The organism is Burkholderia sp. SRS-25, from assembly GCF_004343765.1.
GTDB classification, from domain to species: Bacteria; Pseudomonadota; Gammaproteobacteria; order Burkholderiales; family Burkholderiaceae; genus Burkholderia; species Burkholderia contaminans.
The window spans coordinates 277253-392595 of record NZ_PTXM01000003.1 but is presented as its reverse complement, the minus strand read 5'-3'; the positions used below and the strand labels follow the sequence as shown (position 1 = coordinate 392595).

Below are 115343 nucleotides of genomic sequence, written 5' to 3'. Positions count from 1 at the left end.
GCAGCGCGAGGCCGATCAGCGCAGCGACGGCGGCGAACGCCGCGCCGAACGCGAAGGCCGCATGGTAGCCGCCGTTCAGCGCGTCGAGCGGCGCGGCATTCGCTGCCGCGAGCGCGTCGCTGCGGGCGGCCGCGAGGCTCGCGAGCACGGCGAGGCCGAGCGCGCCGCCCATCATGAACGCGGTGTTGACGATTCCCGACGCGAGCCCGGAATCGGACGGATCGACGTCGCTCATCGCGGCGAGCAGCACCGGGTTGAACGCGACGCCCGCGCCGATGCCGAGCAGCGTCATGCCGGGCAGCACATGCCAGACGAAGCCGCCGTCCACCGGCGCACGCGAGAACAGTGCGAGGCCGCACGCCGCGATCAGCAGGCCGGCCGCGATCGGGCCGCGGATGCCGAAGCGCATCACGATCCGCGCGGACAGCCCGAGCGAGAACGCGGCCATGATCAGGTTCGCCGGCAGGAATGCAAGGCCGACCTGCAGCGACCGGTAGCCGAGCACGCGCTGCATGTACAGCGCGGACAGGAAGAACCACGCGAACATCGCGGCCGCCCACAGCACGGCGATCACGTTCGCGAGCGCGACGTTGCGCGACGAGAACAGCGAGAGCGGCATCAGCGGATGCGCGGCGCGCGCCTCGATCGCGATGAACAGCGCGAGCAGCGCGACCGCAGCGCCGATCAGTGCGACGGTCTGCGTCGACAGCCAGCCGGCTTCGTTGCCGCCGACGATCCCGTAGACGGCCAGCATCAGCGACGCAGTCACGGTGATCGCGCCCGCGACGTCGAGTCGTGCGTTGCCGGCCGGCGCGCGCAGGCGCGGCAGCAGCGCGACGCACATCGCATAGACCGCGATGCCGATCGGCAGGTTGACGAGGAAGATCCAGTGCCACGACAGCGAGCTCGTCAGCAGCCCGCCGAGCAGCACGCCGATGCTGCCGCCGCCCGCGCAGACGAAGCCGTACACGCCCATCGCGCGGGCGCGTTCGCCGGGTTCGGTGAAGAGATTCATGATCAGTGACAGCGCGACGGCCGATACGACCGCGCCGCCGATTCCCTGCACCGCGCGCGCGGCGATCAGCATCGCCTGCGATTGCGCGAGCCCGCACGCGAGCGACGCGAGCGTGAAGACGACGAGGCCGGCAAGGAACATGCGCCGCTGGCCGTACAGGTCGCCGAGCCGCCCGCCGAGCAGCAGGCAGCCGCCGAACGTCAGCAGGTACGCGTTGACGACCCACACTAGGGCCGTCTCGGTGAAATGGAGGTCGGTGCTGATCGACGGCAGTGCGACGTTCACGATCGTGCTGTCGAGCACGATCATCAGCACGCCGAGGCAGAGGACGATCAGCGCATACCAGCGCTTCTCGCCGTGAATCCCGTGGGTCATGGGCTTGCCGCCTACTGATAGCTATTTGAAGGCTGCATTGTAGACGCCATCGGCGCGGGCTTCCTGCCGGTTTGTGGCAGCAGCGAAGCGTAGTCGCGCGTCCGGGCGGGGCGCGCGTGATGATGGATGCGACCGGCGTTACGAGCGCGTCGGCAACTCGCAGCCATCGGGGCCGCACGCGGCCGCGTCGCCACCGTCGAGTTCGACGATGCCGTCGCGCCATGCCTGGTCGAGCGCCTGCGCGAACGCGTCGGCCGGTTGCGCGCCCGACACCGCGTAACGGCCGCCGAACACGAACAGCGGCACGCCGCGCCCGCCGATCTGCGCGGCGCGGGCGACGTCGGCTTCGACTTCGGCGCGGTACAGGTCGCTGCGCAGCACGGCTTCGACGGCCGAGCGCTCGAGTCCGGCCTCGACCGCGAATTCGGTCAGCTCGGCGTGATCGAACAGCGACCCGTGCTCGCAGAAATACGCGCGGTACAGCCGCTCGGTCAGCGCGTGTGCGCGGCCCGTCGCTTCCGCGAGCTTCACGAGCCGGTGGCCATCGAGCGTGTCGCCGACGAGCGTGCCGGGCAGGTCGTAGCGCAGCCCGACGCTCGCGGCCGCATCGGTGACCTGGCGCAGCATCTGGTCGACCTGCGCGGGCGACATCCGGTACTTGCCGCCGAGCATTGCCTCGACCGGCTCGACGGGCTGGCCGGGCATCAGCCGGTACGCGCGCAGCGCGACGTCGACGCGGTCGGCGTGCGCGAACGCGGCGAGCGCCTCATCGAAGCGGCGCTTGCCGATCCAGCACCACGGGCAGATCAGGTCGGACCAGATTTCGACGGTGAGGGTCGGGCGGGCAGTCGGGGCGGGAGCGGTCGTCATGGGCGGTTCCGGGCAGCAAAAAAGTGTAACTGGGACTATATCACTTTGTGCTTCGACGCTTCGTCTTGCCCGGCGACCGGGTGAAACGGGCGCCCGGCGTATCACGAAGCATAGACACGGAAGCGGTGCCCCGATAGCGATTGCCGATGGCCGCCGCCGCCGCGCGTTGCGGCGCACCGGCCCGCGACGTATTGCGCTCAAGCATCGCCCTGCGTTTCCTTCAGGTGCTTGAGGTGCTTGTAGACCGTCGCGCGGCCCATCCCGAGCACGTTCGCGACGTAGTTCGCCGCGCTCTTGCCGCGAAACGCGCCCTCCGCGTAAAGGGCTTCGACGAGCTCGCGCCGGTGCTCGCGCGTGAGCCCGTTCAGCCCGACCTGCCGCTCACGCAGCCAGCCGTGCAGGAACGTGTTGATGCGCTCCTGCCAGTCGTCGCGGAACAGCTCGTCCGGCTGCGCGACGACGCCCGCGCCCTTGATGAACAGGTCGAGCGTCGCGCGCACCTCGTCGAACACCGCGATGTTGAAGTTGATGCACATCATTCCGGCCGGGTGGCCTTCGTCGTCGAACAGTACGTTGCTGACGCAGCGCATGCGGCGGCCGTCCCAGTTCAGCTTCTCGTACGGGCCGATCACGCGTTCGCGCGCGGAATGGTCGATTTCCTCGAGCGCGGAATCGTCGCCGACCTCGCGCTTCGACAGGTTGTTCGCGAGATACAGCACGGTCTGGTCGTGCAGGTCGTGGATCACGACTTCCGCGTACGGGAAGAACAGCGCGGCGATACCGTCGGCGATCGGCGCATAGCGGGTGAGCAGCAGGTCTTTGACGGGGGATTTCTTCTTGCGCATCGGGTTCGCCATCTCGGGTGGGCGGGGGCCGGGCAGCGCATCGGGCCGGCGTGCCGGCGCACCGTTGGCCGGCATGCCCGTGCGCCCGCGCGCGGCCGCCGCGGCGGTTGCGCCATTGTATCGGCCCCGCGCGCGCGTGCCGCTCATACGCGTGCCAGGTGCATGTACAGCGCGTGCGCGATCGCGATGTCTTCGAGCCCGAGGCCGATCGAGCGGAAGAATGCGTGACGGGCGTACGACGGTGCCGGGCAGGTGCCGACGACGAGCGCGGGCAGGTCGCCGGCGATCCGCGCGGCGTCCCAGCCGTGCTCGGCTGCCGCGATCTGCATCTCGCCGGCGCTCGCGGGTGTCGTGTGCCGGTAGTCGCAGTACACATCCATGTCGGGCAGCCAGGCGGGCGGGATTTCGTGTGCGCGTGCAACGTTCGTGCTGATCGACGTGACGAGCGCGGGGCGCGTGAGCATCCCGTCGCCGAGCACGGGCGTGCCCGACGACGTGCACAGCATCACGACGTCCGCGTCGCGCACGCAGGCTTCGACGCTCGCCGCGGCGCGTGCACGCGGATCGAGCTGCGCGAGCGTCGCCTGCTGCGCCGCGTCGCCGGCAAGCGCGGGCGAGTACATGCGGATCGTCTCCCAGTCGCGCAAGCCCGCCGTGTGCCGCAAGTGCGCGAGGCCGACCGCGCCCGCGCCGACGATCGCGAGACGGCGCGCGTCGCGCGGCGCGAGGCAGTCGACCGCGAGCGCGGTCGTGCCGGCCGTGCGCTCGACGGTCAGCAGCCCCGCGTCGCACCACATCAGCGGCTGGCCCGTGCGCATCGACATCAGCGCGGTCCAGGCGGTGACGATGGGTTTCCCGTCAGGCTTGCCGCCCGACACGACATACGGCGACAGCTTCGCGCCGAATACCTGCGCGTCGGCGAGCGCGCCGAGATACGTGATGAAGTCGCCGGCCTGGTCGGGAAACAGCGTCAGCGTTTGCGGCGGCTGCACCGCGCGCGCCGCGGCGAGCGACGCGAACATGCTGCGCAGCGTACCGAGCACGTCGAGCGACGGCAGGGCCGCGCGCACTGCGGCTTCGTCGACGGTCAGCGGCGGGGTCGGGACGGTTTGCGTCATGGGGACATCTCCGGTCGGGGCCGGACAGGGCCGTCTCAATTGACGGTGTCCGGCGGTGTTCGTGATGGACGAAAAGTCTAATATAGACAAACAAAATCTGGAGGACTTTTCTTTTCGAGACTTGGCGTCGTCGCGAGAATCGAAAAAAACACCGGTAAATCAAGGTCATTCCGGATACCTAGCGAATTCTGGACGTCGCATATCGGGGCACGATTCTCGTATCCCCTATAGTCTATAGTAGACTTTGAGTCTATATTTCGCGTGCAGGACACGACACGTCGCAGGGCGGTGGTTGCCTGCTTCGAATGCCGATCCGGCGCCCGACCCGGGCCATCGTGTACCGATCTTCATCGCCTCAATCCAGAACGGAAGGACCGTCATGAACTGGAAGCTCTCCCTTTGCGCCGCTGCGGCGCTTGCCTGCGTGGCCGTCACGGCCCATGCGGAACAGACCACGTTGCGCTTCGGGATCGAAGCCGCGTATCCGCCGTTCGAGAGCAAGACGCCGGCCGGCCAGCTGCAGGGTTTCGACGTCGACATCGGCAACGCGGTGTGCGCGAAGCTGAACATGAAATGCGTGTGGGTCGAGAATGCGTTCGACGGCTTGATCCCGGCGTTGCAGGCGCGCAAGTTCGATGCGATCAACTCGGCGATGAACATCACGTCGAAGCGCCGGCAGAGCATCGACTTCACGCCGGCGATCTACGTGGTGCCGATCGTGATGATCGCCAGGCACGGCTCGCCGCTGCGGCCTGACGTCGCGAGCCTGCGCGGCAAGCACGTCGGCGTGCTGCAGGGCTCGTCGCAGGAGGATTTCCTGAAGGCGCACTGGGCCACAGCGGGTGTGGCCGTCGTGTCGTACCAGGATCAGGACCAGATCTATGCGGATCTCGTCGCGGGTCGTCTCGACGCGGCCGTGCAGGAAGCGCAGACCGCGCAGGACGGTTTCCTCGACAAGCCGGCCGGCCGCGACTACCAGATCGTCGGCGAGCCGCTGAAGGATCCGGCGACGCTCGGCGAAGGCACGGGCTTTGGAATGCGCAAGAGCGACAAGGCGCTGCAGGCGAAGATCGTCGGCGCGCTCGACGCGCTGAAGAAGGACGGCACGCTCAGTGCGCTGTCGCAGAAGTACTTCAAGCGCGACATCGTCGCGAAGTAAGCACCGGCGCGCGCCGGCCGCCGCGCCGGCGCGTGCCGCATCGAATCTCGACGCAGTACGGGGAATCATGGACTTCGACGTCATCGTTCTGGGGGCCGGCATCGTCGGCGTGTCGTCGGCGCTGCATCTGCAGGATCGCGGGCTGCGCGTCGCGCTCGTCGACCGGCGCGCGCCCGGCGAGGAAACGAGCCACGGCAATGCGGGGCTGATCGAGCGCTCGTCGGTCGTGCCGTACGCGTTTCCGCGCCGGCTCGGCACGCTGCTGCGCTATGCGCGCAACCGCTCGGTCGATCTCTACTGGGACTACCGCGCGCTGCCCGCGTATGCGGGCTGGCTCGCGCGCTTCTGGCGCGAATCGTCGCCGCAGCGGCTCGCGGCCGCCGCGCGCGACCTGTTGCCGCTCGTCGCGGCGAGCGTCGTCGAGCACGACGCGCTGCTCGCGCGCACCGATGCCCAGCCGCTCGTGCACGACGGCGGGTGGATCGAGGCGTTCCGTTCGCCCGCGCTGTTCGATGCGGAAACGCGCGCGCAGCGGCGCGTGGCCGACGCGCACGGGCTGCGGATGACCGTGCTCGACGCGGGTGCGTTGCTGGCGCGCGAGCCCGGTATCGGCGACGCGTTCTGCGGCGCATTCCATTGGCAGGACCCGAAGACCGTGTCGAGTCCGGGCGGGCTGACCAAGGCCTACGCGCGGCTGTTCGAGCGCGACGGCGGCACGTTCGCGCTCGGCGATGCCAGGACGCTCGTGCAGGTCGATGACGGCTGGCAGGTCGGTACCGAGCACGGGCCGATCTCGGCGCGCTCGGCCGTGGTGGCGCTCGGGCCGTGGTCCGATCACGTCTTCGAGCCGCTTGGTTACCGGATTCCGCTGCGCGCGAAACGCGGCTACCACATGCATTACCGGCCCACGCGCGCGCCGTTGAACGTGCCCGTGTGCGATACCGAGGCAGGCTTCGTCGTCGCGCCGATGGACGGCGGCCGCCTGCGGCTCACGACCGGCGTCGAGATCGCGCTGCGCGGCGCACCGCCGTCCGGTGTGCAGCTCGCGCGCGCCGAGCCGCTGGCGCGCGATGCATTCGGCATCGGCGAGCGGCTCGATCCCGAACCATGGCTCGGGATGCGGCCGTGCACGCCCGACATGCGCCCGGTGATCGGGCCTGCGCCGCGCCATCGGCACCTGTGGTTCGCGTTCGGCCATTGTCACCACGGGCTTACGCTCGGCCCCGCAACCGGACGCCTGCTCGCCGAAATGATGACGGGCGCGCCGACCTATATCGATCCCCATCCGTACCGGCCCGCGCGCTTCGGCTGATCCGGCGGCGCGCACTGCGTCGCGCGCGCCGGCGTTCACAATGTTTCATTTTGCTATCCGAATCATCGGAAATCGCGCAATCGGAAATGATCTGCGTAATCGTCGAGAAAGATAATCGCGAAATAAAGAAAATCAGAAAATCGGCGATTGAGCAATGAATTTTCATATTGCTGAAATGCGTAAAGTGCGGCCGCTCGTGACGGTGTGACGCGCCGTTGCAGCGGATGCTCCGGTGTTACGCGGAATGTACCGGAACACGTTACCGAGGGGCTCGCAAACGTTACGTTACATCCGTGTTCCATCGGCCTTTTTCATCAGATGATTGCGGCGCCAATGCCGTGAATTTCGTCTGAAATCGATTAAAAAAGCGTTATTGAAGGTCAATAGACAGACGAATCAATCCTGTTTTTCGAATTGGCACACTTCGTGCAATCCGTCCCCATGCTTTATCAACGTTGTGCCAACCGAGATGGGGAAAATAAAGATGGGACACAATCTGAAATTGACGGGTGCAGCGCTGTCGGTCGCGACGGTGTTCGGGGTACTGGCTTCGGGTTCCGCGATGGCGGGGGCCCTTGATGCGCTGCCGATTCCGCAAGTGATCGTCAACCCGCCGACGAACAGCGTGTCGGTCGGGTTGGTCGCGACGGGTACGTCGCCGCTGGGCTCGGTCACCGTGGCGGCAGGCGGGGCGGGCGCGATCCAGACGTCGCTGGGCGATCCCGGCCAGGTACTGTCGGGCGCCGTGGGGGCGGTGACCGGCGCACTTGGCGGTGGCGGCGGCACGGTGCAGCCGCTCGCGCCGGTCCAGGGTGTGCTGAATCAGGTGACGGGTGCGTTGGGCGGCGGCAACCCGGCGGGTGCGTTGACCGGTGCGCTGAATACGGCGACGGGGACGCTGAGCAATGCGGTTGGCACGGTAACGGGGGCACTGGGTAATGTCGGCGGCGGCTCGAATCCGCTGGCACCGGTTCAAGGTGTCGTGAGCCAGGTCACGGGCGCTCTCGGTAGCGGCAATCCGGCAGGCGCACTGACCGGCGCCCTCGGCACGGTGACGGGTGCGCTGGGTGGCATCGGCGGTGGTTCGGATCCGCTGGCGCCGGTGCAAGGTGCTGTCAATCAAGTAGCGGGTGCGCTCGGTGGCGGCAACCCCGCTGGTGCATTGACCGGCGCACTCGGCACGGTGACGGGCGCACTGGGCGGTATCGGCGGGGGTTCGAATCCGCTGGCGCCGGTGCAAGGCGTCGTCAATCAAGTGACGGGTGCGCTCGGCAGCGGCAACCCGGCGGGCGCACTGACCGGCGCACTCGGCACGGTGACGGGTGCACTGGGCGGCATCGGCGGCGGCTCGAGCCCGCTGGCGCCGGTACAAGGTGTCGTGAATCAAGTAACGGGTGCGCTCGGTGGCGGCAACCCGGCTGGTGCACTGACCGGCGCACTCGGCACGGTGACGGGCGCACTGGGCGGCATCGGTGGCGGCTCGAACCCGCTGGCGCCGGTACAAGGTGTCGTGAATCAAGTAACGGGGGCGCTCGGTAGCGGCAACCCGGCGGGTGCGTTGACGGGTGCACTCGGCACGGTGACCGGTGCGCTGGGTAATGTCGGCGGCGGGTCGTACCCGCTGGGCGCAGTTCAAGGCGTCGTCAATCAAGTAACGACGGCGCTCAATAACGGTAACCCGGCCAGCGCGTTGACGGGGGCACTCGGTACGGTGGCGAGTGAACTGGGTGCCGGCAATCCGGCAGGCACGGTGACCGGTGCGATTGGCAACGTGACGGGGGCGCTGGGCGCATTGGGCGCTCTCGGCGGCGGCGCGGATCCGCTGGCTCCGGTTCAGGGCGTGGTGAATCAAGTAACGGGCGCACTGGGTGGTATCGGCGGCGGTTCGAACCCGCTGGCACCGGTTCAAGGTGTCGTCAATCAAGTAACGGGCGCGCTCGGTGGCGGAAACCCGGCGGGTGCGTTGACCGGCGCACTCGGCACGGTGACGGGCGCACTAGGCGGTATCGGCGGCGGTTCGAACCCGCTGGCACCGGTCCAAGGCGTGGTGAACCAGGTCACTGGCGCGCTCGGCAGCGGCAACCCGGCTGGCGCACTGACCGGCGCACTCGGCACGGTGACGGGCGCACTGGGCGGCATTGGCGGCGGCTCGAACCCGCTGGCGCCGATCCAGAGCGTCGTCGACCAGGTCACGGGTACGCTCGGCAGCGGTAACCCGGCCGGCGCGCTGAGCAATGCGGTCAACACGATCACGGGCACGCTCGGCAACGTCGGTGGCGCGGGGAGCCCGCTTGCGCCGGTGCAAGGTGTCGTTACGCAACTCGCAGGCACGCTCGGCAACGATCCGGCCGGTGGGCTGACGAACGCGCTGAACTCGGTGACGGGTGCGCTCGGCGGCTCGAACCCGCTGGCGCCGGTGCAAGGCGTCGTGAACCAGGTCGTCGGCACGCTGTCCGGCGCCGGTGGCGGCAGCCCGATCGCGCCGATCACGAACCTCGTCAGCGGCCTGCAGAACGCACTGCCGACCGGTGCACTCGGCTCGGTGACGGGCGCACTCGGCAACCTCGGCGGCTCGAACCCGCTGGCGCCGGTGCAGGGTGTCGTGAACCGGGTCGTCGGCACGCTCAGCAACAACAATGCGGTCGGCACGGCCACGAACGCACTGGGTAACGCGGTCGGCTCCGTCGTGGGCGCACTCGGCAACCTCGGCGGCTCGAACCCGCTGGCGCCGGTGCAAGGCGTCGTGAACCAGGTCGTCGGCACGTTGTCGGGCGCGGCGGGCAACAGCCCGATCGCCCCGATCACGAACCTCGTGAGCGGCCTGACGGGCGGCAGCAACCCGGCGGGCGCACTGACCGGTGCGCTCGGTTCGGTGACGGGCGCGCTCGCGAACGGTCCGGTCGCACTCGGGCAGGCGGCCGGCGCGCTGACGGGCGCGGCCGGTTCGACGGCAGCGGCCGGCGGCAGCCTGCTCGGCTCGGGCGCGAACGCGGCAGGCGGCACGGCGGGCGCAGTCGGCTCGCTGCTGACGACGGGCGCCAACGCGACGGCGACGGTCGTCAACGCGGTCGGCACGACGGTGGGCACGGCGCTCGGCTCCGCGCCGGGCCTGTCGGTCACGCCGCATTCGGGCAACAGCGCGCCGGGCAACCCGCTCGCGCCGGTGTCGTCGCTGCTCCAGTCGCTCGCGGGCGCACTGCCGAAGTAACCGGCCGCGCACGCACGGCGGAGCCGGATCGGCCGCCGTGCGCAACGGGCCGCACGACGCGGCATGACAGCAATGTCATGCCGCGTTGTCTTTTGGTGCCCCATTTTTCTTTCGCCGCACGAATGGCTGCCGCCGCCGAAGACGACGCTTGCCGGCCGGCGTGGAATAACCGGTCGCCTCCATCCGTTTACATACCGAATCCCGGTAGCGCCGGCCGGCGGGATAATGGTCGTGACGAAACCGATCATCCCGGCCGGTGCCGCCGTGTCGCGATGCCGTGTCAAGGAGAAAGGGCATGAAACGGATACTCGTCGCCGCCGCGCTGACGGTGGCAATCGTACGGCCGGCCGCCGCGGAACCACCGCGAGCCGGCGATGGAAAGCTGGTCGACGAAGATCACATGACGCTGTACGTGTTCGATCGCGATGCGCCCGGCAAGAGCGCGTGCGACCGCGCGTGCGCGACGAACTGGCCGCCTGCGCTTGCCGACGCGTACGACAAGGCAACGGGCGCGCTGAGTGTCGTCACGCGTGACGACGGCGGCAAGCAATGGGCGTACCGCGGGCGCCCGCTGTATCGCTGGAAGCTCGATCACAAGCCCGGCGACGCGGGCGGCGACGGGATCGGCGGCATGTGGCACGTCGCGCGACCGTGACGACGGGCGGTGGGGCGGTGGGGCGGTGCGCGAGGCATCCTGATGAGCTACGAATCGGATCTGCTGGTGTGGTTGCCGCATCTCACGCGTTATGCGCGCGCGCTGACGGGTGACCGGGCCTGGGCAGACGATCTCGTGCAGGACACGCTCGAGCGAGCGCTGAACCGCCCGCCGCGCGACGGCGGCAACCTGCGCGCATGGCTGCTGACGCTGCTGCGGCACCGCTTCATCGACCAGTTGCGCGCACGGCACGAGATCGCGGTCGACGATGCGACGGCGCCGTGGCAGACGATGGCTGCACCGGCCGGCGAAATCGGCGGGCTGGTGCTGCGCGACGTGCAGCGTGCGCTGTACCGGCTGCCGGTCGAACAGCGCGAGGTGCTGCTGCTGGTCGCGCTCGAGGAATTGAGCTATCGCGATGCCGCGGAGGTGCTCGGCGTCCCGGTGGGGACGGTGATGTCGCGGCTTGCACGGGCGCGCGGCCATATGCGCGCGCTGTTGTCCGACGAGCCGCCGGCGCACGGTACGGCTGCATTACGGGTGATCGGGAAGACATGATGGACGATCCGCACAAGCCTTCGAACGAGCGGGATGACGATGCGTCGGCGCAACTGCTGTCCGCGTTGCTGGACGGCGAGCTGTCCGGGCACGAGCGTCGCGAGGTGCTCGAGCGCGTGCTGGCCGATCCGGAGGAGGCCGAACGACTCGCGCACTATCGAGCGCAGCGCGATGCGCTGCAGGCGCTGTTCCCACTGCCGGCCGCCGCGCCCGCGCTGTTCGTGCAACGCCGGGCGCCGCGCCGGCGCGGGATCGCCTATGCGTTCGCGGGGCTCGCGGCCGGGCTGCTGATCGGTGTCGCGCTGCATGCGGGCTGGGTGGCGTTCGGCGGTGAACCGGCGTTCGCCGCGCGTGCGGATGTCGCCTATGCGACGTACGTGGCCGACCGCGACCATCCGGTCGAGGTCGGCGCGGGCGACCCCGACCATCTCGTCGCGTGGCTGTCCGCGCGTCTCGGGCGGCCCGTGCGTGCGCCGTCGCTTGACGAATACGGTTACCGGTTGCTCGGCGGCCGGCTGCTCCCCGGCGAAGCGGGGCCGGCCGCGCAACTCATGTATCAGCGCGCGGACGGCGAGCGCGTGACGCTGTACATGACGGCCTACGACACACGGCGTCTCGCGCCGCAGGCGATGTCGGCCGCCGGCCGCTACACCTATTTCTGGTCGGATCGCGGGATGGGCTACGCATTGTCCGGCCAGGGCGACGAACGGCGCCTGCGCGAACTCGCGATCGACGCGTGCGGCGCGCTAGGCGGCCCGACCGATGCGTGGAAGGGGTGACGCGCGCGGCGCCGGCAGGGAGCACGTGATGAAGACGACGATGACGAAGGGGCTCGTGCCGATGCTGGTGCTGGCGGCGCTCGCCGCGGGCACGGCGCTTGCGCAGGCGGACGGTGACGCGCCGCTGCGCGTACCGGTCGACGCCGACGGCGTGCAACGGGTGGCGATCGTCGGCGGCAGCTATTTCTTCCGACCGAACCACGTGATCGTGCGGGCGCACGTGCCGGTCGAGTTGACGGTGTCGGCGGAGCCCGGCCCGGTGCCGCACAGCTTCGAAATCGATGCGCCGCAGGCTGGCATCGCGGTGCGCACCGAGCTCGGCACGACGCCGAAGACGTTTCGCTTCACGCCGTCGCAGCCGGGCCGGTTCGCCTACTATTGCACGCATCGGCTGCTGTTTTTCAGGAGCCATCGCGAGCGCGGGATGGAAGGCGTGCTCGATGTCGAGGCGGCGCCGTGATCGCCGCGTTGCTGGCCGCGAGCCTGATAGGAGCGAGCATGACCGCCGATCCCGTGACCGTCGCGCAGGCGCATTTCGACCACGTCCGCTCGTATCGCGCGACGATCCGCTCGTCCGCGCGCGGCGGCGAGCGCACCGAGATCCGTTACGCGTACCTGAAACCGGGCTTCGTCCGGATGGATTTCGTGTCGCCGCATCACGGCGCGGTGCTCGCGTACGATCCCGGCGACGGCAAGGTGCGGTTGCGTCCGTTCGGCGCGCATGCGCCGCCCGCGCTGACGCTGTCGCCTTCCAATCCGCTCGTGCGCGACCGCAGCGGCCACCGGGTCGACCGGTCGGACGTCGGCGAACTGCTGCGCAACGTCCATGCGCTGCAGGAAGGCGGCGCGACGGTGACCGAAGGCGAGGAGGCCGTCGGCGGCCGCACTGCGCTGCGCGTGTCGGTCACGGGCGCGCCCGCGCATGCCGTCGACGGCGTGCATCGCTACCGGCTGTGGCTCGATACCGAGGACGGCTTTCCGCTGAAGGTCCTCAGCTTCGCGGACGGCGACGACGTGCCGCTCGAAACCGTGACGCTCGACGACGTCGAGATCGACGTCGCGTTTCCCGAACGTTTCTTCGCACCCTGAGCGGTGCGCTGAATCATGTCCGTGACGGGCATGCCGGAGGCTGCATGGCGGAATACCGGTTCTCGACGATCTGGCGCGTGGACGCGCCGCTCGCGGCGGTGTGGGACGCGATCTACCAGGTCGACCGCTGGCCCGACTGGTGGAAGGGCGCCGTGCGCACCGTCGAGATCGAGCCGGGCGATGCGCGCGGCGTCGGCGCACTGCACCGGTACACGTGGAAGGGGGCGCTGCCGTACCGGCTGACCTTCGACATGCGCGTGCGACGCGTCGAGCCGCCGCATGTGCTCGAAGGCCGTGCGAGCGGCGCGATCGAAGGCGACGGATGCTGGTCGTTCATTGCCGACGGCGCCCGTACGATCGTGCGCTATGACTGGCACATCTGCACACGCTTGCGCTGGATGAACCGGCTGGAGTGGCTCGGTCGCCCGTTGTTCCGATGGAATCACGACGTCGTGATGCGTGAAGGCGCGAAGGGGCTCGCGCGGCTGCTGGGCGCGGCGGTCGAGACGGAGGGCCGGACGTTCCGGCCGCTGCCGGATGCGGGCTGCGCCGATGCCTGAACGCGGGTGAACGTGAGGAAAAGCGCGTAGCGGCGTGCCACGCCGCTCAGCACGCGTACGCCATCACCGCGCCATCCACCACCAGTGCGACACGTTCGCCGACGGCCGGACACCGGTGTCCCGGCACGCGTGCGCGCACGCGCACGTCGCCATCGGCATCGAGGCGCAGGAGCACGTCGGCGTCCTGGCCCGCGAACTGCGCGGCTTCGACACGCGCCGTATCGGCGTGCGTGAGCGGCACGATGCCGATCTGCTCGGGACGCAGCATCGCATCGGCCGGCCCGTACGGCAGCGGCGCGACGAGCGGCAGGTCGCCGAGCGCGCAGGCGATGTGCGTGCCGCGCCCGCGGCCGGCGAGCAGCACCGCCTGCCCGACGAACGACGCGACGTCGCGCGTGACGGGCTGACGATACAGCGTCTGCGGCGCGGCCGTCTGCACGAGCCGGCCATGCCACATCACGGCCACTTCATCGCCGAGCGTCATCGCTTCGGGCTGGTCGTGCGTGACGAGCACCGATGTCGCGCCGGCTGCGGCAAGTGCATCGGCGACTGCGCTGCGCGTTTCGTGGCGCAGCGACGTGTCGAGCGCCGAGAACGGTTCGTCGAGGATCACGAGCGACGGTTCGGGCGCGAGCGCGCGTGCGAGCGCGACGCGCTGCTGCTGCCCGCCGGACAGTTGCTGCGGCGCACGGCTCGTATACGACGCGGGCAGCCCGACCATCTCGAGCAATTCGTCGACGCGATGATGGCGGCGCCGCGCCGCACGCGGCAACCCGAACGCGATGTTGTCGGCCACCGACAGATGCGGAAACAGCGCGCCTTCCTGCGGCACGTAGCCGATCCGCCGCTGTTCGGGCGGCAGGTGCACGTCGGGCGCGGCCACGCGGCGCCCGTCGATTTCGACGGTGCCGCGCTCGGCGCGCTCGAAGCCGCACAGCACGCGCAGCAGGGTCGTCTTGCCGCTGCCGGACGGGCCGAGCAGCGCGAGGCGCGAGCCGCGCCGCACCGTGAGGTCGATGTCGTGCAGGACGGTATGCGATCCGAACGATTTGGACAGGCCGTGGATGCGTAGTTCGCTCATGGGCGGTTCCGGGGAAAAAGGGCGGCGCTCAGTCGCGCACTGACGCGCGGCCGAGCAGCAGGAACAGTAGTCCCGATGCGCCGAGCGACAGCGCGACGAGCAACGCCGCGTAGGGCGCCGCGGCGGCGAATGCGAGCGTCGCCGTATCGCTCCACACCTGCGTCGGTCCGGCGCGACTTCGTCGCTGCCCGTCGTGGCGAGCGGTTGCGCGGTATCGCCGCGCGTCATCCGCGCGGCGGCGTCGGTCCAGGTTTTCAGCAGCGCGATGACATCCGCGCGCTGGGCTGTCGTCAGGTCGAGCATCGCGAAATACGCGTGGCGCTGCTGCGGCGTCGCGATGCCGCTCTGGTGCTTGCCGTAGAACGGCTCGACGTCGTCATGCGCGAAAGCGGGCGCGGGCGCGGCGGCGGGTGCATCCGCCGCCTTCGCGGCCGGGATCGACGCCGCCGCGAGGCCGGCGGCCACCGCGGCGCGCAGCGTTGTCGAACGGTAAGCGCCGTCTTCCGTTCGGTCAAACGAAACTTGGCGGTCGATCGTAAAGTGCGCGGTAGCGCTTCTCCTGGTCCCGCCACGCCGGCAGAACGAACCAGTACATCGAAGGTGTTGCCCGGACGGACCGAAAGCGCCGACGCTCTTTGCTTTAGTGCGGCGACGTCAAGATGCGTAGCCGCCGATCGGCGCATGAACTGCGGGCGTTGATTTCCCGCATGTACACAACGATTCACAGGGGCGGCACGGCCAGCCCGCCCCGCGTGCTTAGTGGCGGTTCATCGTGTGGTGGTGATGGCGATGGTGATGATGCACATCTGCCGCGCTCGCTACGCCAGCAAATGCAAAGGCGATAGCGGCAATGACGGTCATTTTCAGCAGCTAAAGGTCTCCGGCAAGTTGATCGATCAGACACGACGCTGTGTCTGATCGATCAACGATCCGCCGTTCGCTCTCGTTGACGCAAAATTCCCGCTTGATATTTGTTGTCAATGTACGCGCCTGCGGCCCGCTCGACGTACGCTCTCGCGGTTGTTCGATCGCACGGTGCCGACGAATGATCGACCCGGAAAATGATCAATATTACTAATTGTGACAATCGTTCAAATCTCGCCGTGTGCGGGCGGGTACCATCGTCACTGCTCTGTTGCTGGGGCACTTCCCCTCGGATTTGACGCCAAGCTCGCGCTTGGCTTTTTTTCGGGACAGTGAGTGATGCCACCGCAGATGCGATTGAGGTTTGTCGAAGGAAGGGGTTTGCCGTCGCGACGCGCGAGCGTTCAATGCGCGCACGTCACGTCTTGCCAACGGTAGTTTCGTCGCAATCGGCGGCACCCGGGTTGATGCACCGGTGACCAACGCGCGAGGTGTCGATGGCAATTGGGTAAACGAATTGCCTCGAGGCTGCCCGGTGCGATTCGAGAGTCCGTGAGCTGATTCGCCAGTGCGAATCGATCGAAACATTTGGTCTGACGATGCAGTGACGACGCAATGAATAAAGCGATGCTCAGCCTGTGCGGTCTGGTGATCGGTGGACTTGTCGTGACACTGGTGATCGTCCTCGAAACGGTACCGACACCGCAGGCAAAAATCATGCAGGCTGCGGCAAAACAGGTGAAGGTGAAGTGACGATGCGTGTTTTGTTGACACTGTGGGGGAGCGCAATCGCACTGGCCGTCTGCGTGGCCTGGCTTGCCGATCGCCCCAGGCACGGTGAGCCCGCGCCGCTTGCATCCCGACTGATTCAGGGCTCGACGAAGGTGATCACCAGGCCGCCGCGCGAGCAGGCCCGGTAACGACTGCCTGTACCGTCTCCCGCGCCGGTCGCGATCGTACCGATGCCGGAAACGCTGCTCTGATGTGAGGTTGAAAAATGCAACATTCCCTGTATCGAATTCTGAGCGTCACGGCGCTCGCCTGGAAATTGGCGGTACCAGCAGAGACGGAAGCCGTGGTCAATGGCGCATCGATCACTGATGTCGGCTGCCGTATCGTGCAAACAGCGCATGGCTTGCGCGGCGGTCAGCGTGACGCCATTGCCTGACCGCAAGCGCCCTTGCTCACCGGGCGGCCGAATTGCCAGTGGCGGCGCCAGGATCACGGAGGGCCGTCGCCGGCCCGGGTTGCCGGCAGCCGCTATTCGACATCGTGCGAGTGGTTGGCGTCGAGCAACTCCAGTCGATAGCCGTGATTGTAGACAGCGCGAAGTCGAACACCATTTTCGGGGCCGAGACGCAGTTTCGACCGCACACGATAAATATGTGTATCGAGCGTCCGGGAAATATGGTCGCTATGGCGCCCCCATATCGACTTGATCATTGCGTCTCTTGGTATGGCGCGGCCGCAGTTCTGGAACAGGGCAACGGCGACGTTGAATTCTCTCGATGTCAGTCTGATCGGCTCATCGCTCAAGAATACGGTTTCGGTCACAAGGTCCAGGCGATAACGACCAATGTTGATCGACGTTGGCGTCGAGTTCACTGGGTAGGCCCGCCGCAGGAGAGCACGTACTCGCGCGATCAACTCATGGCGACGGACCGGTTTGACCATATAGTCGTCAGCCCCTGCATCGAGTGCGACGACAAGCTGCTCCTCACGCACGCGATTCGTCAGGAACAACACCGGGAGATCTCTGCCGACTCGCGCACGAATCCAGGCGAGGACTTCCAGTCCGGAAATATCCGGCAAGTTCCAGTCGAGTACGACCAGATCGACGGTATCGGTTTCGAGGAGGCGTATGGCTTCTACGCCCCGGGTGGCGCTTCGTACATCGAACCTTTCGGCGATCAGGGAGTCGCGGATGAACGCTGCCTGTGCTGGCTCGTCGTCAACGGCAAGAATTTTCATTGGCACCATTTTTATCGTGTCGCTTGTATCCGTACATACCCTCGTGCATGGGTAGGTTGAATTGTCGGACTTAAGCGAAAGTAAATTGAAACCATCCGCCTGGGCGTCGTGTGGCCGAAAGGCAGGATTGATTTTCGAAATAGAGTGGCATTTCCAGACTGTTCTTTTGTCAACTTTTTTGAACGAGCTGGATTTTGGGGTGCAATTGATTCGTGACAAATGTTGTCAATTTTAAATATTCGCCCATATAGCATGCTTCATATGGATTGTCGGGTCTGGCGCGTTCCGGGTGTTTTAGTGATTGGAATTGTTTGCGCGACGGAGCAGGCATGAGTCATTCGCTATCGCTGATATTGAAACTTGCCGCGATAGATGGCGAGGGTCGGAGCGAGGGGCGAGATATTCTCGGGTTGTCGGCTCGATCGGTGCCTCATTTCGTGAATGGTGAGATGTAACTATATAAATGCGTAACCTGGACTCGTATCGGCGGTATTTGGAGAGTAGGGCGAAGCTGGAATCTCGGATTGCCGAAGAGCGGCGAGCCGCTGCCGAGGCGATCTTGCTTGAGATTCGATATTGTGTTCGCGAGTTTGGGTTTTCTCCTGAAGATATTTTTACAGTCGATATCTTGCGTCGAGCGACCAAACGGCGGCCGCGTTATTTCGATCCTGTCAGCGGGGCGACGTGGTCCGGGGTAGGGCGTGCGCCTGATTGGATTCGCGACAAGGATCGCAAGCAGTTTGAGATATCCGGTTTTGATCGCGGAGATTGAGTAATTTGATTTACGCAATGAAATGAAGGTCGAGTGGTTCGTGCCTCGAGACATTTGCGTTATTTGAGAAATCGGACGGCAAACTTTGTAACGCTGTCGATCGCCTGTATCAGGAGATCCGTGCGCGGGTAACGGCTCTGCTGATGCTTACGGACGGCAAGCTGCACCCGATAGCTGTTGTCGCGAAATTCGGCATGAGTGGTCAGGCGGTCTGCTGTTGGGGCCACATGTGGTGCTGACGGCGTGTGATTGGACTGATGGCCACTAGCCGTCGTTTGGTGGAAGGGCCGCAGGCCTTGAGCGACGAGATGATCGCCGTGATCCTGCGTATGGTCTTGGTCGAGACGCCGATGCGTGAGCAAATCGCCCGGTGCCTCGAAGCTGGGTTCGATTCGTTGTGGTTCAGGCATTTCGATACGCCGAGCGTAGCGCTCAACTGGGAGGGCTTTATGGTCAAACACAACAGGCTGTTGCACAAAGAACGCGACCAACAGGTATTTGTCGTGGAGCAGATCGGTCTCGACAAGCTATAGCGGGCCGTGCATGACGCCCCATTCGCCGGCTCTATCTCCAGAGGCCAGCTTTTGCGGATCGTCGTAGGTTCAGCGCAGTTGGTTCTCGGGAGGCTTGCGTCAAGAAATCGAACCACACGAACTACCGACGTATTGTTCCTGGCGCTCCAGACCACGGCGCGAACGCATTGCTCCGTGCCACTCATGTACGCAGCACATCAAATGTCTCAACGTCGTCCGCTTCATTGGCGATCTGCTCGCGGCGGATGATGACTGTCCAACCGTGATCGTGATCGATCACGGCGTTGACGAAACGACCGGAAACCATTTGACGTTAATTAATAAGTTTTCCTGATTTGTAAGTGTGTAAAAACCACCGCGTCATAAAGATTGAGATCGTGTGGCGGAACTCGAAATACAGATAGTGACGCGTTACCCCATGAACCAAGAGAGCCGTTGACGCCGAGCATGCCGATCCGATGATCGGCCAGGACGTCAAATTCTAATAATGTAATATCGGATACCTAACAATATGAACAAGATCTATCGAAGCATCTGGAATGAAGCGCTCGGTGTGTGGGTGGCGACGTCCGAGTTGACGCACGCGCGTGGTAAGGCTTCCAAGAGCGCCTGCTTGCAGGAAGGTGGGCATGCGTCTGGTCAGAGCGAATCTTGCGTGCAGACGATGCGGTTCAGGCAGGGCGTCTTGGGATTCCTGGCGGTGGCGGGAATCTTGACGGCAGTGTTGCCTAATGAGGCATGGGCGGGGGCTATTGGAAATTGTAATGGCACCGCGTCCAGCACAACGTCTCTTCAGGGTACGAACACCACATTGACAACCGGCGCTTGGAGCGGATCTGAGGGGAACTGCGGAACCGGGACTGGGGTAATCATTGCGGAGAGTCCAAGTGCTAGCGGTGGTGTATCGGGAACTAAGGCCTACATGTGGGTTGGGGCGACCGGAAATAATGCCGCGGGCGCGATAACGCTGTACGGCCCAAGCGGGATAATGCTGAATGCCGGTTCGACCGGGACGATTACGCTGAATAACACGACGTCGCTGAACAACAACAAGATCACGAGTTTGGCGGCGGGTACGAATCCGACCGATGCAGTGAACTTTTCTCAATTGACGTCGTTGTCGACGTCGACGTCGACGGGCTTGTCGTCGGCTGTTAGCTCGATCACGTCGTTGTCGACGTCGACCTCGACCGGTCTCTCGTCGGTCAGCAGCTCGATCACGTCGCTGTCCACGTCGACGTCGACGGGCTTGTCGTCCGCCAGCAGCTCGATCACGTCGTTGTCCACCTCGACCTCGACCGGTCTCTCGTCGGCCAACAGCTCCGTCTCCTCGTTGTCGACGGGCCTGTCGTCGGCGAACAGCTCGGTCACCTCACTGTCGACGTCGACCTCGACGGGTTTGTCGTCGGCGAATAGCTCGATCACTTCGCTGTCGACCTCAACGTCGACGGGCCTGTCTTCGGCCAACAGCTCGATTTCCTCGTTGTCGACAGGCTTGTCCTCGGCGAACAGCTCGATTACGTCGCTGTCCACCTCGACCTCGACCGGTATCAGCTCGCTGTCGACCGGCCTGAGCTCGACGGACAGCACGGTGTCGTCGCTGTCGACCTCAACGTCGACGGGCCTGTCGTCGGCGAACAGCTCGATCACCTCGCTGTCGACGTCGACCTCGACGGGCTTGTCCTCGGCGAATAGCTCGATTACGTCGCTGTCCACGTCGACGTCGACGGGCCTCTCGTCGGCGAATAGCTCGATCACGTCGTTGTCCACCTCGACCTCGACGGGCTTGTCGTCGGCGAACAGCTCGATCACTTCGCTGTCCACGTCGACCTCGACGGGCCTCTCGTCGGCGAATAGCTCGATCACCTCGCTGTCCACTTCAACGTCGACGGGCATGAGCTCTCTGTCGACTGGCCTGAGCTCGACGGATAGTACGGTGTCGTCGCTGTCGACCTCGACGTCGACGGGATTGTCGTCGGCGAATAGCTCGATCACTTCGCTGTCTACGTCGACCTCGACGGGCTTGTCTTCGGCCAATAGCTCGATCACGTCGTTGTCCACGTCGACATCGACGGGCCTGTCATCGGCCAACAGCTCGATCACCTCGCTGTCGACGTCGACGTCGACGGGCTTGTCGTCGGCGAATAGCTCGATCACCTCGCTGTCCACCTCGACCTCGACAGGGCTGTCGTCGGCGAACAGTTCAATCTCGTCGCTGTCGACCGGCCTGAGCTCGACGGACAGCACGGTGTTGTCGCTGTCGACGTCAACGTCAACCGGTCTGTCGTCGGCGAACAGCTCGATCACGTCGTTGTCCACGTCGACGTCGACGGGCTTGTCTTCGGCCAACAGCTCGATCAGCTCGCTGTCGACCTCGACGTCGACGGGCCTTTCCGCGGCCACCAGCTCGATCACGTCGCTGTCCACATCGACGTCGACAGGCATCAGCTCGCTGTCGACGGGCTTGAGCTCGACGGACAGCACGGTGTCGTCACTGTCGACGTCGACCTCGACGGGGTTATCGTCGGCCACCAGTTCGATCACTTCGCTGTCCACCTCGACGTCGACGAGCATCACGTCGCTGTCGACCGGCCTGAGCTCGGCCAACAGCTCGATCACGTCGCTGTCCACGTCGACGTCGACCGGCATCGGGTCGCTTTCCACTGGCCTGAGCAGCACGAACAGCACGATCCTGTCGCTGTCCACGTCGACGTCGACCGGCATCGGCTCGCTGTCGACGGGCCTCAGCTCGACCGGCAGTTCGATCACGTCGTTGTCCACATCGACTTCGACCGCAATCGAAGCCGCGAAAACGCACTACTACAGCGTCAACGATGGCGGTGCGCAAGGGGCGAACTACGCGAACAGCGCCGCGACGGGTATCGACTCGCTGGCCGCCGGCGTAGCCGCAACTGCCGCGGGCGCAAGCAGCGTCGCCGTCGGCTACGGTTCGAACGCGCAGTCGGACGGTGCGGTCGCGATCGGCCAGAGCGCATCGGCCACGGGCGGCAAGGCCGTGTCGATCGGCTCCGGCAACACCGCGAGCGGCGACGGCGCGGTCGCGATCGGCGATCCGAGTGTCGCGACGGGTACCGGCGCGGTCGCGATGGGTGCGAACGACACGGCGACCGGCACTGGCGCAGTTGCCGTCGGCAACGCAAGCACGGCAACCGGCAACAGCGCGCTCGCCGTCGGCAATTCGAGCCAGGCCACTGCGGACAACACGATCGCACTGGGCAACCAGGCCACGGCCAGCGCCATAGGCGCACAGGCCTACGGCTCGGGCGCCACTGCCAGCGCGGCCAACGCGCTCGCGCTTGGATCGAACGCCACCGCGAACGTTGCCAACTCGATCGCGCTCGGCGCGAACTCGGTTACGGGTAACGCGGTTGGTGTATCGAGCGTCACGGTCGGCGGCGTCACGTACTCGGTCGCCGGCGCCAATCCGGTGGGTGTACTGAGCGTCGGTTCACCGGGTGCGGAACGCCAGATCGCGAACGTCGCTGCCGGCCGAGTCTCGGCTACCAGCACGGACGCGATCAACGGCAGCCAGCTCAACGCGACAAACAGCGCCGTCAGCACGCTGTCGACTGGCCTGAATGCGACCAACAGCAACGTGACCGCGCTTGCCACATCGACCTCAACCGCGATCAGCTCATTGTCGACGTCGACGGCGGCCAGCATCAGCGCGCTGTCCACCGGCCTGAACTCGACGAACGCGAGCGTGGCATCGTTGTCGACCGGTGTGACGAACATCAACAACCAGCTGAATCAGTTATCCACATTGATGAACAACACACCGCAAACCGGGAACGCCGCCGGCATTGCTGCCGACATGAACGGCAACGGTACCGACAGGCCGACCGTCACTGCCGGTTCCAACTCGGTGGCGATAGGCGCGAATTCGAGTGACGGCGGCCGCCAGAACGTGGTGTCCGTCGGCAGCGATACGCAGCAGCGCCAGGTCATCAACGTGGCGCCGGGTACGCAGGGCACTGATGCGGTCAACGTGAACCAGCTCAACGCGGTGCAATCGACGTTGTCGACGGCACTGTCGGGTCAGCAGGCGCAAATCAACTCGCTGGGTTCGCAACTGCAGCAGACCGACCAGATGGCGAAGCAGGGTATTGCGGCCGTCGGCGCGATGGCATCGATTCCGCAGCTCGACCGCGATGCCAACTTCGGGATGGGCGTGGGTACGTCGACCTTCCTCGGCCAGAAGGCGATGGCGGTCAACATGCAGGCTCGCATCACGGACAACCTGAAGGCGTCGATCAACGGCGGCTTCAGCGGCGGTCAGAAGGTGATCGGTGCCGGCATGCTGTACCAGTGGAAGTAATTGCATGTTCATGCACGGCCGACGGAAAGCCCGGAGCGGGAGCAAGGTCGTATCAGCAGGCAACGAAATCTTGAGTGCGTGCATTGGAGATCGCTGTGGATGGTACGGCCGTGCGTTGCAATACTAATGATCTTGTCGAAGACGCGGAGCGTGGATTGGTTCGGAAGGAGTTCTTCTTTGCCTATCAACCCAAGCTTCGCCTTCAGACCGGATTGCTGTCCGGATTCGAGTCTTTAATACGCTGGCATCATCCGGAGCACGGTGTGTTGATGCCGGCAGCGTTCATCGACCTTGTCGAGAATTCGCATCTGACATGCCGGTTTACCGACTATGTGATCGCGGAGTCCTCACGTGTGCTTGCCAGGTGGGCTGAGTTCGGTTATCGCGATTTATCTCTGTCTGTAAATTTGCCCGCTCATGAAGTTACGCGACCGGAGATGGCAGGAAGACTATCGCGTGTTCTGGATTCCTATGGTGTATGTGCCGGGAATTTTCAAATTGAACTGACGGAGTCCATCGATCCCGGCCCGATCGACGCACTTGCCGCTGCCGTGGCATCGATCCGGGATCTCGGCGTGAGTGTTGCAATCGACGATTTTGGGTCAGGATGCTGGTCGCTGACCAAATTGCATTGTCTGACAGTCGACACGCTCAAGCTGGATCGATCGTTCATGCGTGACGTTCATGAAAATGCTGAATCGAGAGCGATGGTCGAAACGCTCGTCGAGCTCGGGGTCCGCTTGAAGAAGAACGTCGTCGTGGAAGGTGTCGAAACCAGGGCGCAATTCGAGTGGCTGAAAGCATTCGCGCAGATTGATTGCCAGGGATACTACATCTCTGAACCCGTACGAGAGGATCAAATGAATCGACTGATCGAAAGGCGTGGAATTCCGCGGTGAGGGGAGGCGTCGCGGTTCCGGGTGGGTAGGGATGGCGGCAGGAGGAGTAATGGATTTGGCACTCGGCGGGATGGATCGACATGGGCGGGGTGTCCATGCGACCCCGCGGCAATTAGTGATGTTGCGCCGATCCGGGCATGTGCGCGATCGATCTTGCGCGGCATTTGCCTGGCTTAAGTGCTTGCTCAATTCATCGAAGGCGCGCGATCAAATGTGCGATGTGGCGCATCAAAACACGCGGCGCAGCCTTCGGTTGATGTCGCAAATCGAAGCCGAAAAGTACGATCAGGCCGATGCTCGCGAGCGATGCGGCTCAAAGTCACGCGTAAAGCAGTCGCGTGTAAATGCGTCGATATAGTCCATCATCATGTCGGATGCGCGTCCGGCTTCCTGTTCGTCACCGTCAGCGACTGCACGCGCGACTCTCGTGTGCTGTAGGCTTGCTGTCGGCAAATCATTCAGCTGCTTGTGATGCATGAAATAGAAGCGCCGCGACAGCGCATGTAACGGTGCAATAGCCTCGGCGGCGAAGCGGTTCCGAGAAAACTGCGCGATGAGCTGATTGGCGGTATAGACGCATCGCAAATAGGCAACGACGTCTCGGGATTCGCCTGCCGCATCGAGTTTTTCGGCGATTTCGCGGATCTGCTCGCGCTCCTCGGGCAATGCCCGCCGTGCAGCGCGTTGTGCAACGAGACGTTCGAGTTCACGACGTGTTTCGAGCACGAGCAACTGATCGTGAATGTTTGGGACGGTGATCATGATGCCGTGTCGCGGAACGATCTGAAGGAGATGCGAAGCGGCCAATCGTTGTGCGGCCTCGCGAACCGGCGTTCTCCCCATATTCAGCTTTTCTGCGAGCGATGCCTCGGACCAGACGCTGCCGGGCGCAAGCTCGAGCGTGACGATGAGTTCTTCGAGATTCTGGTGAGCCTGTTCGGCAAGGGTGTTACCCGTTAGTCCGTTCATGTGCGTAAGTAATCGCTGCAGGAATATCACTAACATATTAGTCCGGTCATCCCCTGTTTTCAACACGAGGTAAAAGGGGCAAGTTCAAGGAACGGGTTTACCCCTCTTTGATCTTCGGCAGGCGATTCGATATTCTACTGATATGTTAGTAACATCTAAGTGACATGCCTGAGTGGGCCATGTTGCGCCGCGGTGAACCTCCCGGCTCGTCGACAGCTAGTCAGGGTTCGAAGGTTGCGTGGTGATGGGGTTGTGAGGTTGGTGTCGAGGTGAGATTGATTTCAATCGATCGGCAGCGGTTAAAAATAAGACGTCAAGTTTGTACAAGTGTATGCAGGCGATCGATTTGGAGTGCGATGTAAATCATTCGGGTCGACGAAGGCTGGGGGTGTTATGAGTATCTTGTTGGTGGAAGGGGATCCGGGTCAGGCGTCAGCGTTTGAAATGGCGCTGCGAGGGGCGAATCGGGAAATTTCCCGGGTGTGCGATAGCGCGCGAGCCGTCCAGTTTCTTAAAAGGGAGATGGTTGAACTCATCGTGCTCGATTGGCGGATTCCGGACGCCAACGGCCTGAATTTATTGCACTGGATTCGGGCTAACGTCGGAGATGAGCCGGCCGTCTTGTTCCTGGCTGCGAGAACGCTTGAAGCAGATGTCGCGGCCGCGCTGGATGCAGGCGCCGACGAGTACATCGGCAAGCCGTTTCGCGAGATCGAGTTGGCCGCTCGCGTCAATGCGCTGTTGCGCCGAAAGGGCACCAACAAAAGACTCGATAGCAGGGTCGAGGTCGGGCCGTATGTACTGAATCCGCTTGCGCGCACCATCGCACTGCACGGAAAAATCATTGATTTGACGGCAAAGGAGTTCGCGCTGGCAAATTTCCTGTTCAATAACATCGGGAGCGTGCTTTCCCGGGATTCATTGTCGACGCTGGCGTGGGGGCGGGCGCTGGATGGAACGTCGCGGAGTCTCGACACCCACATCTACCGGCTTCGACAAAAACTGGCGCTCCGTCCGGAAAACGGGCTTCAACTGTGTGCGGTGTATACGCATGGCTACCGGCTCGACGCGGTCGACGAATGTTCGGCGGTGGAGAATTTTGCGGTTCCTGGCCAGGTGTCGCCGCGTGCCGTTTCCGAGAGTCCGGCGCCCGCGCTGCTGTGAAAGTTCCGGGAAGTTCGTCCGGGCCACGGGGGGCGAGGGTGCTGCCGCGCCCACATCGTGAGCGTCATGGAGTGTCCGTACCCCATTTAATTTGCTTGGGTGCACCTTGATGCACGGGATTTCCCTGAGGTACCCCGGCCGCCGGGGGATATCCGTGACGACGGCTCGAGGAAGCGGCTCAGGGCATCTTCTTGGTTCCCTCCGAGGCACGGGCGTGCGTCTTGCTAAGTTATTGTTTTTGCCGGATATGTTGTCGATTTTCCTACCTCATTCAGGACGACTCGAGCACGGGCCCAAGTGAGCGAGGCTCAAGGTTGAGCGAGCCTCGCGGGCCCGATGTCGAGGTTCATTCAAGATTGAACCGCTCATGTCGATGCTGCAAGGCTTTCCGGGGGAACTGCTCAGCCAAGTCTGAACCGGAGATTCATCTATCTTTGAACTTTCTTGAGTTTGGTTCATTTAACTTTGAACTTTCTGGCGCGTGGTCGCCGTGATGCTCGTCAGTTCACGAGGTAGTCGCGTAGTCGGCCAATTCTAGCCGCTCCCGCATTTGCTGAAACCGTCAGGTCCACTATGCAGGCCAGCGTGCGACTCTTTGGGCTGGCGTAACCCACTCGTCAAACGAGTGTTTGCCATGCTTCGCGACGAGCCGCCTAGCGATCTCAGAGGAAGGCGCTAGATGTATTCAATCGAGATAACCTCGATACAATTGAGCACGATTGTTGAGTCCTTCAGGATGCGCTGGTCCGTCAAAAAGAGATAACCGCGATCTAAAACGGCATTTTTAAAGCGATTCCAGTTGTCGGTAGACTGTGAGATTCCGGATGAGCCCTTAACGTGAGGGACTCCGGGTTCAAAGGGGTCGTGCAGTGTGATGTACGTTTTGTTATCGCTCCTTTTTAGACTTGCGTAGCATATCTTACTGGTCTTGTGATTTTGATCCGTAATTGAATTGTCGAATTCGTGGAGCGACGCAGGGAATTTGAATAGTATCAGACACGCACTATCTTTGCCGCCTTCGATGCCAATCGTCGTTAGTGCCAGTTTTGATTCTGCAATGCGGCTCCTTCTGATTGGTCGGTCTTCGGGTAGCCCCGTGAGGCGAATCGTCTTGTCGCCAATGACAATTTCCCGATTTTCCGGGTACATTTTTGGATTTTGTGCTGCTTGGCGAATATTGTGAGAGATGTGATCTATCTTTGAAATGCCGGCGTCAAACTGGAATTCGGTTGAATTTGAAGTTATTTCTCTCGCTCCGATGGTATTGGCGAGAAATTGAACTACTCGTCGTTTACCGTCTTCTGAAGGGTTGATGAGGTCAAGGGTGATGAAGCAAAATGATTTAATGACAAGCATGTGACAAAAATATAGCTCTACTCCTAAATCGAGCTCCGGGATACGTATATCGCAGGCGCGCAGGTCGCGAGGCGTCTTCCATTTTCCTTCGACCCAGGACCGTTTCATTGCTACCCCTAGAAATAGAAGACTGTCGGGCCGAGATTCCTTTCCGAGCATGTAGCCACGCAAATGAAGTAGATGCCGACTGATTCCGCCGAATCCCCTTTGGGCGTTAAAGGTTACCTTTAAAACCCATCTGAGTAACAAATCGAAGTCAAATCTGATTGTACGGGCGTCGACCAGTACCCGAGCGAAATATCTTTGGTAAAGTGTCTTTGCGTAGCTGTCGAGGCGGCTTAACGGGCCGGTATTGCAGGGAATACAGGTATCTCTGACGACTGCGTCGGAATCGAAATAGCCATCAGCGGAGTTCGAATAAAAAATTCCTCGCGCGTCGCTCGCCTTAAGCAAAAAATCGGGGAAAACGTGCTCTCGTGATTTTTTTCCCGGCTTTTGACAGTAGATGCAGTCGGCCATGATATTTAAAAAATGGTTAAGTGTGCGGTGACTGGAGGGGTGTCCTTCCCTGCTCATCTGCCGTGGCGCCGCGTTCTGGGTAATGCTGACCTAAACGTATTAAAGTTAATTGAATCCTATTGATCGAAGGAGATTTGCGAGCTGTTAGATTACGCCATACGCAAGGCGTGTGGCTTTCTCGTGAGAGATGAAATTCGGATCACTCCTTGCAGCGCGCGCGAGATTTGCAATGCGCTCCATCTCGGCGATCTCAAAGTGAAAATTCTTATCACCATCCCAGAGGACGAATTTTTTGTAATGTTGAGTTGGGAGGCTGATGCGACGCGGTCCGGCTTCATACTGCGGGTGACGCGTTCCAGATCGCGTCGCTGCAGTAACCAAATCAAAAAAATCGTTGATAATGGGTGGCGAGGACAGTGACAAAAGCATTGGACAAATATCACCAAAATCCAGAATTGCGCTTAAGCGCTGATTCATGACCGTGAATGAAAGTGTGAGGCCGTCTAACTCTAAAGGGTTGAGCTGCCTCATGTTTCCCAAAGTCGGGGAGTCGTTATTCGCGTCAGTAACCGGCTTACCCTCAGCTCGCCAAAAAGCACGGATCGCGAGCGTAAGCAGTGTTGAAAGATGAGGTTTTAGTGCTCGATTCAGTAGATCGTCGGGTAACGCGGGCTCTTCCCCATTGAAATAGCCTTGGATCGGCCGCGTGAGCCATTCCGCGTAGGTGGCACCCGGCCATTCGGGTAAGCCGGCGGCCACTCTATCGATGCCCTCGAGTAGAGGTTCGTCCTCGCGCAGGTCAAGTTTTGAGCGGTAGTAGCGGTCGGATGGAAGCTCCTGTGTGCCAAGGTGGTGCGTTCTGGCGCTCAGCAACGCTTTTGTAGCATTCAGGATCTCCACCAGGAGGGATCTTGTGACAAACGATCGGTCTGGGCGCAGATAGGCTCCGTGGGCCATTCTCGCGAGGAATTCCCACTCCTCGCGCGTCAGCGTATCGTCGCGATAGTAACGATCACGGAGAACAAGCAATGCTGCCCGGGGCTCCTCTGGCAGGGAGCGAAATGTCTCGGTCGCACGTCGATCGGCCTCAACACCCAGTTCCAGCAGACGGCGCGCGACTTCGGCGGATGAAGATTCTTGCCGGCGTTGTTTAATCGATTCCAATGCGGCCGCCAATGACTCGCTCAGGCGCATGGTAAAAAGTTGCTTTTTCATCTATGTATTCGCATTTTGTAAGCGCATGTCAACTATGCGATTACGATGCGCTCTTTGTCAAGTGCCAGATGTATGCGACGAGCGGAAGGTCAGGCGGCGGATGTAGGTTGCGAATACGATGGAAAGCATGCCGTTTTGAACATCGACCGTTTGTGGCCGATGTCGATCCCAGAATAGTCGTGGCGCATATTCCTGGTCTTTCGCCTGCGCCGATACGTTGCGGCCGATTGCCGTTTTCTCACACGCGCGACAGAAAACCCAGCGCTGGCGTTGGCACATGAGAAGTGCGCCCGCGATCCCGATGCTCGCGTTCATTAGTAGGTGCGCCCGCAGCGATCCAGCAAGATCTCGCCGATTCCATGGTCATCCTCATAGACGTCTGGAATAGTCTTGCGGTAGCAGGGATGACGCCATAGCATGCTAATTGCCCATTCGGGGTCCGCGCCGTACTTCAGGTTGTAGCCCTCATTCAGCATTGCAACGTATCCCACAGCGTGGGCGGATTTGTTGAATGTCCCTAGGAAAGCGCCTTCCATTTTTCTATCAATGTCACGCTCAATCTCGTAGTCGTGCAGCATTTTTTCACGTGAGTAGTCGAGGTCGTCGTCGTAATGGTCTTCGCGGAGCAGTCCAATGTCGGTGTGCAGTGACTGCATGAACTCACGGCCGATGAGCCGGACGTGCAGATTCTCGCAAACGGAGTAGAGCGAAATCTCGGATTCCGCATAGATACCCGTCTCGCGACCAAGAATGCCAATATGGAACGCGTTCCTGCGGCAGACGGTATTCCCCCGCGGCTCGTCGCATTGGATGTAAGGTAGCTTCGGAAGATCGAAATAATGCTTCTTTAGGTCTTCAAACTCGTGGAGGTAGCTCTTGACTAGCCGGAAATCGTTTTCAATGACGACGATGTTTTCGAAATGCTTGGGCGCCGTTCGTGACCAGTTGAAGCTGCCCGTGATGACCACGGCTTCGTCGATAACGCAGAATTTGTTGTGCATGATTGCCTGACCCGGCATCCTAACGGGGAAGCAGGCGATTCCGGGGGGCGCGGTCATGTACCTAGAATTGCTGGCGTCAGCGTTGTACATCAGTTCCACCTTCACACCCCGAGATGCGAGGCGGCTCAGGACGTGGCTGTGCTTCTCCCAGTTGATCCATGCGACACACACGCGGAGGGAGCTCTGGGCCTTCGCCAGCTCTATCCAGATGTGGTTATCGATATTGTCGAAGAAGGCGCGCGCTCGCATGCGGTGTGATTCCGGTGTGATTGGTTCGCAGGCTCGGCGGCGCTGCGATCCTTGTTCTGGGGATGATGGTCGTCACGAGGATGCTAGGTCGCAGACGTTGCATGGACTGTCGGCGTTCTGCGCACTGTCGTCACGGAAGAAGGTGATCAAGCGCTTCCAGACCGATAGCGTCTCGTAGATTACATGGGCGAAATGCCTCCAGTTCATATCCAGACGTTCCGTGGATTTGACGAATCTCACAATTCGTTGCGCTATGATTTCGCCGCCCCCGATTATCGCTGCTTTGCTCGCGCTCCACTTGTGAGGGAAGAATGTCGAGCAGATTGCCGTGCCCTGAGTGCACGTTGATACTCTTGGCGTCCACTAGTCCCAATGTCATATACCATTCGCTGCGTTATAACGGCATTTTATGCAGCCTCTTTAGCCCCGTCTAAGCGCTTGCTCTCGATCTACGTGGGCACTAGGCGGGGATATGTGTTTGCGGACACGACTATTTCGCGAGCGCTTCTAGTGTGGGAGTCCAGATCAGGTACGAGACAATATTTGGAGGGAAGAGCAGCTTGTTGAAGGGCGTGTACCTATACTTTGCAAAGGTGACGCCGGCGCAGATTATCAAATCTGTCCCCGGACCAGTGAGGTTGGGCGAACGCGGAACGCTTTCTGAGGCCTCATGTCGGTGATGTCAGCTGCTAGCTGCAGCAATAATCGTGCATCCTCGTTTGCCGGGAGGCGCTTCGAACATCGACTGTCCGCAGCGCAATATGTTTCGCCTACTGGGCGCAGCCAATAGTGAAGAGCTCTATGAAAGCGGTCGTATTCGATGCATTCGGAACGTTATGCGAACTGCACTACAAGACGCGGCCGTTCACCGAGCTTGCACGCCTGTGTTCGAACCGCAGGAACATGCTCGAAGCGGTAATGACGCGACCTTTGGGGCTCTCCGCGGCCGCAGGCGAGTTTGCTCCGGCAGCAATAGATCTCGAGTCCCTGGAAGCGGATTTGAACCTAGAACTCGATAGCATGCGTCTTTTTTCAGATGCAATGATGGTCCTCGGAAGACTGCGCGACGCAGGCATCAAAATTGGGATCGTATCGAATCTTGCCGAACCGTACGCGCAACGATTGCTGGATATCCTGCCCGTCCACGCAGAGCACGCGTGGTCATTTGAGGTCGGGTGTCTGAAACCCGACCCTCGCATCTTTTCGGTGATCTGCGCGAAAATCGGAGTTTCGCCGAGTGAGGCCGTCATGGTTGGCGACACTTTTTCTGCCGACTACTTGGGAGCTACCGCGTTCGGCATGCGGGCTATCCATCTTGATCGCGCTGGACAATCATCTATTTCGGTGCCGACCATCAACACATTGGACGAACTCGTCGGCCTCTTGGGACTGTCTTCAACGAACGGCTGAAAACTTCGGGTAGCAAACGATTTCGAAACGGAATAAGCATCTCAAGTCATCGCCTGTCAACAGAACGAACCTCCTTCGACCGTCCGCGGCGTGCCTTGGCTCGGTGCACGCGCATCAGAATTTTGCGCATCGGCGCGACTTTAGCCGAAGTGACGAACCGGTTGCACGATTGGGGCGCTTGCAGGGCAGACAATGAATTTGCGTCCGGCGTTTATCCAGACCGAGATCCGGTTCAGACAAGATTTTGCAGCTGAAATACTGATATGTTTTGATTTCGTAGCTACCCGTTCTATTCTATTTCGTTTGCATTTCATCGAGATCCGGCAACTTTGGCACGCCGCATTCGCGGGCACGATACGGCTAAATGAATGGATGCCGTTTCATCGACGAAGATGCCTCCTGTCGCGTTTTTTGGGGAAAAATCGAAATTTCGGTGCCGCTCGCGAGTTACCCCTTCCGTGTGCTTCAACGTGACCTAAGCCCATCAGCGTTACTAAGTAATGCAGAGGGAGTTCGTTTGGGTTCCCCTTGATGAAGCAGCGGCCAAGCAGGAAGGCGCTTGCAAGAGCCCGTTGCGTTTTCGTTAAGGCTGCGGTTTCCTCATCTGCTATGTGGTTTACCGGATGCAAAGTGAGGTCGGCAGCACAATTCGAGCAGCATCTCAGGTCGGGTCCGTAGAAGCGCCGCGGTGGACGCAGAGCCGGAAACGGCGAAAGGCACGTAGCGCATCGATAGCACATTCGAACGTGGTGTTCCGGGCAGATATTCCAGTCGGAAAACCTCCAGCTAACTCGCAGGAAAGGAACTTCGTCCCCGGCGAGACATTGTGGACAGAACCTGTACGCTGGCTGTCGCTGATCGTCGCGTAACAGGATGCCGCGGTATCGCTTTTCGCTCACGTGCTGATAAATCCCTGCAAGATGATCAACGCAGGCTTCAGAGACATTTGTTCCCTGTACCAGGGTTGAATACACGTGCGGAGTAAGGTCGACATCGGGATCTCCTACATGCCGAATCCCCATGGAGCGCAGGAGCGTCCGAGTGCTGACGGCATGCATTAGGCTCAATCGCTGAAGCCACGATGAAGGTGACTCCCCTGAGATCGGATCTGGAGCGAGCAATAAAGAGTTGGAGGTCGTCGACATACTCACTCCTCGAATAGAGATAGTTGTACGGGTGCATCGCGACGCGGCTTGCGAATGCTCGTGGGCCGTGACGAAATCTTCTCGACAATCGACAAGATCAGTCTGTGTTCTGCTAGCGTGACGGTATCGTCAAAAATCGATTTTAGATGCGGGAGCCAGTGGCTTCGGCGTATCTCCCGTCGTTCGGTTCGCAATGTCTGGATTTCCCGATACGCGTTATCTGCTATCCGCATAACTTCAAGTGACGTCGGGAATGAGCTTAGGCTCCGTGGCCTGCACACGGCGCAAGGGGCATCAAGGCTACCGATTGTCCACACGAGTCTCACGAATACATCCGGAGTAACGTCATCGAAGATGCTGAGCGCGCCGTCTGTGGATGAGCGGAGCCGAAAATTCGCACTACAAAGAAGGCATTCGAGCTGTCTGCAGATGGCAATGGCCCCCTTTAGGGCTGGTTGATGGCTGCGAATCGAGTCGTAGAATTCTTGACCACATTCACAAACTAGCAAGCTCCGGCGACGCCACGAAATTGGTCTGCCGCACGCACATCGGTCGACAAGGCAGATTTCATGTTTCGTGCAGCAACACATCATGGTTAGAGACCACGAGGCCAATGCGCGGCGATCTTCGTGCAGACAAAGCGGGCATATCTGGGGGCACGTCTGGCGTAGATGTTTGGGCCGTAAAAACGTCTGGTCGAGATAATCAGCGGTTGTTATCCCGTCCTCAAATTGGCGTCGTACGAGTGCCCGCGCGATGAGCTGGGGAGTACCACCAAACATAAAAGCCAGTGCTTGTGTGGCTTTGTACGGCAAGTAACAGTGGCCCGGGGATGCCAGCGCTGTGGCGAGTAGATGAAAGGACAGTGCATTCGCGTCGCACATCCGCAATGCGTAGCCCACACCGTCCTCGTCAGGAAATATGTCGTCCGGAAAAGGATACGGATGCGTGTTGTCGTACGGGAAGTTCACTGGAACGGATTCTCTCGAGTCGACGCCGGTCCAAAAATTCGAAGAAATGCAGCGGCCAAATGCCCTTTGTTGACCGCAGTTGCGCCATCATCAATTGCGATCATCACCGATTCCAGGACGAGCCCCTTGAGGGCTCTGAATACACCCTGGCTGGCCATATATAGCTCCCGCGAGTAATCGTTGCGAAGAGGCGCTAGATCGACGCTGTCACAGTTGTCTGCATAAGCCTTCAGCACGCCCTTCCATTCGGTGTCGTGCTTGAAGGGCATGAGGCGGAATGTTCCCGAAATCCGGGTACTTATTTGCGGATCGGCCGTTGCCAGCGCGGAGAGGTCCTCGGTGCCGGTTAAAAGGACGGGTTTTTCGGTCAACGTCATATAACGTTTGAGCCAGTCGTTGATTGCTCGTCTTACGCCTTCTTTGCCACAGAGGAATACATGCTGGTATTCGTCGAGTGCGGTGAGTTGTATTTTTCTTCGAGCGACAGCCTCGACGAGAACGTTGTTGACGGTTGCATTTGTACTCACGGACACCTTTATTGGGATAGGGTATTTGAAGCACTTGAGCAGTTCGGACTGGACATGGGCGACAGTCGGTGCTTCTTTCAAAGCGGCGACCAGCACGGACTGGGTGTTCAGAAACGGCCAGCCGCAAGCGTTTCTCATCAGAAGATCGATCAGCAATGACTTCCCGCATCCACTGGGTGCGATTAGGCACATGCCGATCGGCGATCCCAGATCGTTGCCGAGTTGAATGACCCGTCCGATGCCGTCGAGTGCTTGAACAAAGCTCGAATGATTGACGACGATCTGATGGAGTGCCCTACGCGCATTCAATGCTCTTTCACTGTACGTCATAGCTAAGCGGTTCAGGTCTCTTCGAGCCGGAAGGTGTCGAATGTTGGAATTGAGCGATTTGAATAGCTCAAGTCTTCGTCCGCTATTAGCCTGTCCGGTTGGTCATGGGGTACCGCGCTAGATCGCGGGTCGAGTACATCGACCGAGTTCTTGTTTCGCGAGCCGACGAAGTCACGGTTCATCTTGAGTCTTCTGCCGGAGCGAACCGCGTTGGCCCATTGCTCCTGGAGCTGAAGTTTTGCATTCCGTAATACTGTATCGGCATTGGTCAGCCTCAGTCGTTCTCTGGCAGCTGCTCGTATTAAACGGTGCTGAGTTAGCGTAAGCCCAAGAGCGTATTCACGATCTTTAGCGGGTACCTTAATCCACGTGCTGTCGCGCGGATCTTGCACGAATATGTGGCCGAGATCGTAGGGTTCTATCTTGCATGTGGCCTTGAACTTCGTTCCAATTGCTTGCCGCAACCGGCGAAGATCTTCGCCACTGTACTGGAGCCATTCGAAGACGATTCCAGAATGATCCACGGTTGCTGTTTTCGTCAGCCCCGCAAGTATGTCCAAACTCGAAAATTGATCTACGAATGCGGGGGCGGGGCAACGGACAAGGCCCTCCAGAAAGAGGTCGATTGGCCGCTCGACCTTCCGATCATTTACCGCAAATGGGTGTACGTCTACCACCCACTTCAGAATGCATGCGCAGAGATCGTTGAACGTGACGCATGCCGACTTCCTTGGGTCAATGGGGTCGGGATGTCGCCCGGGGCGCTGCGGGCGCCCTGGTACGGGCAGTTGGCGACAGGTCTCCAGAATCTGGCGTTCAACTACGGCCTTGAACCACGGTTGCCGAACTGGACAATATTCGATGTCCATACAGAGCTCAATTCCCATCTGCTTGAACTGGTCTGAGTGGCAGGCGCGCGCGTTGTCGACAACGAGTGTTTCCCACAGACCATGTGCGTGCCATGGGTTGGTGAGCCCGGCGGCTGCGACCAGAGATTCTTTCGGCTGAATGGCAACCTTTATGGCCCGCAGGATACGAGCGAGGGACTCGCCTTCGAACGAAATGTAGAAGCCGGTGATATAGCCACTATAGGCGCACACGAGAAGTGTGATGGTGGGACGTCCGAGAGGAATGCCAAGGTCGTCGTCTATCACCCATAGGTCGAGCAACGTGTGGTCGAGTTCAACGCGTTCAAGTGGGCGTGTCGCGTACTTGCCGTGTGTTGAGAAACGCCATTTCGCGCGCGCATGCACCGGGCCAAGACGAGCGCGGTCGCGATCGTATGGGGTTACTTCGTACGCGATCCTGCGGATGGTTGACAGACTGACGCGCGCCTCCGATTCAGCGATTCGTCGGCCCGCTCCAGCTCTACTTGAACATTGTCGTGGACTGATGCAAGCGTTCGTCCGTCGCGTACGAAATACAGGCGTCGCAATTGTGCTTGAATGATTGCGCGGACTTCGTCCGAAATGCGTGTGCGCCGCCGCCGATGCGCGTTTCGTGTTACCAGGCTGGCGGCGCTTTCCCCCGCACGCTCGTAGAGCCGCATCCACCGCATTACCGTGGACGGCCTCGGGGGGCTGCTATCGTTGATTTGCTCCGCTATCGATAGGATGGCTTTCGAAATTCGCTCGCGCTGGCCCTTGCTGATCCCCAGCTTTCGTAATGCTCTGACGTAGTCGGAAGCCCGGAGATAGGCGGCCTTGTGAGCGTCCTTGAGCGAATCCGTGCAGAATATCTGGTCCTTGGAGTACGGTATCGGGGCAGCAGCTTGGCCGGCATTGGACCGAATTACTCTCACGTCACCGGAAGCAATCTGGTGTGTGAGCTTGGCAAGGCTCACGTGCCGAAACTTACCCGTCGATTGGTGCTCAAGCTGTACAGATTTTTCATCAGGGAGTCGATGAACCTCCCAAAGCGCAGCGCCAATTTGAAGCACAAGACCGCGTTCAAGCGTGTAGATTGCCATGCTCGCCTCCAATTGGATATACGGGTTGGGAGGGGTTGAAGTCGAGCATTGGGTTTATGCGCAGGCACCGTCGACCTATCAGATGGAGAATTGTTGAGACCGTCACGCCGGCGGTCGAAGCCAGTGACCCTATGGGCATTCCATCGAGGTGTTGCCCTGCGATGCGAAGTGCTTCGTCAACCAAAGGGCGGGGCAGGTGACTTCGGGCGTGTCGGAGGAGGATGGCCGCCCTATCGTGTCGCCGGTGTGCACGAATGACTTTTTCGGTAGCAACCAGGAATTCGTACCCTGCTGCTTGAAGGACTTTCTTTGCTTCCTGCAGAGTGCATGCGTTTTCTCGGCTTTGGGCACGCTCTTCGGGTTTTACTTCAACGACTAGCCGAAGTTTGCTGCCGGTCAGCAGAAAGTCGGGCGTGTATCTGCGGGAACCACTCAGTTCGATTGAAAATGGCTGGTGTGAAATCGAAGAGACCCTGAGGTCGAGCAAAGCGACTCGAACAAAATCTCGCTCAAGCAAGCTTTCGTACTCGATTGGTGACTGCTGGAGCCACGGGCAGGCGATGAAGCCGACTCTTCGATAGGGAGACGGTGTAACGACCCGTCTGGCATTGGTCATGGTTTTCTCCAAGCAAAAGAGATACCTACTCCCACGTCGGGAAGTGCTTGAAGAGGACTTGACACTGTCGCAAGCGACGCCGATACTGAGCTTGTCTAGGGCGTGTATCGAAAGATGCTCGCGGCGCCGTCTTGTCCTCCGGGATTGGGCGGCGTTTTTATTTGTGCATGGCGTATCTCCTTACGCCGCACGTTGCGCGGGTTCCGGCGCCACGGCGGTTTTCGGTTGTTGAGCGCGGTCTAGCAGACTAAGAACTTCGTATAGCGCCCGTGCGTCCGCTTGTGTCAGTCTCGGGATGACGTCGGACAATTTGGCGCAGACATCGTATGCAAAAGCGGGCGTGCCAGGTGGTGGGAAATCGTAACGCTGCGAGCGGCGGAAGGCTTCACGCAGATCAGTCGCGCCGGCTCTATCCAGCCCGAGCGCCGCTATCGTTCGCTCGACCAGTTCCATGTCCTTCGGAAGCTTGGAGCCACATTCGATAGCGGAGACGTAGCTTTGACGGTAGCCAATGCGGGCAGCGAATTCGCCCTGCGCTAGGCCATATGCCGCGCGTATGGCCCGCAACTGAAGTGCGAATGGTGTCATTGCGCCCTCGCTCCAGAATTTCATCTAGCGTAGAAAAAAAGTTTTCTCATTTCAAGAGAAAATGAGCCGGCAATGACGGCCCGTTGTATAACAACCGCTATACTTTTTGGAGTGTTCCGCTTGATTTTTAGGCGATTTTTCTCTGGTTGATGTGGTGGCAATGATTTGCGGGGTATAGCATCAAATTTCCGCCGTGGAGCGAACGCAAAGAGATCCGGCTCCGCTCGTCATTGAGCGGGACAGCGACGCAGTCGACCTGCATACGGATCATTCGCATCATCTGACAGGGAGCCTATGGCTGTCTGCGGACCGCGCGTTCGGGAATGTCATAGCTGGGCGCCAAACGTGCAATCTCGGATCGGGGATGACGAATGAAAATTGTGCGGTTGTCTATCTCAAACTTTCGAGGCATCAAGTCCGCGAATCTACTGTTCGACGGGCACACGCTGATGGTGGGGCCAAACAATGTCGGCAAGAGCACCATTTGCGAAGCGTTGGATCTTGTGCTCGGGCCAGACCGTCTCAACCGCTTTCCCGCGATTGACGAGTTCGACTTCTACAATGCGAGTTACCTAGCTCCAGTTGGTGAGATGGGGGCTGAGAGCGTGCCCCTTCCCCTACGGATCGAGACCGTCTTGGTTGACCTGAGTGCTGAGGTTGATGCGAAGTGCGGCGGCCACATTGAGTTTTGGCATGTGGAGGATCAGCGCCTGCTGGGTCGTGGGGAAGTGGCAGTAGCTAACCCTCCTACCGCAGTGCCATGCCTGCGGTTGGAAACCGTGGGTAGATACGACCCGGACGAGGACGAGTTCGAGGTGCGCACGTTCTTCTCACATAGCCCGGACGCGGAGCCAGGAGCGTTAACGCCGGTTCCGAGGCCAATCAAACGACTTTTCGGCTTTCTATACCTGCGAACCCTACGCACCGGGTCGCGCGCTCTCAGCCTCGAACGAGGCTCGTTGCTCGATATCATTCTGAGGGCGAAAGGGGTGAGAACGCGGCTTTGGGAGCGGACCATTGAAAGCTTGCGTGGACTCGACATTGAGGCCGACGCAGGGGAAATCGCTCCGGTGTTGCGATCGATTGAGCGGCGGCTTTCTCGCTATATCGCGCTCGAGGCGCCGGGCAATGCGACCCGACTTCATGTTTCCGAGCTTACGCGCGAGCACCTGCGTAAGACGATGTCGTTTTTCTTGGCGATATCAGCCGATCAAGGCCATGTCCCTTTCGCACATGCGGGCACCGGAACAATCAATACCCTAGTGCTCGCATTGCTTTCGTTTATCGCTGACCTCAAGCCAGATACAGTGATCTTCGCTATGGAGGAACCGGAGATAGCGGTATCGCCGCACACACAGCGACGCATCGCCAACTACTTGCTTACCAAGACCACCCAGACGTTTGTGACCTCGCACTCGCCGTTTGTAATCGAGCGATTCGAGCCGACTCAGACCATGCTTCTTTCGCGCAACGCGGGCGAGGTCAGCTCGAGGAAAGTCTCAGAGGCTACGGGACTCAAGGATAACGAATTCAAGCGCTATGCACGGTGGGGCCTGTCAGAGTGCATGCTCGGCAAGGCGGCAATCGTCGTCGAAGGTTTGACTGAGTTGCATGCGTTGCCAGTCGCTGCCAGGCGCATGGAAGAGCAAAATCCCGAGCTGCAACCTCTGGATATTGCCGGCGCCGCGTTTTTCAACTCTGACGGCGATGGTAATGGCCCGAAGTTTGGCAAGTTCTTTAAAGCGTTGGGGCTCAAAACCATTGCTTTCTACGATCACAAGGCTGTGCGGCCGGAGGAACAAAAAGCGAGCTACGCAGAGGTCTTCGAGATTAATTGCGAGCATGCTCACAAAGGCTTCGAAGACCTAGTAGCTACAGAGATGCCTGCTGACAGGTTGTGGAGCTTTCTTTCGGCGATCAAGGCCAGTGGAGAAGCGGGAAAGGTGGGCATCTCGGTCGAGCGCCCGAGCGACGATGAGGTGCGTGTGACGGCCAAGAAGGCGCTCGCGAGCAACAAGGGCGCCGGCTGGGCTGCGCGGCTGTTCGAGGAGTGCGAATTCGGCGAGTTGCCTCCCACGGTCGTTAGCTTTCTGAATTCCGTGTTCGCTCTGTTCCCGCCTCCGCCTCCGATTGGCGACGAAGCTGGTCCCGCAAAGCCGGAATTGTTCACCTGAGCATGGAGCAAATCTGCCAGCTTCGGGAAGCCGTGTTGGCGTGCGACGGGCACGCCCTGGTGCTTGGCGGTCCCGGCAGCGGCAAAACGACCATTGCACTACGCAAGGCGGTCAAGCGGATCAAGGAAGGGATGGCGCCGGGGCAGTCGGCCCTATTCCTGAGCTTTTCACGCGCCGCTGTCTCGCGCATCGTCGATGCCGCCAAGCTGGAGGTGGACAAGGACGAGCGAAACAAACTCTCGATCCAGACCTTCCATTCGTTCTTCTGGGAAATCCTCAAAACTCACGCTTACCTTCTCGGTGCGCCTCGCAAGCTATCGATTCTGCTGCCGCAGGACGAAAAGGCCCTCAGCGGAGGGATCGACGAAGAGGACGAAGGCTGGGCACAATGGGTACTTGAGCGCGAACGGCTGTTCATGCAAGAAGGGCGGATCGCGTTTGAACTATTCGCCCCCAAAGCGGCTGAGTTGTTGGCAACGAGTTCGTACCTGTTGAGGTCGATCGGACAACGCTATCCAATCATCATAGTTGACGAGGCTCAAGACACCGGCCCGCATGCTTGGCGGTGCGTGGACATGCTGGCGCCTTACACGCAGATCATTTGCCTAGCCGACCTCGATCAACAGATATTCGACTTCCTCCCAGGCGTAGGCCCCGAACGAATCGACGCCATCCGCGAGGCTCTACAACCAATGGAAGTGGACCTTGGGTCACAGAATCACCGCAGCCCGGATTCGGAGATTCTGACTTTTGGCAACGACATCCTGAACGGGGTTGTTCGAGGTGCACCCTATAAGGGAGTTTCAACACTTCGATACCGTCCCGAAAATCCTCCACCCAATTGGAATCACCTGCTGCGAAGGGCGCTCCGCGAAGTGATTCAGTCAATTAAGACCACGACGGATAGGCCCATTGAAACCATCGCGATTCTTGTGCCGAACAATCGAAGCGCGTTGAAGATGTCTAATGCGCTCAACGCTCTAGGTTCGAACGAAGGCAAGCCCGTAAAGCATAAGCTTCTCTTCGACGAGGCGCAGGCCCTTCTTTCCGCCCGAATTGCGGCGTTTTTGCTCGAGCCTAAAGCCGCGGCAAACACCGAGGCCGACCTGGCTACGTGCCTTGAAATGATGGCCGCAGCAAAGCGCTCCACTGGGAAGGGCCACACGGCGGTCAACAAGCTTCTTGAGCAGGCGAGAAAGATTCGATCGGGCAAAGCGCTGACGGTGAACCTCGCAAAGGCCATCCGAAAACTGTTCGAAGACCTCCGAACGAATGGCTTCTCAGGCGATCCATCGAAGGACTGGATCTATGTCAAACACGCGCTTCGCAACAGCGGGCAAGCAGAGCTGGAGAGTGTGGCGAGCCAGCTCGACTTTCTGGTAGCGTTTCAACGAGGCAGTCGGATCTCGGCCGGCTTAGCGGCCGAGTGGCTGCGTGACGGGGCCTACACGAATGCACGCGCGGCTTTGGATTTGGCGTTAGCGCAGGAGCAAATCGTCGATGGCGCGGAACCTCCAACCGGCCTGCTCGTGATGAATATCCACAAGGCCAAGGGAAAGCAGTTCGACGGTGTGATTGTTGTCAGAGAGGCTCGCCGAACCGATGCGGGCGTCGATTCGTCATTCATATGGAGGGGTGATGAGCCGCCCTATCCCAAGAGCAGGAAAGTCTTACGGGTCGGGGTGACCCGCGCACGCGACCATGTGATCGTTCTCGACCCGCTGTGGCCGGTATGTCCAATGCTGAAAGGGCACAAGCTCGCGAGAGCGGACTCGAAGGAATAGTTGAGTGTAAATATGCCACAACGTGCCGTATCGTTCCAGAATCTTGGAGCGCGTGAGTGTCCCGGAAAAATCAGTCCTTTCGTGCGCATACATCGGTCATGTTTATTGCATACTAAGTATCTGATAGAGGGCGTGTCGCCAGCGATTACGTGGGTGCTAACACGATAGAGTCATCTGCCAGTTGCAATCTGCCTTAAAAGAACGGTTTTGTGCGAGACGGGGGATAAAAATGGTTTGTCGGGTGAGATATCTCAATAGTGCCGGCATCATGCCGCGCGAGATCAAGGGCGTCGATGCACTGTCAAGAGCGTTCCCGTCAGAGTGGCTCCTTTACGTTTCGCTCAATTGCTTCCCCCGCAACCAGGATCCGATGGAAATCGATGCCGTCGTGGTAACTGACGACCAGATTCTTCTGCTTGAGATCAAGGACTGGAATGGCACGCTGACCTCCAAAGGAGACCGCTGGTTTCTCAACAAGGCGCCCCGCAAGAGATCGGCTGTGATTGCCAGCGAGGAAAAGGCAAAGAAGCTCAGGTCTGTGATCAAGGGGGCAAGCTCTCTGGCAGGCGTCTTCACTGTTGAGGCCCGGGTCGTGTTCACCGGCACTGCTGGCGCTTCGAACCTGCCGCCTCAAGAGGCCGCACGGACCTTGACGCTGGCAGAGGCATGCCTGATAGGCGACCCGTCCAAGCGGTACGAGTACATTCCCAAGGGCAAGATCCAGCTAAAGAAGGCCTATCAGTTCGAGGCCGAATTCGAAAAGGTGTTCAACAACCCCAGACTATTCCAGCGCTCGGAAATGGACTGGTCGGGCTACGCCGTTACGGAGAAGGACGTCTTCGTGCACCCGCGTGGAGTATGGCATGACCACTTTTCGCATCGGAAAAGTGAGCCGCGCATCAAGGGGATGGTGAGGACATGGTCTTTTGATCGTCTTCCCGTCGGGCTCAACAGCGGCGAAATGCGCAAGCTGGTGGCGTTGCGAGAGACCAACGTGTTCGGGTACCTCGAAGACGTTCGGAGCGATCTCATCACTCGAAATCATGTTCTCAAGGAGGCAGTTGCACCTGACGACGAAATTTCGACGGATCACTTCGAGGTGCGCCATCTGGGATCTGGGTGGAATCCGCTGGACCGATACCTTGTTCAGCAACGCGACAATCTGAGCATACAGGACCGTTTGGTCATCGTCTCGAGCTTGCTCAATATCGTCGCCCACCTGCATCGCGATAACGTGACACATCGCGACATTGGCCCAAGAGCAGTCTGGATGGGAGGCCACAGCGACCTTGCGCTGACGGGCTTCATGTCGTGCCAGTTGCCGGACAAAAATTCAGTCATGGATTGGCTCAAGGACCTCCGTGGCTACGCGCCTTTCCTTCCGGAGGACGCGACGGATACCGTGAGCACCGGCCGTCAAAGGGACGTGTACTCTTGCACTTACCTGGCGGCGCACATCCTCCTCGGAACTGCGCCATCAGACGGCGACCCCGAATGCGTCGTCGCGTCTTTGCCGCCGGAAGTTTCAAATCTCGCCGATTGGTTTCGTCGCGGCATGGCGGCGGACCCCGCGCGGCGGTTTCTCGATGCGATTGAGCTTGCGGATACCTTTTCGGCGCTTGTCGAGGACCGCACACCGGATGGTTTCGATGCAGCACTTCTCGACCGATTTGAATCAAATGTTGTCCCATTTACTGCTTGGCCACCTACGTCTGCGGGGACAACCATCGGGCTTAAACAGACCTATCCTCATGAGAAGGATGGCCAGACTCTCATGGTCAAGGTCTGGATGTCTTTGGTCAGAAATCGCTCTTTGGCAAGCGACTGTGCGCTTCTCCGGCTCCTGCAAAGTGTGGATTTATTGCGAAGCGCTTCTGTTAAGGGGCTCCCGAAGTTCATCGCGTATGGCCTCTCTCCCGTCGGCTTGTTTGTCGCCTACGAGCGTTGCGAAGGTACTCCGCTAGCGGCCGTAACGGAACTTCCAGAAAACGCATCGCTGCCTCTGGCCTCAGAGTTCCTACGTTCGGTCTCGGCATTGCATGAGCTCGGTTGCGAGCACGGTGACATATCGCCGGCCAACGTGCTGATTGACGTGGACGCAGGTTCGGTTTCTCTGATCGACCCCTTCGATGTGTCACCAACGGGAGACGGCACGGTCCGTACGCCCTCGATGTGTCCCACGAATTGGGAACACTTGAATCAGGCGGCCATCGACCGGTACGCAGCCTTAAAGGTGACATGCATGCTGCTGGAACTCGATCCCGGCGAGCAGGCAAAGGGTCTACTTATAGAGCTCATGACCGAGCTTGATAAGCCGGTGATAGAGTCGTTGCAACTTGCTAGTTCGCTGCTCGCCAAGGCTGCGGCCGCAGCGTGCGCACCGGCCGTGCGCGAGTTTGTACTGCGCTCGTCCTCACCGAACCACAACTTCGGCAACGCGGACAGAATCTACGTGCGCCGTAAAGTCGAGGATAGCGGCGTTACTACTTTCGTACTTACGACGGCAGGTGCCCAGCTGATACTGTCCGGGGACGGAAGCCGTCTGACAAGCCATTGGTTCAGGCCAACTTACTTCACGACTCTCGCCTACGAGTCGACGTCGGGATACGATGATTTGCCGTTCCGCATAACGGTTGAGCATGGCACCGAGGCTGGGTTCGACGTGCTTTACGTCTACCTATGTGGAAATGAGCGCTTCGCTCTATCGCCACGGGAATCTCTACCGTCGGCACGCCCTCTGCACTTCGATGTCGCATGGCATTGGAAGAAGCTCGTAGAGCTCGAGGAGGATGCACGCGTCGAGATCGCCATCACGGAAATTCTGTCTCAACGCGACCAGGCGTTGGTGTGCACCTACGAAAACTTAGGTAAGGACTTTGATTTCGATGAGGAAGACGTCATCGAAGTCTATGCAGGCAATCGTCGGATTGGGCACGTCGATCTTACGGCTAGCGCACTGCCGGCGGCGATTGGCATCGTTTGTAATCGCGGCCGTATCTCTGAGGGCGACCGGCTCAGGCTCGCCGGACGGCGGGAGCAGACGTCGATGGACCGACGGGCGCGAGCCGTTCGCCGTATTCTGGACTACCGATCGGTCATCTCGAACCTGATCGACTATTTCGACCCCAAGAAGCAACTCAATCCAACGTCATTTGATGTACGAATCGAGGACGATGAACTCAACTCCTATCGTCTCAATGGCGGCCAGCAACTGGCCTTTCGTCAACTTCTCGCGGTGGGCCCCGTGGGGCTGCTGCAGGGTCCGCCAGGGACGGGTAAGACTCGATTCATCGCTTCGTTCGTCCACTGGCTTCTCACCCGCGGAGGATGTCAGCGCATCCTAATCGCTAGCCAGTCCCATGAGGCTGTCAACAACGCAGTTGATTCATTACTGCGATTGCATAAAGACCGCGGTACGCGACCCAGCCTTCTGCGCATCGGATCGAAGGGCATCACGGAGCGGATACGGCCGTACCACTCGGTGGAATTGCGTGAGCGTTATCGAGTGAAGTTCGAAACTGCCGCTAAGTTCCGATTTAGCCAACTTTCAGCGACCCTCGGAGTTGACCGAGCCTATTCATCTGACCTGTTCGACCTCGACAAGCAGGTTGGCACTTTGGCACGCCGATGCGTGAACGTCCAGGAAACTCTCAAGGACGATGAGGCTCAACTGGCCATCGACCGAGAGCGCAACCGGGTGCAGCGATCGCGTGTGGAGGAGGCCTTTCGCTCTGCCTTCAAGGCATTTGAGGGGCGGGAGCCGGATGTCAATCAAGCGCTGCAAGAGTACGAGCAGCTTGTCGCTAACCTTGTCACGAAGCACCCTCAGGTGTCGCCCGCCGATGTCACCGCAGCGAGCAACGCATTGAAGCTCACCAACGATTGGCTGCATTCTCTGGGATCGCCCGGGAGAAACTTCGAAGAGTTTCTTGCGAAAACGCGGAGCGTTGTGGCGGCAACTTGCGTTGGGGTTGGCCAGACCCGTATCAGGATCGATTCGCAGGTCTTCGACTGGGTAATCGTCGACGAGGCCGCGCGGTGTACCCCAGGGGAGCTGGCCGTACCCATTCAAATGGCGCGACGCGTCCTCCTCGTCGGGGACCACCTGCAGTTGCGGCCTATGTTAGACAGAGAGATGTTGGATGATCTGCGGTCATACCGTGCAGACGTACAGCCAGAGGAGCTGACCAGAAGCGACTTTGAGCGTGCTTTCACCTCTGACTACGGATTAGAAATCGGGGTTCGGCTCACCGAGCAATACCGTATGGATCCGGCTATCTGCGCGATGGTGTCGCGATGTTTCTACGAAGCGCACGACATCCGACTCGACACGTCCAAGGATCGCGAACCTACTTTGAAGCCATCGGACATTGAAGTGCCATGGCTCTCCACTCCAATGGTTTGGGTCAATACTCAGTGGCAGCAGGGGCATGAAGAAGTGCAGCGCGACGGTGACACGACATACCACAACCCTGCCGAGGTGGACGCTGTGATGGCAGTGTTGGAGCGTCTCTCAGCGGACAAGACACTGATCGATGCTTTAGGGCGGCTGGATGATGAAACACCGATCGGCGTTATCTGCATGTACAGCGGTCAGAAGCGCCAACTCGAGTCCGCATGGTCGCGCAGACCCTTCGATCCCAGATTCAGGCGACTAGTACGCATCGACACCGTGGACTCTTACCAAGGCAAGGAAAACGCGATTGTCATTCTCTCGCTGGTTCGTAGCAACCAAAGCGGTGCGACCGGCCACGTAGGCAACGCCAACCGATGCAACGTTGCGGCCTCACGCGCCAAGGAACGACTCGTCGTTGTGGGAGACTGCAAGATGTGGGGCGAGCATGTGCCTGCACGATCGCCAATGCGAATGGTTCTCGAGTACATGCGGGAATACGCTTCGTCCTCCACGGTTCTGTCTGTCCAGGAGCTGACATGAACATGGCGGCCATTGAGTCTTTCCAAACGAATACCTTCGGCTTCAATCTGCCGTGTAGACAGTTCGTCATTGCGGCAGAGCGAACGCGAGAGCGGCGACTTCCGATGGTCGATGAGTTTGTTCTTCGCACCCTTCACACGGTTCGGACCATCACAGCCTCCCGGCTCGCGCGCTTCTTCGGGTTTGAAGGAAGAGACCTTGGTATTGTCATCTCTGACCTGCAATCTCGGGGCCTCGTGGTGGTGGAAGGTGAAGCTCTGACGCTACACGCTTCCGCGAAGGAGCTGTTCCGAACGTCGGATGAGTCAGCCCCCACGATCACGGTCACAGAGCCTATGCATGCCGATGTATGGTTCGACCTCGTCACCAAGCATATGGTAGGTGGTCGTGGCTTACGGAATGTCCCGCACCTCATTTCTCTTCAAGCGCGACAGACGCTGGACGAGAGCGAGGCTGGCGCAGCGTTCCATGACCACTTCCGAGAATATTTGCGCATCGCGCGCGGCGACAAGAACGCGGATGAGTGGAATCTCTATTCCGTACTTGATGTTCATCCTGGGCGTTACAGCTTTGTCCAAATTGGAGGCAGTGAGGTTCTCACTCTCGAGCCGGTGCCGAAGCTGGAGGTTCGTCTGCAACTAGACGACTACGACCGTGGGGGGCGTACAAGACGACTGACGGAGGCGATGACTGCGGAACTAACCACGCGGGACCAGGCAGCCCCGAGTCAGGTGTCCTCGAACGAGTTCGCACGGCTGATCGGCAAAGACTATTTAACTCGCTGGACACGTGAGGACGCGACATTCGATTTGGCGGGTTGGTATGCCCATGAACTCAGATCCGCTGAGGTTGCCGCGCCGCTCGTCGGTTACCCGTACGTTGAAAGGAATCGAAAAGCTATCGCGAAGCTGCTCGACGAGGCAAGGCTTGACGTCGGCGAAGACGGACGCTCAGAACTATGGTGGTTACGTCCTGGCGGATCTCGATGGGGGGCCACCGAGGATCTTCCATCCACGCTGGACGCACTTCGCTCGACAGTACGGGCGCGCACCAAAGGGGGTGCGCTGGTCACCGCTTTGGTGTCTCCGGCGGCGGTTAGTGCTAGGGAGGCCTATCCCTTCCAGCGGATCTTCGATCGAGGTGTTCACGCGCCTGCGGGAACGGCCCCGCTTGCCCTCGAAATTCTGCTTGTGGCCGAAGCGCTGGCGGTCGTTTCGGTAATGGTCCCATTGAGCCCATCGGTTCACGTCCCGATTGGATATGTGACGATTGATGAAGATGCAGTTAAGCGCATCGCAGAGGTGAGTCGGATACGTGGCTTCGCAGGTGAGGGTACTCGTTTGTGGCCAAAGGCCGAGCGAACCTAGCTCACGGGTAGAGGCAGAGGCTTTGAGTATCTGACCCGTGATTCTCAATCGGGGCGTCGGCCGGCCTGCAGTGCCATCCGGCCGGCTGAACCGAAACAATTTGCCAATTAATAGGGTTCGAACAAGAGTTTATGGAGCGTCATTGACTGGCTACGTTCTCCGCTTGGATAGTGGTAATCCCTCGCCTCGACAGAGGTCGGGATTTCCCCAGGCGAGCTCAAAGGTAGCGATGCAGCGGCTACTTCATCACCCGCTGGGGTAGCGATCGGATCCACTCGGTTCGTTGGGTGTGTGACCTTCGAGGTGCGCTACTTCATTGTTTTAATGGAGAAATAGGTGGAAGGTGTCCCGCACCTCTACCCCCGGGGAGTTCCAACTTAAGCGAACAAAGTTCAACGTTGAGTGGATCTCGGACACCCGAAAAAAACCGCTCATCCCCCTTCTTGAATTTGTCAAAACCCGTCCATATAATTAGCACTCGCTGCACGAGAGTGCTAACAATTCTCTGCCGGGCGATAAGCCGGGCAGATTCCCTAAGCGTTCTTCAATCTCAGTCAAGAGAGGAGTGAATATGAACCTTCGTCCTTTGCACGATCGCGTGATCGTCAAGCGCCTGGATCAGGAAACCAAGACCGCCTCGGGCATCGTGATCCCCGACGCCGCTGCTGAAAAGCCGGACCAGGGCGAAGTCCTGGCCGTCGGCCCGGGCAAGCGCGACGACAAGGGCGCCCCGATCGCGCTCGACGTGAAGGTCGGCGATCGCGTCCTGTTCGGCAAGTACGCAGGCCAGACCGTGAAGGTCGACGGCAGCGAACTGCTGGTCATGCGCGAAGAAGACATCATGGCCGTGGTCAACGCGAAGTAAGCGTCCACTGACGGTACATATTCCCAAGAATTCAAGGAGTTAGAAGATGGCAGCTAAAGACGTCGTATTCGGCGATTCCGCCCGTTCGAAGATGGTCGAAGGCGTGAACATTCTCGCCAACGCAGTCAAGGTCACGCTGGGTCCGAAGGGCCGCAACGTGGTGCTCGAGCGCAGCTTCGGCGGCCCGACGGTCACCAAGGACGGTGTGTCGGTCGCGAAGGAAATCGAGCTGAAGGACAAGCTCCAGAACATGGGCGCGCAAATGGTCAAGGAAGTCGCTTCCAAGACCAGCGACAACGCAGGCGACGGCACGACGACGGCAACCGTCCTCGCGCAATCGATCGTTCGCGAAGGCATGAAGTACGTCGCATCGGGCATGAACCCGATGGACCTGAAGCGCGGCATCGACAAGGCAGTCGCAGCGGCTGTCGAAGAGCTGAAGAAGATCAGCAAGCCGTGCACGACGAACAAGGAAATCGCACAGGTCGGCTCGATCTCGGCGAACAGCGACACGTCGATCGGCGATCGCATCGCTGAAGCGATGGACAAGGTCGGCAAGGAAGGCGTCATCACCGTCGAAGACGGCAAGTCGCTGGCCGACGAACTCGACGTCGTCGAAGGTATGCAATTCGACCGCGGCTACCTGTCGCCGTACTTCATCAACAATCCGGAAAAGCAAGTCGCCGTCCTCGACAACCCGTTCGTGCTGCTGCACGACAAGAAGGTGTCGAACATCCGTGATCTGCTGCCGGTACTCGAGCAAGTCGCGAAGGCTGGCCGTCCGCTGCTGATCATCGCTGAAGACATCGAAGGCGAAGCGCTCGCAACGCTGGTCGTCAACAACATCCGCGGCATCCTGAAGACCGTTGCGGTCAAGGCACCGGGCTTCGGCGATCGTCGCAAGGCGATGCTGGAAGACATCGCGATCCTGACCGGCGGCCAGGTGATCGCGGAAGAAACCGGCCTGACGCTCGAGAAGGCAACGCTGGCAGAACTGGGCCAGGCGAAGCGCATCGAAGTGGGCAAGGAAAACACGACGATCATCGACGGCGCAGGCGAAGCCGTGAACATCGAAGCACGCGTGAAGCAAGTGCGCGCGCAAATCGAAGAAGCGACGTCGGACTACGACCGTGAAAAGCTGCAAGAGCGCGTGGCCAAGCTGGCCGGCGGTGTTGCCGTGATCAAGGTCGGCGCTGCGACCGAAGTCGAAATGAAGGAAAAGAAGGCACGTGTCGAAGACGCACTGCATGCAACGCGCGCAGCTGTGGAAGAAGGCATCGTGGCAGGTGGCGGCGTTGCGCTGATCCGCGCTCGCACCGCGATCGCAGGCCTGACCGGCGCTAACGCCGATCAAAACGCCGGCATCAAGATCGTGCTGCGCGCAATGGAAGAGCCGCTGCGCCAGATCGTCACGAACGGCGGCGAAGAAGCCAGCGTCGTGGTGGCGGCAGTTGCTGCAGGCCAGGGCAACTACGGCTACAACGCAGCGACGGGCGAGTACGTCGACATGGTCGAAGCCGGTGTCGTCGACCCGACCAAGGTCACGCGTACCGCACTGCAGAACGCAGCTTCGGTTGCAGGCCTGCTGCTGACGACGGACGCAGCTGTTGCTGAACTGCCGAAGGAAGACGCACCGATGCCGGGCGGCATGCCGGGCGGCATGGGCGGCATGGGCATGGACATGTAATCGACTTCGGTCGATGATGTCCGGAGCGCGCAGCGATGCGTGCTCCAGCCAAAAGAAAAGACCCGCAGCGATGCGGGTCTTTTTTATGTGCGCGCGAATTTCAATGCGTGCGCGGAGCGGTCGAAGATGTCGCGCCCAAAGCGGCGCGGCAGCTGCGACGGCGGGGGATGCCCCCGCATCCACCTCAATGCCGGTGCGACGTCCTCGGCGCCGGGTCGGCCTTGACGGCCGGCGGCGTATCCGAGTCTTCGTTGCTGCGCGCCCAGAAGAACCGGTCGGGCAGGTACGCACCCATGCCGGGCCGGAACGCGTCACGCACAGCCTGGTACAGGTATTCCTGCGCTTCGCGAACCGCTTCGGGCGGCTCCTGGCCGTTCGCGAGCAGCGCCGCGATGGCCGCGCCCAGCGTGTCGGTGATGCCCATCAGCCGGTGCGGCGAGCGATCCCACATGTCCTCGCGGAGTTGGCCTTCCTCACCGTACAGCGTGTTGACGAGCCGGTGCGAGCCCGTCTCGGACGACAGGATGTATTCGCAACCTTGCGACAGCAGGTGCGAGACGGCCGCGTCGAGATTCGGCGCCTCGGCGTCGCCGTCCGGCTGCGCGAGCGCGATCAGCGTCGCGTAGTCGGCGACCAGCAGCGTGGTTTGCGGCGCCAGCAGGTCGGCGATCGACTCGCGCAGGTCGTCGGCTGCGAGCACGTGCTCGTCGTCGAGCGTGAAGTCGGGCGCGAGCACGAGCGGCACGCCGTCGTAGTCGGCGACGACCTCGGCGATTGCGCTCACGACTTCCGCGCGCGTTGCCGCGCCGATCTTGAACGCCGCAACCGGCATGTCTTCGAGCAGCATGCGCGCCTGGGCGGCGACCACGTCGGGATCGAGGCCGGTCACTTCGTCGCAGGCGGCCGAGTCGCGCACGGTGTAGCCCGTCATGACGGACACGCCATGACAGCCCATGCTCGCCAGGGTCAACAGATCGGCTTGAATGCCAGAGCCGCCGGTGGGGTCGGACAGGCCAAAGGTGAGGACGATCGGAGGGGCGTTGCTGGACATGTAAAAATGGGGCAAGAGAAAAACGGGAAAGCGACGGGCATGCGGACGGCGAGGCGAAATGGGCGTTTTCGGCCCTGTGTTGCCCGGCAGGCCGCACTTTTCAGCCATTATGCGGCGGAATCCGGCCCGCACGACGGATTTTTTAGCGCAGCGCAACGTAGTCGCGTTACTCCAGCGCGATTGCTAGGCAGTCCGGCCCCGACACGGTACCATCATGGCTCCCGAATTTACCGACTTTCCCGACGCGGCTTAAGATGGAATACAAGAGCTGGATGTGCCTGATTTGTGGCTGGATTTACGACGAAGAAGCCGGGCTGCCGGAAGAGGGCATTGCCCCGGGCACGCGCTGGGAAGACGTCCCGATCAATTGGACGTGTCCTGAATGCGGCGCCCGCAAGGAAGACTTCGAGATGGTCCAGATCTGACCGGACCCTTGGCCCACGGACACACGGCTCAGGCCTCGCATCGGCCCGGCGCTCGCGCGCCGGGGCTTGCGCGAGCGACTTGACGATGACAGGCGCGCGTGTCCATGAGGCCCGAACCGGCGAACGTTTCCCACCCTGACGCACTGCCCAACCCGCGCGGCGGGGCCGTGCGCGCGGCCGACGCATGGCTTGCGGCGGCCGCCGACGCTTTCGAGCATCGCGACGACGCGGCCGCACCGCTGTCCGCTGCGGCGGCCGTGCTCGCGGAAGCCGGCTGGCTGCCGGCCGCGCGTTTCGCGGGGCAGTTGTCGGCCGCCGTGCCGCTCGTCGCCACCGAGCCGACTTCGGCCGGCTGGCGTGCCGCGCTGCGCGATTTCCGCGCGGCAGTCGCACGCCATAACCTGCGCGAGCTCGCCTGCTCGCCCGTTCTCTTCGAACATTTCAGTGCCTTGCGTGCGCAAAGCGCCGCCGACCTGCGCGCGCATGCGCCGCTCGACGCGCTCGCGCTCGTCGGCCGCGCGGTGCCGCCAGCCACGCTGCGTTCGCTGCCCGACGCGTTCGCGGCCCGGATTCGTGCCCGCTACGAACAGGCGTTGCTTGGCGTGTTGCGCGCGGAGCACGGCGCGCCCGATGCGGCACTCGACGAACTCGATGCGATGCTGGCCGCGCTCGCCGGCGACGATCCATACGATTTCTGGCGGCTCGCGGCCGCATGCGTGCGCGCGCTGCGTGCCAGCGGCGCGCCCGAACTGAAGCGATTTCTCGCGCGGACGAACCTGCTGCTCGGCGAGCACGCGCAGGGCCGGCGCAGTGCGCCGCCCGACCTCGTGCGCGAGACGGTGGCGCTGCTGTGGCGCGATTTCGCGCTGTTCGGCGCCGCGGCCGAGGATGTCGCGCTCGTCGACGTGCTGCACGACTACGGGCTGACGGTCGACTGGCACGTCGCCGGCACGCCCGCGTCCGAAGCGCTGTGGGAAGCCGATGCCGCCCGGGCCGAGCACGACGCGGTTGCCGCCGCGCCGACTCGCGCACTCGGCGTCGTGACGGTCAACGCGCATGCCTATGAGGATTTCCTGCAGACGGCCGACGCGTCGATGGCCGACCTTGCTGCCGATCCGGCGAGAGCCGGCGCGGGGGCCGCATGGCATGCGTCCGGCGCCGCGTACCGGGTCGGCACGGCCGCGTGCGCGCTCGGGCTCGGACACGCGGCGCTCCTGGCGGACACGCTCGGCCTCGCGTGGCGGCGTGCGGCGCACGGCGTGCCGCTCGCCGACGGCGGCCTCGATGCGCACGGCCACGCATCCGACATGCTGCGCGCGGCGCTGCTGAAGATTGCAGCCGGCGTTGCGCCGCCGGACCTCACGGCGGCGTCCGGCGCGCTCGGCGCGGCGCTCGGCCGGGCCTGACGAACAAGGGGACGAACACGCGCCGGCGACCCTTGCCGCGCGGGCCCGCAACACGCTGCCGACAGCGCCCGCGCGCGTGTTAGAGTGCCGTGTGATCCGTGCGCGCCGTTGCCAGCGCGGTGCGGCGTTGCTTGTTGATCGCGGCCCGGTCAGGCCGCGGCGTCTTTGCTAAAATTCAAACCATGTCAAAGCCTTCCGATCGCATCAATCTCACCAACCAGTTCCTGATCGCCATGCCGAACATGGCCGATCCGACGTTCTCGGGAACGGTGGTCTATCTTTGCGATCACAGCGAGCGCGGTGCGCTCGGCCTCGTCATCAATCGTCCTACCGACATCGACCTCGAATCGCTGTTCAACCGCATCGACCTGAAGCTCGACATCGAGCCGCTGCTGCACATCCCGGTGTACTTCGGCGGCCCGGTGCAGACCGAGCGCGGTTTCGTGCTGCACGAGCCGGTGGAGGGCGCGAGCTACAATTCGTCGATGTCCGTCGAGGGCGGGCTGGAGATGACCACGTCGAAGGACGTGCTCGAGGCGGTCGCGACGGGCACCGGCCCGAAGCGCTTCCTGCTGACGCTCGGCCATGCCGGCTGGGGTGCCGGGCAGCTCGAGGAAGAAATTTCCCGCAACGGCTGGCTGACGGTCGCCGCCGATCCGCGCATCGTGTTCGACACGCCGGCCGAAGAGCGCTTCGAAGCCGCGCTCGGCCTGCTCGGCGTCAGCTCGTCGATGCTGTCCGGCGAAGCAGGGCACGCATGAGTGGCGCGAGCGCGCGCGATGCGACGCTCCTCGCGTTCGACTACGGCGAAAAACGTATCGGCGTCGCGGTCGGCAACGCGCTGACGCGCTCGGCCCGTGCGCTCGTCGTGATCCAGAACCTGAACCGCGAACACCGTTTCAAGGCGGTTGGTGACCTGCTGGCCGAATGGCGGCCGGACGCGCTCGTCGTCGGCCTGCCGATGCATCCGGACGGCACGCCGCACGACATGACGCAGCAGGCGAAGCGCTTCGGCAACCAGTTGAACGGCCGCTTCGGGCTGCCCGTCACGTGGGTCGACGAGCGCTATTCGTCGGTCGAGGCCGAGGCCGGGCTGCGCGAGCGCAACGTGCGCGGCCGCGCCCGGGCCGACATGCTCGATGCCGAGGCCGCGCGCGTCATCCTTCAACAGTATCTCGATCAATTGTCCGACCATGAGCACCATTGACGCCGAGGCGCTTTACCGCGTCCTGCTCGACCAGATCCGCGCCGCGTACGGCACGGCTTTCGCCGAACCGGGCGGTCCGCGGCTCGCCGGCATTCACAGCGGCGGCGCATGGCTTGCCGAGCGCCTCGCGCGCGATCTCGGCGCGCCGGCGTTCGGTGTCGTGAACGTCGCGCTGCACCGCGACGATTACGCGAAGAAGGGGCTGCACAGCCAGGCCAGCCCGACGTCTCTGCCGTTCGAGATCGACGGCGCGCGCATCGTGCTCGTCGACGACGTGCTGTTTACCGGGCGCACCGTGCGCGCGGCACTCAACGAGCTGTTCGACTACGGCCGTCCGGCCGCGGTCGAGCTCGCGGTGCTCGCCGATCGCGGCGGCCGCGAGCTGCCGGTCGCCGCGCGTTTCACGGGCGGCGCGCTCGACGTGCCGGCCGGTGCGACGCTCGTGCTCGCACGCGACGATGCGCAGTTCACGCTGCGCGTCGAGGTGCACGGCGCCTGAACGACACGCGAACCGTATCCCGGGCCGCTGGTTTGCACCGCGGCCCGTTTGCATAGTTGGAATCACGCACACCATGACCACCGACACCACTGGCCGCACCGGCAATCCCGCTGCGGCCGCGAGCCCCGACCGGTTCCGCTACGGCTTCCTGAAGGGCAACCCGCAGCTCACGAAAAACGGCGAGCTGAAGCACCTGCTGTCGATCGAGGGCCTGCCTCGCTCGATCGTCAACCACATCCTCGATACGGCCGAGCAGTTCGTCAGCGTGACGGACCGTGAAGTGAAGAAGGTGCCGCTGCTGCGCGGAAAGTCCGTGTTCAACCTGTTCTTCGAGAACTCGACGCGCACGCGCACGACCTTCGAGATCGCCGCGACGCGCCTGTCGGCCGACGTGCTGAACCTGAACATCAACGCGTCGTCGACGAGCAAGGGCGAATCGCTGCTCGACACGATCAACAACCTGTCGGCGATGCATGCCGACCTGTTCGTCGTGCGCCACGCATCGAGCGGCGCGCCGTACCTGATCGCCGAGCACTGCGCGCCGCACGTGCACGTGATCAACGCCGGCGACGGCCGTCATGCGCACCCGACGCAGGGCCTGCTCGACATGTACACGATCCGTCACTACAAGCGCGACTTCACGAAGCTGCGCGTGGCGATCGTCGGCGACATCCTGCATTCGCGCGTCGCGCGCTCCGACATCCATGCACTCACCACGCTCGGCGTGCCGGAAGTGCGCGCGATCGGCCCGCGCACGCTGCTGCCCGGCGGCCTCGAGCAGATGGGCGTGAAGGTGTTCCACAACCTCGACGAAGGGCTGAAGGGCGTCGACGTGATCATCATGCTGCGCCTGCAGAACGAGCGGATGAGCGGCGCGCTGCTGCCGTCCGCGCAGGAGTACTTCAAGACGTGGGGCCTGACGCCCGAGCGCCTCGCGCTCGCCGCGCCCGACGCGATCGTGATGCACCCGGGGCCGATGAACCGCGGCGTCGAGATCGATTCGCAGGTCGCCGATGGCCCGCAGTCGGTGATCCTCAACCAGGTCACCTTCGGCATCGCCGTGCGGATGGCGGTGATGGGCATCGTCGCCGGCAACAGCGACTGAGCCCGTTTCGCGCATCCTTCATCAGGCATTCAACGCATTCAACGAATTCACAGACAGCGCATGAAGATTCATATCAAAGGCGGCACGCTGATCGACCCCGTCGCCGGCACCGAGCGGCAGGCCGACGTATTCGTCGCGGACGGCAAGATCGCCGCGCTCGGCACGGCGGCGCCGGCCGGTTTCAACGCGGACAACACGATCGACGCGGCGGGCCTGCTCGTCGCGCCGGGCCTCGTCGACCTGTGTGCGCGGTTGCGCGAGCCCGGCTACGAGCACAAGGCGACGCTCGCGTCCGAGATGGCTGCGGCCGTGGCGGGCGGTGTCACGACCCTCGTGTGTCCGCCGGATACCGACCCCGTGCTCGACGAGCCGGGCCTCGTCGAGATGCTCAAGTTCCGCGCGCGCAATCTGCACCAGGCGAACGTGCATCCGCTCGGCGCGCTGACGGTCGGCCTCAAGGGTGAGGTGATCACCGAGATGGTCGCGCTGACCGAGTCCGGTTGCGTCGGCTTCACGCATGCCAACGTGCCGGTACGTGACACGCAGGTGCTGCTGCGCGCGCTGCAGTACGCGAGCACTTACGACTACACCACGTGGCTGCGTCCGCAAGACGCGTTCATCGGCCGCGGCGGTGTCGCCGCGAGCGGTGCGCTGGCGTCGCGGCTCGGGCTGTCCGGCGTGCCGGTCGCGGCCGAGACGATCGCGCTGCACACGATTTTCGAACTGATGCGCGTGACGGGCGCGCGCGTGCATCTCGCGCGGTTGTCGTCCGCCGCCGGCCTCGCGCTCGTGCGCGAGGCGAAGGCCGAGGGGCTGCCCGTGACCTGTGACGTCGGTGTCAATCACGTGCACCTGATCGACGTCGACATCGGCTATTTCGATTCGCAGTTCCGGCTCGATCCGCCGCTGCGCAGCGAGCGCGACCGCGAAGCGATCCGCGCGGCGCTCGCCGACGGCACGATCGACGCGATCTGCTCCGATCACACGCCCGTCGACGACGACGAGAAGCTGCTGCCGTTCGGCGAAGCGACGCCCGGCGCGACGGGGCTCGAGCTGCTGCTGTCGCTGACGCTGAAGTGGGCGGACGAGACGCGCACGCCGCTCGCGCAGGCGCTGCGGCGCATCACGTCCGCGCCGGCCGACGTGCTGAAGCTGCCGGCAGGCCGTCTTGGCGAAGGCGCCACGGCTGACCTGTGCGTGTTCGATCCGCGCGCGCACTGGCGCGTCGAGCCGCGTGCGCTGAAGAGCCAGGGCCACAACTCGCCGTTCCTCGGCTACGAACTGCCGGCCACCGTGCGCGCGACGCTCGTGGGCGGGCAGGTCGCGTTCGAGCGCCACTGAACCACGCCGGACCCTCGCCATGATTGCCATTCGGAAGCTGCGTCTCGTCTTTCACCTGTTGCGCGGCATGGCGATCGTCGCGCTGCGTTTCTCTCACGTCACGCCCGCGCGCCGTGCCGAGCTCACGCGCCGCTGGTCGCTCAAGATGCTGCGGATCTGCGGGATGCGCGTCGTCGTCCACAACGACGCGGCGCGGCTCGACGCGGGGGCGCTCGTCGTCGGCAACCACGTGTCGTGGCTCGACATCTACACCGTCAACGCGTGGCGGCCGACGCCGTTCGTGTCGAAGGCGGAGGTGCGGCAGTGGCCGGTGGTCGGCTGGCTCGCCGAGAAGCTCGACACCGTGTTCCTGCAGCGCGAGAAGCGCACCGAGGCGATGCGGGTCATGCACGAGATGGCCGAGCGGCTGCGCAACGGCGGGGTGATGTGCGTGTTTCCGGAAGGGACCACGTCCGACGGCCAGGATCTGCTGCCGTTTCATGCGAACCTGTTCCAGGCAGCGGTGTCGGCCGGCGCCGCGGTGCAGCCGATCTGCCTGATGTACGAGGATGCGCAGGGGCGGCAGTCGGTCGCGCCGGCCTATACGGGCGAACTGGCGCTGGGTACGTCGCTCGACATGGTGTTGCGCGGCGGCCCGCTCGTCGCGCACCTGTACGTGTGCGACCCGATCGCGCCGGGCGGCGACCGGCGCGCGACGTCCGCGGCGGCGCGTGATGCGATCGCGGCCGCGCTGGCGGCGATGCAGGCGCAGGTCGGCAAGCCGACGGCCGAGTCGCTCGCGGAGTTGCAAAAGCATGCGTATCCGGCGACCGAGCTCGGCGCTGGTGCGGCGGGCGATGCGGCGGCCGAGGAGCCGGTGCCTGGGCGCGAGGGCTGACGCGCCGCCGGCAGGTCACGCGAACCGGCGTGCCGTCACTCGCCGCCCGGCGAGCGGCACGCTTCGCACTGCACCTGCGTGACCGTGCGCTGCGCCGGATCGGCCGTGAGCTGCACGGCCGACAACTGGTTTCCCCATACGCATCCGGAATCGAGCGCGACGACGTTCTCGCACACCATCAGGCCGAGCGCGGCCCAATGGCCGAATACGACCGTCACGTTCTCGGTGCGGCGGCCCGGCACGTCGAACCACGGCAGGTAGCCGGGCGGCGCGCTGTCGGGCCCGCCGTTCGCCTTGAATTCCATCACGCCATCGGGCGTGCAGAAGCGCAGACGTGTGAACGCGTTGAATGCGACGCGCATCCGGTCGCGTTTTTTCAGGTTGGGGTTCCATTGATTCGGCTCGTTGCCGTACAGGCCTTGCAGCGTGTCGCGCCAGTCGGGGGCACGCAGCGCGCGCTGCAGCTCGTCCGCGAGTTCGAGCGCGAGCGTGGCGTCCCATTGAGGCAACATGCCTGCGTGGACGAGCAGCATGCCGTGTTCGAAGTGCACGAACGGGCGGTGGCGCACCCAGTCGAGCAGTGCTTCGGCGTCGGGCGCGTCGAGGATCTCGCCGATCGTGTCGCCCGGGCGTTCGGTGCGCAGGCCGGCGGAGACCGCGAGCAGGTGGAGGTCGTGATTGCCGAGCACGACGGTCGCGCGCGGGCCGAGGTCGACGACCGCACGCAGCGCGGCGAGGGAGTCCGGTCCGCGGTTGACGACGTCGCCGGCGATCCACAGCGGCGTGTCGGCGGGGGCTGAAAGCTTGTCGAGCAAAGACTGGAAAGCTGAATGGCAGCCTTGGATGTCGCCGATGGCGATGGGGGTATGGGGCATGGGTTCGTGCGCGTTCGGGGTCAAGCGTACGGTAGCAAAAGTTCGTCCCCGAAGGCTACGCGCAAATTTTCATCCGACACCAATCAGTTCACCACGCCCGTGTTTTTGGCCTCGAGGACGGGTTGCCATCGCTGTTTCAAGTTGTTAGCAGCGTGGCTTTTGCGTCCTGGGGCTTCTTATAATTTGCCGTTCCCGCGCGAAAATTACCATCAGATGACTCTGGCGGGCATGGCGACCGGGTAAAATGCCGGGCCTGAGGCGGCTCGGATAGTTGTTTGCCCCTCGCGATATGCCGCATGGCAACGTTCGCGGCGTGCTTGTCTTGTACCCACAGGGACGCCAAATAATCCGATTCGTGTGGTCATGCCCGACCCGTTTGACTGCTGTCGTAGTGGGCCGGGCATCGACTCGTTTCCGTGCCAGGGCGCGCTGACATAGTCGACGATTCTGTGTGGCGCCCCAATTCCTTCATTTTTGAAAGCTTGCATGCTGACCCTTTCACTTGCGGACCTAAAGAAAAGCATCACGGCGTGGCGGTTGTGGACCTTGCTCGGCTGGCTTGAAATTCGGCAACGCTATGCGCGTTCGCGCCTGGGGCCGTTCTGGCTCACGATCAGCATGGGCGTGATGATCACGTCGTTGGGTGTCGTTTACGGCACGTTGTTCGGCCAGAAAATCAACGAGTATCTGCCGTTTCTTGCTGCCAGCATCGTGCTGTGGGGTTTATTCTCGACGACCATCGTGGAAGGCAGCGTCGCGTACATCAACAGCGCGCCCTATATCCGGCAAATGGCCACGCCGAAACTGATCTATATCCTGCAGGTCGTGTGGCGAAACTTGATCGTCCTAGCCCACAACTTCGTGATCGTCATCGTGCTGCTGGCCATCTACGGCGTGAAGAGTTGGGAGACGTTGCCGGTATTCATTCCGGCGGTGCTGGTGTATGTGCTGAACGCCACATGGATCGCGATGGTGGTGGGCTTGCTGTCGGCGCGCTTTCGCGACCTGCCTCAGATTGTGAGCGCATTGCTTCAGGTTGCGTTCTACGTGACTCCGATCATTTTTCGCCCCGATGCGCTTAATCGCTTCTCCTTCATTGTCGAGTGGAACCCGCTCGCGTATCTGATCGACCTCGTGCGTGGCCCGCTGATCGGGCATATGCCCAGTGAATTGACGTGGGGTGTGACGGTCGGCATGGCCGCGATTGGATGGCCTGTCGCAATGTTGATGACGGGGCGTTATCTGAAGCGCATTCCGTACTGGGTCTGAGAGAGACGATATGGCGTTTATCGAATTGCAGAGCGTAACGCTCGATTTGCCGATTTTCGACGTGCAGGGGCGCTCGCTCAAGAAGCAAGTGCTCAACATGGGGCGTCGCAACAGAATCGCCGAGGGCAACGACGGCGTGATCGTCGTGCGGGCGCTCGACGATGTGAGTTTTCGTTTTGAGCGCGGCGATCGCGTTGGTCTGATCGGACACAACGGCGCGGGGAAATCGACATTGCTTCGTGCGATGGCGGGCATCTATCCGCCGTCGTCGGGCCAGTTGTTGCGTGAAGGAAAAGTGGTGCCGCTCCTCGATATCGGCCTCGGCATGGACGAGAACTCGACCGGCATGCAGAACATTCGGCTCAGAGGGCTATTGCTCGGCATGTCCGATGCAGAGATTCGCTCGAAGCAGGGCGAAATCGCGGAGTTCTGCGAGCTTGGCGATTATCTGGACTTGCCGATTCGTACGTACTCCAGCGGGATGAAGGTGCGGCTCGCGTTTGCAGTGTCGACGGCGGTCGATGCCGAAATCCTGTTGCTCGACGAAGTGATGGGAGTCGGCGACGCATCGTTCATGCACAAGGCTGAAGCGCGACTGGCGGACCTGCACAGCCGTGCGGAAATCGTCGTGCTCGCGATGCACTCGAACTCGGAAATCCGCAAGGTGTGCAACAAGGTGCTTTGGATGGAGCGTGGCCGTGTACGCGCTTTCGGGCCGACGGAAGAAGTTGTGTCGGAGTACGAGGCGACGACAGGCTGAACGCGTCGACCGGCCACGGAGCGTGCGTGATCGCGTGCTGGATTTGCAGCACGGCGAAGCGATGTCCGGTGACGAGCCGACCCTGTGCCGAGTCAATCGGCTGCTTGCGTCTTATCGTGTAAGGCCGGTCATGCTGTCCGACGTCTGCGTTCAGAGCGGCGAATTGCTCGATATCTGAGCGATTCACTTCGGGAGTGCGCACAAGATCATAGGTTGCGACGGCGCGCCGCCTGCGCAAACCATCCGCACGGCGGTGCCGGGGCCGTCGCCGACGCGCGATATGCTGAGGGCGACGGCGTGATCGTTGCGTGCGCAGCGTGTTTTCGGCGCGTGATCGTTGATGGATTGCGGTGCCTGATTACCTCGTTCAGCCTCTTCCGCATCATTTCCCTACGTTGCTGATAGCGACGTCTGCGTCACACGGCAACTTGATGGCGGCGGTGCGCGGCTCGTATTTCTTGGACAGTTGCCGATCCTGCCGAGAGCATGCGACCGATACTTGTGCCACCGAATCGCGGAGTGGTGCCAGCGACACAATCGGCCATCGTTCGCCCGACAGCATGCGTGGACCGATCAAATCAGTGCAGTTCAGCCATTCGATGTACGTCATCCGCAAGACGGCGGTGCGTGACAATGTTGTCGCGCAATCATCGCGAACGCGATTGCGGCAGAGCCGCAGGTGCGCCTTATTTACTCTGACGAAGACAGGATCGACGTGTCTGACGTTCGTCACGACCGGTATTTCGAATGTGCTTCGGATTCACGTCTCTTCTATTCGGCGGGCGAAGACGCAATATCCGCACCATGAAATCGTTACCGTCGATAACGAATCGGACAATTCTGTCAAGTTGCGCATGTCGAATCGCGCGCGGGCGAGACGCGGATGCGTGTGTTCCGCGACGAGCGCCCGCGCGCTGACCATGCGGCCATCGAGGGCGCCCGACCCGGCATCCCGCCGCGGCTGCGTTCCGACCGAGTACTCCTGCCGTATCGTCGCGAATGGGTGGTTTTAGGGACGTGACGGCGATCTGAGGGTGACCGCCACCTTTATCGACGTGGAATCGTGCCTGTTCGAGCGCGACAGAGGCTGTTGAAACTTGTGGACGTAATTGGTGGAGTTTTATCATTACGCGTCCACGGTGCGGTCGTGAGGACAACCGGAAAAGGCGGGCGAGTGTCTTACCATAAATTTCAGGCATGTGCAAGGGTGGGCTATGCTCATGGTCGACGGTCCCGGCTGCAGCTTGCATCTGTCTTTGGAGTGTGACGATTTCCCTTTTGCTGGTCCAGTCGCCGCGCGTCGGGCGATTGCGTTGCGGAATCCACGGGCCATCGCCCTTGCTGTCGTCTTCTTCCGAGGATCAGGGTAGTCGGTAGGCCCTGTTCTGTATAATTGCTGCGGCTTGTATCGTTTGAAACGCCATGTGCTCTTCCAACGTTGAACTCGATCGCGGTCGCGAAGTGTTTGGCGGGAAAGCGAATGGTTAAAATTTGGAGAGTTTAGGAATGGCGGAATCTCAAGAGCGAGTCTTGATCACGGGTGCCGGTGGAGTGATCGGTCACGCATTAAAGCAGGAATTGGCAGACTCAGGGTACTCGAACGTCGTCGCAATCACGAGCAGTGACGTTGATCTTCGAGATCAAAACGCGACTGAAGTAATGTTCAATGAATTGCGCCCGACTATCGTTTTCCATATGGCGGCTCGGGTGTACGGCATCATGGGGAATATGTCCAATCGGGGTATTGCGTATCTGGACAACGTTCGGATCAACACCAACGTAGTCGAGGCTGCGCGTCAGACAGGGTGTAAGAAGTTTGTCGCAATGGGCTCGACAGCCATTTACTCTGATCAGGTGCGTCTCCCGATGTCGGAGGAAGAAATCTGGGTTGGGGCGCCGCATCACTCCGAAGCTCCGTACGCACACAGCAAGCGCGGTATGCTTGCGCAACTGGAGGCCTACAAAGATCAATATGGGATGGACTACGCATTTTGTGTATCCACCAATCTCTTTGGCCCGCACGACAAATTCGACGAGAAATTCGGACATGTCGTTCCATCTCTTATATCGAAGTTCTATCGTGCATCTGTTCTAGGGCAGCCCATTTCCGTCTGGGGGTCCGGGAAAGCAGAACGGGACTTTCTCTTCAGCGGCGACGCGGCATACGCGCTTCGTCTTATCGCCGAAAATCACACCGGCGCAATCAATCTGGCGACCGGTCAATCGTACACGATTCGGCATACGGTCGATACGCTTTGCCAGATTTCGGGCTTCAGCGGCAACGTGGAGTGGGATGCGACAAAGCCGGATGGCCAGAAGCTGCGCGCTTACGACATCTCGCGTCTGACGGCGTTGGGATTCAAGCCACGATTCTCATTCGACGAAGCGTTGGCGATTACTTACGACTGGTATTGCAAGAATGTTGAGATTGCCAGAAAGTAATTGCATGGTATTGCCCCTGGTGTGTTTGCGCGTAAAGAGGCTGCACACTATCTCTCTAACGTGTGGTCATTCGAGTTGTTTGATCGATGAAATTTGTATCGTACGCGCAGAACTATGAAGATGTGATGCTCCGGCGCGCGCTCGCTAAAGTCGATCGCGGATTCTACATAGATGTCGGCGCTGCCGAACCATATGCAGATTCGGTAACGGCAGCGTTCTACGAGCGTGGCTGGCGTGGCATCAACATCGAGCCGATGCCGGGGCCCTTCGAGAGACTGACCCAGGCGCGACCTCAAGACGTCAATCTACAAGTCGCCGTGGAGAACAGGCAGACGGTCGCCCGGTATTTCGCAGTGGATGGCGGTAACGGGATTTCGACGGGGATTCCAAAGCTCGCCGAAGGGTATAAGGACGCGAACTGGGACATCAGCCAGGTAACGGTGGCGGTCACGACATTGCGCGATATATGCGAGACATATGTCGGCGAGAAGCCAGTCCATTTTCTCAAAATCGATGTGGAGGGAAACGAAAGAGAGGTGCTGGCGAGTGCCGATTTCAGTACCTTTCGTCCCTGGATCATCCTGGTCGAGGCTACGGAACCGAACTCCCAAATTCCGTCCCATGAAGGCTGGGAAGTCCTTTTGCTGGAAGCAAAATATCATTTCGTCTATTTCGATGGCCTGAATCGCTTCTATGTGTCGGCAGAAAAGATGGATGAATTGAAGCACGCCTTTATGGTTCCGCCAAACTGGTTTGATGGATTCATTCGGGCATCTGAGTCCGACATGATCCGGCGTGCGATGGATTTGGAGCGGCAACTCGCTGAATCGCAGCGGCAGTTTCAGGAGGCTCATGCGGGATGGCTTTTGGAAAAGGGCGCACGAGAAGAATTAGAGGTACGGTTGAACGATGCATATCACAACATGACTAATCAGGCGCAAGGCGAGCAGGCGTCGCAAGTTGTTTTGGAAGACGCAAGCCAAGATTGCGTCATGAACAGTCCCGAAATCTCGCCCGACGGGATCGATCAACTCAAGGCGCGGCTTGCGACAAGCGAGGGAGATCTTGAGAACCATCGGATCCAATTGGCCGAGTTGCGCGTCCGGTTGACCGAGAATGAGAAGTCCGGACAAGCGCTCAGCGCCGAGCGCGACGCCGCCTACCAGGAACTGTTCGAATCATCCAGGCATGCTGCTTGGCTGAGCCAGGAAAGAGTGCGCTTGCAGGAAAGGGTCGACGAGTCAGCCAGACATGTTGCTTGGGTGAACCAGGAAAGTGGACGCTTGCACGGGAAGGTCGACGAGCTTGAGCACATGGTCGGTACGCTCCGCTTGCAAGAGGAGCGTGTGTCGGCCGCACTACACGCGGTACTTCAGAGTACATCGTGGAAATTGACCGGTCCGCTGCGATGTATAAAGCGCATGATGCAACGCCGATCCTAGTATTAATGGAGCAAATTTTGGTATCGAATTCGATTTGCATCATTGGTCGCTGTACTTTCGGCACTGGAATCGGCGCTGTGACTTACGCGGCGTGTGAGATGTTGAGCCGATTTTATGATGTTTCCATTTTTCCGACCGAGCCGCATTTCCGCACTGAGCGCGAAATCGTACTGCCGAACGGGACGGTGATTCCTGTTTGCACCGATCTATCGCAGGCGAAGGTTGTCTTCTATGCGGACGTGCTATGGAACGGTGCATATGATTTGAATTACACCCTGGTTCCGCCGGGTGCATTGCGATTTGCTCATATCGCTTACGATTCCGATGAACTACCGTCTCAATGGGTCAAAGTGCTTAACGAGCACTTCGATTTTGCGCTCTTCATGAGCCATCACTTGGAGGGTGTGGCTCGGAGGTCGGGTGTCGAGATAGCGGTGGGTACACTGCCACTCGCCTTGGACATTGAAGGGCTGTTGAGTCGCCCCTATCGAGCTTCGTCGAATGGCAAGATCAAATTCTGTTCGATTGCAGCATTTCATGCGCGTAAAGGTGTCGAGGCTCTTGTTGAGGGGTTCATTCGTGCTTTCGGTGATCGACAGGACGTGGAGCTCACGATACATTCGAATCTAGCTATCGGTTCAAGCTTTGAGCGAGTCAAGAATCTGGTCGACTCTAGAAAAGCCACGAATATTGTCATCAGTTGTGCTCCCCTGACTGAGCAAGAGAAAAATGCACTGATCGAGGATTGTGATGTCTTCGTGAATTGCTCTCGCGGTGAAGGATATTCCATTGGGCCGCGAGAAGCTCTGGCATTGGGAAAAGTACTCGCAATAACGGCTGTCGGGGGGCATAACGATCTAATTTCGACGCCTGGCGTCTTTGCTATACCGGCTACCGTTGCGATGCCGGCGCGCTATCCGGAAATCGATAACCTTGTCGTCGGTCGGCAATTTGCCGCGGACATCGACGACATCGGCACGGCGCTCACGGACGCTTTTGAATACGTTTCGTCCGGCATAAGCGCGACGACGGTGCACGTGCGACGCCAACTCGCTGCCGAGTTCAGTTTTACTAATCTGGAGCTGAATTACGGTGAGTTGATCGATACCAAGCTTCGGTCATTTCGGCCTCGGCAATGCGGTTCACGCTTCACCCGATTGCCGGCCGAATTGCCAGCGACCGTGGAGCGCCTTCTGGGACATCGTTCTGCATCACTTCCTAGTATTGATCGTACCGTTGTGCAGTCTCATGACGGCGGCTTCTTCTCGGTCTTCAATGCATTCATGAGCCATTTGGTATGGGACCAGCGTGACAAGCGGTGTCATATGGTCTTGCCGGACTGGAACGTGGATCGCATGATCAAGCGCTTAGGTACGGCTCAATTCATGAGCTTCTGCTATGGGCGCCCGAGCGAGGGAAATGTGTGGTCCAAGCTGTTCGAACCGCTCTATGGCCTCAGCGACGCAGATATGGACGACGAGAGCTTCTTGTACGCCAAGGGGCGTCCGCCTGTTGCAGTGTTCAATCACGAACGTGAGCCGCAGCTTACTTATGTCCATGCGTATAAATTGTATAAGAGCGGCCAATTTTCTCGTATCCGCTCACAATACAACAAGGCGTTCAAGGATCATGTGCATTTGCGCGCTCCATTTCAGCGCGAATTGGATGAATTCCGGGCGAACTTTGCCGGGAAATTTATGATAGCGGCGCACGTCAAGCATCCGAGTCACGTGATTGAGCAGCCAGGCGGAAAAATTGCACACATCCAATCATATATAGATGGGATCAGGCACCAGCTCGATGCTCGCGGATTCGAAGAGGATTCGCCAGGCTGGGCGGTATTTCTTGCGACGGATCAGGATCGAGTAATCAATGTCTTCAAGGGAGAATTTGGCGACAAGGTCTTTTGCTATGAGGATGTCCGTCGAACAACGGAGGCTGAAGACGCGCGCTACGACCAGTTGGGGGCAGAGGAGCGTCGTGCAGAAGGCTTTCAGGTGCAGCACTTGGTCGCTGCAAATCCTGATAACTGGAATATCAGGATGGCTTGGGAAGTCATTCGCGATGCGATGACCATGGCACATTGCAATGTGCTTCTCCACATTGTGAGCAACGTTTCGACAGCAGTGTCGTACATGAATCCGGACATTGAACTCGTTTTTTGTTCCGCTGAAGAGGCCGAGGCTGCGCGTCACTGAATGCCTGCTTCACGTTTTGCGCCGCAAGGCATGCGAAGCGTGGAGCGCGCTGGGGCTGACGAAAAACCGTAAGTGTGTCGCCGGTCAATCGAATCGGTACGGCCCATCGGCGGATGCTGCCAGACGTGTGATTCCAACACGAGCCAGCGATACAAGCGTGGGGATCGGCGCGACGCAACTTTCGGGACTAAAGCCATGACTTCCGCTGTCATTGCTCCGTCGTGCGGCAGAATCGGGTGGGGAAGGTACATCGCCGATTGGGGCGACTGCATGAGACCTTTCGTTGTCTGGAGTGTATATGCGAGTTACAGGAGATAGTTTGTCCACCAACGCTCACGATTGCCCATCTAGCGAAATTTTGCGTATCGCGGTGGTGAGTTCCCCGCGGAGCGGTAATTCATGGATCAGATCAACGCTCGCTGGCGCACTGTCCATGCAGGAGATCGCAGTTCACAATTATCTCGATGCTCCGGCTGTTTTGCCGCCGAGGTGTTTCCTTCAGATCCATTGGTATCGCGAGCCGAACTTTCAAGCTTGGCTTCGCGCGAATCAATTTCGGATATTGACGGTAGCAAGACATCCACTCGATGTTCTTGTATCGGCACTGCACTACATTCGATACGAACCGGGAACGAGCCGATGGCTTGAAGGGAATGTGAAATTGCCTGCGGAGCTGGCGAGCGCCAGCCCGTCTTCGGCCGAGTTTCTTGAGTACGCTCTCAGCATGGGTGCCGAAGATCTGCTTTCGATCACCTATCAGTGGTGGAACGATCCCGATGTGCTTCGTCTTCGATACGAAGATGCTGTTGCGAACCCTGAAGAGGTGCTTGGCAGTCAGATCGCTACATTAGGGGGCAGTGCACAGGACGTCGTTCCCTGGCTGGCGCACCTCAGTCTCGAGAAGATGCGTGCGACGCCGAACCGGCACGGATGGCAGGGAAGCCCCGGGCTTTGGCGGCGTTTGATTGTCCCGCAAGACGCCATTCGTATCTACCGAAGGCATCGAAGAGTTTTTGATACCTTGGGCTACGCGATTCGGCCATACTTTCTGACGCGTGCATCGGCCTATCGAAACTGGATGGAGCGACTTTAGCAGGTGACGCTTGCTGAACGGTCGTGTTTCGTAACGAGAGCGCGATGAGCGCTTGATTGTGATGGTTACCCTGTTGGATCTTGTGGGCGTGGTCAGCTCGCGAGACGCGGTCTCGCAGTGCCGAGAAGGCGGCTGGGAGCAAGGTGCGCTTGGCACCTTGTTGCCGCGTCCGGGCGGATGCTCGCCGCGGATCGACGAGCCTAAGCGTCGGGCAACGGGGAGCAAGGTCGACTTAGGCCGATGGGCGGCTGAAGACTTTGTGGGCAACCGCGGTCAGGAGTCGGGCGGCGGTCCTGGCGCCGGCCCCCGGCATACTGGTGAGGGCCGATCAAGGACGTGAGCAAGCACCAGTCGTCGACAGCGACCTGGACGCATTTCCAGCGGCAAGTGCGGCGGCTCATAGGAGGCGCGACAATTATAGGGGGTGCGGGCCGGACACGATCGCGGCTTATACGCTCAGTGCCGGAACGCTCTAGGTCGCCAGACTCTTTCCTGCATCGCAGTTCGTGCCGAGTGAGCGGGTAAGAGACGCGGTGGTGAGGCGGTAGAACAGACCACGCTCTATCGGGCGCGATCCTGACTCCGCTTCAGCCGGTTGATATTTTACGATGAGGTTTGTATCAATTTGTTGCGGGCATGGGTCTTGCTTGGCGCAGATTCCTATAATTGCTTTTTCTCGCAAAAATTAGCACTTCGTGACATTGACGATCATGATGACCGGTTAAAATCCCGGCCTGACGTGGCTCGGGCATTGCCACCCGTGATATGTCATGCGACGAGCGCCCGACCGGGCGTGCCGCACTTTTCTAGAGGGAGTCTCATGATCCTGGTGACGGGCGGTGCGGGTTTTATCGGCGCCAACTTCGTTCTCGACTGGCTGCGCCACAACGACGAACCCGTGCTCAATGTCGACAAGCTGACCTATGCGGGCAATCTGCGCACGCTGCAGTCGCTGATTGATGATCCGAGGCACGTGTTTGCGCGCGTCGATATTTGCGATCGCGCCGCGCTTGACGGACTGTTTGCCGAACACAAGCCGCGTGCGGTCGTGCACTTCGCCGCCGAAAGCCATGTTGATCGTTCAATCCATGGCCCCGCCGATTTCGTGCAGACCAATGTCGTCGGCACGTTCACGCTGCTCGATGCGGCGCGCACGCACTGGAGCGGGCTGAGTGATGCCGACAAGGCCGAATTCCGCTTCCTGCACGTGTCGACCGACGAGGTATTCGGCTCGCTGTCCCCGGCCGATCCGCAATTCTCCGAAACGACACCATATGCGCCGAACAGCCCGTACTCGGCGACAAAGGCCGGCTCCGATCACCTGGTGCGTGCGTATCATCATACGTACGGCCTCCCGACGCTGACGACGAACTGCTCGAACAACTATGGCCCCTATCAGTTCCCCGAGAAGCTGATTCCGCTGATGATTGCGAACGCGCTCGCGGGCAAGCCGCTGCCGATCTACGGCGACGGCCAGAACGTGCGCGACTGGCTGTACGTCGGCGATCATTGCAGCGCTATCCGGGAGATACTTGCGCGCGGCGTACCGGGCGAGACGTACAACGTCGGCGGCTGGAACGAGAAGAAGAATCTCGACGTCGTGCATACGCTGTGCGACCTGCTCGACAGCGCGCGTCCGAAGGGGGCGGGCTCCTATCGTGATCAGATCACCTACGTGGCGGATCGTCCCGGCCACGACCGCCGCTACGCGATCGACGCGCACAAGCTTGAACGCGAACTGGGGTGGAAGCCGGTGGAGACGTTCGAGACGGGGCTCGCGAAGACCGTGCGCTGGTATCTCGACAATCAGGCTTGGGTTGACGACGTCGTGTCGGGCGAATATCGCAAGTGGGTCGAGACGAATTACGCGCAACGCACTTGAGGGCATGGTCGATGGCACGTAAAGGCATCATTCTCGCGGGCGGTTCCGGTACGCGACTGTATCCGATCACGCACGTCGTATCGAAGCAGCTCCTGCCGGTCTACGACAAACCGATGATCTACTATCCGCTGTCCACGCTGATGGTGGCCGGGATCCGCGACGTACTCATCATTTCGACGCCGCAGGATACGCCACGCTTCGAGGCGATGCTCGGCGATGGCAGCCAGTGGGGGATGAATATCCGCTACGCGGTACAGCCGTCACCGGACGGGCTCGCGCAGGCGTTCATCATCGGCAGGGAGTTCATCGGCAACGATCCGTCCGCGCTGATTCTCGGTGACAACATCTTCTACGGGCACGATCTGGCGAAAAAACTGGAGCATGCGGACGCGAAGGAATCGGGCGCGACCGTGTTCGCGTATCACGTTCAGGATCCCGAGCGTTATGGCGTCGTGGAGTTCGACAAGCAGTTCCACGCGCTGTCGATCGAGGAAAAGCCGGCCGAGCCGCGCTCCAATTATGCGGTGACAGGCCTGTACTTCTACGACAATCAGGTGTGCGACATTGCCGCCGATATCAAGCCATCCGCACGTGGCGAACTCGAGATCACCGACGTGAATTCGCGCTATCTCGCCGACGGCAAGCTCGACGTCGAGATCATGGGGCGCGGCTATGCATGGCTCGATACCGGCACGCACGATTCGTTGATCGATGCGGCTACATTCATTGCGACGTTGCAGAAGCGCCAGGGGCTCGTTGTCGCCTGTCCCGAGGAGATCGCCTATCGCAGGCAGTGGATCGACGCGGATCAGTTGCGCAAGCTTGCCGTGCCGCTCGCGAAGAACGGCTACGGGCGCTATCTCGAACACGTTCTTTTGGATCAGGTCGCATGGCAATTCAAGTAACGGCAACGGCGCTGCCGGAAGTCAAGATCATCGAGCCGAAGGTGTTCGGCGATGCGCGTGGCCATTTCTATGAAAGCTTCAACGCGCGCGACTTCGCGGAACACGTGGCGGCGGACGTCGAATTCCTTCAGGACAATCATTCACGCTCGACCAAAGGGGTGCTGCGCGGCCTCCATTACCAGATTCGGCACGCGCAGGGAAAGCTTGTGCGCGTCGTGGAAGGCGAGGTATTTGACGTTGCGGTCGACATCCGCAAGCACTCGCCGAATTTCGGCAAGTGGGTCGGCGTCGTGCTGTCGGCCGAGAACCATCGGCAGGTATGGATTCCGCCCGGTTTTGCGCACGGTTTCGTCGTGCTCTCCGACGCTGCGCAGTTCCTGTACAAGACGACCGATTACTGGTATCCCGAGCACGAGCGCTGCATCGTATGGAACGATCCGGAGATCGGGATCGAATGGCCAGTCGATGTGGAACCATTGCTGGCGTCCAAGGATGCCGCGGGCGCACGACTCAGCGAAGCCGAGGTCTACGTTTGAGGCGGGATATGAGGCAGCCGTCGACGATTCTCGTGACCGGGGTAAGCGGCCAGGTTGGTTTCGAATTGTTGCGATCGCTTCAGGGGCTCGGCCGAGTGGTGCCGTGTGACCGGTCGACGCTCGATCTTACCGATCTCGATCGCGTGCGCGCTTTCGTCAGGGACTTGAAGCCGACCCTGATTGTGAATCCGGCCGCTTATACGGCGGTGGACAAGGCAGAGAACGAAGTCGAGCTCGCGCGACGCCTGAATGTCGACGTGCCGCGCGTATTTGCCGAGGAGGCGGCGCGTAGCGGCGGCGCGCTGATTCACTACTCGACCGATTATGTGTTCGACGGTTCGAAAGCGGGCGCGTATGTAGAAACCGACGCGACGAATCCGCTGAATGCATACGGAGCGACGAAGCTCGAGGGCGAACACGCGATCGCGGCGACCGGATGTGCGCATTTGATCTTGCGAACGAGCTGGGTGTATGGCCGGCGCGGCAGCAACTTCCTGCTGACGATGCTGAGGCTGGGTGCCGAGCGCCCCGAGTTGCGGGTCGTTGCGGATCAGATCGGCGCGCCGACCTGGGCCAGGACGATCGCCGCCGCGACATCGCACATCGTCGCCCAGGGCGCGGGGTCGGTTGACGCCGACTGGTGGGCGCGCCGGTCCGGTATCTACCACTTCACTTCTGCCGGAGCGACCTCCTGGTGCGGCTTTGCCGAAGCGATATTCGCTATCGCGATGGCTTCGCGCGCGCCGAGAGTGGTGCCGATTTCCTCGGATGACTATCCGACGGCCGCAAGGCGGCCGGCCAACTCGCGAATGGCACACGGGAAGCTGACGGCGGCATTCGGCTTGCAGATGCCGGATTGGCGCGATGCACTGCACCTGTGCTTGAGCGAATGACGGGTCACGGCGCGGTCCGCGCCGCGTTGCGGGGCGCCCGGGAATGTCCCGGCCTTCCCCGGCGGCTGTCCCGGGCGCTCCTGCCGTTTCCGGGGAAGGTGGTTCGCCGGCTATAATTCCGCTTTCGGCCCGGTCCGATGCGACCCGGCTGACACCGATGCCGGCGGTGTATTGATGCAAATGGCGAAGGCCTGACCTTGCCAATGGATACTAAATTTCTGGAGTGAATGCGATGTTAATCCCCGTCATCCTGTCCGGTGGTGCTGGCACCCGACTGTGGCCAGTTTCCCGCGAAGGGCATCCCAAACCGTTCATGAAGCTTGCGGATGGTGAAAGTTTGCTCGTGAAAACCTATCGCCGGGCGGCAGCAGCGATCGGCAATGACGGGGAATCCGAGCGCGGAGAACTGTTGACGGTCACGAACCGCGACTACTACTTCATGAGCAAGGACGAGTTCGGCTATGCCGCGCTCGGCAATCAGCAGTCCGGCGTATTCATGCTTGAGCCGACCGGTCGCAACACTGCGCCCGCCGTGGCGATGGCGGCGCATCACGTTGCGGATAAGTACGGGCGCGACGCGCTGATGTTGGTGCTCGCAGCCGATCATCTGGTGCAGGATCAGCAGGGTTTCTCGGCTGCGGTCGCGAGCGCGATCGAACTTGCGAAGCAGGACAAACTGGTCACGTTCGGCATCGTGCCGACGGGGCCGGACACGGGTTTTGGCTACATCGAGGCGGGGGATCGGGTCGGGGACGGCCGCGTGGCGCTGCGCTTCGTCGAGAAACCTGACGCAGTGAAGGCGGCCGAATATGTCGCAGCCGGCAACTACCTGTGGAACTCGGGCATGTTCTGTTTCAAGGCCGGTGTGATTCTCGACGAGATGGCTCGTCACGCCCCGGACGTTGCGACGGCCGCCGATGAATGTTGGGCGTCGCTGCAGTCGGACAAGGCTTCGGCGCAGATGCTCGAGATTCCCGCCGAGTCGTTCCAGAAAATGCCCGACATCTCGATCGATTATGCGGTGATGGAGCGTTCGTCGAAGGTTGTGGTCGTGCCGTCCAGTTTCGGTTGGAGCGATATCGGCTCGTGGGGCGCCGTGCGCGACCTGACCGTGCCGGACCAGGACAGCAACCGGGCCGTCGGCGAGGCGATCTTCGTCGATAGCCGGAACACCTATGTGCAGAGTCAGGATCGTGTCGTGGCGGCGGTTGGCGTCGCCGATCTGATGATCATCGATACGCCGGACGCTTTGCTGGTCGCGAATCCCGATCGCGCGCAGGACGTGAAGCAGGTGGTAGCCCGCCTGAAGAAGCAGAATCACGATGCATACAAACTGCATCGCACGGTGAGTCGCCCGTGGGGCACGTATACGGTGCTGGAGGAAGGCCCGCGCTTCAAGATCAAGCGCATTGAAGTCAAGCCGGGTGCGAGCCTCAGTTTGCAGATGCACCATCATCGCAGCGAGCACTGGATCGTCGTGTGCGGGATGGCCAAGGTCGTCAACGGCGATCAGGAAATTTTCATTCGTACCAACGAATCCACCTACATTCCCGCCGGTCACAAGCACCGCCTCGAGAATCCTGGTGTGCTGGACCTCGTGATGATCGAAGTGCAGAGCGGCGAATATCTCGGCGAAGATGACATCGTTCGCTTCGAAGACGTATACGGCCGGGCTTGATGCCGGGAATGACGCCAGTCCTTCGGATCTAGCGGGGCTCATGGCGTGAAGCGCCAAGCGGGAATGCCAGTCCAGGTACGGAATCCCGGCTTGGCGTGGCTGTGCCGTTCTTGACCAGCGATGGCCTGCTCGCGGCGCAGGCGCGCCGCAGGCCTGATGTCGACATATCGCCAACTTTGATGCGGGCAAGTTGCCGTGGAGCACATGCGTGAAAGCGCTGGGCTGCGCCCGGAACGCGTTCACCCATGACGTCAACCTGATCCAGGAGCCGCGCTTCTCGCGGTTCTACTTGCCGGTGGTGGATAATTTCGTCGATGTGGCCTGGCTGCTGGACGATGGTGAGGAGTTTGTCGTAGTGGATAGCTTTTATCGCGCGTTTGAAGATCAGCATCGAGGCCCAAGGGAACTGATCAAAAGTCGGCTGGCGAAATACCGGCCGTTTGTTGCGCCCCTTGCGAGGCTCTATCCGGGCGGGAAAGCGTTCGATTTGGGTTGCGGTCGCGGTGAATGGCTGGAGGTGATGGGCGAGTCGGGGTTCGCCGCGATCGGCGTGGACCTCGATGGCGATATGCTGGAAGCATGTCGGGAGCGCGGTCTGTCGGTATTCCAGGGCGATGCTATCGAGTATCTTGCTGCGCTCGACGCCAATAGTCACGTGCTCGTTTCAGCGTTTCACGTTGTCGAGCATGTGCCGTTTGAGCAAGTTCGACGGATCGTCAGCGAAGCGTTGCGCGTACTGAAGCCGGGCGGTCTATTGATTCTCGAGACGCCGAACCCGGAAAATATCGTCGTCGCGGGCTGCAATTTCTATCTGGATCCCAGCCACGTTCGACCGATTCCTTCGGAACTCCTGAGTTTCGTGGGCGAGCATGCCGGATTTGCCAGAGTCAAGCGAATTCGACTGCAGGAGTCCCCTGAGTTGCAGGAAGAGGGTGTGCGAGCCCATCTTATGGATGTGCTCGGTGGTGTAAGTCCGGATTACGCCATTGTTGCCCAAAAATCCTGCGGTGAAGCCGACGCGGCACTTTTCGACGAAGCGTTCGATGCCGATTACGGGCTGTCGCTGGTCGAACTTGCTGCGCGTTTCGAGGCAGGGGCGGCCCGGCCGCATGAGCATGCCGCTGAACAGATTCAGCAGACCCGGGGCGAAATCGGGCGCCTTCATGGCGAACTGGACTCGACTCGCGAAGAAGTGGACGGCACCCGCCGTGAACTGATGCGGGCCCTTGATGAACTCGTGCAGATCCGCAGTGACTTGGGGCGTGTCCGGGGCGACCTGGGGCAAGTGACCGGCGAACTGAGGCGGGTCCGGGACGACGCGCAGCACGCCACCGAGCGATTGCAGGCGGTCTATGGCAGCACGTCATGGCGTGTCACTGCGCCCATGCGGAGCGCCGTCACGTTCGCTCATGGAGCAAAAGCAACGTGCAAATCCGGTATGCGGCGCGTGCTGTTCCGAAGCGTCGCGTACGTCAATCGCAGCCCCCGTTTGCGACGATGGGCGGTGCAAGCGCTGGGCGCGATGCCTGGCGTGAAGCAGAGGCTCGTTCGGATCATCGTGGGGGCGCCTGCGCAGTCGATGCAGAGAAAGCCGATCGATGATGACGGTTTGACACCCCGCGCGCGCGAAGCATACATGGCACTCAAGTCAGCGTTCGCGCCGGACCATGGGGATACTGAATAATGCGTATCGTTGTAGACATGCAAGGGGCGCAGAGCCTCAATTCGCGCAATCGCGGCGTGGGCCGTTACACCGAGTCCATCGTCAAGGCGATGATCCGGAATCGCGGCGACCACGAAATCGTACTGGCGCTGAATGGCGCGTTCGACGAGTCTGCACGGGTCCTGCGCCAGCAGTTCGAGGCATTGCTCCCGGCGGGGAACATTCACGTCTGGTATGCAGCGGCGCCCGTCGCGCATGCGGATAAAGCCAATGGGTGGCGCCGCCACGCCAGCGAATTGACCTATGAAGCCTTTCTGACGAGCCTGAAGCCGGACTTCATTTATATCGCCAGCTACTTCGAAGGCTTCGGCGATGATTCGATTACCAGCATTCACGCGCTTCAGACGAACGTTCCGGTCGCGGTCACGCTGTACGACCTGATTCCATACCTCTATGCCAAGCCTTATCTGGAGAATCCTCTTTTCAAGAATTGGTACCTCGAGAAAATCGAACATCTTCGACGCGCGGATCTGTGGTTGGCCATTTCCGAATCGTCTCGCTCGGAAGGGATCGAACATCTCGATCTCTCGCCCGAGTGGTCGGTCAACATGTCCGCCGATGTCGACGCATGGTTCCGCCCCGAGCAGATTGCCGCCGAGCGCGAAGCTGCGCTGCGAAGCAAATATGGGCTGACGAAACCGTTCGTGCTCTATACGGGGGGGATCGATCACCGCAAGAACGTCGAAGGCATGATCCGCGCGTTCGCATTGTTGCCGTCCGAGTTGAGGAAGTCGCACCAGTTGGCGATCGTTTGCTCGATTCAACCGGCTAGCCGTGATGCATTGACGCGCCTCGCCCGGCAAGTCGGCCTGGACGCGGCCGATGTCGTGTGCACGGGCTTTGTGCCCGACGAGGATTTGCTGGCGCTTTACAATCTGTGCCGCTTGTTCGTCTTTCCTTCGTGGCATGAAGGTTTCGGTTTGCCGGTGCTGGAGGCGATGCGTTGCGGCGCGCCCGTCATCGGCGCGAATACGTCGAGCGTTCCCGAGGTGATTGGCTGGGAGGAAGCGCTGTTCGATCCCAAGTCCGACGACGCGATTGCGCAGCACATGCAGCGCGGTCTGACGGACGAGGGCTATCGTCAGGCACTGATCGAACACGGGACGCGTCAGGCGGGCAAGTTCTCGTGGGACCGCAGCGGGCGGTGCGCGCTCGATGCAATCGAGCGGCGGCATGAGGCTTGGCTCGCCGAAACGCGCGAGCCGGAAGCCCGCTCGAAGCGTCCCAAATTGGCCTACGTGTCGCCGATGCCGCCGGCCCGCACCGGGATCGCCGACTACAGCGCCGAATTGCTGCCGGAACTGGCGCGCTTTTACGATATCGACGTCATCGTCGATGCGCAAGCAGCGCGGGAAATGCGGCTCGACCAGTTCGCGCCCGTCTCGGTCAAGACGCCGGCGTGGCTGCGCAAGCATGCGGCTTCGTACGACCGGGTGCTCTATCATTTCGGCAACTCGTCATTCCACGAGTACATGTTTTCGCTGCTGGAAGCCGTGCCGGGAGTCGTTGTTCTGCACGATTTCTTTCTGTCGGGCGTGCTTGCGCACATGGCCATTCACGGGAACCGTTCCGACGCCTGGTCCAAGGCGCTATATGACGCGCACGGGTACGTCGGCCTGCGGGCACGACATCTGAGCGCGGATATTGCGGACGCGGTCTGGGAGTATCCGTGCAGCTTGAGCGTGGTTCAGAAGAGCCTCGGCGTGATCGTCCATTCTCCCAATTCACTGCGGCTGGCCCGTCACTGGTACGGCGGGGACGTGGCAGACTGGACCGTCATTCCTCACATGCGCGATGCGCGTATCGCGTCGCATGGCGAGGACGCCCGGGACGCGCTGGGGATCGGCAAGGACGACTTCGTGGTGTGCGCGTTCGGCGGCCTCGGGCCGTCCAAGTTGAATCACCGGCTGCTTGATGCGTGGGGCCGATCGACCCTCGCGCGCGATCGGGCCTGTCATCTGATCTTCGTCGGGGAAAAACAGCCGACCGAGTATGGCGAGAAACTCGCGCGCACCATTCGGCAAATGGGCGATCGGGTCCGCATAACCGGTTGGGCCGATGCGCAGATGTTCCGGCGGTATCTGGCGGCAGTCGATGTCGGCGTCCAGTTGCGTACGCTGTCTCGCGGCGAGACGTCCGGGACGGTGCTGGACTGTATGAATTACGGCAAGGCGACGATCGTCAATGCCAACGGAAGCATGGCAGACCTGGATCGCGAGGCGGTATGGATGTTGCCGGACGAGTTTTCCGACGAGCAACTGGTCGAGGCGCTGGAAACGCTGCGCTCGGATCCGGCACGCCGGCAACGGATGGGCGCGCGCGCGCGGGACATCATCGTCACCGCCCATGCGCCCGACGTTTGTGCGCAACAGTATCGCGATGCTGTCGAGCGGTTCTATCTCCATGCGAATGCGAATCCGGTCGTATTGTCTCGCGCCATCGCGCTTCGCGCTGGCCCGGCCAGCGACGACCAGTTGCGCACCTGGGCGCTGAGCGCGGCGAGGAGCTTTGTTCCGCGCAACAACAAGCGGCAATTGTTGGTCGACATCTCCGAACTCGTGCAGGTGGATGCCAGAAGCGGGATCCAGCGCGTCGTGCGCAATCTGCTGAAGGAATGGCTGGATTCGCCTCCTGACGGCTTTCGAGTCGAGCCGGTTTATGCCACGACGACGGACTCCTACCGGTATGCACGTCACTTTACCGCGCGGCTGATGGGCTTCGAGGACGGCTGGCTGCAGGACGAGCCGATCGACTATGCGGCAGGAGACGTATTCGTCGGCCTGGATCTGCAACCGCGGATCGTGCCAGCGCATCGGGCGTTTTATCAAACCATGCGATTGCAGGGTGTGCAGGTCAAGTTTGTCGTCTACGATCTGCTCTGCGTGCTGCTCCCGCAGTACTTCGTTCCTGGCGCGGCCGACGGGTTTACGGGGTGGCTCGATGTCGTGGCGGAGAACGACGGCGCGCTGTGCATTTCGCAGGCCGTGGCGGCGGATTTGTCGTCATGGCTGGCAACGCACGCGCCGGATCGCGCACGCTCGTTCGAGATCGACTGGTTCCATCTCGGGGCGGACATCGAAAATTTCGCGACGTCTTCGGAAATCCCGCGAGACGGAAGCAAGGTGCTTCAACACCTGCGCAATGCCCCGACATTCCTGATGGTGGGGACGCTGGAACCCCGCAAGGGGCATGCTCAGGTACTGGATGCGTTCGAGCAGCTGTGGCGCGACAATCGGAACGTCAATCTGGTCGTCGTGGGGCGACAGGGCTGGATGGTGGAGGACCTGGTCTCCCGCCTGCGGGCACACACGGAGCAGGGGCGCCGGTTGTTCTGGCTGGAAAATGCCTCGGACGTCTATTTGGAGAAAATCTATGGGGCAAGCTCGTGTCTGATTGCGGCGTCCTATGGTGAAGGCTTTGGTTTGCCGCTGATCGAAGCCGCGCAACATGGATTGGCGATCATTGCGCGCGATCTGCCGGTGTTTCGCGAAGTGGCGGGCGAGCATGCATTCTATTTTTCCGCGCAAGACGGACGCGAACTGGCGACCGAGATCGACGCATGGCTGGAGCTCCGGGCCCAGCAGCAGGAGCCTTCGTCTCGCGGTATGCCGTTCCTGACCTGGGCGCAGAGTGCTCGTCAATTGGCAAAAATTCTCATGCGCGATGAAGCGTATTCTTAAAGTAGGGTCATTATGTCTAAGAAAACTTCCATCATCACTGGCATCACCGGACAAGACGGTGCTTATCTGGCCGAGTTGCTGCTCGATAAGGGCTACACGGTCTACGGCACCTACCGCCGCACCAGCTCGGTGAACTTCTGGCGTATCGAGGAACTCGGCATCGCCAAGCATCCGAACCTGCATCTGGTCGAATACGATCTGACCGATCTGTCGGCGAGCATTCGCCTGCTTCAGACGACCGGGGCAACGGAGGTGTATAACCTCGCCGCGCAGAGCTTCGTCGGCGTGTCCTTCGACCAGCCGGTCACAACGGCCGAGATCACTGGCATTGGGCCGCTGAACCTGCTCGAGGCGATCCGCATCGTCAATCCGAAGATCCGCTTCTACCAAGCGAGCACGTCCGAAATGTTCGGCAAGGTGCAGGCGATCCCGCAGATCGAATCGACGCCGTTCTATCCGCGCAGCCCGTATGGCGTGGCGAAGCTGTATGCGCACTGGATTACGGTCAACTATCGCGAAAGCTACGATATCTTCGGCTGCAGCGGGATCCTGTTCAACCACGAGTCGCCGCTGCGCGGCCGCGAATTTGTCACGCGCAAGATCACCGACTCCGTCGCGAAGATCAAGCTCGGCCAGCTCGACGTACTCGAACTGGGCAACATGGATGCAAAGCGCGACTGGGGCTTCGCGAAGGAGTACGTCGAGGGTATGTGGCGCATGCTGCAGGCCGACGAGCCGGATACGTACGTGCTGGCCACGAACCGTACCGAGACCGTGCGCGATTTCGTGAGCATGGCGTTCAAGGCGACGGGTGTCGACCTCGAATTCAAGGGCAGCGACGAGCAGGAAGTCGGTATTGATGTCGCCACCGGCAAGACGCTGGTTCGCGTGAATCCGAAGTTCCATCGGCCGGCCGAAGTCGATCTGCTGATCGGTAATCCGGAGAAGGCCAAGCAGAAGCTCGGCTGGGCACCGGAGACGACGCTCGAGCAGCTGTGCGCGATGATGGTTGACGCGGATTTGCGCCGAAATGAACGCGGCTTCTCGTTCTGATACCCCGCGCGCCCTGGTGACGGGGCTCGGCGGCTTTACCGGCGACTATCTCGCGAAGTCGTTGCAGGCGGCCGGCTATCGAGTATTCGGCACGACGCACGGCTCCGAGGCGAGCGGCGCGGGCATGTACCGGGTCGATCTGTGCGACCGGGCGGCGCTGGCAAAGGTCGTCGCGGACGTGCAGCCGGACGTGGTCGCGCATCTTGCCGCGGTCTCGTTCGTCGCGCACGGTGATGCGGACGCGATCTATCGCACCAATGTGGTCGGCTCGCGGAACCTGCTGGAAGCGCTCGCGAATCTGGCGAATCGTCCGCGGGCGATTCTGCTGGCGAGCAGCGCCAATATCTATGGCAACGCTGCGGTCGAGATCATCGACGAATCGGTCGAGCCGAATCCCGCGAACGATTACGCGGTAAGCAAGTTGGCGATGGAATACCTGGCGCGCCTGTGGCAAGACAAGCTGCCGATCGTCGTTGCGCGTCCGTTCAACTACACGGGCGTCGGGCAGTCACCGCAGTTTCTGCTGCCGAAGATAGTCAGTCATTTCCAGCGCGGCGAGCGTGTGATCGAACTCGGTAATATCGATGTCGAGCGGGATTTTTCCGACGTGCGGCGCGTGGTGGATGCCTATCGGCGCCTTCTGGAACAGGCACCGGCTGGCGGCGTGTTCAACGTTTGTTCGGGTCGTGCGGTGTCGCTGAAGGCGGTGATCGCGATGATGGAGCAGATCGCCGGCTATACGATCGACGTCCAGGTCAATCCCGCATTCGTCCGTGCGAACGAAGTGCGCCGGCTGCAGGGGAATGGTGCGCGGTTGCAGGCTGCTATCGGGACGCTCGACGACATTCCGCTGGAGAGCACGTTGCGCTGGATGTTCGAAGCGGGGCGTGGGTGAGCGTTGGTCTCGGCATGGTCGCGCCGCCCTCGCGTGGCGCGTACGCCGTCTCGGCGGGCGCGCGTCGGCAATTTGTCGAACGTGCAGGGTGCGACGAGGTATCGACATCGTGCTGCCGGATCGTACGACTCTCCGCGTTCGGTGGCCGCGTTCGCGTCGCTTGTGAGTCGGCACGGAAGAGGAGCAGCACGTGAAGTTGGGGGTGGATATCACCTGGATGGTGGGCAACTACCGCGGCATGGGGCGATTCGCCCGGCAACTGGTGGAACCGGTCAGCGCGTCGGTGCTGGGTCTGGCGCCGAGCGGCGTGAGTGCCGACGAGTGGCCGTTCGTCAGTGATGGTCGCGGTTTCTTCCCGTGGTGGGAGCAGGTCGAGTTGCCGCGCTTGTGTCGTGAGCACAAGCTCGACTATCTGCTATGCCCGTATAACACGGGGCCGCTGCGGTCCACGGGCAATACGCGGGTGATCGCGGTTGTCCATGACCTGATCTACATGAAGCCGTGGCATGTGCTGCCGCCGGCGCGATCGTTGTATCAGACTGTCGGGCGAGTCTACCGTCGTCAAGTCGTGCCCCGGCTCGTCCGCCGGGCCGACGCCGTGCTCACCATCTCGCGCTTCACGCAGCGAGAGTTGATGGAGCGGTTCGGGTTGCGCGAGGCGGACGTCCCTGTCATTCCGTGCACGATTTCGGATGACTGGTTCGCGCCGCCGGTCAGTCGATCCGCCCGCGAATCCTATCTGTTCACGGTGGCGGGAGAAGTGCCCAGCAAGAACGTTGACCGTTTGCTGCAGGCTTTCGCGATCGCGAGGCCCGCGCTGGGCGATGACGCACGGCTCAGGATCGCGGGGATCAAGTCCGACCATCACGCGCACTTTCTCGGGCGAGCGGATGCGCTTGGGCTCGGGGGCGTCGTCGAACTGCTGGGCTACGTGTCGCGAGAGGATCTGCGGCAGCAATACCGCCACGCCCGCGCGTTCGTCTTTGCGTCGTTGTTCGAAGGGTTCGGGATTCCATTGCTGGAGGCGATGGCGTCCGGTACGCCGGTCGCATGCAGCAATACGACGTCGATGCCCGAGATCGTCGGCGAGTGCGGCCTGCAGTTCGATCCTCATTCGGTCGAGGAGATGGCCGAACAGATCCGCAACGTATGGGGCGACAGCGCGCGATTCGACGTGGCGGTCGGTGCCGGCATGGACCGCGCGCGCACCTTTTCGGCGTCTGCCGTTCGTCCATCGATTCAGGATTTCTGGGCCCGCCTGTCATGAGCCAGAACAAGAAGAAACTGCTGGTGCTGACGCCGCGGTTTCCATACCCGGTGATCGGCGGCGACAAGCTGCGGATATACCATCTTTGTCGCGTGCTGTCCCGCCATTACTCGCTGACGCTGTTGAGCATGTGCGAGACCGACGAAGAAATGCACGCCGAGTTGCCGGACGACGGCGTGTTCGACCGCGTCGAACGGGTTTTCCTTTCGCGTCGTCGGTCGTACGTCAATACGCTGCTCGCATTGTCGACGCGCACGCCGTTGCAGGTCGCGTACTACCGGAGCCACGCGTTTGCGGCGGCGGTGGCTAGATTGCTGCCGTTGCACGATGGCGTATTCGTGCATCTCGTGCGTTGTGCCGAATATGTACGCAAGTCGGACAAGCCGCGCATCCTCGAAATGACCGACGCGATCTCTCTCAACTACAGTCGCGTGAAGCAGTTGAAGAACGCACGAGGGCTGAAGTCGCGCGTGTTCGGTATCGAGGCAAAGCGCCTGCTCGACTACGAGCGCACGATCGTCGACGACTTCGATCTTTCGGTGCTGGTTTCCAGGACTGATCGCGACTACCTGTTTCCCGGCGCGTCGGGCAAGAACGTGATGGTGTGCTCGAACGGTGTCGACCTGTCGGGCCTGCCGTACACGCCGCGCAGCATGGCGAGCCGGATCGTGATTTTCATTGGCGACATGCGCACGGTCCAGAACCAGGACATGTGTCACTTTTTCGCCGAGGCCGTATTGCCGTTGCTGCGCAAGCGTGCCGACTATCGTTTCCGGATCGTGGGGTCGATCGTACCTGCGCTCGCCGAACGATTTCGCGCATACGACGGCGTCGAAGTGACCGGCCGGGTCGAGTCGGTTGCGCAAGCTGCTTCCGACGGCGCAATCGGCGTATGTCCGATGCGCATCGGCGCGGGCGTGCAGAACAAGATTCTCGAATACATGGCGCTCGGGCTACCCGTCGTTACCACGTCGCTGGGCCATGAGGGCTTGGGCGCGGAAGGGGGGCGGGAACTGTTGATCGCCGATACGCCGGAGGAATTCGTCGAGTGCATCGAGCAACTCGTCGCCAACGAGGCCGAGTCGGTAGAGATGGCGGCGCAAGCCCGAACCTTCGTCGAACGTGAGCATGGGTGGGAGCGAATGATTGCGCCGCTCGTCGAAAAGGTGAACGCGTTGCTGGCTTGATCGCCGTCGGGCCCGAGGTTGTCGCGGCCCAGACGCGCCCGGCTTGGAGGCCGCGAGCCGGCACGGTTACAATATCGCACGCCCGATGGACCCCGACGCCGGCCGTGGCCGTTTTCTTTCACGATGTCGTGACCGGGGAGGGCGATCGCGGTCACATAAGCGATGCAGCATTTATGTTCGAATCAGAGGCCGCGCATCGATTCGTATCGGCCCTGCCACGGCCGGCTGCACGGTAGTGCGAATCGATGACGGCGCCCACGATCGATATTCTCCTCGTTTTCGAGAGCCCAGCCGTGTATTTCTTTGGCCCCCTTCCCGTATGCGTGCGTCCACTGGGCACAGGCAGCCCCGCGTGCCATGCAGCGCGGGGCGCCGTCATGCGCGTGCCTGCCGCTCCGATTTCGCGCGCGGTCATCGGCAATGGCATCGCACGGTTATGTAACGATGTCTGTCGGCTGAGTCGGAGGCGACCATGACGCATCTCGTCGTTACCGGCGCGAACGGGTTCGTCGGCCGCGCGGTTTGCCGTCGCGCGTTGGCCGCCGGGCACGTTGTCACCGCACTGGTGCGGCGGCCGGGCGGATGCGTCGACGGCGTACGAGAATGGGTGCATGGCGGCGCCGATTTCGATGGCCTCGGCGAAGCATGGCCAGCCGACCTCTCCGCCGATTGCGTGATTCACCTCGCCGCACGCGTGCACGTCATGCGCGACGAGTCGCCCGATCCCGACGCCGCATTCGACGCGACCAACGTCGCGGGCACGCTGCGCCTCGCCGAAGCCGCGCGCAAGCATGGCGTGCGTCGGATCGTGTACGCGAGCAGCATCAAGGCGGTGGGCGAAAGCGACGGCGGCGCAGCGCTGTCCGAAAGCATGCGTCCCAACCCGCAGGACGCATACGGCCGCTCGAAGCTGCGTGCGGAGCAGCAACTCGCGCGGTTCGGCGCATCGGCCGGGCTCGATGTCGTCGTCGTGCGGCCGCCGCTCGTCTATGGCCCGTCCGTCCGGGCCAATTTTCTGCGAATGATGGACGCGGTGGCGCGCGGGATGCCGCTGCCGCTCGGTTCCGTCTCCTCGCGCCGCAGCATCGTCTACGTGGACAATCTCGCCGATGCGATGCTGCAATGCGCGACCCACCCGCGCGCGGCCGGCGAATGCTTCCACGTTGCCGACGACGACGCACCGTCCGTCACGTGCCTGCTGCGTATGGTCGGCGACGCCCTTGGCAAGCCGGCGCGGCTTCTGCCGGTTCCGACTGCGTTGCTACGTGCGCTCGGAAAGCTGACCGGCCACAGCGCGGCGATCGACCGGCTGACCGGCAGCCTGCAGCTCGACACGAGCCGGATCAAGCGCGTGCTCGGCTGGCAACCGCCTTATACGACTCGCCAGGGCCTCGAAGCGAGCGCCGCATGGTATCGTTCGCGCGATACACAACGATAGTCGACATGCCTTTCCCGATATCCGTTTGGCCCGTTGCGGTGGCGCTGGCCGCCGCCATCGCATCGACGGCCATCCTGCGCGTGCTGCTCGCGACTGGCCTCGCGTGGCGTCTCGCCACCGACATCCCGAACGACCGTTCGCTCCATACGCTGCCGACGCCGCGCGTCGGCGGCTGGGGCATCGTGCCGGTTTGTATCGTCGCGCTGCTCGCGTTGGCGCCGCACCTATGGCTGATCGCAGCTGCCGCCGCCGTGCTTGCCGCGATGTCGCAGATCGACGACCGGCGAGGGCTACCGGCCCGCGTACGGTTCTCCGTGCACTTGGCGTGCGTCGTCGCGCTGATCGCGGTCTATCCGACCGATGCGCCGTGGTGGTTGCTCGTCGGCGTCGGTTTCGTGATGGTGTGGCTCACGAACCTGTACAACTTCATGGACGGCGCGGATGGCCTTGCGGGCGGTATGGCGCTGTTCGGTTTCGGCGCGTACGCGGTCGCCGCACTGACCGGCGCGCATCCGTCTCCCGACCTCGCTTTGACCGGCGCGGCGGTCGCGGGCGCGGCGTTCGGCTTTCTGCTACTCAACTTCCATCCGGCGCGGCTGTTTCTCGGCGATGCAGGCTCGATTCCGCTGGGTTTCCTCGCCGGGGCGCTCGGCTATTGGGGCTGGCGCACGGATGTCTGGCCCATCTGGTTTCCGGCGCTGGTGTTTGCGCCCTTTATTGCGGACGCATCTGTAACACTTTTGAGACGTCTGTTACGCGGCGAAAAGTTCTGGCAAGCACACCGGGAGCACTATTATCAACGGATGGTCCGCTCGGGCGTAGGTCACGGCCGGACCGCTCTTTATTGGTACCTCATCATGCTCGCAGGCATAATCGTCGCCGTGTGGGCAAAGGGCCGCCCGGAATGGCAGCAATGGCTGTCGTTCTTCGCGTGGTACGCCGTCCTGGCATGCATCGGATGGTCGATCGATATGCGCTGGCGCTGGTTTCAGGCGGCCGCCGAAAACAATTCATGAGGTTTCCCGCCAATGTTGCGATCCAAAGCATCGTGGCTGTCACAGAGTGCTTTCCTGTTCGACCTGACGGCGGTTGTCGCGTCGTGGTTGTTCGCTTATCTCATTCGTTTCAATGGCAGTGTTCCGCCTGATTTCCTGAGCGGCGCGCTGATGGCGCTCGTCTGGGTGCTGCCGGTCTACGCGCTGATGTTCCACCTGTTCGGCCTGTACCGTGGGCTGTGGGTATTTGCGAGCCTGCCCGACCTGATGCGCATTTCGAAGGCGGTCGTGGGCGGGGGCGTGATCGTGATGATCGGGGCCGTGATGTTCCAGCCGTCGCCGATCCTTCCGCGCTCGGTGTTGCTCGTGTCGCCGCTGATGCTGTTTCTCGCGATGGGCGGCGCGCGCGCGCTGTACCGTGCAACGAAGGAGTTCTACCTGTACGGCGGGCTGGTCGGGCAGGGCAAGCCGGTGCTGGTGCTCGGCGCAGGTACCGCGGGCGCGAGCCTCGCGCGCGAGCTGTCGCGTTCGGGCGAATGGCGGCTGGTGGGTCTGCTCGACGACGACGTCACCAAGCAGGGGCGCGAGATCTACGGCTACAAGGTGCTCGGCTCGTTCAACGACCTGAAGCACTGGACCGAGGCGCTGAAGGTCGAATACGCGATCATCGCGATTCCGTCGGCATCGGTCGAGACACAGCGCAGGGTGGCGACACTGTGCGTGCGCGCCGGTGTGAAAGCGATGGTGCTGCCGTCGCTGACCGCGCTGATGCCGGGGCAGGGGTTCCTGTCGCAGGTGCGCAATATCGATCTCGAGGATCTGCTCGGTCGTGACGCGGTGACGATTGATACGCCGCACGTCGAGGCGCTGCTGCGCGGCCGCGTCGTGATGGTGACGGGCGCGGGCGGCTCGATCGGATCGGAACTATGCCGGCAGATTCTTCGGTTTGCGCCGGCGCAACTCGTCGCGTTCGATCTGTCCGAATACGCGATGTATAGACTGACGGAAGAGTTGCGTGAGCGCTTCCCCGACCAGCCGGTTGTGCCGATCATCGGCGACGCGAAGGATTCGCTGCTGCTCGACCAGGTGATGTCGCGCCATGCGCCGCACATCGTGTTCCATGCGGCAGCGTACAAGCATGTGCCGCTGATGGAAGAGCACAACGCGTGGCAGGCGCTGCGCAATAACGTGCTCGGTACGTATCGTGTCGGGCGCGCGGCGATTCGTCACGGGGTGCGTCATTTCGTGCTGATCTCGACCGACAAGGCGGTCAATCCGACCAACGTGATGGGCGCGAGCAAGCGCCTCGCCGAGATGGCCTGCCAGGCGCTGCAGCAGACGAGCGGCGGCACGCAGTTCGAGACCGTGCGCTTCGGCAACGTGCTCGGCAGTGCAGGCAGCGTGATTCCGAAGTTCCAGCAACAGATCGCGAAGGGGGGGCCGGTGACGGTCACGCACCCCGAGATCACGCGATTTTTCATGACGATCCCCGAAGCATCGCAACTCGTGCTGCAGGCATCGAGCATGGGGCACGGCGGCGAAATCTTCATTCTCGACATGGGCGAGCCGGTAAAGATCGTCGATCTCGCACGTGATCTGATTCGCCTGTACGGGTTGTCGGAAGGGCAGATCCGGATCGAATTCACGGGGCTGCGGCCGGGCGAGAAGCTTTACGAGGAACTGCTCGCGGATGACGAAACGACGACCCGCACGCCGCATCCGAAGCTGCGGATAGCGCGCGCACGGGAAGTGCCGGATCATCTGCTCGATGAACTGCTGCCGTGGCTGATGCAGAACCGCGTGCTGAGCGACGACGAGGTGCGGCGCGATCTGCGGCGATGGGTGCCGGAATATCAGACTGCCGCAAGTCCCGCCCTTCAAACCGTATCAGCGTTGTTCCGCTCGAAGTCGGCGGTGCGAGGATAGCGGACGCGCGCACTTGCAGGCGCGCCCGGCGACCGTATCGGTTTGGGAATCACGCCTGGATAAAAGCGCGCAATGCATCGAACACGCGATGCAACCCGGCGTTACGGCGCGAGCAGTGCCCCGTAACGGGCAATTGCTCGCATGGCGATTTGTCGCTGGAGCGACGGGATCTTCACGCCCTTGGGAAATCGGCGTATCGCCAGCAGGGACCAGAGTTTCACATCCAGCCGGCATCGGTCATCCAGCAACGACAGCGTCTCCTGATCGAGTTCCTTGTCGAGGCGGATGCGCAGATTTTCCGGCACACGCGCAGTCGAATTAAGATGCATCATCGGCAGATCGGTCTTGAACCATCGGCTCAAGTTCTGATGAAACTGTGGGTTCTCGATAATGTCGCTGTAAGCAACTGAGTTGAGACGACTCAGTGCGTCTTTCAGCAATCTGGCGTCCTGATCCGGGGCGATGAACGAATCGTTGCCGATACGTTCGTCCGGCCACAACAGCATGCGAGTGGCCAGGTTATCCGTCTGGCACGCGATGCGCGGATCCGTCAGGAACGCCTTGAGCGTGCCGCGCGAAAGTTCGATGCAATCCCGCCAACTTCCCCAACGCACGAGATACTCGTCCGACATACATCGCCAGTACACCCAATGAGACAAAGGGCGGGATAACGGCTCACGAAGGAAAGTCAGTAATTGGGCGTGAGGGTATCGATTCGTCAAAGTGCTGTAAGAGAAATGACCCATGATCAGCTTCGATTCGGGCATCGTCCTTTCATCAAGATGGATCGTCTGCGCAACCTCAGCATCGAACTCCGAAATTCGATCGAACGTGCCAAGCAGTAGTCGATCGATTCCTCGAACTTCGTCATTCGTTTTCAAGGATTGCGATATGCCGGTGATGACTGATGTGCCTGCCGTTTTCGGGATATGCATGATCGCGAGCGGCTTTTCGTCGTTACGCGATTCGTTTTTAAATCTGGAAGTGGTGAAATAGTCGAACACGATCTAATTGGAGACGATCTATCGATAATCGCCCTGGGCAGGCGATTGCTTCACGATGACTTGCGACAAGTACACGGCGGCCGGCGGGGCGTATCGATCCAGACAGGCGGCTATGTCGGGGTGTCGGTTTATCGACAAAAAAGGCGGGTGCCACAAGCCAGCGTCGAGGGCGGGCCACAGCGGCTCGATCCCGTTATCGACCTGGGTGACGCGGTCGAGATCGTCCCGCTCGTGTGCGACCAGATTCGCCTCCGCGTTTTTTGAGTGCACGATCGAGCCGAATTCGCACCCGCTGCGCCGTTGTGCGAAGCCAAACGACGCCCCGTACACCGAATGCCGGACCGCCGGATCATGCGTACGCGTCCTTTCTGTTTTCCCCGCATCCGCGCAGTTGTATTCGTTTGACTACATGCCGATTCCTTCCTATGTTTTCCTCAAGGTAGCCGTGCGATTGCCGTAAAGAAAAGAGGCGAAAGACCCAATACGAGCCCTACGGTCCATACCAATCCGATGAAAACGGCACAATTTGTCAGGGGAATCTGCGCAGCACTCATGGTGCTCGCGCTCGCAGGCTGCGGTGGCGACGACGCAGGTTCGGCCGTGGCTACGGCGCAGGCCGGCAGACTGTCGGCGCTGCGAGCGACGGGCAACGTGGTGAGTGCGGCGCCGATGAGCGTAACGGCGCCGGTTCATGTCGCGCTGGTGCTCAAGCTGAATGACGAAGCCGGGCTGAACCGTTTTCTGCAGCAAGCGCGAACGCCCGGAAGCGCGAGTTTCGGGACCGTGCTGACCTCTGCGCAGATCGCTGCACAATACGCACCCACCGCAGGCCAGGTCGCGACCGTGAACACTTACTTGGCAAGTAAGGGCTTCACGAACATCAAGGTGGCCGGCAACAACATGATCGTCGAAGCCGATGCGCCGGCCGGCGTGATATCCGATGTATTCCAGACGACGCTCGTACCGGTCGCGATGGCGGACGGTACCACCACGCATATCAACACCGCCCCGGAGACGGTGCCCAATGCGATCGGCGGGGTCGTTCGAGGGATTCTCGGGCTCGATACCGCGACTCGCCTGCGCCCGAATTTCGTGCGCGCTTCCAATACAGTCGTTGCGCCGACCGCAAACGGATCGCCCACGACTTCCGCAGTCACGGTGAGTCACAATCCGACCGATTTTCCGCGCATCTATTCCGCAGGCAGCGCTCCGACGGCGGCGAACACCATAGTCGGCATCATTGCCGAAGGAGACGTGACGCAGCCCGTCATCGACTTGGCGACGTTCGAAAGCAATAACCATCTGCCCGCCGTACCCGTTTCCGTGATCCATGCCGGGCTGTCTAGCGCGGACACGAGCGCAAACCTGGAATGGGCGCTCGACAGCCAGACCATCGTCGGGATGTCCGGCGGCCTCAAGCAACTCAATTTCTACGTTGCGCGGTCGTTTTCCTGGAGCGATATGGCGCTTGCAATCAATCGCGCCGTGACCGACAACACGGCTCGGGTCATCAACATGTCGATCGGCGGTTGCGAGACCTGGGCGCCGACGGCGGTCATCGACACGTTATTCGAGCTCGCCTTCGCGCAGGGGCAGACGTTCTCGGTCAGTTCCGGCGATTCAGGCAGCGTGGCGTACGGATGTAGCGGCACATCGGTGCAATATCCCGCGACGTCGCCGTATGTCGTGGCTGTTGGAGGAACGACGCTCTATACGAACGGGAACGGCAGCTACGCAGGCGAGACGGCTTGGGATTCCAGTGGGGGCGGCATCAGCGGCATCGAGCCGATTCCATCGTGGCAGTCGAATGTTCCGGCGCTCAAGGGCCGCGCTTTTCGCGGCATGCCGGACATCGCGTTCGACGCCGATCCGAACAGCGGCGAAGCAGTCGTCGTGGGCGGACAACTCGAGATAGTGGGCGGGACGAGCCTGTCCGCGCCGCTGTTTGCCGCGACCTGGGCCCGCATGCTGTCCGGCGCCTGCGCGACGAATCTCGGTTTTGCGGCGCCCGCGCTGTACAACGCCCCGGTCGCGATTCCATCGGTCTTTCGCGATATCACCTACGGGTCGAACGGCGCATACAGTGCAGGTGCGGGATGGGACTTCGTGACCGGTTGGGGTACGCCGAACATCAGCATGTTGTATTCGTCGGTATGCAATTCGACGCCCGCCGTCTACAGCGGCGGAATCGGCGAAGGGACGACGCTGAAGCCGCGGCAGGCCGTGTATTCCGCGTCCGGGAACCATGCGCTCCTGATGCAGGAGGACGGGAACCTCGTGCTTTACAACACGACGAATGGTGCTGCGGTATGGAACACCGGGACGTATGGAAACCCCGGCGCGTATGCCGTCTTCCAGACCGATGGCAACTTCGTGGTCTACAGTGCGAATGGCGCTGCGCTATGGAATTCGGCGACCTACGGCCAGTCCGGCAGCCAATATCTTTCCGTACAGGACGACGGCAACATGGTGATCTACCGGTTGTTCGTGCCGGCATTTGCTACAGCGACCGATACGCCGGGTAATGTGGTCTCGGCGACCGGCCCCGCTGTCTGGAAGGGCGGTGTCGTCCTCAGTAGCGGCCAGAGTCTCACGTCCGGCAATGGGGCCAACGTACTCGTGATGCAAGGAGACGGAAATCTGGTGCTGCTCCACCAGGGCGCTCCCGTATGGAATTCCGTTACATTCGGTCATTCGGGCGCCTTTGCGGTGATGCAGGGGGATGGCAACCTGGTCGTCTACAGCGCGGCGGGCGCGCCGCTCTGGGATTCCCGCACCGGCGGCAATCCGGGCGCGGTCACTTACGTTCAAGACGACGGCAACGTCGTGATCTACACGCAACGCCCGAGCTGGAGCACGAACACCGCGGGCGCCTAGTATTTCGCTCGCCGCTTCGCGGCTGCGTTGTGCGGCCCGTTGGCATCGGCAGGCGTGCGAGCCGGCACGCGCCGGCTGCGCGCGCCCCTCAGTGCCCCCGCTTCGCCTTCCTCACCACCATCCACCGCGGCGCCCTGAACCGCACGATGCTGAGATAAAGCCACACATACGTCAGTGCAAACAGCACGACAAAAACGAACAGATGCACCGTATGCCGCCAGAACAGCGTCGCCGGAATTACCGCGACGAGGCACAGCAGCCACAGATAGGGTGACGTGAGCGAATTGCGCCGCGTCAGATCATGCGCATGCTTCGTCCCCACGGCCCAGCGCATCAGCCGCTTGTACACGAGCATGTGCAGGTGCACGCCGTCCGGAATCCCCGGCGACATCCCGCGGATGAATTTCTTTCGGTAGATCGAGAAGCAGGTCTCGAAGATCGGGTACATGAACAGCAGCACCGGGTACCACGCGGACACCTCGCGGTTGCGCATCACGAGCATGATCGCGAGCTCCGCGAGCATGAAGCCGATGAAATAGGCGCCGCCGTCGCCGAGGAAGATCAGCCCGGCCGGGAAATTCCACAGGAAGAAGCCGAGCACCGCGCCCATCATGATGATCGACGCGGACATCACGACCGGGTCGTTGACGTGGAACGCGACATACGCGAGCGACGCGAACATCATGAAGCTGACCATCGACGCGAGCCCGTTGAAGCCGTCGATGATGTTGACCGCATTCGCGAGCGCCGCGACCGCGAGCACGGTGACGAACGCCGAAATGGCGACATAGCCGAGCAGGAAGTCTAGCGGCGGCACGCTGATGCGCGTGACTGCAATGTTCATCAGCCAGAACGCGAGGGCGGCCGCGCCCATCGTGCAGAGCAGCCGCGCGCGCGGCGACACCCGCTTGGTCAGGTCCTCGACGAGGCCCGACAGGAAGGCCGGCATTCCGCAGGCAACGATGCCGAGAATGCTGCCGGCGATCGTCGGATAGCGCCGGGACAGGATCAGCGCTGCAACGACGACCCCCGCGAGGATCCCGATGCCCCCGACCCGCGGCACGGGCCGCACGTGGAATTTCTGCACGCCGGCCAGGTCGCTGTCGATCGAGAATTTCTCGTGAAGGTGCGCGTAGCGCACGATGAACAGCGTGACGAGCAGGGAGACGATGAAGCCGGACGCGAAGCTGAGCATGGGATCGCTCGGAAAATGGACAGCGGATTATACAAAACCGCGCGGGTTCCCCTCCTGCCATCGCCAGTGGTCGGCACACATTTCTTCGATGCCGAGCGTCGCGCGCCAGCCGATGATGTCGGCCGCGGCCTGCGGGTTCGCGTAGCACTCGGCGATGTCGCCCGGGCGGCGCGCGACGAGCTCGTACGGCACCGGGCGGCCCGACGCCTTTTCGAAAGCACGCACGACTTCCAGCACGCTGTAGCCCTGGCCCGTGCCGAGGTTCACGACGAAGCTCGCGTCGCGCTTCGCGAGTGCGTCGAGCGCGGCGATGTGCCCCTTCGCGAGATCGACGACGTGGATGTAGTCGCGCACGCCCGTGCCGTCCGGCGTCGGGTAGTCGGAGCCGAATACGCGCAGCTTTTCCAGCTTGCCGACCGCGACCTGCGCGACATACGGCATCAGGTTGTTCGGGATGCCGGCCGGGTCCTCGCCGATCAGCCCGCTCGCGTGCGCGCCGACCGGGTTGAAGTAGCGCAGCGTCGCGATCCGCCACGTCGGATCCGAGACTTCGAGATCGCGCAGGATCTGCTCGGCGATCAGCTTCGATTGGCCATACGGGTTCGTCGCGGACAGCGGGAACGATTCGTCGATCGGCGACCGCTCGGGCACGCCGTATACGGTCGCGGACGAGCTGAACACGAACTGCCTGACGTTGCGCTCGCGCATGACCTTGAGCACGGCGAGCAGGCCGCCGATGTTGTTCTGGTAGTACTCGAGCGGCTTCGCGACCGATTCACCGACGGCCTTGAGCGCCGCGAAATGGATCGTGCCGGTGATCGGGTGTGCATCGAATACCTTGGCGAGCGCGACTTCGTCGCATACGTTGACCTGATGGAACGCGGGCGTCTTGCCCGTGATCCGCTCGATGCGGCGCACGGATTCGGCCTTGCTGTTGACGAGGTTGTCGACGATCACGACATCGTAGCCGTTGTCGAGCAGCTCGACGGCCGTGTGCGAGCCGATGTAGCCCGCGCCGCCGGTAACGAGGATGGTGCCTTTAGCAGTCATTGCAGATGCGCTCCTTCAGAGTGTGAATCCGGTCAACGAATGGATGGTCTCCCGATAGCGCTCGACGACCTGTTGCTCGTCGAACTCCGCCGCGACCTTTTGCCGGCCGCGTGCGCCCATCGCTGCCCGGCCTTCCGGTCCGAGCGCGATCATGCGATTCAGTTGTTCCGCGAGGCTCGCGCTGTCGCGCACGCGGCACAGGAACCCCGTGTCACCGTCGGCGACGACGTCGCGGCAGCCCGGCACGTCGGTCGCGACGATCGGGCGGCCCATCGCCGATGCTTCCATCAGCGTGCGCGGCACGCCTTCGCGGTACGACGGCAGCACGACGCAATCGGCCGCCGCGATATGCGGGCGCACGTCATGCGCCTCGCCGAGATACTCGATCACGCCTTCACCGGCCCACGCATCGACATCCGCTCGGCCGATCGCGCTTGGATTATCGACGCCGAGCGGCCCGAGCAGCTGGAAGCGTGCATTCGGGAAGCGCGCGCGCACGATGCGCGCGGCCTCCACGTATTCGCGCACGCCCTTGTCCCACAGCAGCCGGCCGATCAGGATGAAGACGGGTGCGTCGCCGGCCGGCAGCGGCACCGGCGCGAACTGTTCGAGATCGACGCCTTCGCCGTGCAGCAGCCGTGCGCGTTCGGGATGCGCGAGCAGCCGCTCGTCGGTGAAGGTCGCGAGATCGTCACGATTCAGGAACCACACTTCACGCGGGAAGCGGAACGCGAACCGGTACAGGCGCTTCGCGACACTTGCCGCGCGGCTCTTCTGGATGAAGACGTAGCCGAGCCCGGTCGTCACCGCGATCGACGGCACGCGCGCGAGCCACGCGGCGACCGAGCCGTAGATGTTCGGCTTGATCGTGTAATGGAACACGAGATCGGGCTTCAGTGCACGGTAGTGACGCACCAGCGCGGCGAGCGTGCCGAGATCCTCGCGCGGGCTCGTGCCTTTCGATGCAACCGCGAGCGCCACGTAGCGGCAGCCCATCTGTTCGAGCAACGGCACCGTGCGGTCGTGCGGCGCAATCACGATGACGTCGGCGCCGCGCGCGACGAGCGCACGGATCAGCCCTTGGCGATACGTGTATATCGCCCAGGCCGTGTTGCAGACGAGCGCGATGCGCAGCGGGGAGGTGGCGGACATGAAAAAAAGAATAAATAAAGCGTCGTAAATGCCGGATACGCCGAATGGGCGTCACGCGGACGGCCGCGCGGCGAACAGCGTCTGCTTGATCCGCTGCAACGTCCGGTACGGCGTCACGAAATGCAGCAGGTTCTTGGCGAGGCCGGCCCAGTCGTAAGGGTTCAGCGCGTTGAAATGGCTCAGCAGCAGCGTGAGCGTCGACACCAGCTGGCGCCGGCGCTTGGTCGCACTGATCCCGCCCTCGTTCAATTCGTAATAGAGGCCCAGTTCCGGCAGGTTCGCGCAATCGTAGCGTTGCATTAACCGTAAAAAAAGATCGAGATCCTCGGCCGCGCGGTATTTCGCACGATAGTTCCCCACTTCACGCACGGCGTCGATGCGCAGCATCACCGACGGATGCACGAGCGGCGAGCGCAGGAAGCGCGTGCGGCGCAGCGTGCCCGGATCGGCGGGCGGGGTCAGCATGAAGCGCGGTTCGCCGGCGCGGGACACGACTTGCGTCCACATGCCGACACAGGCCACGCGCGAATGGGCGCCGAGGTACGCACGCTCTTTGGCGAGGCGCTGAGGCGCGGCGAGATCGCCCGCGTCGATGCGTGCCGCATAGCGGAAGCCGCGCGCGGCGAGCGCGTCGATGCCGGCCGCGAGCGCCCGCTCGATGCCGCCGTTCTGCGGCATGCGCAGCACGTCGATCGTGAGGCCTGGCAGGTCGGGCGCGACGATCGGCGGCGTGCTGCCGTCGTCGACGATCAGCACGTGCACGGGCGCATCCTCGCGAAACGACGCGAGGGTCCGAACGACGTCATCGTGCCCGTTGTAGGCCGGCATCAGCACGGCCACGTCGTCGAGCGGGGTCGGGCAATCAGGGGACGTCATGGTCGCAGCTTGAAACGGATGTAATAAAAATTGACGGCGGCGGCGGCCAGGTAGCCGGCCGCCAGCCCGACGAGCGCGCCGTACAGGCCGAGCCGCGGGATCGCGAGCAGGTTGACGAGCGCCGCGATCACGAGCGCGAGCAGCCATTTCGACAGCAACACGAATTTTGCTTGATATTTGAGAACGATAAGATTGCCTATCGCCTCGATGCCGGCGGGCACCGACAGCCAGACCGCCCAGCGGAAGATGTCGACCGACGCCTCGTAGCCGTGGCCGAACACCTTGCCGACGATCAGCGGAGCGGCGGCGTCTAGCACGAGCGCGCCGGCGGTCATCAGGCAGGCCGTCATCGCGATCAGCCGGACGATGTTGCGGCGCAGCCGCGCGACGTCCTGCACGCGGTAGACGAAGGCGGGCGCGATCGTCTGCGCGAGCATCAGCGCGAGCGTGATCCAGTTCTCGTTGAGCTGCTGCGCGGCCGAGTAGCGGCCGAGATCGGCGAACGACACGTGACGCTCGAGCATCAGGCGGTCGAGCTTCAGGAACAGGTACATGCAGATGAGGCCGAGCCAGAACACCGTGCCGGCCGTTGCAAAGTGCCTGAACAGCGGTTTGTCGAACGTCCAGCCGAGCGCGCCGCCGTTACGATGCCGGTAGTAAAGCAGCAGCGCGAAGCCGATTGCGGCGGCCTCGAGCGCCCACAGCCACGCGAAGCGGGCGGGGCCCGCGGCCGCGCGGACCAGCAGCCAGACGAGCAGCGCCTTCGCCAGCGCGGTGACCATGCTGGTGACGAGCTGCGGCTTGCTGTAGGTCATGCTCTGCAGCCACGCGTTGATGACGCCGACGAATGGCTCGCGGAACACCATCGTGACCGCGAGGCCCGCGAGCATCGCGCCGACCAGCGGATCGAAGGCGCCCGCGGCGATCGCGATCCAGGTCGCGACGAGCGCGGCGACGGAGACGGCGATGCGCAGCGCGAATGCGCTGCCGAGCACCGCGCCGAGCTGGGCGGGCGGGCGCTGGACGATGGTCGGGACGAGGATTTCAGCGCCGCACACCCAGGTGAGCGGCGCCAGTACCAGGAGGAGCGTATTCGCATACTGCCATTTGCCGAACACATCTGGCCCGAAATAACGGGCCAGCAGGCCGCTGATCGCGATCGCGACGCCGATCTGCGTGAGCCGTTCGAGCCCCAGCCAGACGAGATTCGCGACGGCCTTCGCGACGTCCGGGTTGCCGAAGCGCTTCAGCATGCGCGGCAGCGGCGTGCGCGCGAGGCGGCCGGCAGGGCGCCCGGGGGCTGCAGGTTGGCGGCGACGGGGCGGCTAGGCATTAAAATGGGCGGCATGCGCGTCATCAAAACCCGCGATTATAAGTGGGATCGGGGTCGCGCCCGCCGTTCGGCGCCAGCGGTTTCACGCCGTGCCGGGCCCGCATGTATCATGCGCGGCACCGGCGAGAGGCGGCCAGGCAAGCCAGACAATTTTCCATGCACGCAACCGAGAGAAGAGAATCGATGATCTCCCAATCCATCTTCAAGGCATATGACATTCGTGGCGTGGTCGGCAAGACGCTCGACACCGACACCGCGCGCGGGATCGGCCGGGCATTCGGCAGCGAAGTGCGCGCGCAGGGCGGCGATGCGGTCGTCGTCGCGCGCGACGGCCGCCTGTCCGGTCCGGACCTCGTCGGCGCACTGGCCGACGGCCTGCGTGCGGCAGGCGTAGACGTGGTCGACGTCGGCATGGTGCCGACGCCGGTCGGCTATTTCGCGGCGAACGTCCCGCTCGCGCTGAAGGGCGGCGAGCGCCGTGTCGATTCGTGCATCGTCGTCACGGGCAGCCACAACCCGCCCGACTACAACGGCTTCAAGATGGTGCTGCGCGGCGCCGCGATCTACGGCGAGCAGATCCAGGCGCTGTACCGGCGCATCGTCGACGAGCGCTTCGAGACGGGCAGCGGCTCGTACGAACAGTTCGACGTGGCCGATCAGTACATCGCGCGCATCGTCGGCGACATCAAGCCCGCCCGCCCGATGAAGCTCGTCGTCGACGCCGGCAACGGCGTGGCCGGCCCGCTCGCGACGCGCCTGTTCAAGGCGCTCGGCTGCGAGCTCGTCGAGCGCTTCACCGACATCGACGGTACGTTCCCGAACCACCACCCGGATCCCGCCCACCCGGAAAACCTGCAGGACGTGATCCAGGCGCTGAAGGACACCGATGCCGAGATCGGCTTCGCGTTCGACGGCGACGGCGACCGCCTCGGCGTCGTCACGAAGGACGGCCAGATCATCTATCCGGACCGCCAGCTGATGCTGTTCGCGGAAGAAGTGCTGTCGCGCAACCCGGGCGCGCAGATCATCTATGACGTGAAGTGCACGCGCCACCTCGCGCAATGGGTGAAGTCGAAGGGCGGCGAGCCGCTGATGTGGAAGACGGGCCACTCGCTCGTGAAGGCGAAGCTGCGCGAGACGGGGGCGCCGCTCGCCGGCGAAATGAGCGGCCACGTGTTCTTCAAGGATCGCTGGTACGGCTTCGACGACGGTCTCTACACGGGCGCGCGCCTGCTCGAGATCCTCGCGAAGACGGCCGACCCGAGCGCGCTTCTGAACGGGCTGCCGGACGCGATGAGCACGCCTGAACTGCAGCTGTGGCTCGACGAAGGCGAGAACTTCCGCCTGATCGACAAGCTGCAGAAAGAGGCGAAGTTCGACGGCGCCGAGGAAGTCGTGACGATCGACGGCCTGCGCGTCGAGTACCCGGACGGCTTCGGCCTCGCGCGTTCGTCGAACACGACGCCGGTCGTCGTGATGCGTTTCGAGTCGGAGACGCAGGAAGGGCTCGAGCGCATCCAGGAGGACTTCCGCCGCGTGCTGACGGCCGCGAAGCCGGACGTCAAGCTGCCGTTCTGAGCGTCGGCGGCCTGCGGGCCGCCACCGGCGCGACGGTGAGTCCGATCGTCGCGCCATCCCCGAAAAGCGGCGCGCGCCCCAGGCGCGCGGCCGCTTTTTGTCTGTCCGGCCCGTCGGCCGGGATAAAATCCCCCCTTTATGTCTGTCGCCGGCTGCCTGCCGGCGTTTTTTCAGCGTGCAAAAGATCCTGATCGTGCGCGTGTCGTCGCTGGGCGACGTCGTGCACAACATGCCGGTGATCGCCGATATCCGGCGCCGCCACCCCGATGCGCAGATCGACTGGCTCGTCGAGGAAAGCTTCGTCGACCTGGTCAAGCTCGTCGACGGCGTGCGCAACGTGCTGCCGTTCTCGCTGCGCCGCTGGCGCAAGAAGCCGTTCTCGGGCGCGACCTGGCGCGAGATCCGCGCGTTCCGCCAGCGCCTCGCGGCCGAGCAGTACGACCTCGTGATCGACTGCCAGGGCCTCATCAAGACGGCCTGGGTCGCGAGCTGGGCGCGCGGCCCGCTCGTCGGGCTCGGCAACCGCACCGACGGCGCCGGCTACGAGTGGCCCGTGCGCTTCTTCTATCGCAAGCGCGTGCCGATCGCGCCGCGCACGCACGTCGTCGAGCGCTCGCGGCAACTCGTCGCGGCCGCGCTGGGCGACCCGGCGCCGACGCCGGCCGATCCGGTCGACTTCGGCCTCGATACGCGCGCGGCGGCGCTCGCGGTGGCCGCGCTCGGCCTGAACCTGCCGGTGCCGTACGTGGTGTTCGTCCATGCGACGTCGCGTGCCGACAAGCAATGGCCGGACGCCGCATGGATCGAGCTCGGGCAGGCCCTCGTGCGGCGCGGCGCGTCGCTCGTGCTGCCGTGGGGCAACGACGCGGAGCGCGCGACCAGCGAGCGGCTGGCGAAGGAATTCGGTGCGGCGGCGATCGTGCCGCCGCGGCTGTCGCTGCCTGCCGTGGTCGGGCTGATCGACGGCGCGGCCGCCACCGTCGGGGTTGATACAGGTCTGGTTCACATCGCGGCCGCGCTGAAGCGTCCGACGGTCGAACTGTACAATTTCGCGACGGCCTGGCGCACCGGCGGCTACTGGTCGCCGAACGTCGTCAATCTCGGCACGGCGGGGCAACCCCCGTCGATCGCGCAGGTGAAGTCGGCGCTCGCGGACTTCGGTCTCCTGTAACGCTGACACACGCGCGAACCCACGCGAACCGACCATGAGCGAATCCCAGATCATCGAAGTCCCGTCCGCCGACTGGAGCGGACACAACCTGTCGGCGCCGCGCGAGCAGCTGCTGGCCGCTGTCGAGGAAGGCAAGGTGCTGTATTTCCCGCACCTGCGCTTCGCGATCGAAGGCGGCGAGGAAGCGCTGCTCGATCCGGCGCTCGCCGACCCGAAACGCAAGAACATCAGCCTCGCGCCGAACGGCGGCGCGCTCGCCGGCGTGCTCGGCGACAGCGTCACGCAGTCGGCGGTGCGCGCGCTCGTCGCGCGCTTCCAGCAGCAGGCCGGCACGCTCGTCGACGGCCTTTTTCCCGAATACCGCGGCAAGCTGCGCGTCGCCCCGACGAGCCTGCGGCTGATGCAGGTCGAGACGCGCCAGACGTCGTGGCGCAAGGACGACAGCCGGCTGCACGTCGACGCGTTCCCGTCGCGGCCCAACTACGGCGAGCGCATCCTGCGCGTGTTCACGAACGTGAACCCGGCCGGCGTGCCGCGCGTGTGGCGCGTCGGCGAGCCGTTCGAGGACGTCGCGAAGCGCTTCCTGCCGCACATCAAGCCGCAGTTGCCGGGCGCGGCGTGGCTGCTGAACCTGCTGCACGTGACGAAGTCGCCGCGCAGCGCGTACGACCACCTGATGCTGAACCTGCACGACAGCATGAAGGCCGATCTCGACTACCAGAAGACGAGCCCGCAGGAGACGATGCCGTTCCCGCCGGGCTGCGTGTGGATATGTTTCTCCGATCAGACTTCGCACGCTGTGATGTCCGGCCAGTTCATGCTCGAACAGACCTTCTTCCTGCCGGTCGACGCGATGGTTCGCCGCGAATGCGCGCCGCTCGGCATCCTCGAACGCCTGACGGGCAGGTCGCTGGTTTGAGCGCGCCACTTCTCCGTTGCAACACGAGGGTCGCCGCATGCTGAGGGTGATCTATCGCGCGCTGTGGTGGCTCGTCGCACCGATCGCCGTCATCCGGCTCTATGTGCGCTCGCGCAAGGAGCGCGGCTATCGCGAGCACATCGGCGAACGCTTCGGCCACGTGGCGGGCCGCTCGCGCGACGACCGTGCGCCGCTGATCTGGGTGCATGCGGTATCGGTCGGCGAGACGCGCGCGGCGCAGCCGCTGATCGACGCGCTGATGCACGCCCGACCCGATGCGCGCATCCTGCTCACGCACATGACGCCGAGCGGCCGTGCGACCGGCGAACAGATCTTCGGCGATCGCGTGCTGCGCTGCTACTTGCCGTACGACATGCCCGGCGCGGTGCGGCGTTTCCTGCGCGCGTGGCGGCCGACGCTCGGCCTCGTGATGGAAACCGAAGTGTGGCCGACGCTGATCGACGAGTGCCACCGTGCGGACGTGCCGCTGGTGCTGACCAATGCGCGCATGTCCGCGCGTTCGTTCCGGCGTGCATCGAAGTTCGGCGCGGCGACGCACGACGTGTTCGGCGGCTTCTCGTGCGTGCTCGCGCAGAGCCCGGCCGATGCGGAGCGGCTGACGTCGCTCGGTGCGCGCAACGTGACCGTGCTCGGCAACCTGAAGTTCGACATGACGACGCCGCCGGAACTCGCGGCGCGCGGCCATGCGTGGCGCGAGGCGATCGGCACGCGGCCCGTATGGGTGGCCGCGAGCACGCGCGAGAACGAGGAGGCGCTGGTGCTGCAGGCCTTCGCGGCCATGCGCACGCCAGGCGCGCTGCTGGTGCTCGTGCCGCGTCATCCGCAGCGTTTCGCCGAGGTCGAGGCGCTCGTCGAGCGCAGCGGGCTCAAGTGCGTGCGACGCTCGGTGTGGGCGGCAGACAAGGCCGCGCTCGCGTCTGGCCGGCCGGCTGCCGAGCCGCTGCCGGATGACGTGACGGTGCTGCTCGGCGATTCGATGGGCGAGCTCGGCGCGTATTACGCGGCGGCCGACATCGCGTTCATCGGCGGCAGCCTGTTGCCGCTCGGCGGCCAGAACCTGATCGAAGCGTGCGCGGTCGGCGTACCCGTGCTGATCGGCAAGCACGTGTTCAACTTCACGCAGGCGACCGCCGACGCGGTCGCGGCTGGCGCTGCGCTGCAGGTCGAGGATCCGCTCGATCTCGCGCACGTGCTCGATGCGCTGTTCGCCGACAAGGCGCGGCGTATCGCCATGGGCGCGGCCGGCGCCGCATTCGCGTCGCGTCACCGCGGCGCGACCGCGCGCACGGTCGACGTGCTCGCGGCGCTGCTACCGCCCGCCGAACGCGGTGTGCGCGCACTGCAGGACGCGCAGGACCCTTCCGACGACTAGGCGAAGGCGGCGCCATGCCGCCGGGAGCATGCGCGGCGGCACCGTATGGCGCCGCTGCGCCGCTCAGACCGTCAGCAAACCCTTCTTCTCGATGAACGCGATCACGTCCGCGACGCCTTCGAGCGCCTTCAGGTTCGTCATCACGTAAGGCCGCTCGCCGCGCATCTTCTTCGTGTCGGACGCCATCACGTCGAGGTTCGCGCCGACCAGCGGCGCGAGATCCGTCTTGTTGATCACGAGCAGGTCGGACTTCGTGATGCCGGGGCCGCCCTTGCGCGGAATCTTCTCGCCGCCCGCGACGTCGATCACGTAGATCGTCAGGTCCGACAACTCGGGGCTGAAGGTCGCCGCGAGATTGTCGCCGCCCGATTCGATGAACACGATGTCGGCATCGGGAAAGCGCGACAGCATCCGGTCGACGGCTTCGAGGTTGATCGACGCGTCCTCGCGAATCGCCGTGTGCGGGCAGCCGCCCGTCTCGACGCCCATGATGCGTTCCTCGGGCAGCGCGCCCGCGACCGTCAGCAACCGCTGGTCCTCCTTCGTATAGATGTCGTTGGTGATCGCGACGAGGTCGTATTTGTCGCGCATCGCCTTGCACAGCATTTCGAGCAGCGTGGTCTTGCCGGAGCCGACGGGGCCGCCGATGCCGACGCGCAGCGGCGGCAGTTTCTTCGTGCGGCGGGCGGAGGAGGGAGCAGGTGCGTTCATGGCGGGTAGCGTCGGGTTCAGGAGCGGAACAACCGCGAATACTGGGTTTCGTGCCGCGCGGACAGGATGCCGAGCTGCGGCGCGAACGTGTTGACGGCATCGGGCGGCGTCGCGAGCGCGCGGCGCACGGCCGCGTCGATCGCACCGCGCAGCGCGACGATGATGCGTTGCCCGGCGAGCTGGCCGAGCGGCACGGCCTTCAGCGCGGCGGACGTCTGGTTCTCGACCCAGCCGAATGCATAAGCGGCGAGCACGGCATCGGCGCTTGCGTCGTGCGCGGTGGCCGCGTATGCGAATGCGGTGGGCAGCGCGATCGGCGCAATCGCCGCGAGCGTCGCGCGGCGCGCGGCATCGCCCCATTCGAGCGACGCGCAGAGCTGCGCGAGCGACCAGCCCATCTGTTCGGTCTCGCGGCGCAGTTCCGCCGATTCGCGGCTCGCGATGAACCACGCGTTCTCGGCGGCGAGCGCCGACGCGTCGTGCGCGTGCCAGCGCGCGAGCTGGTGAGCGAGGAACGGCAGCTCGCCGTGCGCGAGCACGTCGGTCAGGCCGCTCGCGATCCAGTCGCGCGCGGTATCCGCGTCGTGGATCAGGTTCGCGTCGAGCGCCGCTTCGAGCCCCTGCGAATAGCTGAACGCGCCGATCGGCAGCGCCGGCGACGCGAGGTGCAGCAGCGCGACGAGTTCAGTGGTGGTCATGGCCGTGGTGGCCGTGCGTGCAGCCGGGACCATGTTGATGATCGTGATCGTGATCGTGATCGTGATCGTGCGAATGCGAATGCGAATGGCCGTGATGCTCGCCGAACACCTGCTGCGCGAGTGCGTAATCCTCGGCGAACGTCGCATCGTGCCCGTGCTTGTGGCCGCCGCCGTACGCGCCGGCTTCCGGCTGGAACGGTGCGAGGGTCTCCTCGACCTGCGTGCCGAGGCGGCGCAGCATGTCCGCGAGCACCGGGTCGGCTTCGAGCTTCAGGTAGCCGTCGCCTATCTCGACTGGCGTGTGACGGTTGCCGAGGTGGTACGCCGCGCGCATCAGCGTGAGCGGATCGGCCGCGCTCACGCGCAGCACGGTCTCGGGTGCCGCGGCAATGCGCACGAGTGCGCCGTCGTCGGCGACGAGCACGTCGCCGTCGCGCAGGATCGTGCCGCGCGGCAGCAGGACCGCGACGTCCTCGCCGGTGTCGAGCGTCGCCGCGAGGCGGCTCTTGCAGCGGGCGTCGTAGGCGAGCGTGAGCGTCGGCGCGCGCGCGACGAGCGACGCGGCGAGTTTCACGTTCGGGGCAATGCGTTTGTCGAGGGTGCGCATGAATCGAAAACCGGCAATCGGATCAGAACAGGAAATAGCGCTGCGCCATCGGCAGCACCGTGGCCGGTTCGCAGGTGAGCAACTGGCCGTCGGCGATCACGTCGTACGTTTCGGGGTCGACGCTGATCGACGGGCGCCACGCGTTGTGGATCATGTCGGCCTTCGTCACGTTGCGGCAGTTGCGCACCGGCACAATCCGCTTTGCGAGCCCGTAGCGTTCCGCGATGCCCGCATCGGCGGCCATCTGCGACACGAAGGTCAGCGACGTGCGCGCGAGCGCACCGCCGCGGGTGGCGAACATCTCGCGATAGTGGACCGGCTGCGGCGTCGGGATCGACGCGTTCGGGTCGCCCATCTGCGCCATCGCGATCATCCCGCCCTTCAGGATCATCGACGGCTTGATCCCGAAGAACGCGGGTTCCCACAGCACGAGGTCGGCCCACTTGCCCGGCTCGATCGAGCCGACTTCATGCGCGATGCCGTGCGTGAGCGCCGGGTTGATCGTGTACTTCGCGACGTAGCGCTTCGCGCGGAAGTTGTCGTTGCGCGTGCTGTCTTCCGGCAGTGCGCCGCGCTGCACCTTCATCTTGTGCGCGGTCTGCCAGGTGCGGATGATCACTTCGCCGACGCGGCCCATCGCCTGCGAATCGGACGACAGCATCGACAGCGCGCCGAGATCGTGCAGGATGTCCTCGGCCGCGATCGTCTCCCGGCGAATGCGCGATTCGGCGAACGCGAGATCCTCGGCGATCGACGGATCGAGGTGATGGCACACCATCAGCATGTCGAGGTGCTCGTCGAGCGTGTTGATCGTGTACGGACGCGTCGGGTTGGTCGACGACGGCAGCACGTTCATCTCGCCGCACACCTTCAGGATGTCCGGCGCATGGCCGCCGCCCGCGCCTTCGGTGTGGTACGTGTGGATCGTGCGGCCCTTGAACGCGGCGACCGTCGATTCGACGAAGCCGCCTTCGTTCAGCGTATCGGTGTGGATCGCGACCTGCGTGTCGGTGTCGTCGGCGACGGACAGACAGTTGTCGATCGCCGCGGGCGTCGTGCCCCAGTCCTCGTGCAGCTTCAGCCCGATCGCGCCGGCCGCGATCTGCTCGACGAGCGGCTGCGGCAGGCTCGCATTGCCCTTGCCGAGGAAGCCGAGGTTGATCGGCCAGCCGTCGGCGGCCTGCAGCATCCGCTCCATGTGCCACGGGCCCGGCGTGCAGGTCGTCGCGTTGGTGCCGGTGGCCGGCCCCGTGCCGCCGCCGAGCATCGTCGTGACGCCCGACGCGAGCGCCTCGTCGATCTGCTGCGGGCTGATGAAGTGGATGTGCGTGTCGATGCCGCCGGCCGTCACGATCAGTCCTTCGCCGGCGATCACTTCGGTCGCCGCGCCGATCGCGATCGTCACGCCCGGTTGAATGTCGGGGTTGCCGGCCTTGCCGATCGCGGCGATGCGGCCGTGCTTGATCGCAATGTCGGCCTTCACGATGCCCCAGTGATCGAGGATCACCGCGTTCGTGATGATCGTGTCGGGCACGTCGGCAGCCACGCGCTGCGACTGGCCCATCCCGTCGCGGATCACTTTCCCGCCGCCGAATTTCACTTCCTCGCCGTAGGTCGTGTAGTCGCGTTCGATCTCGATCAGCAGTTCGGTATCGGCGAGCCGGACGCGGTCGCCCGTCGTCGGCCCGAACATTTCCGCGTACGCGCGGCGGCTCAAGCGTAGTGTCATGTTGCTGTTCCTGAAGAGCGGGGCGCGGCTTACAGCGGCCCCATCACCTTGCCCTGAAAACCGTAGACGGCGCGTTCGCCGGCCAGCTCGACGAGCTCGACGGTGCGTGTCTGGCCCGGCTCGAAGCGCACGGCCGTGCCGGCCGCGATGTTGAGCCGGAAGCCGCGTGCGGCCGCGCGATCGAACGACAGCGCGTCGTTGACTTCGAAGAAGTGGTAGTGCGAGCCGACCTGCACCGGGCGGTCGCCGGTGTTCGCGACGACGAGCGTCAGCGTCGCGCGGCCCGCGTTCAGTTCGTGTTCGCCGTCGTCGGTGAGGATTTCGCCGGGGATCATGCGGGGCCTCACGGAATCGGGTGATGGACGGTCACGAGCTTCGTGCCGTCGGGGAAGGTCGCCTCGACCTGGATGTCGGGGATCATCTCCGGCACGCCGTCCATCACGTCGTCGCGCGTGAGCAGCGTCGTGCCGTAATGCATCACTTCGGCGACCGTCTTGCCGTCGCGCGCGGCTTCCATCAGCGCGGCGGTGATGAAGGCGACCGCCTCGGGATAATTGAGCTTCAGGCCGCGTGCGCGACGGCGCTCGGCCAGCAGCGCCGCCGTGAAGATCAGCAGCTTGTCCTTCTCGCGGGGAGTCAGTTTCATGAAGGAAAACGTTCAGGAAAACGTAATTTTTATCGGTGCGTGCGCAACGGGGTGAACGCGCGGTTCATCGTAGCACCGCGCTGTTTTGCGTGCGTCGTGTATCGGTTATGTAAGGAGCAAGGCGCGTGCCATGTGCATGAAACGCAGCGCGATGCGCAATCGTGGTGCGGAATGCATGGACAGCGTGCAGCGGCCGCCGCGACGCTGCGCCGAAACGGTGCGTGGCGCGGCCGCGCTCAGGTTTGCCAGAGGCGCAGCGGCCGTGCGTCGACGGCGTGCACGATCGGCCGCAGATGCAGCCAGCACTCGGTGAAGTGCCGTTGCAGCGCTTCCATCGACGTCGACAGCGCGCGAACCAGCACGACGCCCGGCGTCACGCAGGTCGCGCCCGCGCGTAGCGTGCCATCGAACGGCATCCGCGCGGCGAGCGATTCGGCGAGCCCGGCGTCGCACGCGGCGCCGGCGGCCCACAGCGTGCCGTACGCGGGAAAACCGGCGAGACCCTGCAGCGCGCCGCGCAGCGGGTCGTGTGCATCGAGCAGCGCGCGTTCGGTCCACAGCGGCCGGCCGTCGGCATAGACGAGCGCCGAAGTCGACGCGATGCGGCCCGCCGACCAGGTTTCGCCGGCCGCCTGTCGACCGAGCTGAGACGCGTCCCAGCCGATCGCGCTGGCGCCCGCGCCGAGCTTGACCGTGAAATCGAGCGAAGCATGCGCCGAGTCGAAGAACAGGTTGTTCTGCGGCAGCCAGTCGAGCTTCGCGTGCTCGCCGACCGTGATGCCGATGCGCTGTGTCGCGTCCAGTCCGTTCGACTTGTACCACTTGGTCGCGCCGGGCGTCGTCAGCACCGCGTGCGTGTCGTCGCCGAGCGCGATGTCGATGTCGAGCCGGTCGCCGCCCGCGACGCCGCCCGGCGGGTGAACGATCACCGCGTGGCAGATCGCGTCGCCTTCCGGATACAGCGGCCGCTGCACGCGCAGCGGGCCGTCGTGGAGCCGGTGCGCGAGCGTCGTGCGCGCGCCGTGCCGCTCGAAGCCGAGTTCGAGGCGGCCGCGCCACGACTTGGCGGCGGCAGGGCGGGACAGCGGGGCATGGGAATCTGGGGCGGACATCGGCGGGAAACAGGGGGCGAGCGCGTAGAACGAGGATGCTACCGCAACAATATACGCTTCGATACCCGCGTTCCAGGACGTGGCAACGCCGGGTCTCGGACCGTACCGCTGACGCCGGTGTGAACCCAACATGCGCTGATCGGCGAGGTGCCGGATCGATGGCCGGAAGCGACGCCGCCCCGAGCCGCCTGTCCCGCTACACCGCGATCAGCTCGCGCACGCCGTTCGCTTCCATCTCGTGCGCGTCGCCGCCCGCGACGATCTCGCCGCGGCTCATTACCCAGTAGCGGTCGGCGATCGATTGGGCGAAGTCGTAATACTGCTCGACGAGCAGCACGGTCATCTTCGATTCGTCGACGAGCTGGCGCAGCGTGCGGCCGATGTCCTGGATGATCGACGGCTGAATGCCTTCGGTCGGCTCGTCGAGGATCAGCAACTGCGGTTCGCTCATCAGTGCGCGGCCGATCGCGAGTTGCTGCTGCTGGCCGCCCGACAGGTCGCCGCCGCGTCGCGCGCGCATGTCCTTCAGCACCGGGAACAGGTCGTAGATGCGGTCGGGCACCTTCGACGGCGCCTTGCGGCTCGCCGCGCCGACGAGCAGGTTCTCCTCGACGGTCAGCCGCGGAAAGATGTCGCGGCCCTGCGGCACGTAGGCGAGCCCGGCCGCGACGCGCGCATACGGCGGCATCGCGCCGAGCGCCGTGCCGCGCCACGACACGCTGCCGCTCTTCGCGGCGACGACGCCCATCAGGCAGCGCAGCAGCGTGCTCTTGCCGACGCCGTTGCGGCCGAGCAGCACGGTGAGCTTGCCGTCGTCGGCGGCGAGGCTCACGTTGCGCAGGATGTGGCTGCCGCCGTAGTACTGGTTCAGTGCATCGATCTTCAGCATCGCATCATCGTCCAAGGTAAGACTCGATCACCGCGTCGTCGCGCTTGACCTGGTCGAGCGTGCCTTGCGCGAGCACCGCGCCTTCGGCCATCACCGTCACGCGGCCGGTGTCGCCCGCGAGCGCCGCGACGAATTCCATGTCGTGCTCGACGACCATCATCGAACAGGTGCCGCGCAACGTGTTCAGCAGCTCGGCGAGTTCCATCGTCTCGTGGTCGGTCATGCCGGCCGCGGGCTCGTCGAGCAGCAGCAGCGCGGGGCGCTGCATCAGCAGCATGCCGATCTCGAGCCGCTGCTTCTGCCCGTGCGACAGTTCGCCTGCCGCGCGAAAGGCCTGGCTTTCGAGGCCGATCAGCGCGAGCGTCTCCTCGATCTTCGCCTGCGCGGTGCGGTCGAGCCGCGCGCGCAGCGATGCGAGCCAGCCCTTGTCGGTCTGCATCGCGAGTTCGAGGTTCTCCCACACCGGATGCTGTTCGAACACGGTCGGCTTCTGGAACTTGCGGCCGATGCCCGCGCGTGCGATCTCGGGCTCGTTCATCCGCGCGAGGTCGATCGTCTGCCCGAGAAACACCTTGCCCGCGTCGGGGCGTGTCTTGCCGGTGATCACATCCATCATCGTCGTCTTGCCTGCGCCGTTCGGGCCGATCACGCAGCGCAGCTCGCCCGCGTCGATCGCGAGCGACAGCTTCTTCAGCGCGCGGAAGCCGTCGAAGCTCACCTCGATATCCTCGAGGTAGAGAATCGTGCCGTGCGACGTGTCGATGCCGGGCGGCACCACGCGCCCCATCGACGCGGTGCCGCTGACGGCCAGCCCTTCGTCCTCGGGCGGCGGCGTGAATTGGTAGAGGGCCGTTCCGTTCATGCGCGTTTCCCCTTCGCGAGCACGGTTTCGACGAGGCCCATGATCCCGCGCGGCAGCAGCAGCGGCACGAGCACGAAGATCAGGCCGAGGAAGAACAGCCAGTATTCGGCGAAGTACGCGGTAAACAGGCTCTTCGCGCCGTTCACCGCGAACGCGCCGACGATCGGCCCGATCAGCGTGCCGCGCCCGCCCACCGCGACCCAGATCGCCATCTCGATCGAGTTGCCGGGCGACATCTCGCCGGGGTTGATGATGCCGACCTGCGGCACGTACAGCGCGCCCGCGATGCCGCACAGCACGGCCGACACGGTCCATACGAACAGCTTGTACGCGAGCGGGCTGTAGCCGAGGAACATCAGCCGCGTCTCGCCGTCGCGCACCGCGGTGACGACGCGCCCGAGCTTGCTGGTGACGATCGCGCGCGCGGCGATGAACGCGAGCACGAGCGTCGCGAACGTCAGCAGCAACAGCACCGTGCGGGTGCCGGGCGACGTGATCGCGAAGCCCGCGATGCGCTTGAAGTCGGTGAAGCCGTTGTTGCCGCCGAAGCCTGTCTCGTTGCGATAGAACAGCAGCATCGCGGCGAACGTCATGGCCTGTGTGATGATCGACAGGTACACGCCCTTCACGCGCGAGCGGAACGTGAAGAAGCCGAACACCCATGCGAGCACGGCCGGTACGAGCACGACGAGCGCGAGCGCCCACGCGAGATGCTGCGTGCCGCTCCAGTACCACGGCAACTGGTGCCAGTCGAGGAACACCATGAAGTCGGGCAGGTCGCTGCCGTACTTGCCGTCGCGGCCGATCTCGCGCATCAGGTACATGCCGATCGCATAGCCGCCGAGCGCGAAGAACAGCCCGTGGCCGAGGCTCAGGATCCCGCAGTAGCCCCAGACGAGATCGAGCGCGAGCGCGGCGATCGCGTAGCACATCAGCTTGCCGGTGAGCGTCATCGCGTACGCGGACAGATGGAACGCGCTCGACTCGGGCGCGACGAGCGCGGCGAGCGGCACGCCGATGCCGATTGCGATGCACAGCGCGATCAGCGCGAGCCATGCGCGCCGCGACAGCAGCGCGGGGCGGGGCGGCAGGCCAAGTGCGAAGCGCTCTTCCGCGCGTGCGGCGGCAGCGGGCGTCGGCGCATCGGCGGCCGGGTTGGGCAACGAGTGAGTGAATGAAGTCACGTCAAGCCTCCGCACTGCGGCCCTTCGGGGCGAACATGCCCTGCGGACGTTTCTGGATGAACAGCACGATCATCACCAGCACCGCGATCTTCGCGAGCACGGCGCCCCAGAACGGCTCGATCGCCTTGCTCGCGAGGCCGAGCCCGAAGCCGCCGAGCACGGTGCCGGCGATTTGCCCGACGCCGCCGAGCACGACCGCCATGAACGAATCGATGATGTAGTTCTGGCCGAGGTCGGGGCCCACGTTGCCGATCTGCGACAGCGCGCAGCCGCCGAGGCCCGCGATGCCCGCGCCGAACGCGAATGCATACGCGTCGACGCGCGCGGTCTTCACGCCGACGCACGCGGCCATCCGGCGGTTCTGCGTGACGGCGCGCACGAAGAGGCCGAGCCGCGTCTTCGTCAGCACGGCCCATGCGACGAATACGACTGCGAGAGCGAAGGCGAGGATCGCGAGCCGGTTGTACGGCAGGATCAGGTTCTGCATCACGGTCACGCCGCCGCTCATCCACGACGGGTTCACGACCTGTACGTTCTGCGCGCCGAACAGCATCCGCGTCGCCTGGATCAGGATCAGGCTCACGCCGAAGGTGGCGAGCAACGTTTCGAGCGGGCGGCCGTACAGGTGCCGCAGCACGAGCCGTTCGAGCACGATCCCGACGAGCGCGGCCGTCACGAACGACACCGGCACCGCGACGAGCGGATACCAGTCGAACGCACCGGGCGCATAGCGCTGGATCAGCGTCTGCACGACATAGGTTGCGTACGCACCGATCATCAGGAATTCGCCGTGCGCCATGTTGATCACGCCGATCAGCCCGTACGTGATCGCGAGGCCAAGCGCGGCGAGCAGCAGCACGCTGCCGAGCGACAGTCCGGCGAACAGCGTGCCGACAATTTCGCCGCGGCGCTGCAGCGAATGCAGTGCGTCGAGACCTTGCTGCGCGGCGTCGCGCACGCGTGTATCGGGCTCCGCGTAGCTGCTGTCGGCGTTCTTCGCGACGAGCGGGCGCAGCTGTTCGATCATGTCGAGATCGTGGCGCGCGGCCACCACCTGCACGGCTTCGAGACGCTTCGCCGGATCGGCATCGTGCAGCGCGGCGATCGCCCACAACGCGTCGAGGCGGCGCTTCAGCGCGGGATCGGTTTCCTTTGCACGCGCGCGGTCGATCATCGGCTTGAGCGCCGGATCGGGTGATTTCAGTAGCGCATCGATCGCGTCGCGGCGGGCGGCGACGTCGGGCGACGCGAGCGCGAGCCCCGACAGCGCGCCCGTGATCTTCGTGCGCAGCAGGTTGTTCAGCATCACGGGCTGCGCGTCGCCGGCCGGCGTCGCGGCCTGCGTGAGCGCATCGTGCGCGGTGTCGCCGGTCTGGATCAGCAGGCGGCCGTCACCGGTCGCGAGCGCGTCGCCGGTCGACAGTGCGTTGAGCACCGCGACGGCGCGCGGATCGGAGTCGGCGGCGAGCCGTTCGATCGCGGCCGTCTTCGCGTCGAAGTCGTCGCCGGCGAGCGCTGCGGTATCGGTAGCCGTCAGCGCGAACGCGGCGTGCGGCAGCCCGCCCGCGAGGGCGGCGCACGCGACGATCGCGACGGCGGCTCGGCGAAAGCGTGTAGGCATCGGGAAATCCTGTCGGGCGTGGGAAAGCGGATGCGTGCGGCGATGCGCGGGCGCGTGCGGTTCATCACGGCGAGCGCGGCCCGCGCAGCGGGTTCGGCATCGGCGTGCGAGCGGTACGTCGCGCGTGATACGCGACGTACCGCCCTGCATCAGGCGAGCGCCGCGCGCTGCCGGCGCAGGAAGGCCGGGATCGACGTGACGATGTCCGGCTTGCCCTGGTTGCCCGCGATGAACGGGCTCCACGGTTGCGCGCGCACCGCGGTCTTGGTCTTCCACACCACGTTGAACTGCCCGTCGCCGCGAATTTCGCCGATCATCACCGGCTTGTGCAGGTGATGGTTGCCGTCCATCGCGAGCGTGAAGCCCGACGGCGCGGCGACGGTCTGGCCGATCATCGCGACGCGCACCTTGTCGACGTCGGTGCTCTTCGCCTTCTCGACGGCCTGCTTCCACATGTGGATGCCGACGTAGGTCGCTTCCATCGGGTCGTTGGTCACGCGCTTCGCGCCGCCCGGCAGGTTGTTCGCCTTCACCCACGCGGCGAACTGGTCCTTGAACTTCGTGTTGGTCGGGTTCTTCACCGACATGAAGTAATTCCACGCGGCGAGGTGGCCGACGAGCGGCTTCGTGTCGATCCCGCGCAGCTCTTCCTCGCCGACCGAGAACGCGACGACCGGCACGTCGGTCGCCTTGATCCCCTGGTTGCCGAGCTCCTTGTAGAACGGCACGTTCGAGTCGCCGTTGATCGTCGAGATCACGGTCGTCTTGCCGCCCTGCGAGAAGTTCTTGATGTTCGCGACGATGGTCTGATAGTCGCTATGGCCGAACGGCGTGTAGACCTCCTGAATATCCGCGTCCTTCACGCCCTTCGATTTCAGGAACGCGCGCAGGATCTTGTTGGTCGTGCGCGGATACACGTAGTCGGTACCGAGCAGGAAGAAGCGCTTCGCACCGCCGCCTTCCGCGCTCATCAGGTACTCGACGGCCGGGATCGCCTGCTGGTTGGGCGCCGCGCCCGTGTAGAACACGTTGCGCGACATTTCCTCGCCTTCGTACTGCACCGGGTAGTAGAGCAGCCCGTTCAGTTCCTCGAACACCGGCAGCACCGATTTGCGCGACACCGACGTCCAGCAGCCGAACACGCACGCGACCTTGTCCTGCGTGAGCAGCTGACGCGCCTTCTCCGCGAACAGCGGCCAGTTCGACGCGGGATCGACCACCACGGGCTCGAGCTTGCGGCCCATCACGCCGCCGCTCTTGTTGATGTCGGCGATCGTCATCAGCGCGGTATCCTTCAGCGACGTCTCCGAGATCGCCATCGTGCCCGACAGCGAGTGCAGGATGCCGACCTTGATCGGGCCGGTGCCCGCGTCGGCCGCGTGTACGAACGGGCTCTTGCCCGCGAGCGCGAGTGCGCCGGCCATCGAACCGAACTTCAACAGACTGCGACGTTTCATCGGGTTCCCCTTGACGTGTTGGATATGCGTGCGCCTCGAAGGCGTCGGCCAACGAGTAACGCAAGGCATGTGCCAGTCGTGCGAATGCACGTCCGGCGTGCCTGCGCGGGGTGGTGCGGGGCGTCGTGACGGTGCGGATGACGCGTCGTGCAGCATGCGCGGTCCGTCGCGGTGCAGGTTCACGGGCGCAAATGGTGCACGGTCGGGGTTCCCCGTTCCGGTGCCTGGACCGGAACGCGATCGGGGAACCGTCGTGCACCACGACTTCACATCACGCGGGGAGGGCGGGCGCAGCGCAGTGCCGTCGAAGTGATGAACCGGCGCGGAAAAGAGAAACGGGCACGCGATGCGTGCCCGTTCGGGGAATCAGTGCGGCCGGCGGCAGGG

95 protein-coding genes and 2 pseudogenes (1 of these 97 cut by a window edge) are annotated in these 115343 nt (G+C 62.7%); 57 read left to right on the top strand and 40 right to left on the bottom strand.

Annotated elements, in window-relative coordinates; all coding sequences use genetic code 11:
* From C5O79_RS04385 to C5O79_RS04370, 4 genes are all read right to left on the bottom strand, one after another.
* Positions 1 to 1390, bottom strand: partial view of a DHA2 family efflux MFS transporter permease subunit gene (locus tag C5O79_RS04385; RefSeq protein ID WP_131931191.1) — the 5' portion only. Its footprint begins 50 nt before the window's first position; only the first 1390 of its 1440 coding nucleotides appear in the window; its start codon is at positions 1388 to 1390; its stop codon lies beyond the left edge, outside the window.
* 138 nt (positions 1391 to 1528) lie between these two features.
* Entirely contained in the window at positions 1529 to 2260 is a 732-nt protein-coding gene (locus C5O79_RS04380) for a DsbA family oxidoreductase (RefSeq protein ID WP_122473610.1), read from the bottom strand.
* Positions 2261 to 2457: 197 nt separating this feature from the next.
* Positions 2458 to 3252, bottom strand: coding sequence for a PAS domain-containing protein (locus C5O79_RS04375; protein ID WP_046545043.1), 795 nt, complete (start codon positions 3250 to 3252; stop codon positions 2458 to 2460).
* Positions 3249 to 4223 (bottom strand): ornithine cyclodeaminase family protein, encoded by a 975-nt coding sequence (locus C5O79_RS04370; RefSeq protein ID WP_122473611.1) that lies wholly within the window; start codon positions 4221 to 4223, stop codon positions 3249 to 3251. Before C5O79_RS04370 ends, C5O79_RS04375 begins: the two co-directional genes overlap by 4 nt.
* 379 nt (positions 4224 to 4602) lie before the next feature.
* Here C5O79_RS04370 and C5O79_RS04365 point away from each other — a divergent pair, with 379 nt between their 5' ends.
* The 9 genes from C5O79_RS04365 to C5O79_RS04320 all read left to right on the top strand — a co-directional run bounded on the left by C5O79_RS04365 (position 4603) and on the right by C5O79_RS04320 (position 13543).
* Entirely contained in the window at positions 4603 to 5382 is a 780-nt protein-coding gene (locus C5O79_RS04365) for an ABC transporter substrate-binding protein (protein WP_047850635.1), read from the top strand.
* A 67-nt stretch (positions 5383 to 5449) separates the two neighbouring features.
* The gene (locus C5O79_RS04360; RefSeq protein WP_122473612.1) at positions 5450 to 6694 is read left to right on the top strand and encodes an FAD-binding oxidoreductase; all 1245 of its coding nucleotides are present in this window, start codon (positions 5450 to 5452) and stop codon (positions 6692 to 6694) included.
* 484 nt (positions 6695 to 7178) lie between these two features.
* Positions 7179 to 9902 (top strand): hypothetical protein, encoded by a 2724-nt coding sequence (locus C5O79_RS04350; RefSeq protein ID WP_122473613.1) that lies wholly within the window; start codon positions 7179 to 7181, stop codon positions 9900 to 9902.
* Between the two features lie 295 nt (positions 9903 to 10197).
* Entirely contained in the window at positions 10198 to 10557 is a 360-nt protein-coding gene (locus C5O79_RS04345; protein WP_046545048.1) for a hypothetical protein, read from the top strand.
* Between the two features lie 42 nt (positions 10558 to 10599).
* Positions 10600 to 11115, top strand: a complete 516-nt coding sequence (locus C5O79_RS04340) for a sigma-70 family RNA polymerase sigma factor (RefSeq protein ID WP_047850632.1) — start codon at positions 10600 to 10602, stop codon at positions 11113 to 11115.
* Positions 11112 to 11894, top strand: a complete 783-nt coding sequence (locus tag C5O79_RS04335; protein WP_047850631.1) for an anti-sigma factor — start codon at positions 11112 to 11114, stop codon at positions 11892 to 11894. The genes C5O79_RS04340 and C5O79_RS04335 overlap by 4 nt, the downstream gene beginning before the upstream one ends.
* Positions 11895 to 11934: 40 nt before the next feature.
* A complete protein-coding gene (locus C5O79_RS04330; protein WP_122474504.1) occupies positions 11935 to 12354 on the top strand; it encodes a quinol oxidase in 420 nt (139 codons plus the stop codon).
* Positions 12351 to 12983 (top strand): DUF1571 domain-containing protein, encoded by a 633-nt coding sequence (locus C5O79_RS04325; protein WP_046545051.1) that lies wholly within the window; start codon positions 12351 to 12353, stop codon positions 12981 to 12983. The genes C5O79_RS04330 and C5O79_RS04325 overlap by 4 nt, the downstream gene beginning before the upstream one ends.
* Positions 12984 to 13027: 44 nt before the next feature.
* The gene (locus C5O79_RS04320; RefSeq protein ID WP_122473614.1) at positions 13028 to 13543 is read left to right on the top strand and encodes an SRPBCC family protein; all 516 of its coding nucleotides are present in this window, start codon (positions 13028 to 13030) and stop codon (positions 13541 to 13543) included.
* A 46-nt stretch (positions 13544 to 13589) separates the two neighbouring features.
* On the opposite strand, the gene C5O79_RS04315 is transcribed toward C5O79_RS04320, so the two are convergent.
* Both C5O79_RS04315 and C5O79_RS38790 read right to left on the bottom strand, forming a co-directional pair.
* Positions 13590 to 14624 carry an ABC transporter ATP-binding protein gene (locus tag C5O79_RS04315; RefSeq protein WP_047851122.1) on the bottom strand — a complete coding sequence of 345 codons (1035 nt, stop codon included), beginning with the start codon at positions 14622 to 14624 and terminating at the stop codon, positions 13590 to 13592.
* Positions 14625 to 14652: 28 nt separating this feature from the next.
* Positions 14653 to 14781 carry a hypothetical protein gene (locus tag C5O79_RS38790; RefSeq protein ID WP_257791818.1) on the bottom strand — a complete coding sequence of 43 codons (129 nt, stop codon included), beginning with the start codon at positions 14779 to 14781 and terminating at the stop codon, positions 14653 to 14655.
* A 47-nt stretch (positions 14782 to 14828) separates the two neighbouring features.
* Between C5O79_RS38790 and C5O79_RS38495 the strand changes: the two genes are divergently transcribed.
* The 3 genes from C5O79_RS38495 to C5O79_RS38000 all read left to right on the top strand — a co-directional run bounded on the left by C5O79_RS38495 (position 14829) and on the right by C5O79_RS38000 (position 16656).
* A complete protein-coding gene (locus C5O79_RS38495) occupies positions 14829 to 15323 on the top strand; it encodes a hypothetical protein (protein ID WP_236862308.1) in 495 nt (164 codons plus the stop codon).
* A 780-nt stretch (positions 15324 to 16103) separates the two neighbouring features.
* A complete protein-coding gene (locus C5O79_RS38005; protein WP_160313538.1) occupies positions 16104 to 16241 on the top strand; it encodes a hypothetical protein in 138 nt (45 codons plus the stop codon).
* A 244-nt stretch (positions 16242 to 16485) separates the two neighbouring features.
* Positions 16486 to 16656 (top strand): hypothetical protein, encoded by a 171-nt coding sequence (locus C5O79_RS38000; RefSeq protein WP_160313537.1) that lies wholly within the window; start codon positions 16486 to 16488, stop codon positions 16654 to 16656.
* 92 nt (positions 16657 to 16748) lie between these two features.
* Here the strand turns inward: C5O79_RS38000 and C5O79_RS04310 are convergent, their stop codons facing one another.
* The gene (locus tag C5O79_RS04310) at positions 16749 to 17459 is read right to left on the bottom strand and encodes a response regulator transcription factor (protein ID WP_047850628.1); all 711 of its coding nucleotides are present in this window, start codon (positions 17457 to 17459) and stop codon (positions 16749 to 16751) included.
* 463 nt (positions 17460 to 17922) lie between these two features.
* On the opposite strand from C5O79_RS04310, the gene C5O79_RS04305 reads away from it, so the two are divergent.
* Positions 17923 to 18231: an H-NS histone family protein gene (locus C5O79_RS04305; protein ID WP_236862309.1), complete on the top strand. Its 309-nt coding sequence runs from the start codon at positions 17923 to 17925 to the stop codon at positions 18229 to 18231.
* A gap of 257 nt (positions 18232 to 18488) precedes the next feature.
* Entirely contained in the window at positions 18489 to 18764 is a 276-nt protein-coding gene (locus tag C5O79_RS38365; RefSeq protein WP_175018970.1) for a hypothetical protein, read from the top strand.
* Between the two features lie 181 nt (positions 18765 to 18945).
* On the opposite strand, the gene C5O79_RS38785 is transcribed toward C5O79_RS38365, so the two are convergent.
* The gene (locus tag C5O79_RS38785; RefSeq protein WP_257791819.1) at positions 18946 to 19071 is read right to left on the bottom strand and encodes a hypothetical protein; all 126 of its coding nucleotides are present in this window, start codon (positions 19069 to 19071) and stop codon (positions 18946 to 18948) included.
* A gap of 495 nt (positions 19072 to 19566) precedes the next feature.
* Here C5O79_RS38785 and C5O79_RS04290 point away from each other — a divergent pair.
* Positions 19567 to 23103, top strand: a pseudogene (locus C5O79_RS04290) (YadA-like family protein); the annotation flags it as partial.
* Between the two features lie 74 nt (positions 23104 to 23177).
* On the top strand, positions 23178 to 24002 hold the full coding sequence (locus C5O79_RS04285) for an EAL domain-containing protein (RefSeq protein WP_081421092.1): 825 nt from the start codon (positions 23178 to 23180) through the stop codon (positions 24000 to 24002).
* A gap of 285 nt (positions 24003 to 24287) precedes the next feature.
* On the opposite strand, the gene C5O79_RS04280 is transcribed toward C5O79_RS04285, so the two are convergent.
* A complete protein-coding gene (locus tag C5O79_RS04280; RefSeq protein ID WP_122474506.1) occupies positions 24288 to 24971 on the bottom strand; it encodes a GntR family transcriptional regulator in 684 nt (227 codons plus the stop codon).
* Positions 24972 to 25364: 393 nt separating this feature from the next.
* Here C5O79_RS04280 and C5O79_RS04275 point away from each other — a divergent pair, with 393 nt between their 5' ends.
* A complete protein-coding gene (locus tag C5O79_RS04275; RefSeq protein WP_047850625.1) occupies positions 25365 to 26135 on the top strand; it encodes a response regulator transcription factor in 771 nt (256 codons plus the stop codon).
* A gap of 675 nt (positions 26136 to 26810) precedes the next feature.
* Here the strand turns inward: C5O79_RS04275 and C5O79_RS04270 are convergent.
* The 4 genes from C5O79_RS04270 to C5O79_RS04255 all read right to left on the bottom strand — a co-directional run bounded on the left by C5O79_RS04270 (position 26811) and on the right by C5O79_RS04255 (position 30475).
* Positions 26811 to 28067 (bottom strand): hypothetical protein, encoded by a 1257-nt coding sequence (locus C5O79_RS04270; RefSeq protein ID WP_131931189.1) that lies wholly within the window; start codon positions 28065 to 28067, stop codon positions 26811 to 26813.
* 87 nt (positions 28068 to 28154) lie between these two features.
* Complete coding sequence (locus C5O79_RS04265; RefSeq protein WP_122473616.1) at positions 28155 to 29225, bottom strand: hypothetical protein; 1071 nt, start codon at positions 29223 to 29225, stop codon at positions 28155 to 28157.
* Positions 29226 to 29282: 57 nt separating this feature from the next.
* Positions 29283 to 29540, bottom strand: a complete 258-nt coding sequence (locus tag C5O79_RS04260) for a hypothetical protein (RefSeq protein ID WP_131931187.1) — start codon at positions 29538 to 29540, stop codon at positions 29283 to 29285.
* Positions 29540 to 30475: a phospholipase D-like domain-containing protein gene (locus C5O79_RS04255; RefSeq protein WP_122473617.1), complete on the bottom strand. Its 936-nt coding sequence runs from the start codon at positions 30473 to 30475 to the stop codon at positions 29540 to 29542. The genes C5O79_RS04260 and C5O79_RS04255 overlap by 1 nt, the downstream gene beginning before the upstream one ends.
* Positions 30476 to 31276: 801 nt before the next feature.
* Here C5O79_RS04255 and C5O79_RS04250 point away from each other — a divergent pair.
* Entirely contained in the window at positions 31277 to 31885 is a 609-nt protein-coding gene (locus C5O79_RS04250; protein WP_122473618.1) for an HAD family hydrolase, read from the top strand.
* A 2112-nt stretch (positions 31886 to 33997) separates the two neighbouring features.
* On the opposite strand, the gene C5O79_RS04235 is transcribed toward C5O79_RS04250, so the two are convergent.
* The 5 genes from C5O79_RS04235 to C5O79_RS04220 all read right to left on the bottom strand — a co-directional run bounded on the left by C5O79_RS04235 (position 33998) and on the right by C5O79_RS04220 (position 38031).
* Positions 33998 to 34858 (bottom strand): TniB family NTP-binding protein, encoded by an 861-nt coding sequence (locus tag C5O79_RS04235; RefSeq protein WP_122473621.1) that lies wholly within the window; start codon positions 34856 to 34858, stop codon positions 33998 to 34000.
* Between the two features lie 11 nt (positions 34859 to 34869).
* Positions 34870 to 36027: a hypothetical protein gene (locus C5O79_RS38490; protein ID WP_240687899.1), complete on the bottom strand. Its 1158-nt coding sequence runs from the start codon at positions 36025 to 36027 to the stop codon at positions 34870 to 34872.
* A 119-nt stretch (positions 36028 to 36146) separates the two neighbouring features.
* A complete protein-coding gene (locus tag C5O79_RS38485) occupies positions 36147 to 36827 on the bottom strand; it encodes a hypothetical protein (RefSeq protein WP_236862311.1) in 681 nt (226 codons plus the stop codon).
* Positions 36808 to 37443: a TnsA endonuclease N-terminal domain-containing protein gene (locus tag C5O79_RS04225; RefSeq protein WP_122473622.1), complete on the bottom strand. Its 636-nt coding sequence runs from the start codon at positions 37441 to 37443 to the stop codon at positions 36808 to 36810. The genes C5O79_RS38485 and C5O79_RS04225 overlap by 20 nt, the downstream gene beginning before the upstream one ends.
* Positions 37444 to 37623: 180 nt before the next feature.
* Entirely contained in the window at positions 37624 to 38031 is a 408-nt protein-coding gene (locus tag C5O79_RS04220) for a helix-turn-helix transcriptional regulator (RefSeq protein WP_122474507.1), read from the bottom strand.
* A 371-nt stretch (positions 38032 to 38402) separates the two neighbouring features.
* Here C5O79_RS04220 and C5O79_RS04215 point away from each other — a divergent pair, with 371 nt between their 5' ends.
* The 6 genes from C5O79_RS04215 to groL all read left to right on the top strand — a co-directional run bounded on the left by C5O79_RS04215 (position 38403) and on the right by groL (position 50844).
* Positions 38403 to 40205, top strand: a complete 1803-nt coding sequence (locus C5O79_RS04215) for an AAA family ATPase (protein WP_122473623.1) — start codon at positions 38403 to 38405, stop codon at positions 40203 to 40205.
* Between the two features lie 2 nt (positions 40206 to 40207).
* Complete coding sequence (locus tag C5O79_RS04210; RefSeq protein WP_122473624.1) at positions 40208 to 41989, top strand: ATP-dependent helicase; 1782 nt, start codon at positions 40208 to 40210, stop codon at positions 41987 to 41989.
* A 241-nt stretch (positions 41990 to 42230) separates the two neighbouring features.
* Positions 42231 to 46925 (top strand): AAA domain-containing protein, encoded by a 4695-nt coding sequence (locus C5O79_RS04205; protein WP_163008959.1) that lies wholly within the window; start codon positions 42231 to 42233, stop codon positions 46923 to 46925.
* Positions 46922 to 48292 carry a hypothetical protein gene (locus tag C5O79_RS04200; protein WP_122473626.1) on the top strand — a complete coding sequence of 457 codons (1371 nt, stop codon included), beginning with the start codon at positions 46922 to 46924 and terminating at the stop codon, positions 48290 to 48292. The genes C5O79_RS04205 and C5O79_RS04200 overlap by 4 nt, the downstream gene beginning before the upstream one ends.
* Positions 48293 to 48863: 571 nt before the next feature.
* Positions 48864 to 49157 carry a co-chaperone GroES gene (gene groES / locus C5O79_RS04195; RefSeq protein ID WP_039361157.1) on the top strand — a complete coding sequence of 98 codons (294 nt, stop codon included), beginning with the start codon at positions 48864 to 48866 and terminating at the stop codon, positions 49155 to 49157.
* Positions 49158 to 49203: 46 nt separating this feature from the next.
* Positions 49204 to 50844 carry a chaperonin GroEL gene (groL, locus tag C5O79_RS04190; protein WP_039361154.1) on the top strand — a complete coding sequence of 547 codons (1641 nt, stop codon included), beginning with the start codon at positions 49204 to 49206 and terminating at the stop codon, positions 50842 to 50844.
* Positions 50845 to 51028: 184 nt separating this feature from the next.
* Here the strand turns inward: groL and C5O79_RS04185 are convergent, their stop codons facing one another.
* Positions 51029 to 51895 (bottom strand): hydroxymethylpyrimidine/phosphomethylpyrimidine kinase, encoded by an 867-nt coding sequence (locus C5O79_RS04185; protein ID WP_039361143.1) that lies wholly within the window; start codon positions 51893 to 51895, stop codon positions 51029 to 51031.
* Positions 51896 to 52149: 254 nt separating this feature from the next.
* Between C5O79_RS04185 and C5O79_RS04180 the strand changes: the two genes are divergently transcribed.
* From C5O79_RS04180 to C5O79_RS04145, 8 genes are all read left to right on the top strand, one after another.
* A complete protein-coding gene (locus tag C5O79_RS04180; protein ID WP_004186709.1) occupies positions 52150 to 52320 on the top strand; it encodes a rubredoxin in 171 nt (56 codons plus the stop codon).
* Positions 52321 to 52424: 104 nt separating this feature from the next.
* Positions 52425 to 53726, top strand: a complete 1302-nt coding sequence (locus C5O79_RS04175) for a hypothetical protein (RefSeq protein ID WP_047850624.1) — start codon at positions 52425 to 52427, stop codon at positions 53724 to 53726.
* A gap of 182 nt (positions 53727 to 53908) precedes the next feature.
* Positions 53909 to 54487, top strand: a complete 579-nt coding sequence (locus tag C5O79_RS04170) for a YqgE/AlgH family protein (protein WP_011351143.1) — start codon at positions 53909 to 53911, stop codon at positions 54485 to 54487.
* Positions 54484 to 54933, top strand: a complete 450-nt coding sequence (gene ruvX / locus C5O79_RS04165) for a Holliday junction resolvase RuvX (protein WP_046545056.1) — start codon at positions 54484 to 54486, stop codon at positions 54931 to 54933. The genes C5O79_RS04170 and ruvX overlap by 4 nt, the downstream gene beginning before the upstream one ends.
* Positions 54920 to 55432, top strand: coding sequence for a bifunctional pyr operon transcriptional regulator/uracil phosphoribosyltransferase PyrR (gene pyrR / locus C5O79_RS04160; RefSeq protein ID WP_122473627.1), 513 nt, complete (start codon positions 54920 to 54922; stop codon positions 55430 to 55432). The genes ruvX and pyrR overlap by 14 nt, the downstream gene beginning before the upstream one ends.
* A gap of 73 nt (positions 55433 to 55505) precedes the next feature.
* Positions 55506 to 56537, top strand: coding sequence for an aspartate carbamoyltransferase catalytic subunit (locus C5O79_RS04155; RefSeq protein ID WP_006476735.1), 1032 nt, complete (start codon positions 55506 to 55508; stop codon positions 56535 to 56537).
* Between the two features lie 60 nt (positions 56538 to 56597).
* Positions 56598 to 57878, top strand: coding sequence for a dihydroorotase (locus tag C5O79_RS04150; protein WP_122473628.1), 1281 nt, complete (start codon positions 56598 to 56600; stop codon positions 57876 to 57878).
* A gap of 19 nt (positions 57879 to 57897) precedes the next feature.
* On the top strand, positions 57898 to 58755 hold the full coding sequence (locus C5O79_RS04145) for a lysophospholipid acyltransferase family protein (RefSeq protein ID WP_122473629.1): 858 nt from the start codon (positions 57898 to 57900) through the stop codon (positions 58753 to 58755).
* Between the two features lie 35 nt (positions 58756 to 58790).
* On the opposite strand, the gene C5O79_RS04140 is transcribed toward C5O79_RS04145, so the two are convergent.
* The gene (locus C5O79_RS04140) at positions 58791 to 59630 is read right to left on the bottom strand and encodes a symmetrical bis(5'-nucleosyl)-tetraphosphatase (protein WP_122473630.1); all 840 of its coding nucleotides are present in this window, start codon (positions 59628 to 59630) and stop codon (positions 58791 to 58793) included.
* Between the two features lie 486 nt (positions 59631 to 60116).
* On the opposite strand from C5O79_RS04140, the gene C5O79_RS04135 reads away from it, so the two are divergent.
* Together C5O79_RS04135 and C5O79_RS04130 are read left to right on the top strand one after the other, a co-directional pair.
* Entirely contained in the window at positions 60117 to 60899 is a 783-nt protein-coding gene (locus C5O79_RS04135; RefSeq protein WP_047850620.1) for an ABC transporter permease, read from the top strand.
* A gap of 10 nt (positions 60900 to 60909) precedes the next feature.
* Complete coding sequence (locus C5O79_RS04130) at positions 60910 to 61659, top strand: ABC transporter ATP-binding protein (RefSeq protein WP_046545061.1); 750 nt, start codon at positions 60910 to 60912, stop codon at positions 61657 to 61659.
* Between the two features lie 382 nt (positions 61660 to 62041).
* Here C5O79_RS04130 and C5O79_RS37995 read toward each other — a convergent pair whose 3' ends face one another.
* Positions 62042 to 62392, bottom strand: coding sequence for a hypothetical protein (locus C5O79_RS37995; RefSeq protein WP_163008960.1), 351 nt, complete (start codon positions 62390 to 62392; stop codon positions 62042 to 62044).
* 773 nt (positions 62393 to 63165) lie between these two features.
* Here C5O79_RS37995 and C5O79_RS04125 point away from each other — a divergent pair.
* The 4 genes from C5O79_RS04125 to C5O79_RS04110 all read left to right on the top strand — a co-directional run bounded on the left by C5O79_RS04125 (position 63166) and on the right by C5O79_RS04110 (position 68834).
* Entirely contained in the window at positions 63166 to 64101 is a 936-nt protein-coding gene (locus C5O79_RS04125; RefSeq protein ID WP_047850619.1) for a GDP-L-fucose synthase, read from the top strand.
* Positions 64102 to 64187: 86 nt separating this feature from the next.
* On the top strand, positions 64188 to 65543 hold the full coding sequence (locus tag C5O79_RS04120; RefSeq protein WP_047850618.1) for an FkbM family methyltransferase: 1356 nt from the start codon (positions 64188 to 64190) through the stop codon (positions 65541 to 65543).
* The gene (locus C5O79_RS04115) at positions 65486 to 67741 is read left to right on the top strand and encodes a glycosyltransferase (RefSeq protein ID WP_226237332.1); all 2256 of its coding nucleotides are present in this window, start codon (positions 65486 to 65488) and stop codon (positions 67739 to 67741) included. The genes C5O79_RS04120 and C5O79_RS04115 overlap by 58 nt, the downstream gene beginning before the upstream one ends.
* A gap of 319 nt (positions 67742 to 68060) precedes the next feature.
* Positions 68061 to 68834 carry a sulfotransferase domain-containing protein gene (locus C5O79_RS04110; RefSeq protein ID WP_160310309.1) on the top strand — a complete coding sequence of 258 codons (774 nt, stop codon included), beginning with the start codon at positions 68061 to 68063 and terminating at the stop codon, positions 68832 to 68834.
* A 28-nt stretch (positions 68835 to 68862) separates the two neighbouring features.
* Here C5O79_RS04110 and C5O79_RS38480 read toward each other — a convergent pair.
* Positions 68863 to 69182: pseudogene (locus tag C5O79_RS38480) on the bottom strand (IS110 family transposase); the annotation flags it as partial.
* A gap of 472 nt (positions 69183 to 69654) precedes the next feature.
* Between C5O79_RS38480 and rfbB the strand changes: the two are divergent.
* The 14 genes from rfbB to C5O79_RS04040 all read left to right on the top strand — a co-directional run bounded on the left by rfbB (position 69655) and on the right by C5O79_RS04040 (position 88892).
* The gene (rfbB, locus tag C5O79_RS04105; RefSeq protein WP_122473633.1) at positions 69655 to 70716 is read left to right on the top strand and encodes a dTDP-glucose 4,6-dehydratase; all 1062 of its coding nucleotides are present in this window, start codon (positions 69655 to 69657) and stop codon (positions 70714 to 70716) included.
* A gap of 11 nt (positions 70717 to 70727) precedes the next feature.
* Complete coding sequence (gene rfbA, locus C5O79_RS04100) at positions 70728 to 71621, top strand: glucose-1-phosphate thymidylyltransferase RfbA (RefSeq protein WP_046545065.1); 894 nt, start codon at positions 70728 to 70730, stop codon at positions 71619 to 71621.
* Positions 71606 to 72157: a dTDP-4-dehydrorhamnose 3,5-epimerase gene (gene rfbC, locus C5O79_RS04095; RefSeq protein WP_047850616.1), complete on the top strand. Its 552-nt coding sequence runs from the start codon at positions 71606 to 71608 to the stop codon at positions 72155 to 72157. The genes rfbA and rfbC overlap by 16 nt, the downstream gene beginning before the upstream one ends.
* A gap of 8 nt (positions 72158 to 72165) precedes the next feature.
* A complete protein-coding gene (gene rfbD, locus C5O79_RS04090) occupies positions 72166 to 73050 on the top strand; it encodes a dTDP-4-dehydrorhamnose reductase (protein ID WP_122473634.1) in 885 nt (294 codons plus the stop codon).
* Positions 73051 to 73282: 232 nt separating this feature from the next.
* Positions 73283 to 74728: a mannose-1-phosphate guanylyltransferase/mannose-6-phosphate isomerase gene (locus C5O79_RS04085; protein WP_046545068.1), complete on the top strand. Its 1446-nt coding sequence runs from the start codon at positions 73283 to 73285 to the stop codon at positions 74726 to 74728.
* Positions 74729 to 74936: 208 nt separating this feature from the next.
* Positions 74937 to 76412 carry a class I SAM-dependent methyltransferase gene (locus tag C5O79_RS04080; protein WP_226237088.1) on the top strand — a complete coding sequence of 492 codons (1476 nt, stop codon included), beginning with the start codon at positions 74937 to 74939 and terminating at the stop codon, positions 76410 to 76412.
* Positions 76412 to 80131, top strand: coding sequence for a glycosyltransferase (locus C5O79_RS04075; RefSeq protein ID WP_122473635.1), 3720 nt, complete (start codon positions 76412 to 76414; stop codon positions 80129 to 80131). Before C5O79_RS04080 ends, C5O79_RS04075 begins: the two co-directional genes overlap by 1 nt.
* 12 nt (positions 80132 to 80143) lie before the next feature.
* On the top strand, positions 80144 to 81184 hold the full coding sequence (gmd, locus tag C5O79_RS04070; protein ID WP_047850613.1) for a GDP-mannose 4,6-dehydratase: 1041 nt from the start codon (positions 80144 to 80146) through the stop codon (positions 81182 to 81184).
* The gene (locus tag C5O79_RS04065) at positions 81162 to 82079 is read left to right on the top strand and encodes an NAD-dependent epimerase/dehydratase family protein (RefSeq protein WP_046545071.1); all 918 of its coding nucleotides are present in this window, start codon (positions 81162 to 81164) and stop codon (positions 82077 to 82079) included. Before gmd ends, C5O79_RS04065 begins: the two co-directional genes overlap by 23 nt.
* A gap of 190 nt (positions 82080 to 82269) precedes the next feature.
* Positions 82270 to 83346, top strand: coding sequence for a glycosyltransferase family 1 protein (locus tag C5O79_RS04060; RefSeq protein WP_122473636.1), 1077 nt, complete (start codon positions 82270 to 82272; stop codon positions 83344 to 83346).
* A complete protein-coding gene (locus tag C5O79_RS04055) occupies positions 83343 to 84533 on the top strand; it encodes a glycosyltransferase (RefSeq protein ID WP_046545073.1) in 1191 nt (396 codons plus the stop codon). Before C5O79_RS04060 ends, C5O79_RS04055 begins: the two co-directional genes overlap by 4 nt.
* 472 nt (positions 84534 to 85005) lie before the next feature.
* Complete coding sequence (locus tag C5O79_RS04050; RefSeq protein WP_046545074.1) at positions 85006 to 85971, top strand: SDR family oxidoreductase; 966 nt, start codon at positions 85006 to 85008, stop codon at positions 85969 to 85971.
* 5 nt (positions 85972 to 85976) lie between these two features.
* On the top strand, positions 85977 to 86987 hold the full coding sequence (locus C5O79_RS04045; RefSeq protein WP_047850610.1) for a glycosyltransferase family 4 protein: 1011 nt from the start codon (positions 85977 to 85979) through the stop codon (positions 86985 to 86987).
* A 12-nt stretch (positions 86988 to 86999) separates the two neighbouring features.
* Positions 87000 to 88892, top strand: a complete 1893-nt coding sequence (locus C5O79_RS04040) for a nucleoside-diphosphate sugar epimerase/dehydratase (RefSeq protein WP_046545076.1) — start codon at positions 87000 to 87002, stop codon at positions 88890 to 88892.
* Positions 88893 to 88993: 101 nt separating this feature from the next.
* Here C5O79_RS04040 and C5O79_RS04035 read toward each other — a convergent pair whose 3' ends face one another.
* The gene (locus C5O79_RS04035; protein ID WP_131931183.1) at positions 88994 to 89896 is read right to left on the bottom strand and encodes a hypothetical protein; all 903 of its coding nucleotides are present in this window, start codon (positions 89894 to 89896) and stop codon (positions 88994 to 88996) included.
* Between the two features lie 552 nt (positions 89897 to 90448).
* On the opposite strand from C5O79_RS04035, the gene C5O79_RS04030 reads away from it, so the two are divergent.
* Positions 90449 to 92773: a protease pro-enzyme activation domain-containing protein gene (locus C5O79_RS04030; protein WP_236862313.1), complete on the top strand. Its 2325-nt coding sequence runs from the start codon at positions 90449 to 90451 to the stop codon at positions 92771 to 92773.
* 88 nt (positions 92774 to 92861) lie between these two features.
* On the opposite strand, the gene C5O79_RS04025 is transcribed toward C5O79_RS04030, so the two are convergent.
* From C5O79_RS04025 to C5O79_RS04005, 5 genes are read right to left on the bottom strand one after another with little or no spacing between them, the layout of a single operon-like run.
* On the bottom strand, positions 92862 to 93968 hold the full coding sequence (locus C5O79_RS04025) for a glycosyltransferase (protein ID WP_046545080.1): 1107 nt from the start codon (positions 93966 to 93968) through the stop codon (positions 92862 to 92864).
* Between the two features lie 27 nt (positions 93969 to 93995).
* Positions 93996 to 95018: a UDP-glucose 4-epimerase GalE gene (galE, locus tag C5O79_RS04020; protein WP_122473639.1), complete on the bottom strand. Its 1023-nt coding sequence runs from the start codon at positions 95016 to 95018 to the stop codon at positions 93996 to 93998.
* A 15-nt stretch (positions 95019 to 95033) separates the two neighbouring features.
* Entirely contained in the window at positions 95034 to 96170 is a 1137-nt protein-coding gene (locus C5O79_RS04015; RefSeq protein WP_163008961.1) for a glycosyltransferase family 4 protein, read from the bottom strand.
* A 51-nt stretch (positions 96171 to 96221) separates the two neighbouring features.
* Complete coding sequence (locus tag C5O79_RS04010) at positions 96222 to 97046, bottom strand: glycosyltransferase (RefSeq protein ID WP_122473641.1); 825 nt, start codon at positions 97044 to 97046, stop codon at positions 96222 to 96224.
* Positions 97043 to 98299 carry an oligosaccharide flippase family protein gene (locus tag C5O79_RS04005; protein WP_122473642.1) on the bottom strand — a complete coding sequence of 419 codons (1257 nt, stop codon included), beginning with the start codon at positions 98297 to 98299 and terminating at the stop codon, positions 97043 to 97045. The genes C5O79_RS04010 and C5O79_RS04005 overlap by 4 nt, the downstream gene beginning before the upstream one ends.
* Before the next feature lie 263 nt (positions 98300 to 98562).
* On the opposite strand from C5O79_RS04005, the gene C5O79_RS03995 reads away from it, so the two are divergent.
* From C5O79_RS03995 to waaA, 4 genes are all read left to right on the top strand, one after another.
* On the top strand, positions 98563 to 99957 hold the full coding sequence (locus tag C5O79_RS03995; RefSeq protein WP_047850603.1) for a phosphomannomutase/phosphoglucomutase: 1395 nt from the start codon (positions 98563 to 98565) through the stop codon (positions 99955 to 99957).
* A gap of 175 nt (positions 99958 to 100132) precedes the next feature.
* Positions 100133 to 101128 carry a lipopolysaccharide heptosyltransferase I gene (waaC, locus tag C5O79_RS03990; RefSeq protein ID WP_122473643.1) on the top strand — a complete coding sequence of 332 codons (996 nt, stop codon included), beginning with the start codon at positions 100133 to 100135 and terminating at the stop codon, positions 101126 to 101128.
* 34 nt (positions 101129 to 101162) lie between these two features.
* Entirely contained in the window at positions 101163 to 102047 is an 885-nt protein-coding gene (locus C5O79_RS03985; protein ID WP_047850601.1) for a Kdo hydroxylase family protein, read from the top strand.
* Between the two features lie 37 nt (positions 102048 to 102084).
* Positions 102085 to 103440, top strand: coding sequence for a lipid IV(A) 3-deoxy-D-manno-octulosonic acid transferase (gene waaA / locus C5O79_RS03980; RefSeq protein WP_131931181.1), 1356 nt, complete (start codon positions 102085 to 102087; stop codon positions 103438 to 103440).
* Positions 103441 to 103503: 63 nt separating this feature from the next.
* Here waaA and ureG read toward each other — a convergent pair whose 3' ends face one another.
* The 12 genes from ureG to urtA form a co-directional block, all read right to left on the bottom strand.
* A complete protein-coding gene (gene ureG / locus C5O79_RS03975) occupies positions 103504 to 104151 on the bottom strand; it encodes an urease accessory protein UreG (RefSeq protein ID WP_046196649.1) in 648 nt (215 codons plus the stop codon).
* Between the two features lie 17 nt (positions 104152 to 104168).
* Positions 104169 to 104849, bottom strand: a complete 681-nt coding sequence (locus tag C5O79_RS03970; RefSeq protein ID WP_047851117.1) for an urease accessory protein UreF — start codon at positions 104847 to 104849, stop codon at positions 104169 to 104171.
* The gene (ureE, locus tag C5O79_RS03965) at positions 104836 to 105456 is read right to left on the bottom strand and encodes an urease accessory protein UreE (protein WP_131931179.1); all 621 of its coding nucleotides are present in this window, start codon (positions 105454 to 105456) and stop codon (positions 104836 to 104838) included. The genes C5O79_RS03970 and ureE overlap by 14 nt, the downstream gene beginning before the upstream one ends.
* Positions 105457 to 105478: 22 nt before the next feature.
* A complete protein-coding gene (ureC, locus tag C5O79_RS03960; RefSeq protein ID WP_039367766.1) occupies positions 105479 to 107185 on the bottom strand; it encodes an urease subunit alpha in 1707 nt (568 codons plus the stop codon).
* A 29-nt stretch (positions 107186 to 107214) separates the two neighbouring features.
* Complete coding sequence (locus C5O79_RS03955) at positions 107215 to 107520, bottom strand: urease subunit beta (RefSeq protein WP_047850599.1); 306 nt, start codon at positions 107518 to 107520, stop codon at positions 107215 to 107217.
* A gap of 8 nt (positions 107521 to 107528) precedes the next feature.
* Positions 107529 to 107831, bottom strand: coding sequence for an urease subunit gamma (gene ureA, locus C5O79_RS03950; RefSeq protein ID WP_006406310.1), 303 nt, complete (start codon positions 107829 to 107831; stop codon positions 107529 to 107531).
* 236 nt (positions 107832 to 108067) lie between these two features.
* Positions 108068 to 108943: an urease accessory protein UreD gene (locus C5O79_RS03945; RefSeq protein WP_131931177.1), complete on the bottom strand. Its 876-nt coding sequence runs from the start codon at positions 108941 to 108943 to the stop codon at positions 108068 to 108070.
* A gap of 196 nt (positions 108944 to 109139) precedes the next feature.
* A complete protein-coding gene (gene urtE / locus C5O79_RS03940; RefSeq protein ID WP_047851116.1) occupies positions 109140 to 109832 on the bottom strand; it encodes an urea ABC transporter ATP-binding subunit UrtE in 693 nt (230 codons plus the stop codon).
* 4 nt (positions 109833 to 109836) lie between these two features.
* Entirely contained in the window at positions 109837 to 110694 is an 858-nt protein-coding gene (gene urtD / locus C5O79_RS03935) for an urea ABC transporter ATP-binding protein UrtD (RefSeq protein ID WP_047850597.1), read from the bottom strand.
* A complete protein-coding gene (gene urtC / locus C5O79_RS03930) occupies positions 110691 to 111878 on the bottom strand; it encodes an urea ABC transporter permease subunit UrtC (protein WP_122473646.1) in 1188 nt (395 codons plus the stop codon). The genes urtD and urtC overlap by 4 nt, the downstream gene beginning before the upstream one ends.
* A gap of 1 nt (position 111879) precedes the next feature.
* Positions 111880 to 113499 (bottom strand): urea ABC transporter permease subunit UrtB, encoded by a 1620-nt coding sequence (gene urtB, locus C5O79_RS03925; protein ID WP_122473647.1) that lies wholly within the window; start codon positions 113497 to 113499, stop codon positions 111880 to 111882.
* Positions 113500 to 113648: 149 nt separating this feature from the next.
* Entirely contained in the window at positions 113649 to 114956 is a 1308-nt protein-coding gene (urtA, locus tag C5O79_RS03920; protein ID WP_046545094.1) for an urea ABC transporter substrate-binding protein, read from the bottom strand.
* Between the last annotated feature and the right edge of the window lie 387 nt (positions 114957 to 115343).

Coding starts and splice junctions, on each gene's coding strand:
- C5O79_RS04335 (WP_047850631.1), top strand. CDS start 11,112: ATGATGGACGATCCGCACAAGCCTTCGAACGAGCGGGATGACGATGCG.
- C5O79_RS04345 (WP_046545048.1), top strand. CDS start 10,198: ATGAAACGGATACTCGTCGCCGCCGCGCTGACGGTGGCAATCGTACGG.
- C5O79_RS04120 (WP_047850618.1), top strand. CDS start 64,188: ATGAAATTTGTATCGTACGCGCAGAACTATGAAGATGTGATGCTCCGG.
- urtB (WP_122473647.1), bottom strand. CDS start 113,499: ATGCCTACACGCTTTCGCCGAGCCGCCGTCGCGATCGTCGCGTGCGCC.
- C5O79_RS04260 (WP_131931187.1), bottom strand. CDS start 29,540: ATGAACGCGAGCATCGGGATCGCGGGCGCACTTCTCATGTGCCAACGC.
- pyrR (WP_122473627.1), top strand. CDS start 54,920: ATGAGCACCATTGACGCCGAGGCGCTTTACCGCGTCCTGCTCGACCAG.
- rfbB (WP_122473633.1), top strand. CDS start 69,655: ATGATCCTGGTGACGGGCGGTGCGGGTTTTATCGGCGCCAACTTCGTT.
- C5O79_RS04360 (WP_122473612.1), top strand. CDS start 5,450: ATGGACTTCGACGTCATCGTTCTGGGGGCCGGCATCGTCGGCGTGTCG.
- C5O79_RS04010 (WP_122473641.1), bottom strand. CDS start 97,046: ATGACGTCCCCTGATTGCCCGACCCCGCTCGACGACGTGGCCGTGCTG.
- C5O79_RS03970 (WP_047851117.1), bottom strand. CDS start 104,849: ATGACCACCACTGAACTCGTCGCGCTGCTGCACCTCGCGTCGCCGGCG.
- C5O79_RS04005 (WP_122473642.1), bottom strand. CDS start 98,299: ATGCTGAAGCGCTTCGGCAACCCGGACGTCGCGAAGGCCGTCGCGAAT.
- C5O79_RS04265 (WP_122473616.1), bottom strand. CDS start 29,225: ATGAAAAAGCAACTTTTTACCATGCGCCTGAGCGAGTCATTGGCGGCC.
- waaA (WP_131931181.1), top strand. CDS start 102,085: ATGCTGAGGGTGATCTATCGCGCGCTGTGGTGGCTCGTCGCACCGATC.
- gmd (WP_047850613.1), top strand. CDS start 80,144: ATGTCTAAGAAAACTTCCATCATCACTGGCATCACCGGACAAGACGGT.
- C5O79_RS38365 (WP_175018970.1), top strand. CDS start 18,489: ATGGCCACTAGCCGTCGTTTGGTGGAAGGGCCGCAGGCCTTGAGCGAC.
- C5O79_RS03945 (WP_131931177.1), bottom strand. CDS start 108,943: ATGTCCGCCCCAGATTCCCATGCCCCGCTGTCCCGCCCTGCCGCCGCC.
- C5O79_RS04280 (WP_122474506.1), bottom strand. CDS start 24,971: ATGAACGGACTAACGGGTAACACCCTTGCCGAACAGGCTCACCAGAAT.
- urtA (WP_046545094.1), bottom strand. CDS start 114,956: ATGAAACGTCGCAGTCTGTTGAAGTTCGGTTCGATGGCCGGCGCACTC.
- C5O79_RS04125 (WP_047850619.1), top strand. CDS start 63,166: ATGGCGGAATCTCAAGAGCGAGTCTTGATCACGGGTGCCGGTGGAGTG.
- C5O79_RS04055 (WP_046545073.1), top strand. CDS start 83,343: ATGAGCCAGAACAAGAAGAAACTGCTGGTGCTGACGCCGCGGTTTCCA.
- ureC (WP_039367766.1), bottom strand. CDS start 107,185: ATGACACTACGCTTGAGCCGCCGCGCGTACGCGGAAATGTTCGGGCCG.
- C5O79_RS04255 (WP_122473617.1), bottom strand. CDS start 30,475: ATGCGAGCGCGCGCCTTCTTCGACAATATCGATAACCACATCTGGATA.
- ureE (WP_131931179.1), bottom strand. CDS start 105,456: ATGCGCACCCTCGACAAACGCATTGCCCCGAACGTGAAACTCGCCGCG.
- C5O79_RS04085 (WP_046545068.1), top strand. CDS start 73,283: ATGTTAATCCCCGTCATCCTGTCCGGTGGTGCTGGCACCCGACTGTGG.
- C5O79_RS04145 (WP_122473629.1), top strand. CDS start 57,898: ATGATTGCCATTCGGAAGCTGCGTCTCGTCTTTCACCTGTTGCGCGGC.
- rfbD (WP_122473634.1), top strand. CDS start 72,166: ATGAGGCAGCCGTCGACGATTCTCGTGACCGGGGTAAGCGGCCAGGTT.
- C5O79_RS04210 (WP_122473624.1), top strand. CDS start 40,208: ATGGAGCAAATCTGCCAGCTTCGGGAAGCCGTGTTGGCGTGCGACGGG.
- C5O79_RS04045 (WP_047850610.1), top strand. CDS start 85,977: ATGCCTTTCCCGATATCCGTTTGGCCCGTTGCGGTGGCGCTGGCCGCC.
- C5O79_RS04200 (WP_122473626.1), top strand. CDS start 46,922: ATGAACATGGCGGCCATTGAGTCTTTCCAAACGAATACCTTCGGCTTC.
- C5O79_RS04130 (WP_046545061.1), top strand. CDS start 60,910: ATGGCGTTTATCGAATTGCAGAGCGTAACGCTCGATTTGCCGATTTTC.
- C5O79_RS04155 (WP_006476735.1), top strand. CDS start 55,506: ATGACCACCGACACCACTGGCCGCACCGGCAATCCCGCTGCGGCCGCG.
- ureA (WP_006406310.1), bottom strand. CDS start 107,831: ATGAAACTGACTCCCCGCGAGAAGGACAAGCTGCTGATCTTCACGGCG.
- C5O79_RS38000 (WP_160313537.1), top strand. CDS start 16,486: ATGCAACATTCCCTGTATCGAATTCTGAGCGTCACGGCGCTCGCCTGG.
- C5O79_RS04380 (WP_122473610.1), bottom strand. CDS start 2,260: ATGACGACCGCTCCCGCCCCGACTGCCCGCCCGACCCTCACCGTCGAA.
- rfbC (WP_047850616.1), top strand. CDS start 71,606: ATGGCAATTCAAGTAACGGCAACGGCGCTGCCGGAAGTCAAGATCATC.
- C5O79_RS03955 (WP_047850599.1), bottom strand. CDS start 107,520: ATGATCCCCGGCGAAATCCTCACCGACGACGGCGAACACGAACTGAAC.
- C5O79_RS04220 (WP_122474507.1), bottom strand. CDS start 38,031: ATGACACCATTCGCACTTCAGTTGCGGGCCATACGCGCGGCATATGGC.
- C5O79_RS04270 (WP_131931189.1), bottom strand. CDS start 28,067: ATGAGCAGGGAAGGACACCCCTCCAGTCACCGCACACTTAACCATTTT.
- C5O79_RS04025 (WP_046545080.1), bottom strand. CDS start 93,968: ATGCTCAGCTTCGCGTCCGGCTTCATCGTCTCCCTGCTCGTCACGCTG.
- C5O79_RS04305 (WP_236862309.1), top strand. CDS start 17,923: ATGCGTAACCTGGACTCGTATCGGCGGTATTTGGAGAGTAGGGCGAAG.
- groES (WP_039361157.1), top strand. CDS start 48,864: ATGAACCTTCGTCCTTTGCACGATCGCGTGATCGTCAAGCGCCTGGAT.
- C5O79_RS04250 (WP_122473618.1), top strand. CDS start 31,277: ATGAAAGCGGTCGTATTCGATGCATTCGGAACGTTATGCGAACTGCAC.
- C5O79_RS04350 (WP_122473613.1), top strand. CDS start 7,179: ATGGGACACAATCTGAAATTGACGGGTGCAGCGCTGTCGGTCGCGACG.
- C5O79_RS38485 (WP_236862311.1), bottom strand. CDS start 36,827: ATGGCAATCTACACGCTTGAACGCGGTCTTGTGCTTCAAATTGGCGCT.
- C5O79_RS04040 (WP_046545076.1), top strand. CDS start 87,000: ATGTTGCGATCCAAAGCATCGTGGCTGTCACAGAGTGCTTTCCTGTTC.
- C5O79_RS04215 (WP_122473623.1), top strand. CDS start 38,403: ATGAAAATTGTGCGGTTGTCTATCTCAAACTTTCGAGGCATCAAGTCC.
- urtD (WP_047850597.1), bottom strand. CDS start 110,694: ATGAACGGAACGGCCCTCTACCAATTCACGCCGCCGCCCGAGGACGAA.
- C5O79_RS04320 (WP_122473614.1), top strand. CDS start 13,028: ATGGCGGAATACCGGTTCTCGACGATCTGGCGCGTGGACGCGCCGCTC.
- C5O79_RS04140 (WP_122473630.1), bottom strand. CDS start 59,630: ATGCCCCATACCCCCATCGCCATCGGCGACATCCAAGGCTGCCATTCA.
- C5O79_RS04340 (WP_047850632.1), top strand. CDS start 10,600: ATGAGCTACGAATCGGATCTGCTGGTGTGGTTGCCGCATCTCACGCGT.
- C5O79_RS04365 (WP_047850635.1), top strand. CDS start 4,603: ATGAACTGGAAGCTCTCCCTTTGCGCCGCTGCGGCGCTTGCCTGCGTG.
- C5O79_RS04315 (WP_047851122.1), bottom strand. CDS start 14,624: ATGAGCGAACTACGCATCCACGGCCTGTCCAAATCGTTCGGATCGCAT.
- C5O79_RS04150 (WP_122473628.1), top strand. CDS start 56,598: ATGAAGATTCATATCAAAGGCGGCACGCTGATCGACCCCGTCGCCGGC.
- C5O79_RS04310 (WP_047850628.1), bottom strand. CDS start 17,459: ATGAAAATTCTTGCCGTTGACGACGAGCCAGCACAGGCAGCGTTCATC.
- C5O79_RS04015 (WP_163008961.1), bottom strand. CDS start 96,170: ATGTCCGCCACCTCCCCGCTGCGCATCGCGCTCGTCTGCAACACGGCC.
- C5O79_RS03995 (WP_047850603.1), top strand. CDS start 98,563: ATGATCTCCCAATCCATCTTCAAGGCATATGACATTCGTGGCGTGGTC.
- C5O79_RS04030 (WP_236862313.1), top strand. CDS start 90,449: ATGGTGCTCGCGCTCGCAGGCTGCGGTGGCGACGACGCAGGTTCGGCC.
- C5O79_RS04275 (WP_047850625.1), top strand. CDS start 25,365: ATGAGTATCTTGTTGGTGGAAGGGGATCCGGGTCAGGCGTCAGCGTTT.
- rfbA (WP_046545065.1), top strand. CDS start 70,728: ATGGCACGTAAAGGCATCATTCTCGCGGGCGGTTCCGGTACGCGACTG.
- groL (WP_039361154.1), top strand. CDS start 49,204: ATGGCAGCTAAAGACGTCGTATTCGGCGATTCCGCCCGTTCGAAGATG.
- C5O79_RS04180 (WP_004186709.1), top strand. CDS start 52,150: ATGGAATACAAGAGCTGGATGTGCCTGATTTGTGGCTGGATTTACGAC.
- ureG (WP_046196649.1), bottom strand. CDS start 104,151: ATGAACGCACCTGCTCCCTCCTCCGCCCGCCGCACGAAGAAACTGCCG.
- C5O79_RS04075 (WP_122473635.1), top strand. CDS start 76,412: ATGCGTATCGTTGTAGACATGCAAGGGGCGCAGAGCCTCAATTCGCGC.
- ruvX (WP_046545056.1), top strand. CDS start 54,484: ATGAGTGGCGCGAGCGCGCGCGATGCGACGCTCCTCGCGTTCGACTAC.
- C5O79_RS04185 (WP_039361143.1), bottom strand. CDS start 51,895: ATGTCCAGCAACGCCCCTCCGATCGTCCTCACCTTTGGCCTGTCCGAC.
- C5O79_RS38005 (WP_160313538.1), top strand. CDS start 16,104: ATGAATAAAGCGATGCTCAGCCTGTGCGGTCTGGTGATCGGTGGACTT.
- galE (WP_122473639.1), bottom strand. CDS start 95,018: ATGACTGCTAAAGGCACCATCCTCGTTACCGGCGGCGCGGGCTACATC.
- C5O79_RS04330 (WP_122474504.1), top strand. CDS start 11,935: ATGACGAAGGGGCTCGTGCCGATGCTGGTGCTGGCGGCGCTCGCCGCG.
- C5O79_RS04065 (WP_046545071.1), top strand. CDS start 81,162: ATGAACGCGGCTTCTCGTTCTGATACCCCGCGCGCCCTGGTGACGGGG.
- C5O79_RS04235 (WP_122473621.1), bottom strand. CDS start 34,858: ATGACGTACAGTGAAAGAGCATTGAATGCGCGTAGGGCACTCCATCAG.
- C5O79_RS38785 (WP_257791819.1), bottom strand. CDS start 19,071: ATGGTTTCCGGTCGTTTCGTCAACGCCGTGATCGATCACGATCACGGT.
- urtE (WP_047851116.1), bottom strand. CDS start 109,832: ATGCTGAAGATCGATGCACTGAACCAGTACTACGGCGGCAGCCACATC.
- C5O79_RS04370 (WP_122473611.1), bottom strand. CDS start 4,223: ATGACGCAAACCGTCCCGACCCCGCCGCTGACCGTCGACGAAGCCGCA.
- C5O79_RS03985 (WP_047850601.1), top strand. CDS start 101,163: ATGAGCGAATCCCAGATCATCGAAGTCCCGTCCGCCGACTGGAGCGGA.
- C5O79_RS04175 (WP_047850624.1), top strand. CDS start 52,425: ATGAGGCCCGAACCGGCGAACGTTTCCCACCCTGACGCACTGCCCAAC.
- C5O79_RS04375 (WP_046545043.1), bottom strand. CDS start 3,252: ATGAGCGGCACGCGCGCGCGGGGCCGATACAATGGCGCAACCGCCGCG.
- C5O79_RS04050 (WP_046545074.1), top strand. CDS start 85,006: ATGACGCATCTCGTCGTTACCGGCGCGAACGGGTTCGTCGGCCGCGCG.
- C5O79_RS04135 (WP_047850620.1), top strand. CDS start 60,117: ATGCTGACCCTTTCACTTGCGGACCTAAAGAAAAGCATCACGGCGTGG.
- C5O79_RS04225 (WP_122473622.1), bottom strand. CDS start 37,443: ATGACCAATGCCAGACGGGTCGTTACACCGTCTCCCTATCGAAGAGTC.
- C5O79_RS04170 (WP_011351143.1), top strand. CDS start 53,909: ATGTCAAAGCCTTCCGATCGCATCAATCTCACCAACCAGTTCCTGATC.